Genomic DNA, 112,359 nt, shown 5'->3' with positions numbered 1-112,359 from the left:
CGCGGCCTTCGAGGAACATCGCCGACTCGGCCGGGGTGACGTATCGCGCCGCCTCGCGCCCGGGCTTGTGGGCCGGGTACCACAGCGAGACCATGAGTTCCCGGTCCTCTTCGGGGACCCACGGGTCGGGGCGGTCGTGGTCGACGAGGTGGAGCGTGGTGTGGCCGACCGGGTGGTGGCCGCTCGGCGCGGGCAGGGTGATCGGCGTCGCCGGCGGCTCGGGGTCTGTCGCGGTCGGCGACGGGGCCGCCCAGGCGGTGCCGCTGCCGACGATCGCCATGGCGGCGAGGGCGGCGAACATGCGTCTCATGTGGACTCCTTCGTGGTCGTGTCCCGGACGTTAGGGACACCGAAGGGGCCGGCGCGTCGGCCGCGGCGCGTAAATGCCGTACCGCGTTGGGATGAGCCCGCCGGACGTCATCCATCCGATGTAGGCATGCGGGCGGACCTGCCGCTACCCCTCCCGGACCGTCCGCCTCGGCAGTGCGAACACCAGGAGCAGGGCCGCCAGGCTCAGCGCCGCGCTCACCAGGATCGACGTGGTCGCGCTGTCGGCGAACCCGGTCGCCAGGGCCTCGGGGGTGTCGCCCTTGACGACCAGCGTCCCGAACAGGACGCTGCCGATCACGGCGATGCCGGTCGCGCTGCCGATGCGCTGGACGGCGGCGATGACGCCGCTGGCGGCGCCGGCGTCGCGGGACTCGACCGTGGCGACGATGAATCCGGTGTTGGGGGCGATGAACAGGCCGTTGCCCAGGCCGGCGCAGAACAGCGGCGCGAGGAGCTGCCAGTGGTTCAGGTCGGCGGCGCCGGTCGTCTGGAGGATCAGCCAGGTGGCGGTCAGGCCGAGGGTGACCAGTGCCGTTCCGGCGATCAGCAGGTTGCGGCCGAATCGCCGCGCGAGGCGGTTGCTCTGCGAGGCGCCGATGATGTTGCCGATCGCGAAGGGCAGCGACACCAGACCGGTCTCCAGGGCGCTGTGCCCGAGGCCGGTCTGCCACAGGATGGAGATGGTGAAGAAGATGCTGGTGAAGGAGGCGAAGTAGACCAGCGCGAGGATCACTCCCCCGGTGAACGCGCGGTGCCGGAACAGGCGCGGCGGCACCAGCGGGTTGCGCCCGCGCCTGGTGAAGGCCGTCTCCCAGGCGCCGAAGGCGGCGATCAGCGCGATGCCGGCCGCGATGGTCGCATAGGTCCACAGTGGCCATCCGGCGTCCTGGCCCTGGATGAGCGGGACCAGCAGGGCGACCAGTCCGGCGCTGATCAAAAGCAGGCCGATCCAGTCGATGCCGCCGCCGAGGGTCTGCGCGGCCTGCTTGCTCGGCAGCAGCAGGGCCGCCGCGACGAGCGTCGCCAGGCCGATGGGCAGGTTGACCCAGAAGACCAGGCGCCAGCCGTTCTCGTCGCCGAAAGCCTGGATGATCAGGCCGCCGATGATCGGGCCGAGCGCGGTCGAGACGCCGATGACCGAGCCCATGACCGCGAAGGCCTTGCCGCGCAGGCGCGGCACGAACAGCAGCTGGATGAACGCGGTAACGGCCGGAACGTAGATGCCGCAGGAGAGTCCCTGCACGACGCGGGAGACGATCAGCTGGAGGTCGTTCTGCGCGAAGCCGCAGGCGAGGCTGGCGAGGGTGAACAGCGCCAGGCCGCCGAAGAAGATCCACTTGTGGCCGATGCGGTCGCCGAGCCGCCCGGCGGGAATGAGCGCCAGACCGAAGGCCAGGGCGTAACCGGAGATGATCCACGACAGCGTGGACTCCGAGGCGTCGAGGCTCGCCCGGATGGGCGGCAGGGCCACGTTGACGATCGTGGTGTCCAGCAACGCCATGAACATGCCCGCCAGGAGGACCGCGAGGGTCTGCCAGGTGCGACGGGACACGGTGGGTGGGCCGGTCTCGGTGGACGCCGACATGATCAGGCCTCCTTCCGGGCGGTCGCGCCGGCGCCGAGTCCGCCGGGATCGAGGCGCGTGAGGGCGAGGTCGACGAGGCCGGGTTTCACGACCACCGCCTGAGCCCGTCGCGGAATCGGGGACATTCGATCACTCTCGCACGCGCGGCCGCGCTTCGCAGCGCGCTCGCCGACCGGGGCGAGAGCCCCGGCCGCACCCGTGCGACCGGCGGAGCAGGCATCACGCAGGTGGGGTTACCCAGCGGCGCCCGTGTCAACCATGATCGGCGCCACCGCCCCGGCGAGGCGGTGGCGCCGGGCGTCAGCCGGCGAGCACCACCGGCAGGGCCGTGAGCCGGTTGCCGAGGATCCCCCCGAGCGTCGACTGGCGCAGTTCGCCGTAGGGCACGGCCAGGCGCGCCGACGGGAAGTCGGCGGCCAGCACGTCGGCCACCGCGCGCAGTTCGAGCTGGGCGAGCTGCGCGCCCACGCAGAAGTGGGGGCCGGCGCCGAAGGCGAGGTCGGCGCCGGGCGGGCTGCCGGGACGGGTGTTGACGCCCTGGATGTCGACCAGGATCGGCGACCTCGCCGGGATCGGGACGCCGGCGACCTCGATGTCGGCGGTCGTGTAGCGCCACAGCGTGTAGGGCGCGGGCGGGTGGTCGCGCAGGGTCCGGCGCACGAGCGCCTCGCCTTGTGCCGGGTCGGGGCCCAGGGCGTCGGCGACGAGGAAGCCGAGGGCGGCGTCGGTGGTGAGCTGGCCGGCGAAGACGAGCCCGAACAGGTGGTAGCGCAGCTGCTGGGCGGTCGTGCCGGGCGGCATGCGCTCGCCGAGTTCGGCCGCCAGGCCCTCGCCGTCGGCGAGCGCGGTAGCGGCGAGTTCGGCGAGGGCGGCGATGGCCGTGCCCTGCGCGGCCGGGTCGGGGGCGAACATGAGGCGGCAGGCGTCGGCGGCGCGGTCGACGTGGTCGAGGGAGATGCCGAGGATGTCGAGGAGGACGGTGAGCGGGTAGCGGGTGGTGAAGTCGGCCATCAGGTCGACGGTGCCGTGGCGGGCGAGTTCGCCGAGGAGTTCGCGGGCGATGGCGTGGACGCGTTCGGATCGCTCGTTGACGCGTTTGGCCGACAGCAGCGGCGCGTGGGCGCGGCGGAGTTCGGCGTGCTCGGGTCCGTCGAGGGTGGTCAGCGAGGGCTGTTCGGCGGCGGTCGGTTCGAGTCCGGCGGTGCGCCGGTCCCATGCGGGCGGAGCGAAGGCGGGGTCCTTGGCGATGCGGGGGTCGGTGGTGACCTGGCGGGCGAGAGTGTCGTCGGTGACGATCCAGACGGGTCCGCCGGCGGGGGCGGTGGCCTGGACGAGGGGCCCGGCGGCGCGCATGGCGGCGCGGGTGGTGTCGGGGTCGGTGAGGCGGCGGGTGCCGGGAGCGAAGGGGTCGAGGTGGCTCACGTCGGGTGCCGAGGGCATGGCGTTCTCCTTGGTGGTCAGTGGTGGGCTTCGGCGGCCGGGCGCTTGGGGAGCAGGAACATCAGGGCGGCGGCGAGCAGGTAGCAGCCGATCTGCCAGGGGAGGATGCCGGTGAAGGCGCCGGCGTAGGCGCTCAGCGGCGCCTGGCCGTCTGCAAAGGACGCGTCGAGGGCGGTGAAGAAGACGACGCCGAGGACGGCGACTCCGGCGGCGTTGCCGATCTGGCCGACGGTGGTGAGCACTCCCCCGGCCGAGCCGGCGTCCTTGCCGGGCACGCCGGCGAGCACGAGGTTGAACAGGGAGGGCGCGGTCAGCCCGAGCCCGAGGCCGCCGACGAACAGCGGGACGGCCAGTGCCCAGTAGCCCGGATCCGGTCCGTTGTGGACGGTGACGAGCAGGATCGCCTGCGACAGCGCCAGTACGAGCGCACCGGCCGCGAGCAGGGCGCGGCCGCCCTTGGCGATCAGCGCCACGCCGACGCCCGAGGTGAGCACCGATCCGACCGCGTAGGGCAAAATCACCAGCCCGGTGTCGAGGGCGCTGCGGCCGGTCCCGAACTGGAGGTAGAGCGCGAGCAGGAAGAAGAAGGAGCCGATCGCGCCGAAGAAGAGCACCGCCACGGCAAGGCCGTTGGCGAAGGCGCGAATCCGCAGCAGGGCCGGGTCGAGGACGGGCTGCCCGCCCCGGGCGAGGAGCCGGCCTTCGCGCCCGAGGAACAGCACGAAGACGGGCACCGCCAGCGCCATCAGCGCGAAGCTCCACCACGGCCAGCCCCACTCGCGGCCTTGGATCAGCGGCAGCAGCAGGAGCACGGAGGCGACGGCGGCCAGTGCGGCGCCGGGCAGGTCGAGGCGGGAGCGGTCGGCGGCGCTGGACTCGGGCAGCGAGCGCAGACCGAGGATCAGGCCGAGAGCGGCGACGGGCACGTTGACCCAGAAGATGGTGCGCCAGCCGAGGCCGAGCAGGTCGGCGTCGACGAGGACGCCGCCGAGCAGCGGGCCCGCGACCGAGGCGACGCCGAGGACGGCACCGTAGGCGCCGAAGGCCCGCGCGCGGGCGGCCGGTGTGAACGACGAGCGGATGATGCCGAGGACCTGCGGGACCATGAGGCCGCCGGCCAGGCCCTGGGCGACGCGGGTGGCGATGAGGATCCCGGCGCTCGGCGCGAGCGCGCACGCCGCCGAGGCGACCGCGAAGCCGGAGAGTCCGATGAGGAAGGTGCGGCGCCTGCCGTACTGGTCGCCGATGCGGCCGCCGGTGATCAGGCCCGCCCCGAGGGCGAGGGTGTACCCGGCGAGCGTCCACTGGAGGGCGGCCTCGCCGGCGTCGAGGTCGGCGGCGATCGCGGGCGCGGCGACGCTGACGATGGTGGCGTCGAGCAGTTCCATGAAGGCGGCGACGAGGACGACGACGAGCGCCGTCACCGAGGACGTCCCGGTTCTGTCTTGCGTGGTGGTTGTCGGCATCCGGCCACTGTCACAGCGGTAGCGGCCACATGGTGACCGCTTCTCGGGAGAGAATCGGCCATGGCGGAAACCTCCGGTCGGCTGCTCCTGCTCCTCTCCCTGCTCCAGTCGCGGCGCGACTGGCCCGGGCCCGCGCTCGCCGAGCGCCTGGGCGTCAGCGCGCGGACCATGCGCCGCGACATCGACCGGCTCCGCGAACTCGGCTACCCGGTGAGCGTGCGGAAGGGACCGGGCGGCGCTTACCGGCTCGACGCGGGCGCCCGGCTGCCGCCGCTGCTGTTCGACGACGACCAGGCGGTGGCGATCGCGCTCGCCCTCCAGACCGCGCCGACGGCCGTCGCCGGGACCGGGGAGGCCGCGTCCCGGGCGCTGGCCACGATTCGGCAGGTGATGCCGCCCCGGCTGCGGCGGCGGGTCGAGTCGATGGAGGTCACCTCGATCTGGAACGCGTGGGGCCTCGCCGGTCCCGAGGTCGACTCCGACGTGATCCGGGCGGTCGCCGACGCCGTCCGCGACCACCTGATCCTGCGCCTCGACTACGCCTCCGAGGAGGGCCCGCGTGCCCACCGCGTCGAGCCGCACAACCTGGTCGAGTGGGGCGGGCGCTGGTTCCTGGTCGCCTGGGACCTCGACGGCGGACTGTGGCGGACCTTCCGCGTCGACCGGATCGCACCGCGATCGCCCGCTGGGCCGGGTTTCGTCCCCCGCGCGGTGCCCGGCGGCGACGTCGGCGAGTTCGTGACCGGGCAGCTCGACCGGGGCGACCCGCCCGACCACTGGCCCTGCCGGGGCGAGGTGCTGCTCGACGCGCCGGCCGCGCTCATCGCGCGGTGGGCGCCGGGCGGCGCGGTGATCGAGGAGCTGGGGCCAGGGCGGTGCCGGCTGAAGCTGGGGGCGTGGTCGTGGGTGGGGCTGGCGGCGCTGATCGGGACCTTCGACTGCGACATCGAGGTGGCCGGGCCGCCGGAGCTGTCGGCGGCCTGCCGGGAGCTGGGCCGCAGGTTCGCGGCGGCGGGCGCGGCGTGACGGGGCACGCCGCGCCCTCTCCCTACGCTTCGTCGCGGTAGAGCGAGAAGCAGGTCATGTCGGCCTCGAAGCCGGCGCCGCGCCAGAACGCGGCGGCCTCGTCGTTGCCGGCGCAGACCAGCGTCCGGACCGTCCACACTCCACGGTCGCGGAGCAGGGCGACGGCGGCGGCCGACAGCGCGGCCCCCACTCCGGCGGCGCGGATCTCGGGGGCGACCCACAGCGAGTCGATCTCGCCGACAAGTCCCGGCAGGAGGCCGTCTCCGGGGTCGACGCGGCCGTTGACGAAGCCCAGCGGCCGGCTGTCGTGGACGGCCACGAGGCAGAAGGCGCTGTGGTGCCACGCCCCGGCGGCGAGCATCCGGGAAATGCGGGTCCGGGCGGCCTCGTCGAGCGGGCCGCCGTCGGGGATCTCACGGCACATGCGGTCCCACAGTTCGGCGACGGGGTCGGCCTCGGCTTCGGTGATGCGGCGGATCTCGGGCATGGAAAGTCCTCCTTCGGTGAGCGATCGGGTTGCGGGGATCGCGGGCGAAGGAGGGCCTCGGGCCGGGTGTCAGCGCGGTCAAGTCGACATGGGCCGAGCCTAACGGCGGCCGGGCGGGAAGCGGGTTTCAGTCCGCACCCCGCCCGAAACCCTGTCAGTGCACCGGAACCGGCTCGGCCTCTCCGACCCGCGTCTCGGCCGGCGCCGCCCGGTGGCGGCGCAGGCCGAGGGTCACGAGAAGACCGAGGGCCATGCCCGCGGCGGTCAGCAGGACGACGAAGGCCTCGCCGTCGGCGGTCGCGGCCGACAGCGCCTCGCCGGTCTTGCCGTCGAGCCCGAGGTCGGCCACGACGGTGAAGACGGCGAGGCCGATGGCGTTGCCGATGTTGAGGGTCGTCGACGCGATCCCGTTGGCGACGCCCTGTTCGTGCCCGGCGGTCCCGGTGGCCGCCGCGATCCACATGGCGGTCCACACGATGCCCTGTCCGGCCCCGGAGACGACCAGCCCCGGGACGAGCTGCCAGTAGCCGGCCTCGGCGTCGAAGCCGAACACCATGATCACCGTGCCGACGACGCCGATCCCGAAGCCGATCAGCAAAGTCGTGCGGGTGCCGATGCGGGTCGTGAGCCGTTCCCCCAGCTGCGTTCCGGCGGCGATCGCCAGGGACGGCACCAGGAAGGCCAGGCCGGTCTCCAGCGCGGTGTAGCCGTGCACGCCCTGCATCAGCACGGTCAGGAAGTACGGCAGGACGCCGAAGGTCGCCATGAAGATGAAGGTGACGGTCATGCCGACGGTGAGGCTGCGGTTGCGGAACAGCCGAAACGGCATGACCGGGTCGGCGCTGCGGGCCTCGATCAGCGCGAAGGCGGCCAGCAGCACCACCGACAGGCCGAAGGCGCCGAGGATCAGCGGGTGGCCCCAGCCGAGCTCGGGCCCTTCGACGAGCGCGAAGACGAGCAGCGTCGCGCCGCCGGTCACGCCGACGGTGCCGGGCAGGTCGAAGCGGCGGCGGACGGTCCCGGCCGGATCGCGCGGGATGGTCGCCAGCGCGGCGAGGGCGACGACGGCGGCGAGGGGCACGTTGACGAAGAAGACCGCGGGCCAGCCGAAGTTCTCGGTGAGCAGCCCGCCGAGCAGGGCACCGAGGGTCAGGCCGCTGGCTCCGGCACCGCCCCACACGGCCAGGGCGCGGTTGCGTCGCGGGCCCTCCTCGAACAGCGTGTTGATCAGCGACAGCGTCGACGGCAGCAGAAGCGCTCCCCCGATCCCCTGCACGGCTCGGGCGACGATGATCAGGACCGGGTCGCCGGCGAGGCCTCCGGCCAGCGAGGACACCGCGTAGAGGGTGAGCGCGACGACGAAGACGCGGCGGCGGCCGAACAGGTCGGCGGCGCGTCCCCCGAAGAGCAGGAAGCCGCCGGCGAAGACGACGTAGGCGCTGACGACGAGCTGCTGCGTCTGGCCGGGGAAGCCGAGATCGGCGCCGATCTCGGGAAGAGCGACGAAGACGATGTTGAGGTCGAGGGCGAAGATCAGCTGCGCCAGGGCGAGCAGCGCGAGGATCCAGCCCAGACGGCGGGGCGGTGTGGTCGGCACGGTGACTCCAGTCTCGGGAATGAACGTACGTATCCTTACGTACTGTCGTACCGTGCAGCAAGCGGCCGAGCCCGTAACGAAGCTCACGAAGGCGGTGACGGCCCAGGTGGCGGGCCATTGTCGGAATGTCGCGGTACCGTGGTCCCATGACCCTCCGGCATCCCGAACGCGCACAGATCAGTGTCGAAGGCGTGCTCTCGGCGCTGGGCAATCCCACGCGACTGGCCGCCGTCCGAATTTTGGACGGCGGAGGCGAGCACAACTGCGCCAGCGTGCTGAAGATGCTCGGGATCGCCGCGAAGTCGACGATGACGCACCACTGGCGGGTTCTGCGCGACAGCGGCGTGATCTGGCAGCGCCCGTCGGGACGCGAGTACATGCTCACCCTGCGCCGCGAGGACCTCGACGCCCGCTACCCGGGCCTGCTCGACGCCATCCTCGCCGGTGCCCGGGCCGACTCCGCGAGCTGAACCCCACCCGCCCTCTACTGTGGACGCGGGACGGGTGTCGCGCGAGCCGCTTTCGGGCCGCCCGCCGCACCCCCACTGAGCGGGGTAAACGCTTACATACAGGATTGGCCGCTCCATGCGGACCATCCCCGGGCTCAGCGTCTTGTGATCAATGGGTCGACGTTATGTAATGGGCCGAGGTGGGTCTTCGCGTAAGGGGTGGCAATCGTGACGACGACTCCGGCGCAGGCTTTCGTGCTCGGCCGCTCGGTGGAACAGGCCGCGATCGGCGAACTCCTCGACGCCCCGCACCGTGGACCGGCCGGCCTGATCCTGTCCGGGGAGGCCGGGATCGGCAAGACGACGCTGTGGAACCTCGCCGTCGACCGGGCCCGCGCGGCGGGTCTGCGCGTTCTGACGGCCAGACCCGGCGCGGCGGAGGGGCAGTTGTCCTTCGCCGGGCTCTTCGACCTCCTCGACCCCGACTGGGACGAGGTGCGCGGCAGCCTGCCCGCTCCTCAGCGCGAGGCCCTCGACGTCATCCTGCTCCGCGCGGCTCCACAGGAGACGCCGGTGGATCCGCGCACCGTCGGGGTCGCCACGCTGTCGGTCCTGCGCGCGCTGACACGCGGGGGACCGACGGTCCTCGCCGTCGACGACCTCCAGTGGCTCGACGCGGCCACGCTGCGGGCTCTGGAGTACGCGCTGCGCCGGGTGAGCACCGAACCGCTGATCCTGCTGGCCTCGGTACGTGCCGCGACACTCGACGCTGCGCCGGTCGGCCTGTCGGACACCCGCTTCGACCTCACGCGGCTCCAGCTCGGACCGCTGGGACTGGCCGAACTGCACCGCCTCGTCCGCGTGCGCGCCGGCCTGGAACTCTCCCGGCCCGTGCTCACCCACATGCACCAGATCTGCGGCGGCAACCCCCTGTTCGCGCTGGAGACGGCGGCCCGGCTGCGCCGCGAGGCACCGTCCTCGCCGGCCGCGCGGCTGCCCGCCCCGCGCAGCGTCACCGACCTCATCGCCGAGCGCGTGGCGGCCCTGCCCGCCGAGACGCGCACCGCCCTGCTCTACGTCGCGGCGCTGGCCCAGCCGTCCACAAGGGACGTACGGGCCGCGCTGGAGGTCCCCGACGGGCAGATCTCGCCGCTCGCCGCCGCCGAGGAGGCCGGGCTCATCGAGGCCCGCGACGGGCGGATCGCCTTCAGCCATCCCCTCTTCGCCACCGCCGTCTACGCCGGCGCCTCCAGCGAACGCGTACAGGACGCGCACCGTCGACTATCCGATGTGGTCGGTGACGACGAGGCCCGCGCCTGGCACCTCGCACTTGCCGCCGACGGTTTCGACCCCGGCCTGGCCGGGCCCCTGGACAAGGCCGCCGAGCGCGCCCTGCGCCGCGGCGCACCGGCCCGGGCCGCCCAGCTGTGGCAGCTGGCCGCCTTCCACACGCCCGCCCGCGACGCCGCCGCCCGCCTCCACCGGCTCACCCGGCAGGCCCGGTGCCTGTTCACCTCCGGCGACACCTTCGCCGCCCGCGAGGTCCTGGAGCGCACCGTCCCGGAGATGCCCCCGGGCCGCGCCAGGGCGAAGGCCCTCTCGGTCCTCGCCGAGATCCACTTCTACGAGGGCAGCACCGTCGAGGCCGCCCGCACCTGCCGCGAGGCCCTCGACGTCACCGGCGACGACCCCGTTCTGGCGGCCACCCTGCACTTGCGGCTGGCGTGGTTCAGCACCCACGACGCGGCCGCCCAGTCGGCCGGTTCCCGCACGGCCCTGCGGATCCTGCGCGAACAGGGCCCCGACGTCGACCCCGAACTGCTCGCCCTCGGACTGGCGATCGCCGCCATGTACAAGATGATGGGCGGCGGCGGACCGTCCCATGAGGACGTCGCCGAGGCCGCGCGGCTCTTCCCCGTCTCCTCCCCGCGAACCTGGGCCGGCGCCTGGGCCTGGACCGCGATCGCCGACTGGGCCCGGTACTTCCATCCCCGCCGGGCCCGCGAGCTCCTTGAGGCCCGCTACCACTGGACCGCCGAACGCGGCGACGAGCAGCAGGGCCACATGCTCATGCTGCTGTCCGAACTGGACTGCTGGCTCGGCGACTGGCGCTCGGCGCGCGAGCGGGCCGTCACCGCGCTGGAGCTGCTGGAGCAGACCGGGCAGCGTCGGTGGGCGGGATTCTGCCTGTACGCGCTCGCGCTGATCGAGGCCCACCTGGGCAACGTGTCGGCGGCCCGGGTGAACGCCACCCGCGGCCTCGCCCTCGCCGACGCCAGCGACGACCCCTACGTCGCCGTGCTGCACCTCCAGGTCCTCGGCTTCGTCGACCTGTCGCTGGGCCGCTCACAACAGGCGGTCTCGCACCTCGACCGGGCGGCCGAACTGGTGGCGGGCATGGGCATCGCCGACCCGGCGCGCTTCTCCTTCCACGGCGACCAGATCGAGGCCCTGATCGGCACCGGCGACATCGACGCGGCCGCCGCGCGGCTCGCCGAGCTGGCCGCGCGCCACGCCGTCGCGCCCCGCCCGGCGCTGAGCCTGGCCCTGGGACGCTCGCGCGCGCTGCTGCTCCTGGCCTCGGGCGACGCGGCGGCGGCGGAGGTCGCCATCGACGACACCCTCGCCGAGCACGAGAAGGTGCCCCTGCCCTTCGAGCACGCCCGCAGCCTGCTGATCAAGGGTTGCGTCCTGCGCGCCCGCAAGCAGAAGAAGGCCGCCCGTGAGGCGCTGCTGTCGGCGCAGGAGATCTTCACCCGCCTCGGGGCCGTCCTGTGGTCGCGGCGGACCGCCGACGAGCTGAGCCGCTGCGGTCAGCGGCACTCCCCGCCACTGGAGCTCACGCCGACCGAGACCCGGATCGCCGCCCTGGTCATCGGCGGGATGACCAACCGGGAGGTCGCCGCCACCGCGCACGTCAGCGTCAAGACCGTGGAGGCCAACCTGAGCAGCGTGTACCGCAAGCTCGGCATCCGGGGCAGGGTCGAGCTGATCACCCACGAACGTGCCGGGGCGATGACGCGCAGTTCCTAGGGTTATCCCGGATTCCTCGGTCGCCAAGAGGGTGTTGCCTGGGTGTGGACGGGCCACGGCGGTGCCGGAACCTCATCACCGTGGTCCGTCTCTCGGTCATCGAGACGCTTGGGGAGGCGGCAATGCGCGGGGCAGAGGTCACACGCCGCGTGTCCGCCCGTACCGCGACATGGCTGCACGACGGGCTGGATCCCGACCGCACCGGCTACCACCCCGCCGCCGCGCCCCTCGCCGGACCGCTCCTCCCCGAGGACCTGACCGCCGACGAGCGTCACGCCGTCGCCGGACTGCTCGACGGCCGCCTCCTGCGCACCGAGGTCTACGGCGACGACGGCTCCGAGCGGGCCGCCTTCCCCTACCTGATCACCGAGCACCGCTACGGCGTCCGCCGCGGGCGGGCCGGCGCGCTGCTCGTCCATCCACTGGAGACGGTCACCACGCACGTCGAGCGAGCTCTCGCCGACCCCGACCCGAGAGTCGTGCACGACCTCGTGCTGTCGGTCGGCGCCTGCGGGACGGTCCTTGAGTCGGTGCGGATCGGCTATCCCCGGCTCATTCCCAAGCAGCCCGGCCAGGAGGTCGCGCACGTCCTGCTCACCCGGCGGCGGACCACCGACAGCGAGCGCCCGCCCGGCGCGATCGCCGAGACGCTGCGCTTCGAGGTGACCGGGCTGCGCGCGGTCCCGGGGCGCCGGTTCACCGTCGCGGAGCTGCGGGAGGCGGTCGCGGCGAGCACCGTCGTGCCCTACGAGGGGGTCGCGCGGCCGGATCGGCTGCGGCACCGGCTGACCGGACACGACCGCGTCCTCTACTGGGACGACGACTTCACCGGGCCGCTGCCGCTGGGGCGTTCGGGCTCGGCGGCGCTGGCGCACAGCGCGTATCGCCTGGCGCTGACGCCGGGCCTGCTGGCGGAGGTGTTCGCCGAGCGGATCGACGACACGGCGCTGGACGCCGCCGGCTATCTGCGCGACGACGAGGGCTGCTGGATCCCGGCGGACGCGCCACGGGCCGGCGGGGTCGAGGAACGCGGTGTCGCCGGTGATCCGGGCACCCGGCTGGAGCGGGATCCGCTCGGCCGGGTCACTCGGGTCGAGCACGCCGACGGCACTGTGTCCGAAGTGGACTATCACGCGTGGCGCCGGGAGCACTGGGACGCCTGCGACACCGTGCTGTCCTCGCGCTGGTACGCCGATCGCGGATCCCCCGACCCGCTGACCGACGAGCCCGAGGCGCCCGAACTGCGGGCGGCGTGGCTCGCCGCGCACCACGCCGACACGCCGGCCACGACCCATCTGGGTCCGCTCGGCCGGGAGATGATCGAGGTCGTCGACGCCGACGGCCTCGACCAGTTCACCACCCACACGCGGCTCGACGTCGGCGGCAACGTCCTGGAAGTGCTCGACGCGCGCGGGACGGTCGCACTGACGCGGGTCGTCGACCTGCTGGGCCGTGAGCTGCGGGCGGTGTCGCCGGACTTCGGGGAGCGTCTCACCCTCCCCGACGCCGCCGGCCGGCCGGTGCGGTCGTGGAGCGGTGGCGGCGAGATGGTCGTGCGGACCTTCGACCACACCGGGTCCGCGTGCGAGACCTGGGTTCACGACGGCGCGGGCCGGATGCTGTCCGAGCTGGTCGTGCGGGCCGAGGCGGGTTGCCTGCTGGTGTTCGACCAGGCCGGGATGGCGCGCGTGACGCGCCGCTCGGTCGCGCGCAGGCTGCCGCGCGACCACCGCTCCCCACCCGACTGGAGCCCGCTGGCCGGGCTCGATGCGGCCGCTGCCGAAAGGGTCGCCGAGACCTTGCTGGAGGCCGACGGCTATGAGCTGGAAACGATTCAGGACGGCGACACGCGGCACGTGCGCTGCCCCGACGGGACCCGGGTCACGCGGCGGCTCGACGAGTCGGGGCGGCTGAGCGCGCTCTTCGAGACGCCGCCGGAACACGACCGGCCGGTGCCGGTGATCGCGCACGTCAGGCGTGACCCGGCGGGCCGGGCACTGCTGATCTCCTACGGCGACGGCACGGCGGTCCGGAGGGCCTATGACCCGATCGGGGCGCTGGTCGCCGACGGGCCGGCACGCTACAGCTACGACGCGCTCGGCAGGGTGCTGCGCGCGGAGGGTCCGTCGGGGATCCTCTGCCGCTCCTATGACGCGGTCGGCAATCCACTGTCGACGGTCTACACCGGACCGGACGGCGCCCCGCCCAGGATCGTGCGCTTCCATCACGCCGAGGACCCCGAGACCGGTGAGCCGTTGTCGAACCGGCTGGTGGCGCACAGCACGCCGGCCGACGCCGAGGGCGTGTTCTCGGCGCTGGTCGAGTACGACGAGCGCGGGAACATGACCGAGGTCCCGCATCTGCCGGGCGCCCTGCTGTCCTGGGACCACGCCGGGCGGCTGTGCCGGATCGACTTCGGCGACGGCCGCCGCGCCTTCTACGCCCACGACTCCGGTGGGACGCGGATCCGCGCGGTCGTCGAACATCCCGACGGAACCGTCGACGAACGTGTCCACATCGGAGACTGGACGCTGTCGCGCACCACGCGCGAGGGCGTCGTGGTCGCCGAGGAACGCGCCCTCGACCTGGTCGACGGCGCCGAGCACCTCGGCCGGGTCGACCTGGCCGTCGGCGCCGTCTCCCCCGAAGGCCGCGTGGCCGATCCGGAGACCGGTTTCGAGTTCAGGGGCTGCCGCCTGCTCGCCCCCTGGCTCGGCCGGAACCTCTCCCCCGGCTACGCCCACACCGGTCCGGTCGCCCCCGCCTGGCCACCGGACCGGTGAGCGGGGCGGTCGTCCCCGTGACCGCCCCGCTCCACATCCCCCGAGCTTTTGCGTTGGCCACGCCAACGATTCATAGACTGGAGACATGGACTCCACCGACGACACACCGCCGGCGTCGCTGCGCCGCCTGCCGTCCTGGCTGATCAACCAGGCCGCCGTGCACGCCCAGCGGCTCGTCAACGACCGCCTCGCGACCGCCGGCGCCCGCCGCTACCACTACTCGGTACTCTCGGCCCTGGCCGAGTACGGCGCCATGAGCCAGGCCGCCCTCGGACGCCACTGCCACCTCGACCGCAGCGACGTCGCCGGAGTGGTCGCCGAACTCACCGGCCAGGACCTCATCGACCGCGAGCCCGACCCCGAGGACCGCCGCCGCAACATCGTCACGATCACGCCGGTCGGCGAGCGCTTCCTCGCCGAACTGCGGGAACTGCTCGCCGGGGCGCAGGACGAGCTGCTCGCGCCCCTCGGCGGTGAGGAGCGCGAGCAGCTGACGGCGCTCCTGGAGCGCGTGGTCGGGCACCAGGCGGAGGTGCGGGGGTCGGGGTGGTCCTAGGGCGTCTCACGCCACCCGCGCCGCACGCCGCTCCTCGGCGGCCTTCGCGGCCTTCGCCGCCTTCACGCGGCGGCCGTGCGGGGTCATCCCCCACGGCTTGAGGATCGACAGGGCCAGCATGAACACGTAGGTGCTCAGCGCGACCGTCGGCGCGACGATCAGGTTGACGTCGACGACGGGCGTGCCCGCCGCGGCGAGCGCGGCCTTCTCGCTCAGGCCGGGCGACATGGAGAACGCGACCAGGCCGACGGTGATCATGGTGAGGACGAACTTGACCGCGACCCACTTGTGCCGCAGCAGCCCCCACGGCGTGCCCAGTGAGAGCACGACGCCGCTGATGAGCGTGGCGAGCGCGGCGGGTATGAGCACGTACTCGCCGAAGACGTCCATGGCCCGGTAGGAGAAGGTCACGATGTCGGGTGAGCCGGAGGTGTAGGCGCGCACGCCCAGCGCGAGCAGCCCGACGGTCAGGCCGAGCCATGCGGCGGAGGCGGCGGAGTGGACGACGACCGCGGCGCGGCGGGCTTTCCTGGTCAGCTGCATACCCGCAACCCTCGCGGGAATCGGGCTCGCGGTCGTCGCACGGCGGGAGTAACCACCTCTACGACATTTCGGCTACGGGTGGGCGCGCCGGGCGTACGGGGCCGGTCAGCGGAGCTGGTCGAGCCCTTCGACGGCGATGCGCTCGAAGGTCTTCACGTCGGCCTCGTAGATGGTGCCGGGCACCGGCCAGTGCAGGATGACCTCGGTGACGCCGAGTTCGCGGTAGCGGCCGGCGAAGTCGGCGAAGGCGTCGATGGAGTCCAGCGGCCGCTCGGGGCTCGACGAGGAGTGCAGCAGGACCTTGTGGAGTTCGGCGACGTCGCGGCCGCGCTCCTCGCAGGCGGCGGCGAGGCCGGTCAGCTGCTTCTCGACGACGGCCTGCGCCTCGGCGACGGTCTCATCGCCGGTGGCCTTGGGGTCGCCGTAGGTGATCCAGCCCTGCCCGTACTCGGCGGCCAGGCGCAGTCCGCGCGGGCCGGTGGCCGCGACGTGGAACGGAATGCGCGGCCGCTGCACGCAGCCGGGGATCATCCGCGCGTCGACGGCGGAGTAGAAGGCCCCCTGGAAGGTGGTCGTCTCGCGCGTGAGCAAGGTGTCGGTCAGGGCGAGGAACTCGGCGAAGCGGTCGGCGCGCTCGCGCGGGTTCCACGGCTGCCGGCCGAGCACGGTCGCGTCGAAGCCGGTGCCGCCTGCGCCGATGCCGAGGGTGAGGCGCCCGCCGGAGACGTCGTCGAGGGTCATGAGGTCCTTGGCGAAGGTGACCGGGTGGCGGAAGTTCGGCGAGGCGACCATGGTGCCCAGCCGGATCCGCTCGGTGGCCGAGGCCGCCGCGGTCAGGGTCGGCACGGTGGCGAACCAGGGGCCGTCGACGAAGCTGCGCCAGGAGAGGTGGTCGTAGGTGTAGGCGGTGTGGAAGCCGAGCTCCTCGGCGCGGCGCCAGACCTCGCGACCCTCGGTCCAGCGGTGGATGGGGAGGATGACGGTGCTCAGGCGCATGATCCGACGATACGGAGCGTCCCCGACATGTGGGACGCCTTCATCCCCACGAGTGTGGCTCAGATCACACTGACTCTAGTGTCGAAGACTATTACCCGAAAGTACCGGCGCGGTCACTCGTACGTGCCAAGGCAAAGCGGCAGAGCCGTCCCCGGACAGGCACTCGATGGGGTGAAACCTTTGCGGACCGACATTCCCGACTCGGTGCCCCCGAGCAGTACACATGGAAGATCCTGAATCGTCATGTCGCACTCGCTGTCCCTGTGACCTGCGTTTCCACCGCTTAGGTTGGTGCGGTGCCAAACGCCAGAGACAACGGAACCGGCCCCCGACGGCTCCAGTTCGCCGACAGCGGGAGAGCAAGTCACTCGGCCGCCCCTGCGACGGGCCGCCACCGCGCGGCGACCGGACGCCACCGCGCCTACGACGAACGGTGGTGGACCGTTCCCGCCGAGTACGCCAAGGGCGCCTTCGCCATCGGCGTCGACACCGCGCTCCACCAGCGCCGCCGCCTCGCGCATCTCGCGATCACCGGCGCGGTCGTGGTCGCCGCCACCGGCGTGGTCCACGTCCCCGCCCTCTCGGCGGCCGACTCGGCCCTCAAGACGACCCGGCTGACGGCCGTCCAGGTCGACGAGCTCCTCGACGCCGCCTCCCGCTCGGCCCCGCGCGAGGAGGAGCCGGCGAAGAAGAAGCCGAAGCCCACGAAGGCGGCCGACAGCGCGAAGGACCCCTCCCCGGTCGCGGGTCTGTCGGCCAAGCAGATGAAGAACGCCGTCACCATCGTCCGCGTCGGACAGGAGATGGGGCTGCCCAAGCGCGCCTGGATCATCGCGATCATGACGGCGATGCAGGAGTCGCGGCTGTACAACCTGGCCAGCTACGTCGTGCCGGAGTCCCTGGAGTACCCCCACCAGGGCACCGGCGCCGACCACGACTCGGTCGGGCTGTTCCAGCAGCGCGCCTCGGGCACCTGGGGAAGCGTGGAGGAGATCATGACGCCCAAGACCTCCGCCGAGGCCTTCTACCGGGGACTCAAGGGAGTCGACGGCTGGGAGGACATGGCGCTGACCTACGCCGCGCAGGCCGTGCAGATCTCGGCCTTCCCCGACGCCTACGCCCAGCACGAGTCGCTGGCACGGGAAGTCGTCGGCGCCGCGAGCTGATCCCCTTGACAAAGCGTCAAAGATCATTGACACTTCCTGCGTGCCCGTACCAGAGCAGGAGACGACCGCCTCGGCGGCGCAGTACAAGGCGCTGGCACACCCCTTGCGCCAGCGGCTGCTGTTCACCCTCGACGAACTCGACGAGGCGACGATCAGCCAGCTCGCCGCACAGCTCGGCACGCTCAAGGGCAACGTCGCCCACCACCTGAAGGTCTTGGAGGCGGCCGGACTCGTCGTCGTCTCGCGCACCAATACGGTGCGCGGCGGCACCGAGCGGTACTTCACCCGCACCACCAAACAGATCCACATCCCCCGCGAGACGGTCGACGCCATTCCCGGCGGCGCGGCCGGCATCATCCGGGCCGTCGCCGACGAGATGGCCGAGACCGAGGCGCCGGTGTTCCTCGGCGTCCGCCACGTCCGGCTCACCGCCGCCCAGATCGAGGCGCTGGTCGAGACGCTCCAGCACGTCGCCCATCCCGAGGACCTCCCCGACGCCGGTGCGGGCGAGCGCCGTTACGCCATCGCCCTGACCGTCTTCCCCACCCCGTAGCCCCCGGAGGACATCATCCACCCCGCCCTCAGAGCCGGGGTCGTGCTCACGGCGCTCGTCGCCGTGGCCACGCCCCTGGCCGCCCACGCAACCCCTCCCGTTCCCGCCGAGCCCGGCGCGACGGTGCTGCGCATCGTCGAGTTCACCGACGCGCCCGGCGCCCGCGCGCTGTCGTCCACGATGGACGGTCTCGACGCGAGCGCCGCCCAGCGCGGCCTCTACGTCGAAGAGGTCCGCCGCTACGACACCCTGTTCCCCGGTATGGCCGTGTCCGTGGACGCCGTGCGCGCCGGCGAGCTGGCCTCGCTGCCCGGGGTCTCTGCGGTCTACGAGGTCGACACCTACGCGCCGCCAACCTCCGATACCCTTCCGCCGCTGCCGAAGCAGGCGGAGACGACCCGCGACAACGTCACCGTCACCGACCTGACCGGTGTGCCGAAGGCCCATCGAGACGGCGCGACGGGCGAGGGCGTCACGGTCGGGATCATCGACAGCGGTGTCGCCTACGACCACCCGGCTCTCGGCGGCGGGAACTTCCCCAACGCGAAGGTCACCGGCGGCTACGACGTCGTTGACGGCGACGCCGACCCCTACGACTCCCCCAGCGCCGCCTCGGGCCACGGCACGCACGTGGCGGGCATCATCGCGGGCGACGGGCCGGACATGGTCGGCGTCGCCAAGGACGCCACGATCCACGCCTACCGGGTCTTCGGCGATGCGCGCCCGACCACCGACGACGTGATCCTGGAAGCCCTGGAGCGGGCCGTCGAGGACGGCGTCGACGTGGTCAACCTCAGCCTCGGCCAGGCCCAGTCGAACGTGCGCCAGGACGCACTGCTGCCGAGGGCGCTCGACGCGGTCGCCGCGCACGGCGTCGTGCCGGTCGTGGCGATCGGCAACGGCTTCGCCGGGCCGTTCAAGGCCGGCTCGCCCGGCGTCGCCGGGAACGCCATCACCGTCGGCAGCGTCTACTCCACGCAGTACGCCTACCAGGCCTTCACCACCGGCGACGGCACGAAGGTCCCGTTCAACACCTTCAGCACCGGACCCGCCGCGCCCTCGTCGGGCACGGTGTCCATCCTGGACGGCGGTCAGGTCTGTGCGCCTGCCGCGCCGGGTGCCTTCACCGGCAAATGGGTGCTGTCGTCGGCGGGCTCCTACCCCTGCACGCCGACCAATCTGGTCGCCAACGTCACCGCCGGAGGCGCCCTCGGCGTCCTCTACTTCGACGGCTCCGAGTGGGCCGATCCCGACGCGATCCCGACGGCGAACTTCTGGGGCGTGGCCGGCGAGATCCCGGCCGTGGCGATCAGCCAGAACCAGGCCCGCGCGATCCGGGCCGAGCTCGCGGCCGGCAAGGAGGCGAGCGCGACCTGGGGTTCCTACTGGGGCATCGAGGTCGCCGACGAGTTCAAGGGTCTTCCCGACGCCTCCAGTTCTTGGGGCCCGAGCCACGAACTGGACTACAAGCCCGACCTGGTCGCGCCCGGCGGCTACGTCTTCTCCGCGATCCCGCCTGGCGACGGGTACTACGGCGTGAAGTCGGGGACCTCCATGGCGGCCCCGCACGTGTCGGGAGCCGTCGCGGTGCTGCTCGCCGAGCGCGGCACGATGACCTCGGCGCAGGTCCGCGACCTGCTCCAGTCGACGGCGAGGCCGACCGCGCTCAGCGGCGACCCCGGCGCCGGGCTGCACCAGGTTGCCCAGCAGGGCGCCGGGCTGATCGACCTGCCGGCGGCGCTGGCGGCGAGCACGACGGTGTCCCCGGCGAAACTGCCGCTCGGCGAACTGGAGGGCAGGGCGCTCTCACGGACCGTCGTGCTCACCAACGCCTCCCGGCACGCGACGACCTACCACGTGTCCGCGCAGGACGCCCTCGGCGCCGCCCCGCCTTACACCGCCGAGTACCTCACGGTGAAGGCCGACGCGCGGGTCGAGGTGTCGAAGGACCGGGTCACCGTTCCGCCGCGCAAGTCGGTCAAGGTGACGATCACGGTCCGCCAGCCGCGCGGGGCCGTGGACGGGACGATCTTCGGCGGCTGGGTGACCTTCACACCGAAGCGGGACCACAAGGGACATCCGATTCGGGTGTCGTACATGGGAATCGCCGGAGACTGGCACAAGGTCTCGGCGATCAACCCGACCTTCACCGAGATCAACTCGACACTGGACAATCCGGCGCTGCGCCCGGCTTACTTCAGCTTCGGAAAGAACGAGCCGCTGACGATCACCGACCCGGCGGCGAGCGCCTGGCTGATGCTCTCGCACGGTTTCCCGACGCTTCGGGAACTGCGCATGGAGGTGCTCGACTCGTCGGGCCGCGTCGTCGCCACACCGGTCCGGGAGACCTGGGTCATCCGCAATAGCGGAGCGGGCACCGGAATGGACTTCTACGAGTGGAACACGACCCTCGCCGACGGAACGGCCGCCCCTGACGGCGTCTACCGGCTCCGGCTGGTCTTCGACAAGATCCTCGCCACCGGGGAACCGGAGACCTGGACCTCGCCGGAGATCACCGTCGCGCGCTGAACTCGGCCCGGCGTCGCACCCGCGTGTGCGTCGCCGGGTCATTACGTGATCGACGACCCGCCCGCACCCCCGCCGACAGGCCGTCTATTCAGTGACAGTGGCGAATTCGTACCGAATTGCGGCTTCGACATTCATTTTCAAAGATCGCTGACCTCGCGATCCGTCACCGCCGCACTCCGATCGATGCCGACGCACGAAAGCAAGCCCCCGCGTCCCACTGAATAACCGGAACCCACGGAGATCGGTTTTTCTGGTTGGCTTTCGAGCGCCGCAACAGCGGCGTCATCAAAGGAGCCCCCAATGTTAAAGAAGATGGTGACGGCCGGGACGTCCCTGGCACTCGTCGCCGGCGTGACGGTCGCCCTGACCGCCACGCCAGCAACGGCGGTGGAGACGGCGACCGCCGATCCGCTGTCCCTCGCGGTGGCGGCCGCGGACCGGGCCGTCACGAGCGGACTGGACGAACTGACCCGCGGGACCTTCGAGCAGTACGACCGCCGGCAGGTCATCCCCTGGGTCGACGACCTCTACTCGATCAGCTACGAACGCACCTATCGCGGGCTCCCCGTGGTGGGCGGCGACACGGTCGTCCTCGCCGACGGCGAAGGCCGCGTCCTTGAGGCCAACACGGCCACCAGCACCGCCATCACCGTGTCGACCACGCCCAAGGTCACCGAGGCCAAGGCCGAGTCCACTTCGCGGCGCGAGCTGACCAAGGTGGACGAGGTCGAGGCGCAAAAGCTCGTGGTGCACGTCGAGAACGACAAGCCGAGGCTCGCCTGGGAGACGGTCCTCAGCGGTCGCATCGAGAACGCGCCGAGCCACCTCACGGTCTACGTGGACGCCGCCAACGGCAAGGTCCTCTCGACCAAGGACGACGTCCGCTACGGACAGGGCACCGGTAAGTGGAACGGCCCGAACCCGCTGACGATCACCACCAGCCAGTCCGGCAGTACGTACTACATGCGCGACACGACCCGCTCCGGGCTGTCCTGCGCGCCCTACAACGGCAGCGTCTACTCCGGCCCCGACGACAACTGGGGCAACGGCGTGGGCACCTCCACCGAGACCGGCTGCGTCGACGCACTGTACGGGGCGCAGACCGAGTGGAACATGCTCAGCCAGTGGCTGGGACGCAACGGCCACAACGGGAACAACGGAAGCTGGCCCGTCGAGGTCGGCCTCAACCAGCAGAACGCCTACTGGGACGGCTCCGGCGTCACCATCGGCAAGAACACCGCCGGTGAGTGGATCACCTCGATGGACGTCATCGGCCACGAATACGGCCACGGCATCGACCAGTTCACGCCCGGCGGCGCCGGCCAGCAGGCCGGACTCGGCGAGGCGACCGGCGACATCTTCGGCGCCCTGACCGAGCACTTCGCCAACCAGTCGAGCACCTACGACCCGCCCGACTACCTCGTCGGCGAGGAGATCAACCTCGTCGGCAGCGGCCCGATCCGCAACATGTACCAGCCCTCGCTGGTCAACAACGACCCCAACTGCTACTCCTCGGCCGTTCCCGGCATGGAGACGCACAAGGCGGCCGGGCCCTTCAACCACTGGTTCTACCTGCTCGCCGAGGGCACCGCGCCCGGCGGCGGCAAGCCCAACAGCCCGACCTGCAACAGCTCGACGCTCACCGGCGTCGGCATCCAGACCGCCGGCAAGATCTTCTACGGCGGCATGCTCCTCAAGACCTCGGGCATGACCTACGTGAAGTACCGCACGGCGACCCTCCAGTCGGCCAAGACCCTCGACTCCACCTGCGGTCTGTTCAACAAGACGAAGGCCGCCTGGGACGCCATCACGGTTCCCGCGCAGTCGGCCGACCCGACCTGCACCGGCCAGGGCAACGACTTCTCCATCGCACTGAGCCCGGCCTCGGGCACCGTGCAGCCCGGCAACTCGGTGACCAGCACGGTCAGCACCACCGCCATCGGCACCCCCCAGACGGTCAACCTGACCGCCTCGGTCGCCGGCGGCACCGGTGTGACCGCCGCCGTCAACCCCACCTCGGTGACGGCCGGCGGTTCGGCGACGCTGACGATCACCGCCGCGGCGGGAACGACGGGCACCAGGACCATCACGGTCACCGGTACCGGCCCCACGACCCACACGGCCACCTACAACCTGTCGATCGGCACCACCAACCCCGGCGGCCCGCCGGACGTCAGCGTCGACAACGTCAAGGCCCACCTCCAGCAGTTCCAGACCATCGCGTCCAGCAACGGCGGCAACCGCCGCGCCGGCTCCGCCGGGTACACCGCGTCGGTCAACTACATCAAGCAGAAGCTCCAGGCGGCCGGTTACAACGTGTCCGAGCAGGCCTGCCCGAGCGGTAGCTGCACCTACCCGTCGAACAACCTGATCGCCGAGTGGCCGCAGGGCGACGCCAGTCAGGTGTACATGCTCGGTGCGCACCTCGACGGTGTCGGCGCCGGTCCGGGCATCAACGACAACGCCTCGGGCTCCGCGGCGCTGCTGGAGGTCGCCTTGACCCTGGCGCAGAAGAACCCGTCGCTGTCGAAGCGGATCCGCTTCGCCTGGTGGACCGACGAGGAGCAGGGCCTCAACGGCTCCGAGTACTACGTCAACGCCATCGGCTCCACCGAGCGCGCCAAGATCAAGTCGTACCTGAACTTCGACATGATCGGCTCGACCAACGGCGGCTACTTCATCAACCACGTCAACAGCGCGACGGCCACCCACCTCAAGGCCTACTGGACCTCGCTGGGTCTGGCCCCCGAGGAGAACACCGAGGGCGCCGGCCGCTCCGACGACTACTCCTTCGAGCAGGTCGGCATCCCCACCAGCGGTTACGCCGCCGGCGCGAGTGCCCGCAAGACCTCGGCGCAGGCCCAGAAGTGGGGCGGCACGGCCAACGCGGCCTTCGACCCCTGCTACCACGCCTCGTGCGACTCCTACCCGTCGAACATCAACAGCACGCTGCTCGACCGCGCCTCCGACGGCATCGCCTACTCCATCTGGAAGGCCGCCGTCACCGACACCCCGCCGCCGAACGACTTCTCGATCGGGGTGAACCCGGCCTCGGGTTCGACCGCGCCGGGCGGATCGCTCAACGCGACGGTCAGCACCTCGACCACCAGCGGCAGCGCGCAGACGGTCAACCTGACCTACAGTGCGCCGTCGGGCATCACGGTGTCGTTCAACCCGTCGTCGGTCACCTCCGGCGGCACCTCGGCCGCCACCATCTCGGTGGCCGCAGGAACCGCGGGCGGCACGTACACGGTGACCATCACCGGAAACGGCGCCGTCTCGCACAGCACCACCTACTCCCTGACCGTCACGGGTGGACCGGGCGGATGCACGGGCGCGGGTGACAAGATCACCAACGGCGGCTTCGAGTCCGGCGCGACGCCGTGGACCGGCAGCACCGGCGCCATCGGCGCCTGGGCCTCGCAGGGCCAGCCGGCGCACGGCGGCACCCGTTCGGCCTGGCTCTCGGGCTACGGCTACACCGCGACCGACACCATCAACCAGTCGGTGGCGGTCCCCGCGGGCTGCACCACGTCGTCGCTGTCGTTCTGGATCCACATCGACACCGACGAGAACGAGGCGGTCGTCTACGACCGCTTCACCGCGACCGTCGCCGGCACCGTCGTCAAGACGCTGTCGAACGTCGACGCGGCCAGTGGCTACGTCCAGGTGACGCTGCCGCTGGGCTCCTACGCGGGCCAGTCGGTCACCGTGTCGCTGAAGGGCACCGAGGACGCCTCGCTGCAGACCAGCTTCGTGGTGGACGACGTGACCTTCACGGTCAGCTAGACCGATTGGCACCACGGCGGGGCGCGTCCTTTGTGGACGCGCCCCGCCTCTCTCACTTTCCGAGCCTCGGCCCCAGGAACATCCCGCCCGTGGCGTCCACCAGGTTCCCGGTGATCCAGCCCGCCTCCTCGGAGGCGAGCATCGACACGGCGGCGGCGATGTCCTCGGGCGTTCCCATGCGGTCGAGCGCGGTGGCCTTGGCGGTGCCCTCGACGATCTCGGGGATCTGGAACATGGGGTGCCCGGTGTCGATCGGGCCCGGCGCCACGGTGTTGACGGTGATGCCGCGCCCGCCGGTGGCGTAGGAGTTGGCGAGGTTGCGGCCGAGGGTGTCCAGCGCGCCCTTCGTCATGGCGTAGACGGTCTCGGGCAGGACGATGCGGGTGACGGCCGAGCTGATGTTGATGATCCGCCCGCCGTCGCGCATACCCGGCAGGAGGCGCTGGATCAGGAAGAAGGGCGCCTTGACGTTGACGGCGAAGAGCTTGTCGAAGTGCTCCGGAGTCGCCTCGTCGAGCCCGCTCGCACCGGAGACGGCGGCGTTGTTGACCAGGATGTCGAGGCCGCTGTCGCCGAGTCCGGCTTCCAGGCCCCTCGCCAGGGTCTCGACGTCGCCCTCGACGCCGAACTCGGCGGCGACGGGGAAGGCGCGGCCGCCCTCGGCCCGGATCGCCGCGACGGTCTCGTCCGCGGCGGCGGCATTGGTGCCGTAGTGGACGGCGACCAGGGCCCCGTCGGCGGCGAGGCGAATGGCGATGGCGCGGCCGATGCCCCGCGAGGCTCCGGTGACGAGGGCGGTCTTGCCGGCGAGCTTGCTCATGTCGTTGTCCGTTTCGGTCGTCGTTCGGCTGGTGACCGAAGCCTCGCCGGGACCGCTGACCACTCTCCTACCGTCGGCTTACCGCGCCGAGGCGCCTTTCGCCGCCACCCGAGCCCGCCTGCGCACGCCGGAGCCAGTCTCCGGCGGCACGGCCGCGCCTCCCGAGGCCCCATCGGGCGCGGCGGCCGCCGTGGCACTGCTGGCCGTCCTGATGTCGCGGCTGCTCGGCCCGGCACAGGCCGCGATCCTGCACGGCGACAAGGTGCTCCCCCACCAGGCGGCATGGTTCCTCGGTGCGGCGCTCGACGGACACGTGACCCTCACCGGCTCGCGGAAGTCGCCGGTCATCGAGCGGTCCCAAGGCGGTGGCACCGTCGACGAGCTGACGGCGGCGTCCTCCGGACCCTCTTCGCACGCCGCGGGTCGGTGCATCTGGGGCGGTTCAAGACCTTCGCCGACGCCTGGAAGCTGATCCGCACCGGACTGGAGAAGTGGCGGCGCGACGGCGGCGACGGCCTGTGGTCGCGGGCGGGAACAGTCCTGCGGCGGGTGGCCATGTGGGGCGGCATCCCGGTCGCGGTGGCGGGGACGATCCTCCTGGCCCTCGCGGCGACGGGGGCGGTGGCGGCGGCTCCTGGTGAGGCTCAGCGCCGGGTAGCGCCTACCTCGCCTCCCGCATGGCGGTGACCGCCTCGCTGCGCGACAGTGCGGCGAAGGCGCCGTAGACCTCGGCGTACACGGACTCGCCGAGCGCCTCGCGCACCTTCGACTCCACGGCCGCCTCGCCCCGCCGCCCGACCGGCGCCGGTCCCGCCAGCGCCGTCGCCAGCCCGAGGCGTTCGGCGGCCGTCCGCCACCGGCCGTCCTCGGCGTGCAGCCCCGCCGAGACGCGGGCCGCCTCGGCCAGCGCGGGCAGGAACGCGTGCTCCCGGAGGATCGCCACGGCCTCGTCGAGGCCGCGGTGCGCCTCGGCGGTCCGGCCTTGTTCGGCGTGGTTGCGGGCGAGGCCGATGAGCAGGGCGCCGCGTTCGAGGTCGGCGACGAAGGCCCCGGAGGACATCTCGTCGAGGCCCTGCCGGTAGAAGCGCTCGGCGGCCTCGGGGTCGCCGGTGGTCCTGGCGAGGTCGCCCTGGCCGCGCCGGACTCCGGCGATGACGGCGCTGTTGCCGCTGCGGCGGGCGAAGTCGGCGGCGGCGAGGTACTCGGCGGCGGCACGGCCGGTCTCGCCGTCGGCGGTCCACTCGCGGGCGCGGCGGCAGCGCATGACCGCACTGTCGCCGAGGGCGCCGAGTTCGTCGCAGAGCACGACGGCCTCGTCGAGCATGTCGAGCGCGGCCCGCCGGTCACCGCGCAGGGCCGCCAGGTTCGCGGTCTCGTCGAGGGTCTCGCTGATGCCCCATCGTTCGCCGAGGGCCCGGAAGCCGGCGAGGGCTTCGGCGAAGTGCGCGTCGGCGGGACCGGGCTCGCTCGTGAACGGCAGCAGCAGTCCTCGGCCGAGACCGGCCAGCGACCGCGACCAGGGGTCGTCGGGGAAGGGGTAGTCGTCGAGCGGGGCGTCGAAGGTCTCGCCGTCGGGTCCGTTGGTCATCGCCCAGACGACGGTGGTGAACGGGCGCGTGACCGGTTCGCGGCGCTCGGCCATGATCCGCGCGGCGCGCTGGAAGTCGGCGGGTTCGGCGGCACCGATCGAGGCCGCGGCGGCCACGCACAGGACGAAGGACTCGTCGTCGGTGCCGGGTGGCAGGGCGGCCAGGACGTCGCGGCCGGCGGCGCCGCCTTCGGCGTAGTCGCCGCGCAGCCACCAGTAGGTGGTGAGGGTGGCGATGAGTTCGACGGCGAGCGCGGGTTCGGCGGTGACGGCCCAGCGGACGGCGGCCTGGAGGTCGCCCTCCTCGGCGTTGAGGGCGGCCATGGCGGCGAGCTGGCGGCGGCCGAGGAGTTCGGGTTCGGCGGCGCGGGCGAGGTCGAGGAGGTGGGCGGCGAGTCGGCGCTGGAGTCGGGCGCGTTCGGTGTCGCCGAGCCGTTCGGCGCTGTAGGCGCGGACGGTTTCGAGGAGGCGGGCGCGGCCGTCGGTGAAGCGGACGAGGGACTTGTCGGCGAGGTCGGCGAGGAGTTCTTCGGCGTCGGCGGCCTCGATCCCGGCGAGGTGGGCGACCGCGGCGACGCTCGCGCCGCCGGTGAAGACCGCCAGGCTGGTCATGATGTGCCGTTCCGGCGCGGAGAGGAGTTCCCAGCTCCATTCGACGACGGCCCGCAGGGTCTGGTGGCGGGGCGCGGCGACGCGGTCGCCGCGGGAGAGGAGGCGGAAGCGGTCGCCGAGGCGGTCGGCGATCTCGGCGACGGACAGGACGCGCAGTCTGGCGGCGGCGAGTTCGATGGCCAGCGGGAGCCCGTCGAGGGCGGCGCAGATGCGGCGGACCTCGGCGATGTTGGTCTCGTCGACGGTGAATCCGGCGCGCACGGCGGCGGCCCGGTCGGCGAAGAGGCGAAGGGCGCCCTCGTCGACGGGCAGTGGCTCGACCGGGTAGAGGGCTTCACCGGTGATGCCGAGGGCTTCGCGGCTGGTGGCCAGGACGCGCAGGCCGGGGCAGGCGCCGAGGAGGCGGTGGACGAGGTGGGCGACGCCGTCGACGACGTGCTCGCAGTTGTCGAGGAGGAGCAGGACGTCCTCGCCGGCGAGGGCGGCGGTGAGCTGGGCTACGGGGTCGGCGGGGCCGAGCAGGCCGGCCTGGCGGACGCCGAGAGCGGTCATGAGGGCGCCGGGGAGCTCGTCGGCGGTGGTGAGGGCGGCGAGGTCGACGAAGCAGGCGTCGGTGCCGGTCTCGACGGCCAGGCGCGTCTTGCCGACTCCGCCGGGGCCGGTGAGCGTGACCAGGCGCGCCTCGCGCAGGAGCGCGCCGACCGCGTCGAGTTCGGCGCGGCGGCCGACGAAGCTGGTGAACCGGCCCGGCACCCCGACGCGGGTGTTCGCGGCGGGCCGCGCGCGCAGGATCGCGGTGTGGGTCGCGGTGAGCTCGGCCGAGGGGTCGGCGCCGAGTTCGTCGGCGAGCAGTTCGCGGGTCTCCTCGAACACGCGCAGGGCCTCGGCCTGCCTGCCCTCGGCGGCCAGTGCGCGCATGTGGAGGGCGCGGAGGCGTTCGCGGAGCGGGTCGGCGGCGGTCAGTGTCCCGAGTTCGGCGGCAAGGCCGCCGGTGCGGCCGAGGGCGAGGTCGGCCTCGACGCGGTCCTCGACGGCGGCCAGGCGGGCGCCTTCGAGGCGGGTCGCGTGGGCCTCGGCCTGTGCGGAGGCGTCGACGTCGGCGAGTGCGGGGCCGCGCCACAGGCCGAGCGCCTCGTGGAGGAGGGCGGAGGCGCGGGCGTGGTCGCCGGCCTGGAGGGCGCGGCGGCCTTCGGTGGCGAGGCGGGTGAAGCGCAGCGCGTCGACGTCCTCGGGGTCGACGGCGAGGCGGTAGCCGGCCGGGTGGAACTCGATGGGCGCGCCTCGCAGGCGGCGGCGCAGTCGCGAGACCTGCGACTGGAGCGCGTTGGCCGCCCCCTCGGGCGGCCGGTCGCCGTACAGGCCGTCGAGCAGCCGCTCGGTGGGCACGACGTGGCCGGCGTCGAGGAGGAGCAGGGCCAGGAGCGTGCGCGGACGCGGGCCGCCGACGGCCACGGGTACCCCGTCGCCGTCGCGGGCTTCGAGGGGTCCGAGGAGGGCGTACTGCACGTGGGGAGTGTAGGCGTCGTCGACGGGGACGTGCGGCCGTCGGGGTGGATGCGTCAGCCCAGGACGGAGAACTCGTTGCGGGCCCAGCGCTGGAGGAAGTCCCAGAACTCGTTGGGTTCGCACTCGGCGGGAAGGGGGACGTCCGCGAACGGGGTCCGTCCCGCACGGGTTTCCCGGCGGCGCCCGATGAACGCCCATGCCCCCGGGAGGACGATCCCCACCTGGTGCTCCGCGTGCGCGTCGGCGACGATCTCCATGTACGGCAGGAGGAGCAGGCACCTCTCCCCGGCGTTGATCTTGTCGGCCCGCGGGTGGCCCGACCCGTACTGCTGGTGGGTCTCTCCGTACTTCGCCAGGTCGCGCGTCCACTCCTGCACCGAAAGCCAGGGGGTGGGCAGTTCAAGGAGCGCCCGCGCGAGGTCTCGGGTCACGCGCGGACTCGCGCCTCCGGGAGTGCCCGGGCCGCCTATGTGACCCATGACCACCGGCGGAACGGCGACTCCGCACCTGATCCACCAGCGGTACAGCACATCGGGCGAGACCGGCTCCACGGCTGTCCGGCCGTCGTCGTCCGGGGACGGCAGGAGGCGACGCCACTCGTTCAGCCACGCGCGCGACTCCGGCGTCAGCAGGCCGTCGAACTCGGCGAGCAGCTCGGCGCCGTCCGCGAGGCCTTTGCGGTGCAGCGTGTCGAGCAGCAGCGGGATGAGCGGGTCACGGTCCTCCGCACCGCTCGCGGCGAGTCGGGCGAGGTGACGGTAGACGGGTGCGCGGTTGGTGTCGAGCAGGTGCAGGAGCAGGAGTTCGAGCGGTTCGTCCAGGCCGGTGCCCTCCGGGGTCTGCGCCGTGAAGAAGGGCCGGCGCTCGGCGAACGGGAGGGTGCGGGCCTGGCCCACGACGGCGCCGGTGATCCGTTTGAGAATGCGCGGCGAGAGTTCGAGCTCGCCGCAGGTGAGGCTGAGGAACACGTGCAGGTCGCGGCGCTCGTCACTGCTTCGCAACAGGAGGGAGTCGAGGATGTGGCCGAGGACGATGTCGGCGCCGTTCTCCTGGTTGCGGTCGAGCAGTTGCAGCGCCAGCTGGGTCACGACCGTCCAGCTGCCCTCGGTGATGTGCGGTTCGAGGACGGCCCACACTTCGGCGGGGGTGACGTGGTGCCGGGTCAGGTGCTCGGCGGCGAAGTACTCCAGGAAGGTCCGGTGGGCGAAACCGTAGACGGGTTCCTCCCGGGTCGACCCGACCTCTTCGAGCACCCACGCGCGGCCGGCGCAGTGCCGGAGGAACTCGGCGGCCGTCGCCTCGGCGTCGTCGTGGTCGAACCCCTTGCCGACGAGGTGTTCGATGAGGATCACCATCACCCTGCCGCGGGGCAGCTCCGAGGACTTGCCGCCGGTGAACAGCCGCCATGCCAGCTCCCGGACCGCCCCGCGCACCCTCCCGTGGAGGCTGCGCGGCCCGCCGATCCCGCGCAAGGCGTCCCAGCGCTCGAAGATCAGCTCGGCGCACTTGCGGTAGACCTCCGAGCGGTTGCGGGGGATGTACTGCTCGGCGGAGTACATGGTGCACAGCAGCGAGAGCAGCAGCGGGTTGCCGCGCAGGTCCGGTACGGCGGCGCTCTCCTTGAGGAACGCGGCGGTGAGGCGGGCCCGGTCCTGCGGGCGGAGGGCCTCGTCGAGGCGGAACCAGTTCGCCGCGTAACGCTCGACTCCGGCGACGTCGAGCGGCGCGATGGTCACCTCCTCGAAGAGCTGCGGGGTGAGCGGAGCCTCGCGGTAGCCGATCCGGCGCGAGGTGACGACGATCGGGACCGTCGGGTAGAGGTGCGCGAAGGACTCCACCGAGCGGGCGACCCGCCCGCGCAGGGCGACGTCGGTCAGCTCGTCGAGGCCGTCCAGCAGGACGACGGCATGGCCGTTGAGCAGCAGGTACTCCAGCTCCTCGGGGGCCAGGTCCACGTTGTACACCTCGTGGACGGCGGCCAGGACGTGCTCGGCGAGCAAGCCCGGCCGAGTGCGCACGGCCTCGGAGATGTCGCGCAGGACGACCCGGATCGGGACCCGGGCGGGGTCGGTGGCCAGGTCGTGCGCGATCTTCTCGGTGAGGGTGGACTTGCCGGCGCCGGGGTCACCGAGCACGACGGTCCGGCTCAATGCCGCAGGAGCTCCTCGGTGTCGGTGAACGAGGCCCAGGGCTGCGTGGCCAGTCTCGGTTCGACGTAGAGCTCTCCCCAGGGGACCGTGCGACTCACACCCGTGTGCGGGAGCCGGATCTCGGCGTGGAGCGCGCCGGCCTGGCGGCGCAGCAGGCCGGCCTTGCGGTGGACCGCCGCCAGCGAACCGATCTCGCGGAGCAGCGCGCCGTTGCGGGCGGCGGCCGCGGTGTGGTGGGCGAGGCCGGGATACCCACCGGCGAACACCGTGGTCGGGAGGGTGTGGCGGGCGGCGACGAGCGCGTCCATGACGAGGTCGCGCGTGCGCAGCAAGCGGTCGCCGTCGAGACCCGCGTGCCGCCGGATCCCATGCCACAGTTCGAGCGCGGCCGTCTGGAGCAGCTCCTCCTCGCCCTTGGCGGTCTGGCTCGCCGCCAGCGCGAAGTGGAAGGCGACCTGTTCGAAGTCCGGCGTGTCCAGGTACGCCGCCAGCGCCTCGGCTTCGGGACCGGTCAGCTCGTCGAGCGTCGCCTTGCCGACGGTCGCGGCGACGAGCGGGCGGGTGTCGTCGAGGATCTCGCGACGGCGGACGCCCGATCGCACCTGGGGCACCACCCAGCCCACGACCTTGCCCAGCGCGCGCAATACCGGACCCTCGATGCCCACCACCATCGCAGGTTACGTTCCGCGCGCCCTTGATCGCACCTCCGTCCACCCTGGACGGCTAGGTCAACCGCGCGGCCAGCTCCCGCACCACCGCCACCGTCGCGTCGATGTCCTCCTCGGCCGTCCGCCAGTTGACGATCGCCGGCCGCAGCACGGTCATCCCCTTGTAGACCGAGGTGCCCATGAACACCCGCCCGTCGTCGATGATCGCCTGTCCCAGGCGCTTGTTCAGCTCGTCGAGGCTCGCGGGGCCGGCCCCCTGCGGTGCCAGCCGGAAGCACACGATGTTCAGCGTCACCGGCGCGACCAGCTCCAGCTCGGGCGCGGCCTCCACGGCCTCGCCGAAGCGCAGCGCGAGGTCGAGGTGCCGTTCGACCATCGCCCGGTGGCCCTCGCGCCCATAGGCGCGCAGGGTCGCCCAGATCGGCAGTGCCCGCGCCCTCCTCGACGACTCGGGGCCGAGCTGGTTGTAGTCGACGGCGCTGTCGTCGGTGGGCGCGAGGTATGCCGCGCCCCAGCTGCCGAAGGCCTGCTTGAGCACGCTCGGGTCCTTCACGAACGCGAAGCCGGACTCGTAGGGCACGTTGAGCCACTTGTGGCCGTCGGCGGCGATGGAGTCGGCGCGCTCGATGCCCGCGACCAGGTGCCGCGTGCGCGGAGAGGTCGCGGCGAACAGGCCGAAGGCGCCGTCGACGTGGAGCCAGGCGCCGTAGGCCTCGGCCAGGTCGGCCAGGTCGGCGATGGGGTCGAAGTCACCGGCGTTGACCTCGCCGGCGTTGCCGATGATCACCGCCGGGCCCGACTCGGCGAGCGCCGCCTCCAGCGCCGCCAGGTCGATACGGCCGGCGTCGTCGCGGGTGAGCAGCCGCGCGCTGTCGCGGCCGAGGCCGAGGATCTGCATCGCCTTGCGGCTGCTGACGTGCAGGTAGCCGCTCGACAGCACCGGCATGCGCGGCAGGCCGACCAGGCCGTCGGCGACGACGTCGACGCCATGCTTGTCCGCCCACCAGGCGCGGGCGGCCGCCAGACCGGTGAGGTTGGCGAAGGTCGCCGACGGCGTGAGCACGCCGCCGTGGCCGGCGGGCAGGCCGAAGAGGTCCTTGAGCCAGTCGAGGACGACCGTCTCGGCCCGCGTCGCGAACGGCGAGGCCGCTTCGAGGCCCGCGACCTGGTCGAGCAGGGAGGTGAGCCAGTCGGCGGCCTGCGCGGCGGGCGTCGAGCCGCCGCAGACGAAGTGGAAGAAGCGCGGGCCCGTCGAGCGGGTCGCGGTCGCCGTGCCGACCTCGATGAGCCGGGCGAGCGCGTCGAGGGTCCCGTCGCCGTCCTCGGGCAGCGGGCCGTCGAGCCCGGTGAGGAGTTTCGCGGTGCCGGGCGGCTGGACGGGCGCGTCGGGCAGGGCGGCGAGGTAGGGCGGGGCCGCCTCGGCGACCAGGCGCAGGGCGGCGGGACCGTGGTGGGCTTCGGCGCGGGGATCGCTCATGGGGGTAGAAGATCACGGCGGGCGGGGGCGCGGAAGGCCAAAGAGGTCGGAAGTGGCGGGTAGGTTCGGTGCCTCCGAGGAGAGGATCATGCGATGGGCGCGTCATCGCGCCGGACGACATCGCGAACTACCACGCGATCCGCCCTCTCACCAACGGCGAGCTCGCCTCCGTCCGCATCCATCACCCCGCCGAGGTCACCCTCGACGAGCTGCGCGCCCTCGAAACCCTCGCGACCGTGCGCGCCTGCGGCCGCGTCGCCGTCGTCCACGACGACGCAGGCACGCCCTCGCACCTCTACTTCTTCGGCCACTCCGGCGACTGACCTACCCCAGCACCCCTTCCCCCACCCATCCGTCTTCCCCGCATCCCGGGGGAATCGCGAACACCGCCGACCCGATCGGCGTCACCCACTTGTTGAGCAGGTCCCCGTCGGACAGGGCCTGCTGGATCGGCGTGAACTGCCGTTCGACGTCGGCCTGGTAGGAGGCGAAGATCAGCCCGGTGTCGGGCTCGCCGTCGGCGGCGGGGCCCTCGTCGTAGTTGTAGGGGCGGCGCAGGATCCGCCGGTCGTCGGTGCCCACGTGGGCGATGCGGATGTGCGAGGCGGTGTGGATCACGGGGATGCCGAGGGCGTCGCGGGCGGCGAAGTCGGGCGCGTCGTGCTCGGCGGTGCCCGTGAGGGGCGCGCCGGTGTCGAGGCGGCGCCCGATCGACATCTCGCGCACCGAGCGGTCGGCGGCCGCCCAGGTGTCGAGTTCGGCGCGGATGCGCCGCACGACGAGCGTCGTCGACCCGTCGGGCCGCCACACGGCCGTGTCGAAGGCGGGCGTCCCGGCGACGGGGTTGGCCGTGCCGTCGAGCTGCCCGAGCACATTGCGCTGCGTGCCGACGGCTCCCGGTCCGCCGCGGAACCCGCGCTGGGTCCAGCGCACCGACGCGAAGGCGCGCGCGTCCTTGACCAGCATGCGGCGGGCGTGGGCGGCGGTGAGCGCGTCGTCGGCGCAGACCTGCACCAGCAGGTCCCCGCCCGACCAGCGCGGTTCGAGCCGGTCGACGGCGAAGGCGGGCAGCTCGGCGACCGGCGAATCCAGCCCGGCCGCCGCGTAGAGGCCGGGCCCGAAGCCGAAGGTCACGGTCAGGCGCGCCGGGGAGGCCGCCAGTTCGGGCTCGGTGTCGGCGAGGGCCGCCGCGCCCCGGGTGAGGCGGGCGGCGTCGTCGCTGAGCAGGCGCATGAGCCTGGCGAGAGCGGCGCGGTCGACCTCCGGTTCGAGCTCGAAGGCGCAGAACAGGCCGTGCGCCTGCGGCTCGGTCGCGACTCCGGCCTGCCGGGCGCCGTGGAAGGGCTCGACGGCGACCGGAGGGACGGCGGCCGGGGCGGGCGCCGAGTCCACAAGGGACAACGCTGCGACGGCCCCCGCCGCGGCCGATCCGACGCCGGCCGCGCCGCCGAGGAGGAGTCCCCGGCGGCTGACCGTCGCCATCAGTGGCCCATGCCGGGGTCGTAGCTCTCGTCGGCCCCGGCGAAGTCCTTCACGATCGCGGTGAACACCACCGCGCTCCCGTCGGACAGGGCGAGGGTCACGGTCACGTCGTCGCCGGGCGCGAGCGTCCGTGCGAGATCCATGAGCATGATGTGGTCGCCCCCCGGAGCGAGCGGGTGCTCCGCGCCGGCCGCGACGGCGAAGCCGCCCTCCTTGGGGCGCATGAGCGCCTCGCCGTTCTCGGTGACGACCTCGTGCAGTTCGAGCGGGGAGATCTCGGCGGTCGCCGAGACCACGGTCAGGTCGGCGGTGCTGTGGTTGACGAGCGTCCCGAAGATCGCCGACATGCCCCTCTCGGCCGCCTTCGCCCACGGGTCGGTGACCGTGATGGTCGCCTTCTCGGCAGGGGCGTCCTCGGCGGCGGCGTCCTTACCGCAGCCGGTGAGAGCCGCGAGGCCGAGCAGGAGGAGGCCGGTGACGGCGGCGAGGCCGCGGTTGATTCTCATGCGGGAACGGTCGAATGTGGACCGGCCGGGGTTCCCGCCTGTCGATCACGTGACAGGCGGGAACCTTTCGCCGGATCAGGACGACAGGACCGCGCGCAGCCGGTCGTAGGTCGGCGCGAGTTCGCGAAGACCTGCGGCGACGGCGTCGTCGTCGCGCTTGACGGCGGGGTACTGGAGCGCCCCCACCAGCCGCGCCTGCTCGCGCAGGATCGACGAGGCCTCGGCCAGGTCGAGGCGGGCGAGGCAGGTCGCGGCGTCGTCGAGCCGCCGGGCGCCGACCCGGATCGCGAAGTGCTCCAGGTGGCCGCGCAGACCCTCGTCGGGACCGGCCGCCCAGACCACCGCGAGCGCTTCGGCGGCCTCGCCGTTGCCGAGCGTGCCGGGCGGGACGGGCACGTCGTCGCGCAGGTGGAGCCAGGAGGTCGCGGTGGCCAGCCCGGCGCGCAGGGCCTCGACCTCGCCGACCTCGCCGAGGCGGGCGAAGTCGGTGCGCAGGGTGTACGGGTCCCCGTAGGCGACGGTCTCCTTGGCCCAGGCGGTCATGAAGTCGGCCAGCGGGAGGGTCGCGTACGGGAATCCCTGCGGGTCGTGCATGAGCACGGTGTCGTCGTCGACGGCGAGGACCACGACGTAGTGGTCGGCGCCGATCGGTCCGGTCATGCCCGGCTGGTGGTGGAGGTGCCCCATCTCGACCGGCCCGACCCACACCGGGCCCTTCGCGACGGCTTCGCGCAGCCGGGCCAGCGCGTCGGCGGCCTCGCCGCCGCTGGTGACCGTCGAGGTCCAGCCGAGCGAGGACAAGACGTTGTCGAAGCCCTCGCTCGGGTCCCAGCCGTAGGGGTCGAAGAAGGGGAGTTTCCCGGCCAGGAGCTGCATGCCGAAGGGTCCGCCGGTGAGGGTCTCGATGACGGCGGTGGGGGGTGCGTGCTCGCCCATGAGCATCGCGAAGGAGTTGGAATAGCAGTAGGGGCCGGAGCCCACGTAGGGGATGTGCACGGGGTTTCCTTTCAGGGACTGGTGATGGGGTAGACGACGTCGAAGCGCGCGGCCGTGCCGGGCCAGGCCTCGAAGCACGTGTCGGCGCACTCGACGCCGGGACGGTCGTCGATCCAGGTCTCGACGGCGTCGTAGAGGCGCAGCACGAGCGGGAAGTCCTCGTGGTCGGCCGGGGCCGGCAGGTAGGCCTCGCGCTGGGCCGGGGACAGCCGGATGCGCAGGTCCTCGGTCGGTTCGACGCTGCCCTCGTAGGCGACGGCGACTTCGACGAGGCCTTCGCTGTCGGGGGTGACGAGGTCGTGGAAGTAGACGCGGGTCGATCCGTCGCCGGGCAGGCCGGCGGCTCGCAGGTGCGCGCGGATCTGCCCGGCGGCCTCGGCGACGAACTCGTCGAGGACGTCGGTGAGCAGCAGCCGCTGGCGGCTGAGCAGTTTCACCGCCGGGGCCGACCGCACCCGCACCGCCTCCACCAGCGCCGGGGACTCCGCGCCGTTGCGGCCGATCGCGTCGACGAGAGCGGCGTAGCGGCCGACCTCCTCCTGCTTGGCACGCAGCCAGGCCCGCAGCTCCGACTCCCGTGCCGCCGGCGTGAGCTCCAGCAGCAGCGCGATCCGCGCCAGCGGCAGGTCGAGCCGCCGCAGCCGCGCGATCAGCCGCGCCCGGTGCACCTGCGCCGGGTGGTAGTAGCGGTAACCCGTCGACGGGTCGACGTGCGCGGGCACGAGCAGACCCTGCTCGGCGTAGAGGCGCAGGGCCTTCGGGGACAGTCGGGTCGCGGCGCCGAAACGGCCCGCGAGCAGGTACGGCTCGTGCATGACCACAGTCTGCGGTCCGCCCTTGGGGCGAGGTCAAACTTCGGCCGGATGCCCATGCGAGGATCCTTCGATGACCACCCCGCCGGTACCGAAACCGGGTCTCCACGACATGTCCTTCGACGAGTTCCAGGCGCGCTACGGCCCCTGGCGCTCGCCCGATCCGGTGGAGGTCGCCGAGCTGCTCGCCGAGGCGGCCTTCCCGTGGTGGATCGCCGGCGGATGGGCGCTGGACGCCGCTTCGGGGGTGTCGCGCTTCCACGAGGACGTGGACCTGGTGATCTTGTCGCGCGACCTGCCGGCCTTCCGCGAGTTCTTCGCCGGCAAGCACCTGTGGACGCCCTACCGGCAGGCGCTGGAGCCGCTGTGGCCCGGCGCGGAGTTCCCCGAGGGCCGCGAGCAGATCTGGGTGCGCGACGACGCGTACTCGCCGTGGACGCTCGACGTCCTGCTCACGCCGGCCGTCGACGAGCGGATCCTGTTCAAGCGCGACCACGCCATCGGCATGTCCTTCGACGAGGCGACGTTCACCGGCGCCGACGGGGTCCGCTACATCTCCCCGGTGCTGGCCCTGCTGTACAAGGCGCGACTGGGCAGGGACAAGGACGACACCGACTTCGCCGCGGTGCTGCCCCGCCTGGACGCCGCGGCGAGGGCCTGGCTCGCCGACGCGCTGGACCGGCACCTGCCGGAGCACAAGTGGCGGGAGCGGCTGCGTTAGCGACATCCCCACCGGTCGCCGGTTCTCCGTACCATGATCGCCATGCAGCCCCCTCCGTACGCACATCCCTACGACCCGCGGGGTTTTGCCCCTGCCCCACCGCAGCGGCCGGCGCAGCTGGTCATCGCGGCGACGCTGGTCGCCATGTGCGGGGCGGTCGTGTTCGGTCTGACCGGCGCGGTCTTGTGGCACGCGGTGAACTACGAGTGGGAGCTGCTGGCCGAACTGCCGCTGCTGGTCTTGATCCCCGGGCTCGTCTGGATGGGCTACCTGGTGCCGGCGCTGCTGCGGGGGCGCCGCTGGTCGCGGATGGCGACGGCCGTGACCGTCCCGATCCAGATCCCCTTCTACGTGCTGTTCGCGCTGATCATGGGGTCGATGCTCACCGACTCGGGCAGGGCCGGCAGCCCGAAGACGACGATGCGCGAGACGGTGCTGGTGCTGTGCCTGGTCGGGATCCCGGTGGCCGCGGTGGCGCCGCTGTTCCTCATCGGGAACAACGTGCGCGCGTACGTTCAGCGGCCGCAGTGAGGATGCCCCAGACCTCCCGGTCCGGGGCACCCTCCGCGCCTACGCGGCCGGCACGATCGCGGCCCGGGCGACCGTCCGCCCCTTGCGGACCAGCAGCGCCGAGGCCGCCAGCATCAGCCCGGCCACCAGCCACGCCACCGGCGTGGAGGTAGCCGCGACCAGGATCGGCAGCCCGACCACGCCGAGCGACCCGCCCGCCTGCATCGCCAGGGACTGGATCGACACGACAGTCGCCCGCTCGCTCGCCGCGACCTCGTGGTGCACCAGCTCCGACCGCAGCGGACCGGTCACACCGAGACCGAAGAACATCAGCGCGTAGCCCGAACCGGTCCCGACCAGCCCCGCCACCCCGTCGAGGCCACCGGTCGCGGCCAGCACCAGCAGTCCACCGCCCCCGATGACCGCGCCGACACCGGCGGCGCGCGCCGAGGTGCCGACCCACTGGGCCAGCCGGCTCGCCATGCCCGAACCGAGCGCGTTGGCGACGAAGCCGACCATGGTGATCACGCCGTACCCGCTCGCCGCGGCCGCCTCGCCGCCGAGGAGGTCGGCCATCCGGCCCGGCGTCAGCAGCTCCACCGAGTCCAGCGCGATCCCGACGATGGCCATGCACGCCAGCACCTGGGCGATGATCTTGTTGCGGACGCCGAGCTTGAGGCCGGTGACGATCGTGCCGGGCACCGCCCGGAACAGCTCGCCGAACTTCGGCCGCGCGGTCTCGCGGGCCGGTTCGGGCATGCCCAGCAGCGCGATGAGCAGCAGTCCCCCATAACCGAGGGCGCCCAGCAGGATCGGCACCGACAGCGCCGGGATCGGGGAGCCGTCCGGCACGACCAGCGGGAGCACACCGCCCAGGACGGTGCCTGCGCCGAGGGTGATCGACCCGGCGGCCGAGCCGAGGGAGAGCCCCTTGCGGATGTCGCCCTCCCGGTCGACGGAGTGCACCGCATCGACGTACCAAGCTTCGGCCGGCCCCGACGACAGCGCGCGGGCCACCCCGCGGATCGCGGTGATCGCCACGAATTCCCAGGCCGAACCGGCGAAGGCCATCCACAGCAGCCCCGCCATGCCCAGGGCCGCCGACGCCGCCAGGACGCCCCTGCGGCCGATCACGTCGGCGAGCCCGCCGGTCGGCAGCTCCAGACCGGTGACCACGAGGCCGTGCACGAGGAAGACCAGGCCGATCGTGGCGAGGTCGAGGCCCTTGGAACTCATCTGCAGCACCATCACGGGGATCACCAGGCTGGTGCCGAGCCAGCCGAAGGCGCAGACGGCGACGTAGCGGCGGCGGAGTGCGGTCAGGTCCATAAGTGACATTTCGGGTCTCCAAGGGGCGTTGAAGGGCGGCGTCGTGCGCACGCGGGTGGGCCGCGTGTACGGGTGTCGTTGTGGGGTCTAGTCCTCGGCGACCGGGATGGCGGCGATGAAGATGCGCACCATCTCGGTGCCCGAAGCCGTCGCATCACGGGCGCTGTACTCGTGCACGAGCGCCATGAGCCGGTCGCGGATCTCCTTGACCGACTCGGGAGTCAGGCGGGCGGCGTGGTCACCGTGCCCGGCGACCTCGGTCCACTCGTCGCTCCACCGCTCGCCGCGTTGGGCCTCGAAGGTCTCGGTCGCCTCCACGACGTTGCCGAGCTGGCGCTGGCGCATCGCGCGGACGGCCTCGCCGAGTTCGGGGTTCTTCAGCGCCTCGGCGTTGCTCCAGCCGGTGTAGTGGTGCAGGGCCCGCCACCGCTTGTCGCGCGCGTTGGGCTGCTCGGGGTCCAGCTCGATGAAGCCGTGCTTCTCCAGCAGGCGCAGGTGGTAGCTGGTGGTGCCGGAGCTCTCCCCGAAGCGGCGGCCGAGTTCCGAGGCGGTGGCCGGGCCGTCGGTCCGCAGCGAGCCGAGCATCCGCGCGCGCAGCGGGTGCGTGACCGCGCGGAGCTCGGCGGCGTCGCTGACCTGTTTGACGGTGGGTTTCTCCATACCCCCGAAAGTACACCGCAGAGAAAGTTCTGCAAAGACTTTTCTGCAAAATTCTCTCTGCAATGTCGCCTCGGCCGTTTCATCAAGACCCCGTCAAGATCCGTCACGGCCGCGTAGCGAAGCCGTCAGTCCCCCTGTACGCAGGCACGTCGCCGAAGTTCACTCGCAGACGCGCCCCCAATCGGGCGCACCGACACCCCTCGTAGGAGTAGGCGCATGCCCGACCTCGTGTACCTGGCCATCACCGCCGTGGGCTTCATCGCCCTGGCGCTCGTGGTGAAGGCGGTGGAGAAGCTGTGAGCGCCGTCAACGTCGTCGGCGGGATCGTCGCCCTCGGCCTCGCCGCGTTCTGCGTCGCGGCCCTCATCTGGCCGGAGAAGTTCTGATGAGCGCGACCGCCGCCGGCGTCATCTTCATCCTCGCCCTCGTCGCGTGCCTCGTCGCGGCCTACAAGCCCCTCGGCGACCACATCTACCGCACGGTCACCCGCAAGGAGCACCGCGCGATCGAGCGCGCCGTCTACAAGCTCGTCGGCGTCAGGTCCGACGTCGAGCAGACCTGGGGCGGCTACGCCCGCAGCGTCCTGGCCTTCTCGGCCCTGTCGATCTTCTTCCTCTACGGACTCCAGCGCCTCCAGGAGCACCTGCCCTGGAGCAACGACATGGCCGGCGTCCCGGCCGCCCTGGCCTGGAACACCGCCGTCAGCTTCACCGCCAACACCAACTGGCAGGCGTACTCCGGCGAGGCGACCATGGGCCACCTCGTCCAGATGGCCGGACTCGCGGTGCAGAACTTCGTGTCGGCGGCCGTCGGCATCGCCGTGGCCGTGGTCCTCGTGCGCGGCTTCGCCCGCAAGCTCAGCGACCGGCTCGGGAACTTCTGGGTGGACCTCACCCGCATCACCATCTGGGTCCTCCTGCCGATCGCGGTCATCGCGTCGGTCGCGCTGATCGTCGGCGGCGCCGTGCAGAACCTCGACGCGGGCACCGCCGCCGACACCCTCAACGGCGCCGGGCAGACCGTCACCGGCGGCCCCGTGGCCAGCCAGGAGGTCATCAAGGAACTGGGCACCAACGGCGGCGGCTTCTACAACGCCAACAGCGCCCACCCGTTCGAGAACCCCACCTCGTGGACGAACTTCATCGAGCTGTTCCTGATCCTGTGCATCCCCTTCTCGATGCCGCGCGTCTTCGGCCGCCTCGTCGGCGACAAGCGGCAGGGCCTGGCCATCGCCGCCGTCATGGGCGTCATGGCGCTGATCAGCCTCACGCTGATCTTCGGCTTCGAGAACTGGGCCGACGGCACCGTCCCGGCCGCCGTCAGCGCCGCCATGGAGGGCAAGGAGGTCCGCTTCGGGATCCCCAACTCCGCGACCTTCGGCGCCGTCACCACCCTGACCTCGACCGGAGCGGTGAACTCCTTCCACGACTCCTACACCGCCATGGGCGGGGGCATGACCATGCTCAACATGATGCTCGGCGAGGTCGCGCCCGGCGGCGTCGGCGCGGGCCTCTACGGCATGCTCGTCCTCGCCGTGATCACGGTGTTCATCGCCGGGCTCATGGTCGGGCGCACCCCGGAGTACCTCGGCAAGAAGATCTCGGCCCGCGAGATCAAGATCGCCGCGATGTACTTCCTGGTCACCCCGGCACTGGTGCTCATCGGCACGGCCACGTCCATGTCGTTCCCCGCCAACCGGACCTCCATGCAGGAGGCGGGCCCCCACGGCCTGTCGGAGATGCTCTACGCCTTCACCTCGGCCAGCAACAACAACGGCTCGGCCTTCGGCGGGTTCAACGGGAACACCGACTGGTACAACACCGCCCTCGGGCTGTGCATGCTCTTCGGCCGCTTCCTGCCGATCATCCTCGTGCTCGCCCTCGCCGGCTCGCTGGCGAAACAGCGCCTCACCCCGGCCTCGGCGGGCACACTCCCGACGCACAAACCCCTGTTCGTCGGGATGGTCGTGTTCACGACCCTGATCCTGGTCGCCCTGACCTTCCTGCCCGTACTGGCGCTCGGCCCGATCGCCGAAGCACTCTCTTGAGGACTCCCCCGATGTCTAACCTGGCAACGGTCGCGCCGAAGACCCGCAACGGGCTGCTCGACCCCGCACAGTGGCTCAAGTCCACTCCCGACGCGCTGCGCAAGCTCGACCCCAGAACCCTGTGGCGCAACCCGGTCATGTTCATCGTCGAGGTCGGCGCGGTGTTCACCACCGCCCTGGCCGTACTCGACCCCGGTTCCTTCGCCTGGATCATCACCGTCTGGCTGTGGCTGACGGTCCTGTTCGCCAACGCCGCCGAGGCCATCGCCGAAGGACGCGGCAAGGCCCAGGCCGACAGCCTCCGCAAGGCCAAGACCGAGACCGTCGCCTACCGGCTGACGGTCCAGAAGGCCGCCATCACCTCGCCCGACGCCGAGGTCACCGAGGTCGCCGCCCCCACCCTCAAGCCCGGCGACCTGGTCCTGGTCAAGGCGGGGCAGGTCATCCCCGGCGACGGCGACGTCGTGACCGGCATCGCCAGCGTCGACGAGTCGGCCATCACCGGCGAGTCCGCGCCGGTGATCCGCGAGTCCGGCGGCGACCGCTCGGCCGTCATGGGCGGCACGAAGGTCCTCTCCGACTGGGTCGTCGTCAAGATCACCCAGAAGCCCGGAGAGAGCTTCCTGGACCGGATGATCGCACTGGTCGAGGGCGCCAACCGGCGCAAGACCCCCAACGAGATCGCGCTGAACATCCTCCTGGCCGCGATGACGATCATCTTCCTGATGGCCGTGGTCACCATGCAGCCACTGGCGATCTTCTCCAAGGACTACATGGCGGCCGCGCCCGACAGCGCCGTGCTCAACGGCGACGGCGTCACCGGAATCGTGCTGATCTCGCTGCTGGTGTGCCTCATCCCCACCACGATCGGCGCGCTGCTGTCGGCGATCGGCATCGCGGGCATGGACCGCCTCGTCCAGCGCAACGTGCTGGCCATGTCGGGCCGGGCCGTCGAGGCCGCCGGCGACGTCGACACGCTCCTGCTCGACAAGACCGGCACGGTCACCTACGGCAACCGGCGGGCGAGCGAGTTCCTGTCGGTGGCCGGCGTCGGCGGTCCGCGCCTGGCCGACGCCGCGCAGCTGTCCAGCCTCGCCGACGAGACGCCCGAGGGGCGCTCGATCGTCGTCTTCGCCAAGGAGGCCTACGGCCTGCGCGAGCGCTCGCCCGGCGAGCTGTCGCACGCGACCTGGGTGGAGTTCACGGCCACGACCCGCATGAGCGGCGTCGACCTGGCCGAGGAGTCCGGCGCGCACCGGATCCGCAAGGGCGCGACCGGCTCGGTCATCGCCTGGGTCAGGGACAACGGCGGAACCTCCGACGGCCGGGTGCAGGAGCTGGTCGACAAGATCTCCAAGGCCGGCGGCACGCCGCTGCTGGTCGCCGAGCACAAGGAGGGCCGACCCGCCGAGGTCCTCGGGGTCGTCTACCTCAAGGACGTTGTCAAGGAGGGCATGGCCGAGCGCTTCGCGAAGCTGCGCGAGATGGGCATCCGCACGGTGATGATCACCGGCGACAACCCGCTGACCGCCGCCGCGATCGCCAAGGAGGCCGGCGTCGACGACTTCCTCGCCGAAGCCACTCCCGAGGACAAGCTCGCCCTGATCAAGCGCGAGCAGGAGGGCGGGCGGCTGGTCGCGATGACCGGCGACGGCACCAACGACGCCCCCGCGCTCGCGCAGGCCGACGTCGGCGTGGCGATGAACACCGGCACGTCGGCGGCCAAGGAGGCCGGGAACATGGTCGACCTCGACTCCGACCCGACCAAGCTCATCGAGATCGTGGCCATCGGCAAGCAGTTGCTGATGACCCGGGGCGCGCTGACGACGTTCTCGGTCGCCAACGACATCGCGAAGTACTTCGCGATCATCCCGGCGATCTTCGCCGCGGTCTACCCGGGCCTCGACGCGCTGAACATCATGCGCCTGGCCAGCCCGGAGTCGGCGATCATCTCGGCGGTGATCTTCAACGCGATCATCATCGTCCTGCTGGTGCCGCTGGCGCTCAAGGGCGTCGCCTACCGGCCGGGTGACGCGTCGTCGCTGCTGCGGCGCAACCTGCTGATCTACGGCCTGGGCGGCATCGTGGCGCCCTTTGCCGGGATCAAGCTGATCGACCTGCTCGTCTCTCTCATCCCCGGGATCGCGTGATGCTGCATCGACTTCGTCTACCTGGCTGGATCTCCTCGCACCTGGCGGCCTTGCGCGCCATGCTCGTCTTCACCGTCCTGCTCGGCCTCGCCTACCCACTGCTCATGGTGGCGGTCGGACAGATCCCCGGGCTCAAGGACAAGGCCGACGGCTCGCTCATCGAGCGGGACGGCACGGTCGTCGGGTCGAGCCTGCTCGGCCAGGCCTTCACCGACGCCGACGGCAACCCGATCGTGCGGTACTTCCAGTCGCGCCCGTCGGCGGCCGGCGACGGCTACGACCCGCTGGCCAGCTCGGCGAGCAACCTCGGGCCGGAGAGCGTCGTCGACACGATCGCCGACCCGGCCGACCCGGAGAGCGGCGTCACGAGCCTGCTCACCGACGTCTGCTCACGCAGCCTCGCCATCGGCGAGCTCGAAGGCGTCGACGGTTCGCGGCCGTACTGCACGCCGGGCGGTGTCGGCGCGGTCCTCGGGGTCTTCTACTCCGAGGGCCTGACCGGCGACGTCACCCGCGTGGTCAGCCTCAACGAGGACTGCGCGACCACGCCGGTGCCGTTCACGGCGACCTTCGAGGGCGTCGCGGTCGAGTGCGCCGAGTTCGGCGGCGACTACGCCGAGGCGATCCTGACGCCGGTGAGGGGCGACGCCCCCGACCACCCGGCCGTGCCCGCCGACGCGGTGACGGCCGGCGCCAGCGGCCTCGACCCGCACATCTCCCCCGCCTACGCCGAACTCCAGGTCCCGCGGATCGCGCGGGAACGCGGCACCGACGAGGCGACCGTGCGCGACCTGGTCGCCGAGCACACCACCGGCCGCTTCCTCGGCTTCATGGGCGAGCCCGCGGTGAACGTCCTGGAGCTCAACCTGGCGCTCGACGAGAAGTTCGGCGAGTAACCCACCCGACACCCCGCACAACCGCACGCGGCCCCGAGAGTGGACGGAGGACGATGATGGGCATGGCTCGTGGTCAACTACGGATCTACCTCGGGGCCGCGCCCGGCGTCGGTAAGACCTTCGCGGCCCTGGAGGAGGCGCGCAGGCGGGCCGGGCGGGGCACCGACGTGGTCGTCGGCTTCGTCGAGACGCACGGGCGTGCGGCGACCGCGGCGCTGGTCGAGGGGCTCACGGTGCTCCCGCGCAAGACCGTCGAGTACCGGGGCGTGGAGTTCACCGAGTTCGACCTCGACGCGGCACTGGCCCGCGCGCCGCAGGTCGTGCTGGTCGACGAGCTGGCGCACACCAACGTCCCCGGCAGCGGCAACGAGAAGCGCTGGCAGGACGTCGACCGGCTCCTCGACGCCGGGATCGACGTGCTGTCGACGGTCAACGTGCAGCACCTGGAGTCGCTCAACGACGTGGTCGCGCAGATCACCGGCGTGCCGCAGCAGGAGACGGTCCCCGACGAGGTGGTCCGGCGCGCCGACCAGGTCGAGCTGGTCGACATGACGCCCGAGGCCCTGCGCCGGCGCATGACGCACGGCAACGTCTACCCGCCGGAGAAGATCGACGCGGCCCTGTCGAACTACTTCCGGATCGGCAACCTCACCGCACTGCGCGAGATCGCCCTGCTGTGGCTGGCCGACAAGGTCGAGGAACAGCTGGCGAAGTACCGCCGGGACCAGCACATCGAGGACACGTGGGAGTCACGCGAGCGGGTCGTGGTGGCCCTGTCGGGCGGGCCGGAGGGGGACACGCTCATCCGGCGTGCCGCGCGGATCGCCGTGCGGTCGGGCGCCGACCTGCGCGCGGTCTACGTCGCCGGCGGCGACGGCCTTGCCGGGACCGGCAGCACCCGGCACCTGGCGCGCCAGCGGCTGCTCATCGAGAGCCTCGGCGGGACGTACCACCAGGTCATCGGCAACGACATCCCGCAGGCGATGCTGGACTTCGCGCGCGGTGTGAACGCCACGCAGCTGGTCCTGGGCGCCTCCCGGCGGGGCCGCTTCGCGCAGATCTTCTCGCGCGGTGTCGGCACGACGGTGACGGCCGCGTCGGGCACGATCGACGTACACCTCGTCACGCACGAGGAGGTCGGCAGCGGGCGCAGGCGATCGGCGGCGCAGACGGCGCTGTCGAGCAGGCGGCAGGTGCTCGGCTACGTGCTGGCGCTGGCGGGGATGCCCGCGCTGACGGCGGCGCTGCTGCCGTTTCGCGGCGAGCTGTCGCTGACCAGCGACGTGCTCATCTTCCTCAGCGCGACGCTGCTGATCGCCCTCGTCGGCGGGTTCTGGCCGGCGTTGATCGCCGCCGTCGGCGGGTTCACCCTCCTCGACTTCTTCTTCGTGGCGCCGCTGGGGACCTTCACCATCGCCACCCGCGAGCACATCTTCGCGCTGAGCGTGTTCGTGCTGATGGCGTTGATGGTGGCGACGATCGTCGGGATATCGGCGCGGCGGACGGTACAGGCGACGCAGGCGCGCGCCGAGGCGCAGACGCTGGCGACGCTGGCCGGTTCGGTGCTGCGCGGCGGCGACCCGCTGCGCGCGCTGCTCCAGCAGGTGCGCGAGGCCTTCCAGCTGTCGTCGGTGACGCTGCTGGAGCGCGGCGAGGAGGGCGTCGGGCCGGACGAGCGCAACGACCCCGGCGACTGGCACGTCGTGGCCAGCGAGGGCGAGCCGTGCGGGAGCCCCGGCGCGGCCGAGACCGACATCCCCGTCGGCGACGACCTGTCGCTGGCCTTGTGCGGCCGCACGCTCCCGGCCGCCGACCGGCGCATCGTCGAGGCCTTCGCCGTGCAGGCGGCCGTGGCGCTGCGGCAGGAGCGGCTGTCGGCGCAGGCGGCGGCCGTGCGGCCGCTGGCCGACGCCGACCGGATGCGCACGGCGCTGCTGGCGGCCGTGTCGCACGACCTGCGGACTCCCCTGGCGTCGGCGAAGGCGGCCGTCGCGGGGCTGCGCGGGAGCGGGGCGGTGTTCAGCGAGACCGAGCGCGAGGAGCTGCTGGCCACCGCCGACGAGTCGCTCGACCGGCTCGGCCGGCTGGTGGCGAACCTGCTCGACATGAGCCGCCTCCAGGCCGGCGTGCTCGGGTCGCTGCCGGTGCCGATCTGGCTGGAGGAGGCGGTGCCGCCGGCGCTCGACGAGCTCGGCGAGGCCGCCGCGGGCGTCGGCCTGCGGATCGCCGGGGACCTTCCGGCGGTTCTGGCCGACCCGGGGCTGCTGGAGCGGATCCTGGTGAACGTGATCGGCAACGCCCTGCGCTTCAGCCCGCCCGACCGGCCGCCGACGGTCGGCGCGAGCGCCTACGCCGGGCACGTCGAGCTGCGGGTCGTCGACCACGGGCCGGGTGTTCCCGAGGACGCGCAGGAGCGGATGTTCACGCCGTTCCAGCGGCTCGGCGACCGCGACAACAGCACCGGCGTCGGGCTGGGTCTCGCGCTGGCGCGGGGCCTCGCCGAGGCGATGGGCGGGACACTGCTACCCGAGGACACTCCCGGAGGGGGACTGACGATGGTGCTGACACTGCCCGAGGCGAGCACGGGGACGCAGGAGTGATCCGCGTGCTGGTCGTCGACGACGAGCCGCAGATCCTGCGTGCTCTGCGGATCAACCTCACCGCGCACGGCTATGACGTGCAGGTGGCCGCCGACGGTGCTTCGGCGCTGCGGTCGGCGGCCGCGGCGGTGCCCGACCTGGTGGTGCTCGACCTCGGGCTGCCCGACATGGACGGGACCGAGGTGATCGGCGGGTTGCGCGGCTGGACGGACGTGCCGATCCTGGTGCTGTCGGGCCGGGCGGGCAGTCCCGACAAGGTCCGCGCCCTCGACGCCGGCGCCGACGACTACGTCACCAAGCCCTTCGACATCGGCGAGCTGCTGGCGAGGGTGCGGGCGGTGACCCGCCGGCGGGGCACGCCGGAGGAGTCGCCGACCGTCGTGATCGGCGAGTCGCTGGTGGACCTGGCCGCCCACACCGTGACGCGGGACGGCAAGGAGATCCGGCTGACGCCCACCGAGTGGCACCTGCTGGAGATCCTGCTGCGCAATCCGGGAAAGCTGGTGAGCCAGCGGCAGTTGCTGCACGACGTGTGGGGGCCGACGTACGCGCGGGAGACGAACTACCTGCGGCAGTACCTGGCGCAGTTGCGGCGGAAGCTGGAGGCGGATCCGGCGCGGCCCCGGCACCTGCTGACGGAGCCGGGGATGGGGTACCGCTTCAGGCCTTGAGGGAGTGCCCCGTGCTCGCCTCCCGCCGCCTTTCCGTGCCACCCTCTCCCCATGCCCCTCGCTCAACCCAAGCGCACCCTCACCCCCGCGCAGCTCGGCGCGCTCCTCGACGGTCTCGCGCCGGTCGAGGTCGTCCCCCTCGAAGCGGGCACGTACAACACGCTCCACACCGCGACCCTCGCCGGCGGGTCCCGCGTGGTACTCAAGGTCCCGCCGGATCCGGCCGCGCCCTGCCTGCGCTACGAGCGCGGGATCCTGCGCGGGGAGGCCGACTTCTACGTCCACGCCGCCTCGGTGGGGGTGCCGGTTCCGGCGGTGATCCGCGCCGCCCTCGACGGCGGCCCCGTCGAGGGCGGGTACCTGGTCATGTCGGAGATCCCCGGTGTGTCCTGGGATCGCGCGGAGCTGGGGGAGACCGACCGGCGGCGTCTGCGCCGCGACCTCGGCCGCCTCGTCGCCGCCCTGCACACGGTCACCGGCCCCGCCTTCGGCTACCCCGGTGAGGGCCCGGGACCGCTGACCGGCACCTGGCGGGACGCCTTCACCGCGATGATCGCCGCGATCCTCACCGACGCCGCCGACCACGCCGCCCCGCTGCCGGTCCCCCTCGGCGAGATCGGCGAGGCCTTCGCCGCCTCCGCGCCGCTGCTCGACGAGGTCGACCGCCCCGCGCTGGTCCACTTCGACCTGTGGGACGGCAACATCCTCGTCGACGGCGGTGAGATCAGCGGCCTCATCGACGGTGAGCGCATGTTCTGGGGCGACCCGCTCGCCGACTTCGCCTCCCTCGCCCTGTTCGCCGACATCGAGGCCGACGCGGACTTCCTCCACGGCTACGGCGGTCCGGTGTTCACCGCCGAGGCCCGCCGGCGGCTGGCGATGTACCGCGCCTACCTCTACCTGCTGATGCTCGTGGAGTCGGTGCCGCGCGGGTACCCGCCCGAAGGCGCGCAAGGGATGCGCGACTTCGTCGGCCCGCACCTGCTCAAGGCCCTCACCGAACTCTGAGGCCCGCCACGGCAACGATTCGGTCACGCCGTGGGTGTTCGACCTGCGCGAACGCCGTTGTGCCCGATCGAGGGACAGCGGCGACGGCCCGGGCGCGCGACCATCCCACCATGACGACCAGCGTCGACGCACCGGCCGAGCGTGCGCCCCTCCCGCCCGTAGCCCTCCGACCCGTCGCCGCGGTCGCCGCGGTCCTCACCGTCGTCCTCACCGCGCTGTCCGGCCGCTACGGCTTCCACCGCGACGAGCTCTACTTCATCGCCGCCGGAAAGCATCCCGACTGGGGCTACGTCGACCAGCCGCCGCTGACACCGATGCTGGCCCGCCTGTCGACCTCGCTGTTCGGCGAGACGCCCTACGGCCTGCGCGTGGTGTCCACTGTGGCCTGCGCGCTGATGGTCGTGGTCGCCGCGCTGATCGCCCGGGAGCTCGGCGGCGGGCGCCCGCAGCAGCTGTTCACCGCGATCGCCACGGCGGTCTCGGGTTTCGTGCTCGCCGTCGGCCACATGCTCTCCACCACCACCTTCGACCTGCTGCTGTGGCTGGTGCTGATCTGGATCGCGCTGCGCGTCCTGCGCGGCGGTGACGGCCGCTGGTGGCTGGCGGCCGGCGCGGTCGCCGGAGTCGGCGTGCTCAACAAGTACCTGGTGGGCCTGCTGGTGTTCGCGCTGCTGGCCGGGATCCTGCTCACCGGACGGCGCGATGTCCTGCGCGGCCGCGGGCTGCTCGCCGGGATCGCCGTGGCGGCGCTGATCGCGGCCCCGAACCTGGTGTGGCAGGCCGCGCACGACTGGCCGCAGCTGACCGTCGCGGGAGGCATCAGCGCCGACGACGGGACCGAGAACCGCGTCATGTTCGCGCCTTTGCAGCTCCTCTACCTCTCCCCTGTGCTCGTGCCGGTCTGGGTGGCGGGCCTGGTCAGGCTCTGGCGGGCGCCGGAACTGCGCTGGGCCAAGGCGGTCGCGGTGGCCTACCCGGTGATGTTCGCGGTGACGCTGATCGGCGGCGGCAAGAGCTACTACGTGCTGCCCATCCTGCTCGCGCTCACCGCCGCCGGCGCCGCGCCTGTGCTGGCGTGGGCCGCCGCCCGGCCCGCCCGCAAGGCCGCCCTCGCCGTCGGCGCGGTCGTCGCGGCGGCCTCGTCGGCGGTCATCTCGCTGCCGGTGCTGCCCCCTTCGGCGCTCGGCCCGGTCATCGCCGTCAACGCCGAACAGGGCGAGCAGGTCGGCTGGCGCGAGCTGACCGAGACGGTCGCCGACGCCTGGAACGCGCTGCCATCGACGGCCGGCGCGGTGATCCTCACCCAGAACTACGGGCAGGCCGGCGCGATCTCGCTCCACGGCCCCGAACTGGGCCTGCCGGAGCCGTACTCGGGTCACATGAGTTTCGCCGACTGGGGCCCGCCGCCCGAGGACGCCGACGGAGCCGTCCTGCTCGTCACGCAGGACGGCGAAGGGCACGCCGACATCGAGCGCCACTTCGCCGGATGCCGGCTGTCGGCGGTGTTCGACAACGGTTTCGGCGTCGACAACGAGGAACAGGGCGCGTGGTTGTGGGAGTGCGCGCGGACGGTACGCCCGTGGTCGCAGACCTGGCCCGAGCTGCGGCACTTCTACTGAGCGCACGGATGACCTGTCAAGGACCGATTCGGTGCTTGCCTACCGGAAATCTTGTTGGAATAGTAGGAATCCTTCACCTGTTCCTCACCTCCCGTTAGGAAGTCCCATGAGCAACTCCGTGTCCCGGCGCGCGGTGCTCGCCGCCGGACTGGCCGCGGCGTCCACAGTGGCCATCTCCGGCGCGGCGACGGCCGGCGGCTCCCACCACGAGCCGCCGGAGAACCCCGTCGACTTCCGCGCGTGGAGTTCGGCCGGCGACTGGCACCGCGGCGACGGCGCCGGTACCAAGGTCTCCGCGCAAGGCCGCGACAGCGTCCGCATCGGCCGCCCCGCCGGAACGGTCGACTACACCGACCCGCACACCGGCACCACCGCCGCCTGGGAGTACGGCACGTGGACCGGCCCCTGGCACGAGCTGCGCTTCGGCGCCAGCGAGCTGATCCCGTCGTGGAACGCCGACACTCCCGCGGGCACCTGGATCCAGATCGAGCTGCTCGGCCGCTACGAGGACGGCACCCTCACGCCCTGGTACGTGATGGGCCGCTGGGCCGGCGGCGACGCCGACATCCGCCGCACCTCCGTCGACGGGCAGGGCGACCCCCGCAGCACCGTCTACACCGACACCTTCTCCATCGACGACCCCGACGTGCACCGGCTGACCGCCTACCGCCTGCGCGTCACGCTCTACCGCCGTCCCGGCAGCGACGCGACCCCGAAGGTGTGGCGCCTGGGCGCGATGGCCTCCTACGTTCCCGACCGCTTCGAGGTTCCCGCCTCCACTCCCGGTGAGGCGCGCGGGATCGAGCTCGCGGTGCCGCGCTACTCGCAGAACACCCACGTCGGCCAGTACCCCGAGTACGACAACGGCGGGCAGGCCTGGTGCAGCCCGACCTCGTCGCAGATGATCCTGGAGTACTGGGGACGCCGGCCGAGCGCCGCCGACCTGGCGTGGGTGAACCCCGAGTTCGCCGACCCGCAGGTCTGCCACGCCGCCCGCTTCACCTACGACTACCAGTACGAGGGCTGCGGCAACTGGCCCTTCAACGCCGCCTACGCCGCCACCTACCGCGACATGGACGCCATCGTCACCCGGCTGCGCTCACTGTCCGATGTGGAGCGGCTGATCAAGGCGGGCATCCCGGTGATCACCTCGCAGTCCTTCCTCAAGGAGGAACTCGACGGCGCCGGCTACGGGACCGCGGGCCACCTGATGACCGTCATCGGCTTCACCGCCGAGGGCGACGTCATCGCCAACGACCCCGCCTCGCCCGGCAACGAGGCCGTCCGGCACGTCTACCAGCGCCGCCAGTTCGAGAACATCTGGCTGCGCACCAAGCGCTACAACAGCTCCGGCGGCGTCAGCGGCGGTTCGGGCGGTGTGGCCTACCTCTACAAGTCGACACGGAAGTCGTGGCCGAAGCTCACCGAGCGCCGCGCCGAGGTCTGGGGCGACTGACCCACGGTGGGCCGCCGGCACGAAAACCGGCGGCCCACCGGTCACATCGTGTTGACGATCAGCCCGATGTGCGTGAAGTAGTTGAGCGCCCCGAACAGCAGGAACGCCAGACCCGTCAGGCTCCAGCACACCCAGATGACCCTGACCAGGACCACGTTCCACCTCCGCAGCGCGAACGGCAGCAGCACCGCCCCGAGGCCGACGACGAAGTAGAGCCCGGAGATGAAGACGGCCTCGATCATCGGGTAGTCGGCGAACTCGCCCGAGATCGGCTCCTCCGGGGGCGCGGCGAACAGCTTGTACTTCACGCCCGCCGCGGCGATCCCGAAGCACGCCAGGCCCATGCCGAGAACGAACACCGACAGCGGTCCCGCCAGGCGCCGCACGTACTCGACCCGGTCGGGGGCCTCCGCCAGCGCCATGCCCCGCTTCCACAAGAACAGCGCGGCGAACAGCAGCATCACACCGAAGGCCAGCGCGGGTTCACCGAAGATGACGTTGTCGAAGGGGAACCCTCCGGCGGCCAGCGGCCACGTCAAGGTCATGTGCAGACCGGTGGCGGTCAGGATCAGCCCCAGCACGCCGAACGCCAGCGAATAGCCCTCGGCGTGCAGTACCGCGCCGGCGTCGGTCAGGCGCCGCCCGAACCCGGCCACCAGCAGCAATCCGGCACCGGCGGCGACCGCCATGACGGTGTTGTACGTGGGCATGGTCGCCCAGTCGATCTTCAGGCCCTCGGCCAGCAGTGCTCGCATGACGTCCCCCCGTGGATCGTCCCTTTAGGAAGATCTTGCCGCCGGGAGGGTGCGGCCGTGACCGTTTCGCCTGGATAGGGCGGTGCGCCGGGCGGCGGACGGGCGTTTCGCGCCGTCCGCCGCCCGGCACGCGTCACGATTCCCGCCACTCCTCCGGCACGTCCCACGAACTTGGAGCGCCTTCGGTGCGCGCGTCGTTCTCGACCGCCTCCCGCACGCCCGCGGTGATGCCTCTGACCGCCGCCGGGCCCGGCCGCTGCGGGTGCGTGAAGAACACGCCATGGCCGGCCAGCGTGTCGATGATCGCCCGATCCCCGCCCGGGTAGGAGCCGCCGAGGGCGGTGGCGATCTGCCGCGTCGTCCGGGGCTTTCCGGCGCGGTCGTCGTCGGCGTAGTACCAGCTGAGGTACTTGAGCAGCCGGTACTCGTGTTCGGGGAGCTCGGTTCGTCGCGCGTTCATGCCTAGATCGTGCGCCCCGCCGGGGCCGCGCGCAGGCGGTTTGCAGCCATAAGGTGTCGTTCATTCCGCTTTTGCCGCACCTGGACCGCCGCGCCCACCGCAGGCCAGAAGATCCGGCCGAGCGCAATACTTCATGAAAAGCCTCACTGAACAGGGCCGACGATTGGCGTACAGCGTACGGCGGAGATACCCTTCCCTCCCCCGACGAGAGGACGGTGGCGTTGCCGCCCACCAAGCAGCTTCAGGCGACCTTTCTTCCCGACACCTCCCGCCCGTCCCAGGGCCGCATGGCCTGGTGGGGCGGCGAGGACACCGCCGACCTCGCCAGCCGGCGCGACCTCCCCGAGGGAGCGCCCGGCTGGATCGACCTCGCCCTGCCCGAGTCCGGCGGGACGACCGTCGCGCGCACGCCCGCGCGGCTTGTCCCGTTGACGCAGGCCGTACCCGCCCTGGCCGCCATGACGGTCGCCAAGCAGACCTCCGACTCGCTGCTGGTCTGGCGTGCCGCGGCGATCGGTGCCCTCGGCGACGGCGAGGGCATCGCGGACCTCGTGCCGCTGATGCCGCCCGCCGCGCACGCCGTGAGCCTCGGTGAGGCGACGGCGTGGTCGGCCGGCGAACTGCTCACGGCCTTCCGGCACGCCGTCCACGACACGTACGCCTCACCGACGAGGGTCCCCGACGCGCTGCTCGCCGCGCAGAGCGAGATGGCCGTCGACGCGCCGGTCGAAGCGGTGCCGCGCCCTTACCAGCGACACGGGATCGCGTGGCTCGGCGCGGTCGCCGAGCACGGCGCCGGCGGCCTCCTCGCCGACGACATGGGCCTCGGCAAGACGCTCCAGACGATCGCGCTGCTGGCCGCGCGCGTCACCTCGCGCCCGCACCTGGTGGTGTGCCCGACCTCGGTGGTCGGCAACTGGGCGCGGGAGCTGGCCCGCTTCGCGCCGAAGCTGCCGGTGATCCGCCACCACGGGTCCGGGCGGGCGGGCGAGCCCGGCGCCTTCGCGGCCGGATCGGTCGTCATCACCAGCTACAGCCTGCTCCTGCGAGACGTCGGCCTGCTGTCGGCCGTGGACTGGGAGACGGTGGTCCTCGACGAGGCGCAGCAGATCAAGAACCACACCGCGCAGACCGCCCGTGCCGCGCGGCGCATCCCCGCGCGCACCCGGATCGCGCTGACCGGAACGCCGGTGGAGAACCGGCTCACCGAGCTGTGGTCCATCATGGACTTCGCCAACCCCGGGCTGCTCGGCCCGCATCCGCGCTTCGCCAAGCGCTTCGCCGAACCGATCGAGCTGCGGCACGACCCGGGAGCGACCACCCGGCTGCGCGAACTCATCTCGCCCTACCTATTGCGGCGCCTGAAGAGCGAGGTCGCCACCGACCTGCCCGACAAGCTGGAGTGGACGGTCGCGTGCACGCTGACCGCCGAGCAGGCGCGGCTGTACAAGAAGGCGGTGACCGGGGCCCTCGACGCCGGCCTCGGCGAGGGCTTCGAACGGCACGGCCGGGTGCTGGCCCTGCTCACCAAGCTCAAGCAGATCTGCAACCATCCGGCGCAGTTCCTCGGCGAGAAGGACGCGGTCCTCGGCGGCCGCTCGGGGAAGCTCGACCGGGTGACCGAGATGCTCGGCGAGGTCGTCGCCGTCGGTGACCGCGCACTGGTGTTCACGCAGTACCGCGCGATGGGCGAGCTGCTGGCCGGGCACCTGTCGGCCGAACTCGGCCTGCGCTCGGTGCCGTTCCTGCACGGCGGGGTGACGGCCAAGGGACGCGAGGCGATGGTCGACGCTTTCCAGGACGGCTCGGCGCCGCCGATCCTGCTGGTGAGCCTCAAGGCCGGCGGTACGGGCCTGAACCTCACGGCCGCCAACCACGTCGTGCACTACGACCGCTGGTGGAACCCGGCGGTCGAGGACCAGGCGACCGACCGTGCGCACCGCATCGGCCAGAAGCGCCGCGTCGACGTGCACAAACTGGTGACCGGCGGAACGCTCGAAGAGCGCGTCGCCGAACTGCTGGAGCGCAAGCGCTCGCTGGCCGACGCGATCGTCGGCACCGGCGAGGACTGGATCACCCGGCTCGACGACGCCGGACTGCGCGCCCTGATCGAACTGTCCGAAGTGGAGGTGGGCGAGTGAGCGGCGGCAACTACCGGACCTGGTGGGCCAAGCGCTGGCCCCGCACACTGGAACCGCTCGGACTGTCCTATCCGGACAACCGGATCGTGCGCGCCCGCACGCTGCTGCGCGGCGGAGCCCTCGACGACCTGATCGTCGAGCCCGGCGAGCTGACCGCCTGGGTGGACCTGCCCGGCCGCACCTTCGGCGTGACCGTGCGGGTCGCGGTGCTCGACGAGCCACAGTGGACGCTCGCCGAGCAGGCGCTGGCCGGACGCGTGAGCTGCCTCGCCGACCTGCTCGACGACCGGCTCCCCGAGGACGTCGACCGGCTCCTCGACCCGGTCGGTCTGGCGCTGTTCCCCCGAGACGGCGAGCTGACCACCGAGTGCCCGTGCCCCTCGAAGAGTCCGGTGTGCGTGCACGTCATCGCCGTCCAGCACGGGTTCGCCGCCCGCTTCGACGACGACCCGTTCCTGCTTCCGCTGCTGCGCGGGCGGGAGCGGCGGGCACTGCTGGCCGGGGTGCGCTCGGCGATGTCGGCGAGCGAGTTCCCGGCGCCGGCCCCGCCGCTCGGCGTGGCCGTCGCATCCTTGCCGCCGGACGGGTTCTATGCCGTCGAAGGCGCGCGGGAGACCTTGGCCGCGTGGGGGCGGTGAACGGGCCGGGGGGCGTCAGGCGTCGAAGGGCTCGGTCGCGGCCTCCCAGAGTTCGCCGAACCAGGCGGAGCGCCGCCGCACCCACTCCGGTTTGAGGACGAGGCGGGTGGCGACGATGATCGGGCCGTCGCCGCCGCTCTCGGCCGCCGGTGTGGTCTCGTAGCTGACCGCGCCGTCGAAGACGACGACGTCGCGCATCGGCTCGGCGAGGGTCGCCTGATCGTTGGGGTTGAGGATGCGCACGTCGATGCCGAGTTCGCGCTGCTGACGGCAGATCTCGCGCAGCTCCTCGCCGTGGGAGTCGGCGGCGTCGAGGACGTGGATCCGCCGGATCCGCACACCGCGGTCGCACACGCGAGCCTGTTCGGCCAGGTAGCGGCGGCCGAGGTCGCCGGCCAGGAAGTGGTGGCGCCCGACGTCGACGCTGTAGAGCGAGACCGCCTCGATCGACGTGTGCGACCAGCGCGTCAGCGCCAGCAGCCAGTCGCGGTCCTCGCCCTCGTAGGTCGCCTCGGTGCTGTCGCCGAGCGCCTCGAAGAAGGTGGCCATCCTGGCCAGTTCGCTCTTGGCGAGCTGGAAGGCGGGCTCGGGAAGCCGGGCGGCCTCGATGCGGCGCAGCCCGCCGACGAGCTGCGCGATCGTCTCCTCCGGCAGGCCGGCGCCGCTGGTCTCGGCCTCCGCCGGGCGGTGCCGGTCCTCGCCGAGCCCTTCGAGCCAGGTGAACCCGCGCCGGCCGAAGCCGGTCAGGACCTGTAGCAAGAAGGCCCCGATCCCGAAGACGAGCGAGGCCAGCAGGGACCACGGCCCCTCGGGCGCGATCAGTTCGGTGACGGCGAAACCGAGGAAGGCGGCGACCGCCGAGAGCAGGATCCTGCTCAGCAGCACCGGTTCCGGATTCTCTAAGCGCTCGGGCTCTGGACGTGTGCGAGCCATGGCATCTCCCCCTTGACGCGTGTCGCGGATACCTGACTGCCATCGTGCCAGCGTTGGTGACCGGCGTCTCCCCCGAGCGGCCTTGACCTCAAGCGTCGTTGAGGCCCTAGCGTCGGCCGCATGACCGACATCGAGACCGACGCCCGGCTCCTCGCCCAGCCCATCGGCTTCTGGGCGAGCCAGACCCAGCTGGCCGTGCTGGCCTATGTTCGCGGAGAACTCGCCGAACTCGGCGTCACACAGCCGCTGTGGTGGGTCCTGTCGCACACCGAGGCCGCCGGCGGGATGGACCGCGACGCCCTCGCCGCCAAGTTGCGCGGGATCGTCGAGTCCGACGCGACGATCCCCGAGGCGGTCGAGGACGCGCGGGGACGCGGATGGCTGGTGCAGGACGACACGGGACGCCTGACGCTCACCGGCGCCGGCCGCGCCGCGCACGCCCGTATCGGCGAGGTCGCCGGCGGCCTGCGCGGTGTGCTCCACGAGGGAGTATCCGATGAGGACTATCTCGTGGTCGTGAAGTCCCTGCGGCGGATCATCGCCAACGCCGGCGGACACGTCCGGTATCCGGCTCGCTAGCACCGCCACGGGCGGCATTGCGGGAAAGTGTCCGATGTGCGCTCTATGGTGGCGGGAGGTCGCTCGCGGGATCGGGGGCGAACGGGCAACTCAGGGAGCCGAGAGCATGAGAGCACTCCTCACGTCGTCGGGGATCAGGAACCCGAGCATCCACGACGCGCTGGTCGACCTGCTGGGCAAGCCGATCGCCGAGTCGGACGCGCTGGTCATCCCCACCGCCCTCTACTCCTTCCCCGGCGGACCCGGCATGGCATGGCGGACCCTCGCCGGTGACGGCCGATCGCGGTTGACCGGACTGGGGTGGAAGTCCCTGGGGATCCTGGAGCTCACGGCGCTGCCGAGCGTCGAGGAGGCCTCCTGGGTGCCGGCGGTCCGCGACGCCGACGTGCTGCTGGTCTGCGGCGGCGACCCCCTGTTCCTCGCCGGCTGGATGCGGCGCTCCGGTCTGACCGCCCTCCTGCCGACGCTGCGCCCCGAGGCGGTGTACGTCGGTGTGAGCGCCGGGAGCATCGCCGCGGCCTCCACCTTCGTCGAGACCTTCCACGAGCCGCCCCGGGCGAGCGACGGGCCGTTGAAGTCGGAGGACATCGTGTTCACCACTTCCCAGGGAGACGTTGACAGGATTCTGGTCACGGGACAGGGGGCGGGAATCGTCGACTTCGCGGTGATCCCGCACCTGGAGCACCCGCACCACCTCGACGCGTCCCTGGCCAACGCGGAGAAGTGGGCGGCGCGGATTCCCGCGCCGACCTACGCGATCGACGACGAGACCGCCGTCAAGGTGGTCGACGGCACCGTCGAGGTCGTCTCCGAGGGCCGGTGGAAGCTGTTCCAGCCCTCGGAGAACTAGCCGGGATTGGACCGCGAGGCCTCCACGAACTCCCAGCGCAGCCGCTGGCCGCCGAGGACCTCGACCACACCGGTGATCTCGACGTCGACGAAGCGCTTGGCGCCCGGCACCGCCGCGGCGCGCTTGACGTCCCAGTCGGTGCGGGCGTTGCCGGTCACGTGCAGGGCGCGGGCCCCGTCGAAGTCCCAGAACAGCAGACCGCAGCGGGAGTCGAGTTCCAGGTTTCCCAGGGTCATGTACATCGAGTTGCCCTGGTAGTCGGGAAAGGACAGCCGCTTCCCGCCGTCGACGGTGACGAAGCCCGGCGGCCCGCCCCGATGCGACGCGTCGGCGCCCTTCCCTGGGGCGGCGGTGGCGATGAACAAGGTGTCGGCCCGCGCGATCAGTTCGCTCTGCGCGCCGGTGAGTTCCGTGCCGGTCACCGCCTCGGTCTCCTCCGGCTCGAAGAGCCCGGTGACCTTGCGGACCTGGATGAACTTGGGGCAGTTGGAGTAGACCTGGTCGGTGCGCACGACCAGCCGCTCGCCCTCGCGCCTGGCCCACCCGTTGATCCGCATGCGCCGCCGGGTCTCGGGCTCGATGGCGATCATCCCGAGGTCCCGTCCGGTCTCGAAGAGCCCGGCGAGCGGGTCGTGCCCGCCGGGTAGCGCCTCGATCACGACGGTCCGCTCGTCGGGAGCGGTCACGAAGCCGGGCCAGCCGTACAGCGCGCTCGACCAGATCCGCCTCTCGTCGTCGGCGGCGCCGATCACGATCATCGGCTGCTCCGCCAGGAAATCAGCGGCGACCTCGGGGATCTCGGCCTCCACCCGTGCCGAGCCCATCTTCGCCGCCCGGACGCCGGCGCGGCGCTGCACCGCGACCTCACCTTCGTGGATCATCGCTCCCCCTAGAAGAAACCGCAGGTGGGCGCGCCCGGAGTGGGCGCCGGGGCGTCGCCGCCGAGCTCGGGCGCGTAGATCTCCAGGCGCACGCCGTCGGGGTCGGTGAAGAACACGCCGCCGGAGGTCGCCTGCTCGCCGTGCCGCACGATCCCGTCGTGAATGAAGGTCGCGCCCAGTTCGCGCAGGACGGCCTCGGCCTGCTCGACGGCGGCCCGGTCGGCGACCTCGAAGGACAGGTGGTGGAGGCCGGGCAGGTCGGTGGGGAAGCCGCCCTCGCTCTGCTGCCACAAGGTCAGCATGAGCGTGTCGCCGAGGCCGAGCATCGCGTAGCGGCGGCCGTCGACCTCCCGCTCGGCGTACACGGTGAGGTCGAGGACCTTTTGGTAGAAGGCGACCGAGCGGGACAGGTCGGTGACGTTGAGGCCGACGTGGCCGGTTTTGAGGACGCTCACGGAAACTCCGATTCTCATGGTTAGAAGCTCATCTATCCATGAGAATCCTGCCACGGACTTCTCATGGATGCAAGAGAGGGTTACCGTTAGACCGTGACCGGAGCTCCCCCCTTGGCGATTCAGCTGGCCAACACGACCTACGCGGTGCGCGGGGTCGTGCAGGACGGCCTGCGCACGACCGCCGACCTCATCGCGTGGTTCGAACGCGTGTCGGCACTCCTGCCCGTCGAGAGCACCCCCCTCGGCGACGAGGACCTGGCCGCCGCGCGGGAACTGCGCGACGCCGTCCGCGCCGTCGCGCGCGCCCTGGAGGACGGCGAACCCGCCGCCCCCGCCGACGTCGACGCCATCAACCGCGCAGCCCGAGGCGGCCCCCACTGGACCGAGCTGCGCACCGCCGACCCGCTGCGCGCCGAGCGCCGCCGCGAGTCCCGCGGCGTGCGCGACGCCCTCGCCGAGGTCGCCGAGAACGCGATCGCCCTGTTCACCGGACAGACCGCCGGCCGGGTGCGGCTGTGCGGACGGCCCGGTTGCGTGCTCCTGTTCGTCAAAGACCACCCCCGGCGCGAGTGGTGCTCCAACAAATGCGGCAACAAGGTCCGCGCCGCCCGGCACTACCAGCGGGCGAAGGAAGGGTAGGGCGGTACTTTCGTCCCATGACCGTGCGCCCGGCCACGAGCGGCGACGCCCCGAGGCTCGTCGCCCTCTTCGAACAACTCGGCTACCCGTCGACCGCCGAGGCGATCGCCGCCCGTCTCGAACGCAACACCGCGCCCGGCTACCGGGCCTGGGTGTTCGACGCCGGCGACGGGTCCGGACCGGCGGGCTTCGCCGGCGGGCACGTCCTACTCCCCTGGGAGCACGACGATCCCGCCGCCCAGCTGATGATCCTGGTCGTCGACGAGCGGCGGCGCGGCCGCGGTGTCGGCAAGGCGCTGGTCGCGGTCTTCGAGGAGTGGGCCCGAGACCAGGGCGCGGTCCGGCTGCTGGTCGGCTCGGGCACCGCCCGCGAGAAAACCCACCGCTTCTACCTGAACCGGGGCTTCGAGCAGACCGGGCTGCGCTTCGCGAAGAGGCTCTGACCGGGACCCCTCCCCGCCCTCCCGCGCTTCCATTGGTACGGACGACACGGTCCGTCGAGGGGAGGCGCGATGCCGACGAGAACCCGGATCACGGCCCGTTCAGCCCTGCTCGCGATGCTGCTCCTGACCGCCTGCGGCAGCGAGGCCGACGAGCCTGTCGGAACGGTCGCGCCGGGCATCGTCGCCGCGCGGCTGACCGACCGGCTCGACACGGCCACCGCGCACCTGGGGCTGCCGCTCAATGGGACCAAGTACAACGTGGTCACCTGCACCGCCGATACCTTCGAGGTGCCGCCCAAGGACCGGTACAAGGTCATCGCCCGGTACCACTTCGTTCCCGTGGCCGGCACCGAGAACGCCGACGTCCGGGGCCTCTACGAGTACTGGGCGGAGCTGGGCTGGGACGCCGGGATCCGCTACACCGGCGGCCCCGGCCGCCATGAGGGAGACGGTGTCGGCCACAGCGGCTTCGCCGTCGCCGAGGCCGGCGACGCCGGCGACGACTTCGTCGCCGAGACCGACTGGCTGGAGACGGCGGTGTGGGCGATCTCGCCCTGCTACTACTTCCCCGAGGGCGCCGAACCCGTCTGGGGCGAGATAACGCCTGCCTAGCGCGGGACGTGCCGCAGCGCCCGGCCGGGCAGCTCGCCGGTGTCACGGCCGTCCTCGACGACCGCGACACCGTTGACGAACACGTACGGGATCCCCTTGGGCGCACCGAAGGGCTCGTCGTAGGTGGCGGTGTCGGCGACGGTGTCCGGATCGAACAGGACGAGGTCGGCGACGTGCCCGGTCCAGACCAGTCCACGGTCGCGAAGACCGAGACGGTGGGCGGGACGGCCGGACAGGTGCGCGACACAGTCCTCAAGGGACAGCACGCCGAGTTCGCGCACGTAGTGGCCCAGATAGCGCGGGAATGTGCCGTAGGCGCGAGGATGCGGCTTGGCGCCCGGGTAGAGGCCGTCACTGCCGGCGGTGTGCGCCTGATGGCGCATGATCGCGCGGACGTTGTCCTCGTCGCCGACGTGCTGACGGATCGTCGTGCCGAGGAGGTCGTCGCGCAGGAGCCCGGTGAAGACCTCGAAGGCCGGCCGCCCGCGCTCGGCCGCGAGGGAGGCGATGGTTCTGCCGACCGCCCACGACTGCCCGTCCCCCGCCACACCGGCGACCTCGATGGTGTCCCAGTCGACCGGGACACCGTGGCAGCCGTCGGATCCGGCGACCTCCAGGTCGGCGGCGATCTTCTCGCGCAGCCCGGGATCGGCCAGCCGTTCCAGGATCGCCGAGGGCCCTCCCGAGGCGACCCAGCTCGGCAGGAGCGCGGCGAGCGTCGTCGAACCCGCGAGGTAGGGATAGGTGTCGAAGGTCAGGTCGAGCCCTTCGATGAGCGCGGAGTCCAGTAGTGCCAGCAGATCCGGGGCGCGCCCGCGGTTGGGCGGGAAGTTCATCGTCGCGTGCGCCAGGTGCAGCGGGCAGCCCGAACGCCGCGAGATCTCGATCATCTCCGCGTAGGCCTCCAGCGCCCCGGCGCCGTAGGAGCGGTGGTGGGTGTCGTGGAAACCGCCGAAGGAGGCGACGGTCTGGCACAGCGCGGTCAGTTCGGCGGCGTCGGCGTACATGCCGGGCACGTAGGTCAGACCGGTCGACAGGCCGAAGGCGCCCTGCCGCATCCCCTCGGCGAGCAGCCGGCGCATGGCGTCGAGCTCGCCGGGGGTGGCGCGGCGGGCGTCGAAGCCGACGGCCATGGCGCGGATGTTGCCGTGCGGGACGAGGTAGGCGACGTTGGCACGCGAGCCGGTGTCGAAGTGCGCGAGGTAGTCGGCGACGGTCGGGAAGGCGGGGACGTCGCTTCCATGCCAGCCGGTGATCAGCTCCCGCACACCGTCCGACGTGGACTCGTCGAGCGGGGCGAAGGACAGTCCGTCCTGACCGACGACCTCGCAGGTCACGCCCTGGCGGGACTTCGCGGTGAAGCCCGGGTCGGTCAGGCGCGCCTCGGAATGGGAGTGCATGTCGACGAAGCCGGGCGCCAGGACCAGTCCGGTGGCGTCGATCCCGGGACCGTCGAGCCTCCCGGGCCGCGTGATCTCGACGATGCGGCCGTCGCGGACGCGCACGTCGCCGAGGAAGGCGGGGGCGCCGCTGCCGTCGGCGATGGACGCGCCCCGGATGACCAGCGCGCTCATCAGAAGTACGTCCGGATCGCGTCGACCACCGCGCCCTCGGCGTCGCAGACCGGGATGAGGTTCCACTTGTCGAAGGCCGTGCAGGGGTGGGAGATCCCGAGCCGGACCTTGTCACCGAGAGCGAGCCCGCCGACCTCCCCGGTGAGGAAGGCGTGCTGATCGTTGAGCTGCACGACGGCGGTCCCCGGCAGGTCGAGCGGGATGGGCAGTCCGGCGTCGAAGGGGACGTCGCGGCGGCCGATGTCGAGGATCGCCAGGGCGGGCTCGGGACGGGAGATCACGCGGCCGTAGGCGCGCAGGGCGGCGCGCAGCCGCGGCCCGGAGCGGCCGCGCGGGCCGGGGCTGAGTTCGACGTAGGTGCCGTCGTCGTGGGTGATGTAGGAGCCGGAGCGGATGACGACCCGCGCGTCGTCGAGGTCGGCGAGGTGTTCGGCGACCTGGTCGAAGTAGGCGCTGCCGCCGGCGGTGACCATCGGCGTGTCGGTCTCGTACTTGAGGCCCTCGTGGAGTTCGCGCAGGTCGGTCAGCAGTGTGTCCACTTTGGCCAGCTCGTCGGCCGAGGCGTCGTGGGCGACGCCGCCGTCCCAGCCGCTGACACCGGCGAGCCGCAGGTGCGCGGAGCGCTGGACGGCCTCGGCGACGTCGCGGGCGGCCTCGACTCCCCGCGCGCCCGCGCGGGCACCGGTCGCGCCTAGTTCGACGCACACGTCGAGCGGCCCGGCCGCGTCGCGCAGGGCCTCGTCCATGAGGGCCACGCCCTCGGCCGAGTCGACGAGGCAGTGGATCTCGGTGCCCTCGGCGGCCCAGCCCGCCAGCCACACCAGCGCGGCCGGGTCGGTGATCTCGTTGGCGAGGATCACCCGGGTGACCCCGAAGGCCCGTGCGACCCGCAGCTGCGGGACCGTCGCGAGGGAGATCGCGTGTGCGCCGGCGGCGAACTGGCGCGCCCACAGCGCCGGGGCCATCGTCGTCTTGCCGTGCGGGGCGTGCAGCACGCCGGCCTCGGCGCACCAGTCGGCCATCGCGGAGATGTTGTGCGCCAGCGCGTCGGCGTCGAGGGTCATCAGCGGGGTGCCGAGCTCGTCGAGGCGGGGCGAGGTGGCCAGCCACTCGTCGACGGTGCGTCCGTGCGCGTTCGCCGGCAGCGCCCGGAAACGCCAGTCGAGCCGTTCGGCGCGCGCGGTGTCGAGCGCGTGTCCGTCCAGCTGCGCGTGCTCCCGCATCGCGGCCTCCTCAAAGATCACGAGAGATGTAAGTTACCCGCATGGCCGACAAGACCGCGATCCGTACCGACGCCGCCCCCGCCCCCGCCCCCGCGCACACTTTCTCACAGGGTGTTCGCAAAGGTCCGCTCCTCCAGGTCTCCGGGCAGGGGCCCGTCGACCCCGCCACCGGCGAGTACCTGCACGCCGGTGACGTCAAGGCGCAGACCGTGCGCACCCTCCAGAACGTCGAGGCCATCCTCAAGGCCGGGGGCGCGAGCCTCGACGACGTGATCATGCTGCGCGTCTACCTGACGACCCGCGACGACTTCGCCGCGATGAACGAGGCCTACGGCGAGTTCGTCGCCGAGCGCGTCGGCAGCGGCGTCCTGCCGTGCCGCACGACGGTGATGACCGGCCTGCCGCGCGAGGAGATGCTCGTCGAGATCGACGCGCTGGCCGTCATCTCGGATTGACGCGTACCCGCCGCGCGATGCGCTCCCTGAGCCCCGCGCGGCCCCACACCAGTCGCAGCACGATCAGCGCCGCCACTCCGGCGAGGATCATTCCGGCGAGGTTGACGCCCAGCTGTGTCAGTGAGGGCGTCACCTCCTCCCAGTGCCCGACGGCCATGGCCACGGCGATGTACCCGGCGGCCGGGACGGTCGTGACGGAGATGAAGACGCCGACCAGGGCGGTGGACTTGTCGGAGGTCATCGACAGCATGCCGGCGGCCCCGGCGAGCAGCGCGACGATGAACGACCAGCGGTCGGGTTTGACGATGAACTGCGTCTCGCGGCCGACGCCGTCGAGCCACGTCCCGTCGATCCAGCCGATCTTGTAGGACACGAAGGCGCACAGCCAGGTGACCGCGATCGCCGCGATGAAACCGAGCAGCAGGGTCCGCACCGATGACCAGATCAGCCCCGGCCGGCGGCGCAGGATGCCGAAGCAGATCGCCGCGACGGGCCCGAACTCCGGGCCGAGGACCATCGAGCCGACGATGAGGATCGGCGAGTCGAGAAGGACGCCGATCGCGGCGATCTGCACCGCGATCGCGAGGAAGACCACGAAGGACCAGGTCAACTCGCTGCTCTCGTCGACGCGGCGGCCGAACTCCTCCCACACGACGGCGTCGTCGGCGTGGCCGGGCGCGAGTTCCTTGGCCGCCTCGGCGCCGTCGGAGATGGCCATGTCGACGCGCTCGACGGCGATCGAGCCGTCGTGGTCGATGCCGAGACCGTCGAGTGCCTCCAGGATCTCGTTGGCGGCTTCACGGGCGACGTCGCACATGACCACGTCGCCGACGGGACTGCGGGCCGCGCCGGGGAGGACGACGAGGTTGGTCGCGGCGGGGTTGCCCGCGAGAAGGGTCGCGACGTCTTCCGTGCGGTCGGGAGGGGCGATGATTCGCAGGTGCAGCACGGTTGCCAACGCTACGGGACGGCGCTGGTCCTAGCCGTGGTGGTCGCGGCGGTCGCGCAGTTCGCCCAGGCGGTTGGCGGCGGGTTCGTACTCCGCGCAGGGACCCGTCACGCGGCAGGTCGGACACCATCCGCTGTACGGGTCCGGCGCATGGGCCATCAGTGCCGCCTCCGCGTCGCGGATGCGCAGGCGCAGTTCCTCCGTCACCGAAGCCCCCTTGTCGTGCTGCTCCATGCTTCAAATATTGCAGCGTCAAGGGGTAGGTGGGGTGTTACCGCGTTCGGCGATTGATTTTGTGAACTCTCGGACGGAACGACTCCGTTTCTGTCCTTGATCTGACAGTTGAGGAGAGGGATGGCGGGATGGGGCGAGGGACGGCGCCGGCGGGGGCGCTGAGTGAGGGAACGGGCAGGGTGAGCGGCCTCGCGAGTGGTTCCGCCGGTCAGCGCGCCAAGTTCACCCCTTCACTTACACCCCAGAAGGTTTAGGCTCTCTGCGAACCGCAACTGCGACCCGCAACCTGATCCCCCACCCGTCAGGAGCCGACGTGACCTCCCACCCCCAGTCCCGCCCTGTCACCCTCTTCACCGGCCAGTGGGCCGACCTGCCTTTCGTGGAGGTGTGCCGCCTGGCCTCCGAATGGGGCTACGACGGCCTGGAGATCTGCTGCTGGGGCGACCACTTCGACGTCGTGAAGGCCCTGGAGAGCGACTCCTACATCGCCGAGAAGCGCGACCTGCTCGAAAAGCACGGCCTCGGCGTCTGGGCGATCTCCAACCACCTCACCGGCCAGGCCGTCTGCGACCACCCGATCGACGACCGCCACAAGTCGATCCTGCACCCCGAGGTCTACGGCGACGGCGACCCTGAAGGCGTCCGCACCCGCGCGGCCGAGCGGATGCAGGCCACGGCCCATGCCGCCGCCGCGCTGGGTGTGTCCACAGTGGTCGGCTTCACCGGCTCGCCGATCTGGCACTACGTGGCGATGTTCCCGCCCGTCCCGGAGTCGACCATCGAGGCCGGCTACCGCGAGTTCGCCGACCGCTGGAACCCGATCCTGGACGCCTTCGACGACGCCGGCGTCCGCTTCGCCCACGAGGTCCACCCCAGCGAGATCGCCTACGACTACTACTCGACGGTCAAGACCCTCGACGCGATCGGCCGCCGCGAGGCCTTCGGCCTGAACTGGGACCCCTCGCACATGGTGTGGCAGGACCTCGACCCGGCCGGCTTCATCCTCGACTTCGCCGACCGCATCTACCACGTCGACTGCAAGGACACCCGCGTCCGCGTGGGCGACGGGCGTCGCGGGCGCCTGTCCTCTCACCTGTCGTGGGGCGACCCGCGGCGCGGGTGGGACTTCGTGTCGACCGGGCGCGGTGACGTGCCGTGGGAGGACTGCTTCCGCGCCCTCAACTCCATCGGCTACACCGGCCCCATCTCCATCGAGTGGGAGGACGCGGGCATGGATCGCCTGCACGGGGCGCCCGAGGCGCTCGACTTCGTGCGCGACCTCAACGCGATCACGCCGCCGACGGCCTCCTTCGACGCGGCCTTCTCGTCCGACCGGTAGGTTGACGCCTATGGCACGAAGGGCTGCGGCGACACTCACGGCGGCATTCCTGACGGCGCTGGCCGTCGCCGGACCGGCCGGTCCGGCGGCGGCCGAGGACGCGCCGGCGTTCTCCGTGCTCGTCCTCACCCCGCCCGGCTCCGACGGCGGGGGCGAGGAGGCCGCCGTCGCGAAGGCCGAGCAGTCCCTGGCGATCATGGGCCGCTCCTTCGGGGTGCGCGTCGACGTGACCCACGACCCCGCCGCGATCAGCGCCGACGGCCTGAGCTCGTACCAGGCCGTGCTGTGGGCGGGGGTGAGCGGCAGTGTCCTCGACGAGGCCGGCCGCGCGGCCCTGACCTCGTACGTGGAGGGCGGCGGCGGCTTCGTCGCCGCGTCCGCGGCGACCGTCAACGCCGAACCGGAGTGGGACTGGTACGCGCAGACCGTCGGGCCGAGGGTCGTCGCCGACACCGGCGAGGCGGTGAAGAAGGACGTGACCCTGGTCGCCGAGCACCCGTCGTCGAAGGACTCCTCGACGGGCTGGGACTCCAACGACGTCTGGTACGCGCCGGTCGTCGACCCCGCCGAGATCCCCGGGACCACGACGATCGCGTCCTACCCCGGCGACGACTCCATCGAGGTCCAGACGACCTGGGTGCGCGAGGTCGGTGCGGGACGCGTGATGGTGACCTCGATGGGCAACGACTACGACGCCTGGGGCGAGGGCGACTTCGTCAAGATGATCCGGGGCGGCCTGTGGTGGGCGAGCGGCACCGACGCGCCGATCCTCGTCCGTGCCGACATGGCCGCGCCCTCGTGGCCCTACATCGTGTCGTTCGTGCTGTGGGTGGGCGCGATCATCGTCGGCGGTGTGATCGCCGTCACGAGGACGACGGGACGTGGATCCGGCGCGTCGGTGCCGTTGTCGTCTAAGGGCTAGAAGCCCTGGGGGAGATGGTCGGGGGTCTCGTAACGCGAGGCCTTGTACTGCTCACTCTCGCCGAGCACCGCGGCGCCGAGCCTGGTGTGGGAGAGGGCGTCCTTGCCCTTCTCGGTGATCCGGCCGACCTGTGCCTGCACCAACCCGGCCGTGCTCTGCACGGTGGGGTTCTCGCGGACACGTTTCGTCGCGCGCACGATCTGCTCGTAGCGCTCGCGCCCGGCCTTGGTGCCGAGCACGTAGCCGATCGCGAACCCCGCCACGAACGCCACTTTGCGCATGGGTCACCCCTTTCGTCGATACCTCTGACCGTAGGGTGCCCATTTTGCCGGGGATCATGCGTCTTGGCAGGAAGAGGGCACGATCGGTCGGCGGGTAATCCGGTTGGAGACACTGCGGCGGGGTGCTGTACTCTATGTCAGGCGCCAGGAACGGCTCCGATCCCTGTTAGCTCAATTGGCAGAGCAGCCGGCTGTTAACCGGCAGGTTGATGGTTCGAGTCCATCACAGGGAGCAGCGAGGCGAAGCCCCCGGAGGAATCCACCGGGGGCTGTTTTCATGCCCGCGTCGATCCTTCCCCAGCGCCTCCGGATCCAGAGAGAATCGCTCACGGAGACGTGACCACCGGCGACGGCGAAGCGGTGGCAATGAGGATGCGCCCGAGCCCCGCGCCTGCCACCCTCATCGGCATGCTCGTTGAAGACTTCGACCCCGCCCGGCACCTCGCCGCCGTCGTCGCCATGTGCGCCGCCGAGGGCTGGCCGAACTGGGCCGACCCCGAGCGCGCCGCCCGCGCCGCCACCGCCCCAGGCACGATCGCCCTCGTCGCCCTCGACGACGAAGGGGAGGTGACCGGCTTCGCCCACGTCCTCACCGACGGCGCGATCAGCGCCTTCCTCGACCTCCTCGTCACCGCGGCGGAGCACCGGCGGCGCGGCGTCGCGCGGGCCCTGGTCGCCGAGGCCTTCGTCCGCTGCGGGGTGAAGCGGATGGACCTGCTCGCCGACGACGCGGCGACGGCGTTCTACGAGTCGATGCCGCACCGGGCACTGCCGGGGTACCGGATCTATACGCCGTAGGTGGATGGGGGCGTGTGGGCTCGGTGGGATCGGGCGTGGGTGTTGTGGCGGCGCCGTTCGGCCCGGCGACCTGCCGCCATCCAACCGAGCGGCCGCCGACTCCAGCACGCACCGCCGAAGTGAACCTGCCCGTGAATCCGGCACTCGCATGGCGAACCCGCTGGTCGAGAGCCGGCCGCTGCGCCGCCCCCTACTTCCCCTTCCGCCGCAGCACCCCACGCCGCGGTTTCCTGCGCGCCGCGCCCTTCCCCGCGCCGGACCCCGGCTCCACCGGCAACTCCACCCATTCCCCGCTCGCCTTGCTCCGCTGCACCGCGTCCAGCACCCGCTGTACGCGCAACCCCTCGGCGAAGTCGGGGCTCACCGCGGTCGAGTCGATGATCGCGCGGATGAAGTCGTGCGCCTGGTGTGTGAAGGGCTGCTGGTACCCGATCGTGTGCCCGGGCGGCCACCACACGTCGAAGTACGGGTGGGTCTTCTCGGTCACGAGGATGCGGCGGAATCCCTGCTCGGCGGCGGGCGCGTCGGTCTCGTAGAACATCAGCTCGTTGGGCCGCTCGAGATCGAACACGGCCGACGCCTTGCTTCCGTTGAGTTCCAGGCGCAGCGCGTTCTTGCGGCCGGTGGCGAAGCGGCTCGCCTCGAAGGTCGCCACCGCTCCCCCGTCGAGCCGCGCGAGGAACGAGGCGGTGTCGTCGACGGTGACCTCGCCGGTCCCGTCGTCGTCGGCCAGGGGCCGCTCGGTCACGAAGGTCTCGGTGTCGGCGACGAGCCGGGTGATGTGCTGGCCGGTCACGTAGGCGGCCATGTCGACGATGTGCGCCCCGATGTCGCCCAGCGCCCCGGAGCCGGCCTTGTCCTTGTCGAGCCGCCAGGTCCAGGTCGAGTCGGCGTCGGCGAGCCAGTCCTGGAGGTACACGGCGCGCACGTGCCGCAGCCGCCCGAACCGTCCACTCTGGACCAGGTGGCGCAGGAAGGTGACCGCCGGGACGCGACGGTAGGTGAAGCCGACCATGGCGACCAGGCCGGGCGACTCGGCGGCGACCGCGGCCATCCGCTCGGCCTCTTCGACGGTGTTGGCCATCGGCTTCTCGCACAGCACGTGCTTGCCGGCGCGCAGGGCGGCGATGGCGATCTCGGCGTGGGTGTCGCCGGGGGTGCTGATGTCGACGATGTCGATGTCATCGGCCTCGACGACGGCGCGCCAGTCCGTCTCGGCACGGCTCCAGCCGTACTGGCGGGCGGCGGCGGTGACCATCTCGGTGCTGCGCCCGCACAGGGCCGTCAACTCCACCGAGACCGGCAGGTCGGCGTACACGGGGTTCACGTCCCGCCAGGCCGCCGAGTGCGCCTGGCCCATGAAGGCGTAACCGATCATCCCGACCCGCAGCGTCGTCACGGCCGGGCCGGTGTCGTCGTTGGTGCCCATGTAGGTGAACCTTAGTCGAGCCCGCCGACGAAAGACGGCCGTGGCCGCTTCGGAGTCCGGCCCTCGACCTTCGTCAAGGTGCCCGGCTCGTCTTTCGGCGGTGCCGCGCGACCCGCGGCGTCCCTAGGTTCGGCGTCCATGAGAACGCTGAGAAATCTGCTCGCCGCGGCCGGAGTGGTCGCCGTGGCGCTCGCCGCGGTCGCCTGGCTGTCGCCGGGAGGGGTCGGCACGACCGACACGGTCCTGGTCACCGACGGCTGGTCGGCCTCGCTCTACCGGTCGCTGTCCACTGTGGCGCCCGCCGGATCGGCGGTGCCGGTGGAGATCCTGACACTGGCCTGCTTCGGTGTCCTGCTGCTCTGGACGGCGTGGGTGTGGTGGACGGCGGTGCGGCGCCGCGACTGGAACCGGGCCGCGGCGGGCGTGGTCGCCGGACTCGGCACGGCCGCGGCCTACGCGGTCAGCGAGGCGTGGAAGCTGGCCGTCGACCAGGAGCGCCCGTGCCGCGCGGTGCCGGGCGCCTCGGCCATCGAGGAGTGCCCCGAGCCGGGTGACTGGTCCTTCCCCAGCAACCATTCCACCGTCGCGGTGGCGATCGCGGTCGCTCTGGTGGTGCTGCGCCCGCGCCTGGCCTTCGTGGCGCTGCCGCTGGGCGCGGCGGTGCCGCTGCTGCGGGTCGTCGCCGGGGTGCACTATCCGCACGACGTGGCCGCCGGCGCGGTCCTCGGCACCGCCGGGGTCCTGGTCGCGCACCTGCTGCTCACGCGCCTGGCCGCGCGGCCGGTGTCAGTCGTGCTGCGGCGCTTCGGGGGCGACGATCCCGGCCTCGTGGGCGACGACGGCCGCCGCGGCCCGGTTCTCCACGCCGAGCCGCGACAGGATGGCGCTCACGTGGAACTTCACCGTCCCTTCCACGACGCCCAGGCGCCGGGCTATGCGCCCGTTCGCCCATCCGGCGCCCAGGTAGGACAGCACCTCTCGCTCCCGGGCGGTCAGGGCGTCGACCCGCGCGCGGGCATCGGCCCGGCGGGCGGCGGCCGTCCCGGCGCCCCCGGCGGCGAGGTGGGCGAGCACCCGCGCGGCGACCTTCGGTGACAGGTAGGCGGCGCCGTCGGCGACGGCCCGCACCCCGGCGATCAGCTCCTCGGGCTCGCCGGACTTGATGAGGAAGCCCGCGGCCCCGGCGCCGAGCGCGCGCAGGATGTAGTCGTCCTCGCCGAAGGTGGTGAGCATGACCACGCCGGTGTCCGGGGCCAAGCGGGCGATCTCGCCGGCGGCGGTGATGCCGTCGGTGCCGGGCATGCGGATGTCGAGGACGGCGACGTCGGGCCGGTGCCGTCGCACCCCCTCGACGGCGTCGTGCCCGTCGCGCGCCTCGGCGACGATCTCGACGTCGGCGGCGGTGGACAGGACGGCGCGGATCCCGGCGCGCATCATCGGCTCGTCGTCGGCGATGAGGACCCTGATCACGCCGCCGGCCTTTCGCCGACGATCTCGGCCGAGACCAGCGCCGGGCCCTCGAAGCAGAGACGGTAGGCGTCGCCGGAGCGGTCGTCGAAGGGGTCGACGGTGATCTCGTAGTACTCGCAGGCCACGCCCTCGGGCTCGGCGACCTCGGGGTGGGCGGGGGTCTGCTCGCCCGGCAGCAGGTGGGCGAACTCGGCCCGGTCCTGGCCGGGCCGCAGGCTCGCGAAGACCTCGGCGTCGAGGACCGATCCGCGCGCCGACATCATCTCCCAGCCGCGCAGGCCCGCGCCGATCAGCGCGAAGCTCACCATCGGCACGAGGACGGCGGCGGCGATGGTCACCCGGATACGCCGCCGCGCGCTGCGCTGGCGGGGTGGGGGCGGTGGCTCCGAGCCGGGTGTGTGCGGCAGGCGCGCGCTGACGGTGAAACCGCCGCTCTCGTCCGGGGCGGCCTCGAAGCCGCCGCCGAGGGCGTGCACGCGGTCGGCGAGGCCGGTCAGTCCGTTGCCGCCGCGTGTCCGGCCCCCGGCACCGCCGGGCGCGTTGGTGACGGTGACGGTCGTGACCTTCGGTTCGTGCCGCACGTCGACCGTGACGTGCGCGCCCGCGGCGTGGCGGGCGGCGTTAGTCAACGCCTCCTGCACGACATGGCGCGCGGCCACCGAGACGCCGAGCGGGACCGCGTGCCCGTCGGTGGTGTTCAGCTCGACGGTCATCCCCGCCGCCCGCGCCCCCGCGACGAGCTCGGCGACCTGCTCGGGCCCCTGCCCGACGCCGGCCTCCCGCAGCAGTCCGACGACCTCGCCGAGGCGGTCGACGGCCGACTCGGCGCGCGCGCGGATGTCGGCGACGGCCGTCCGGTGCCCGGCGGGCAGGTCGGGGGCGAGTTTCAGCGCGCCCGCCGACAGCGCGATGAGGCTCAGTTCGTGCCCGAGGACGTCGTGCATGTCACCGGCGATGCGGGCCCGTTCACGCAGGCGGGCGCCTTCGCGGCCGGCCTCGGCGAGGTCGCGGTACTGCCGCCAGAAGCGCCCGGCGAACCACGGGAGCATCGTCTCGGCGAGCAGGAGTGCCAGGAAGCGGTAGCCCAGCGGGATCCACGCCGGCGCCAGCATGAGGGCGACGAGCCCGGCGGCGAGCACGCCGACGGTGATGAGCACGGTCGTTCGGGTGCGGCCGGGCAGGCGCCCGGCGGCGAAGGCGAGCAGGACGGTCGGGATCGCCCACCACGGACTCCACAGGCTCAGCCCGGCGGTGGCCAGGGCGAGCCCGGTCGCGGCGGGGCCGAGGTGGGGGTGGTCGATCAGGCGCTTCACGGTGGCGACGATACGTCGGCCGCGCGAGTCCGGGCGGAAAACCCCTCGCGCGGGCGTGGCCGGGCGGCGATCATGTCGGGATGTCCCGCGTCGTGCTCGTCACCGGTCTCCAGGCCGCAGGAAAGACCACCGTCGCCGGGCTGCTCGCCCGGCGTATCTCGCCGCTGGCGGCGCATTTCGACGGTGACGTGCTGTATCACGCGGTGGTCTCGGGGCACGTGGACATGACCCCGGATCCCGATCCCGCCGCGGAACGCGAGCTGCGCCTGCGGTACGAGGGTTCGGCGCTGCTGGCCTCGCATTACGCGCGCAACGGTGTCGACTTCGTGTGCAGCGACATCATCATGGGCGAGGACGTGACGCGGTGGCTTGACCGGGTCGCCGACTTCGAGCGGCACCTGGTGGTGCTCTGCCCGTCGACGGAGGCGGTCGTCGCCCGCGAGATCGGGCGGGGCTCGAACGCCTACCGCGACTGGGGCGCCGATCTGACGGCGGCGGTCGAGTCGATGCGCACCGATCTCGACGAGACGCCGAGGCGCGGGCTGTGGCTGGACAGCAGCGGGCTGAGCGCCGAGGAGACCGTGGATCGCATTCTCGCCGACGGGATGCTCGCCTCGCGATACTGAGCCCGGAGCCGGCTGAATATGACGACCGGTCTATTCTTGCCGGATGGCGGTCAAGGGCGATGAGACGAAGGCGCGGCTGATCGAGGCGACCCGGCGGCTCGTGGAGGCCAAGGGCTACCACGGCACCGGCCTCAACGAGATCCTCACGGCCTCCGGCGCGCCCCGCGGCTCGCTCTACCACCACTTCCCCGGCGGCAAGGACCAGCTCGTCGGCGAGGCCCTGTCGGCCGCCGGACGCGAGATCGACGGCGTCGTCGCCGAACTGTCCGCCACCGCCGCCGGCCCGGCCGAGCTCGTGGCGGCCCTCCTCGACGCGCTCGCCGAGCGCATGGTCGCCGCCGACTACACCAAGGGCTGCCCCGTCGCGACCGTCGCGCTGGAGGTCGCCGCGACCAACGACGCCCTCCAGCCGCTGTGCGACGGCATCTACACCGGGTGGCGGCGAGCGCTGGCCTCCGCGCTGCTCGCCGACGGTCACGACGCCGCCGAGGTCGACGACCTCGCCACGACGGTCCTCGCGCTGATCGAGGGCTCGCTGGTGCTGGCCCGCACCGCCCGCAGCCGGACGCCGATCGAGCAGACCGGGCGCCGGATCACCCGGCTGCTCGCCAAGCGCTAAGGAAGCGCCGGGACGCTCCGGCGCTTCCTCTTCGGCCAACGAATATGCAGATCGGTCTAGAGAGGAACGAGAGATGGAAGAGAAGCCCGACACCGCCGTCTTCGGCGCGACCGGACTCATCGGCAAGTGGACCGTCCGGCGGCTGCTCGGCGAGGGCCGCGCGGTCGCCGCCGTCGTCCGCGACCCCGCCCGGTCCGGGCCCGCGCTGCGCGGCTGGCTCCACGAGAACCACACCGGCACCGACCGGCTGACCGTGCTCGCCGGCGAACTCACCGGCGGCCCGGTCCTCGGCTTGAGCGCCGCCGACGACGCAAGGCTCACGGGCGTCCGCGACGTCTTCAACACCGCCGCCCTCTACCGCTTCGGCATGCGACGGGCCGAAGCCGCCGCCGTCAACGTCGAAGGCGCCCTCGACGTCGTCCGCTGGGCGGCGACCCGGCCCGGCCTGCGCAGGCTCGTCCACGTCTCCGGCTACCGCGTGGGCCTGGAAACCGACCCGCGCCATCCCATGCCGGAAGCCGAACTCGCCGGGATCTACCGGAGGAAGGGCGCCTACGAGGGCTCCAAGATCGAAGGCGACGCGGCCGTGCGGGTCGCCGCCGCCGAACTCGGCGTGCCGCTGACCGTCGTCAACCCCAGCAGCGTCATCGGCCACTCGGTGACCGGCGAGTCCGGCCAGTACATCGGCCTCGCCGCCCTGGTCGAGCAGTTGTGGACCGGCCGCCTCCCCGCCCTGCCGGGAACCGCGCGGACTTTCGTCCCCGTCGTGACCGTCGACCACCTCGCCGCCTTCATGGCCGCGATCCCCGACCACGACGGCGATCCCGGCGGGGCGCACTGGGTCCTCGACGAGCGGACCCCGCACCTCCCCGAGCTCGTCGGCCTCCTCGCCGGGCACCTCGGCGTCCCCGCACCGAAGCGGCTCGTGCCCGTGTCACTGGTCCGCCGTCTTCCCAAGGCCGTCACCAGAGCCGAGCCCGAGACCCTCGGCTTCCTCACCGAGGACCGCTACGACACCGCCACGGCCGAGCGGATCGCCGACTCCGCCGGGCTGCGGCAGGCTCCCGTCGAGACCGCCCTGCGCCGCTGGGCCGACCGGCTCGTCGCCGACGGCTTCGGCGCCGCGCCCTCGGCGCTGCCCGGCGGTTTCGCCGAGGTCGCCGGAGCCCGGACCTACCTCGCTGGTGAGCGGACCGTCCCGGAGTTCGTGTTCCTGCACGGCATCCCGCTCGACGGCGAGTCCTGGCGGGGAGTGCTCGGACAGCTCGGCGACTCCCCCGCGCTGGTCGCCGATCTGCCCGGCCTCGGCCGCTCGGCGCCCACGGCCGTCACCGACCTGGAGTGGCTGACCGAACTGCTGGCACCACTGGAATCCCGGCCGGTCCTGGTCGCCCACTCGGCGGGATGCGCGCCCGCACTGCGCTACGCCGGGACGCATCCCGACCGGGTCGGCGGGGTGGTGCTGGTCTCGCCGTACTTCCTGCAGGAGAAGGGATCGGCGGTCCTCCGGACACCGGCCCTGGCCGCACCGATGCTGCGGCGGGCCTCCCCCGCGCGGCTGGCGAGCGCGCTGGTGGGCGGGACTCCCTCACCCGAGGTTCTGCACGCCGTGACCAGCGCCGCCGCTCAGCTGGCCCGGCCCGGCGTCGCGCGCCGCAACGCCCGCCGGCTCCGGGAGGCCCACCGCGCCGGCGAACGCGTCGCGCTGACCGCGCTGCTCGGAAGGGTCGTCGGCGTGCGGATCGTCGCCGGGGAAAGGGATCGGCTGGTCGGTGATCCCGGATCCGTGCCCGTCGCGACCGTTCCCGGTGCCGGGCACTGCCCGCAGCTCAGCGATCCGGCGGCGGTCGGGGCGGTGATTCGCGAGGCGGCGCGTCACTGATGCGGCCGGAAACGGCCCGGTGACTGGCCGTTCCACGTTCGTGCGTCCACAATGGTCCTATGTCCGCCGCGACGCCCTCGTCCAAGGCGCCGCGGCGGTTCACCGGTCGACCAGGGGGTGCGGTGGAACTCAGCTTCACGGTGGCGTCGGAGTCGCGTCAGCTCGACGGCGAGGACCTCTTCCGGGCCCTTTCGCGTTCCGGAGGGCCGGACACGCGGCTGACCCGCGTCTACGGGTCGGGCACCGAAGGCCACATGGCCGGCGTACTGGAGACGATCCTCGCGATCGCCAACTCGGCCGCCGCGATCACCGGCGCGGTCGCCGCCTGCGGCGCCTGGCTGAGCTCGCGGCGGATGACCGCGCGAAGACAGGACCGGCCGCTGGAGATCACCGTGGAGACCGCGGGCCGCCGGGTGGTGCTCAAAGCCGGTACGCCCGAGGAGATCGCCGGCGCCATCGCGGTGCTCGCGCTGCTCGACCGGGAGTCGCCGGAATGACCGGACTGCCCGCCGCCGAGGGCTCGCGGGTCGTGCTGATCGGCGTTCCGGTGTACAGCGACGAGGTCCTCACCGACGTCCCGGGCGCGGCCGGCAACGTCGCGAGGCTGCGCCGGCTGTTCACCGATCCCGAGGTGTGGGGCCTGCCCGAGGAGCACGTCGTCGGCGTCGACGAGCGGGCCGGCATCGGCGAGGTCCTCGGCCGCATCCACGAGGCCGCCAATGAGGCCACCGACGCGCTGGTGGTCTACTTCGCCGGGCACGGCCTGGCCGACCGCGACGATCTGCGGCTCATGCTCGCCGAATCGGCGCCCTCGCGTCGCTGGACCGGCCTGGCCTACCGCGACATCCGCAACCTGCTGCTGGACCACGGATCCCGGGCCCGCTGGAAGATCGTCATCCTCGACTGCTGCTTCGCCGGCGCGGCCTTCGACGGCACGCTGAGCGGCCCCGACCAGGTCAGAGACCTCACCGCCATCCGCGGCAGCTTCGTGCTGACCGCCTGCGGCGAGAACGAGTTCGCCTGGGCGCCACCGGGAGAGGAGCACACCGCCTTCAGCGGGGAACTGATCCGGCTGCTCGACGAGGGAGTCGAGGGCGGACCGGAGTTCCTCGACCTCGACACCATCTACGACCGCGCGGCGGCCGGCATGCGCGAGATCAACGGCCCCGTGCCGCAGCGTCGCACCCACGACGCCGGCGGCAAGGCCGTGCTCGGCCGCAACCGGGCGTGGCGGCCCCCGCAAGCTCAGCCGCCCCCCGTGAGTCGGCCCGTCGAACCGGCCGCCCTCCCGTCCGGACTCCGTCGGGAAGGACCCTCCGTATACGTCGACGTGAAGCCGGGCGGTTGCCACGGTGTCGTTGACGAGACCGCCTTCTACGAGACCGAACGCGGCATGGTCGGCATCGACCTGAACAGCGGCCACATCGCCTGGATGCGCGAGCGCCGCGGAGCCGAGGCCGCCGTCGTGGGCGCGCGGATCCAGTTCGTCACCGAGGAGAGCACGACCGTCTTCAGCGCGCGGACCGGCGCCGACGTCTTCACCTGGTCGGGCGAGCACGACGGCGGTGTGGCCGTCTACGACTCGCCCGAGGTGACCGTCCTTGCCGAGATGAGCGCGGCGGAGGGCGTCCTCCGGCAGATCCACGGCCTTTCGTCCCGGGACGGTTCTCCACTGTGGACTTGTGATGAGGATCTGCGGTCCTGGCGCGGCTTCTTCGACCACGCGGGCACGACCTACCTCGTCGCCGAGGACGCCGAGGGGAACATGTCGACGCTCGACATCGCGACCGGCGACCTGCACCGCCTCGACCTGCCGCCGGGCGCCGACGCGGCCGCCGCCTGGGGCCTGGTCTGGGCCCTGGCCCCCAACGACAACGGTGGCTCCGGCCTGAGCTGGTGGACGGCCGCCGACGGCACGACGCCGAGGGTCGCCGACCTGCGGGTCGAGGACCTGACCGGCGAGTTGAGGTTTCGCGAGCTCGGCCCGGAGTTCGACGACTTCACGCCGCTGGTCTCCTTTCGCCCCTACGTCGTCCTCGTCGACGATGGAGGAAGGGCCGCGGCGCTCTGGTCGCACCGGCTCGGGTTCCAGTCGATGCCGCTGGGCTCGGCCGACGACGTGGTCGAGGTCTACGACCGCCGCTTCGCGGTCCTCACCGCCGACGAACGCGGCCGACCGGTCACCCGCGTCCAGCACGAGTGGGGACGCACGGGATTCACCGTCGAGCGGCACTTTCGGCGCGTCGACCGCGGCACCGCGATCAGCGCGCCCAAGGCCTGGACCTCCGACGGCCGCGCTGCGCCCGCGCGGATCGCGCTGCTCGACGTGCGCACCGGCGGGGTCACCGAACTCGGCACCGTCCAGACGCCGGGGATGTGCGCCTGGTCGGACACCCACCTGGTCACGCCGACGGCCGAGGGCCTCCAGGTGTGGCGCTTTCGGGAATGACGGACGGGCGGGGCCGTGAGGTCCCGCCCGTCCGGCGTCACTTGTAGAGCAGCTTCGACATCCGCCGCGAGGCGAACGCCAGGCACACGCCGGCGACGGCGACCAGGTAGGCGCAGTGCACCAGCAGCCACGGCGACAGCTCACCGAGCGAGAAGGCCCGCAGCAGCTCGATCCCGTGGTACAGCGGTGAAAGGTGCACCAGCCACTGCACGGCCTCGGGGTAGTTCTCGATCGGCGCGAAGGATCCGGAGAACAGGAACATCACGAAGACGAAGGCCATCATCCAGTCGAAGTCCGGCCAGTTGCGGAAGTAGGTCGTGGCGAGCAGGCCGATGCCGGAGAACGCCAGCCCGACCAGCACCGAGCCAGGCAGCGCCAGCAGCGACCACCACGTCTCGGTCAGGCCGAGCGCTGCCATCACGATCAGGAAGGCCGTGCTGTAGATCGCGCCGCGGATCAGCGCCCAGGAGATCTCGCCGGCGGCGACGTCGCGCGGCCGCATCGGCGTGGCGAGGACCCCGTCGTAGAGCTTCATCCACTTCAGCTTGCCGAAGACGTTGAAGGTCGTCTCGGCGACGGCGGCGTTCATCGCGGCGCTGGCCAGCATCGCCGGGGCCACGAAGACCGCGTAGTCGACCATCCGGCCGTCGGGCAGCTCGATCTGCTTGACCAGCGCGCCGACGCCGACGCCGAGGGAGAACAGGTAGAACAGCGACTCCAGCAGCCCGGTGAGGATCACCAGCCAGCCGTGCTTGTGGACCGTGTAGTTGCGCTCGACCATCGGGCCGGGGCGCAGCCCCTTGTTGCGGATGGCGAGGGTGGTCATGACCGTCATGTGACTCCTCCTTTCAGACCTTGAGCCGCTTGTTGAGCGTGTACCGGGCGGCGTACCAGCCGGCGACCGTCCACACCAGCAGGACCGCCAGGTGCGCCGGCCAGGGCCACGGCGGGGCGACACCGAGAGTCGCGGCGCGGGCGAGTTCGACACCGTGCCAGACCGGGGAGACCCAGGCCAGCGGCTGGACGACCGCGGGCAGCTGGTCGAGGGGGAAGAACACCGCCGAGAACAGCGTCAACGGCAAGATCCCGAAGCGGTGCACGATCGACAGCGACGACTCGTTCTTGGCGGTCATCGAGATCGCGTAGACCGCGCCGATCGACGCCGACGCGGTGAGCAGCGCGGCGAGGACCGCCAGCGGCGCCAGCGGCGAGTAGAGCAGCCCGAAGGCCGCCATGACGCCGAAGAACGCGATCGCCGAGACCGCGCTGCGAAACAGCGCGTAGATGAGGTGGCCGTTGAGGATGTCGTCGTTGGTCAGCGGTGAGGCCTGCATGGCCTTGTACTGGCTTCCCCAGCGCGTCGCCGCGAAGACCGGCCAGGTCAGTTCGCCGGTGGCGATCTGGAAGGCGGTCGAGGCGAGCAGGCCGGGGGCGATGAACGCGACGTAGTCGACACCGCCGATGGCGCTCGACCCGTCGACGTAGCCGCCGACGGCCATGCCGAGGCCGACGATGAACAGCACCGGCAGCAGGAACCCGGAGAACAGCGAGCCGTACCAGGTCCGCCGGTAGTTGAGCAGCCAGTGCTCGAAGGCGTGGAGGGAACCGGCGCTCATCAGTCGACCAGCGTCCGTCCGGTCAGGCGCAGGAAGACGTCCTCCAGGGTGGCGCGGCGTTCCAGGACGCTCGCCGGCTGGAGGCCGCGGCCGTGCACCTCGGCGACGGCCGACTCGGCGTCGGGGGTGTACAGCAGGATCCGGTCGGGGAGGATCTCGACGCGGTCGGCGACGCCGTCGAGCTTCTCGGCGAAGACCTCGTGGTTCTCGGTGTTGAAGCGCAGTTCGACGACCTCGCGGGTCACGTGCGCCTCGATGAGCTGGCGCGGGGTGCCCTCGGCGGCGATCTTGCCGCCGTCCATGACGACGAGGCGGTCGCAGAGCTGCTCGGCCTCGTCCATGTAGTGCGTGGTGAGCACGAGGGTGACGCCGCGCTTCTTGAGGCGGAACAGCCGCTCCCACACCAGGTGGCGGGCCTGCGGGTCGAGGCCCGTGGTCGGCTCGTCGAGCATGACCAGCTCGGGCTCGTTGATCAGGGAGCGCGCGATCGTCAGCCGCCGCCGCATGCCCCCGGAGAGGTCCTCGACCTTCGACTCGGCGCGGTCGGACAGCTGCACGAAGTCCAGGAGCTCGCGGGCGCGCTCGCGGGCCACCTTGTACTTGATGCCGAAGTAGCGCGCGTAGATGACCAGGTTCTCCAGGAGGTTCAGCTCGGTGTCGAGCGTGTCGTCCTGGGGGACCACGCCCAGACGGGCGCGGATCTTGGCGCCCTGCGTGGCGGCGTCCATGCCGAGGATGCGCAGTTCGCCCTCAGTGGGCGGGGAGACGCAGCCGATCATGCGCATGGTCGTCGACTTGCCCGCGCCGTTGGGCCCGAGGAAGCCGAAGGCCTGGCCCTTGGGAACGGTGATGTCGATGCCGTCGACGGCGGTGTGGTCGCCATAGCGCTTGATGAGGCCGCGGGCGGAGATCATGTCTTGCACGCGGCGACGGTACAGCGCGGGTGTGACGGAAGCCAAGGGGATTGCGAAGTCGTCACCTGACCGCGCTGGGTCACCTTGCAGATGCATATTGCTAATGCGTGACCATGACCAGACATACTGTAGTCATGGCTAGAATTATGTACATGGAGACTTTGCCCTTGGCCGAAGTGCGGAACCGCCTGTCCGAGCTGGTCAACTCCGTGGAGCTGACCCACGAGCGCGTCACCGTGACCAAGAACGGCCGCCCGGCGGCCGTGCTGATCTCACCCGAGGACCTGGAACGGCTGGAGGAGACCATCGCGGTGCTCTCCGACCCTCAGACGATGCAGGACCTCGCAGAATCGCAGCAGGCGATCGAACGAGGCGAACTATATGACGCCGCCGATCTCGCCGAGATCATGGCGGCCCGCGTGAAAGACGAGGACGGCTAGTGACCTCGGTCCGCTACACCGTTCGCTTCACGCCCCCCGTCCGACGTGCGCTATCCGAGCCTCCACCTGTCGGGCTCCCGCCGACAGTCGCCTTCGCTGTCGCAGAGTTCATCAACGGCCCGCTTCGCGACAACCCACACCGGGTGGGCAAGCCGCTGGATCCGCCGATGGACGGCATCTGGGCTGCCCGACGTGGGGAGTACCGGGTTCTCTACCGAATCGATGAGAAGGACGAAGTCATCATCGTGACGAGCGCCAGGCACCGCGGCGACGCCTACCGAACCTGACCTCACCTGCCCCTGGGGCCGCGCGCCCCTACGGGACGCGCGGCCGGGTGAGGAAGGTCCTAGACGTAACCATTGAAGTCGGTGATCGACCACCAGCTGCTCGACGCGCCGGTCTGCACGACCCGGATGTAGCGGGCCGAGCGGGCCGTGAACGCCGCGGTGACGAGCGCGGCCGTGCCGGAGCCGGTCGCGACCGGGCTGCCCCAGTTCGCGCCGTCGGTGGACAGGTAGACCTGGTATCCCCGGGCGTAGTCGCCGCCGCTGCCGCCGGAGTCCATGGTGATCTGCCGGACGTTGTGCGCGGCCTTCATGTCGACGACGATCCACTGGCCGTTGACCATCGGCGTGCCGGTGCTCCACCGGCTGCCGAGATCGCCGTCGAGCATCCGCGCGGGGACGTCGGCGCCGCCGGTGGCCGAGGCCGTCGCGGTCCAGCCCGAGCGGTCGAGCTTCTGCGGGCCGGGTCCGCTCCCGCCGCCGGTGTAGGAGGCGAGGTAGGCCGGGATGGTCTCGGTGCCCTGCGCGACGCCGCCGGCGTTGTTGATGACGCGGTTGATGACGCCGTTGCCGCCCAGCGAGACCGTGAGCAGGTTGGTGAAGGCGACCCCGGGGACGTCGGGGACCTCGAAGCCGCGGTCGGCGACGATGCTCGGGTTGACGTTGAAGTAGCAGTAGCTGCCGACTCCCCAGGCGCGGTGGGTGGTGACCCCGTTGGCGACCTTGTAGGCGGCGTACCCGTTGGCGCCGGTGCGCCAGGCGGCCTGTGTCGGCGGGTCGTAGGGCATCTCGTTCTGGAAGAACACCGTCCGGCCGCCCTGGCCGTTCCAGATCACCTGGTACTTCTGGTAGTGCTCGACGAACAGGCCGTAGGCGATGACGTCGGCGCCGTTGACGATGACGCCGGTGTCGGCGGGGTTGAGCGTCCAGCCGATGCCGGCGCCGTGATCGCCGCGCCAGGCCCAGATGTGGTCGATGATGACGTCGCGGCTGTTGACGACGAGGCTGGTGGTCGCCGAACCCGGTCCGGGCCCGCCGATGCGGAAGTAGACGTCCTGGACGGTCGTCGGGTTCGCCGAGTGGCTCGCCCCCGAACCGGTCGGGCCGACCTCCAGCAGCACCGGCGAGTTGACGGTGCCGGCGTCGAAGAGGATCCCGGCGAGCCGCACGCCGTCCACATCGGACACCTTCATGCCGATCACGCCGTTGTCCGGGATCAGGCTGGGGTAGCCGATCCCGAGCACGACCGTCCCGGCGCGGGTCACGTTCAGTGTCTGGTCGAGGTGGTAGATCCCCGGCGAGAACAGCAGGTTGCGACCGGCGGCCAGTGCGGCGTTGAGGGTCGCGGCGCTGTCGCCGGGCTTGGCGACGTGGAAGCCCGACAGCGGCAGCGAGGTGCCCGGCGTCGAGCCGCCCGACCAGGTCGTGCCCTGCGAGTCGCGCCGCAGCGCGGGAAGGAACACCTGGTACTGCCCGGAGGAGTCGATGTAGAGGTACGGCTTCTCGCGGGTGACCGGACTGGTCGGCAGGACCGTGTACGGCGGGCTGGGGAAACTCGGCGCGGGCGCGCCGACCACGCCGGAGAACACCATGTTCCACACGCCGTTGAGCCAGCCGCCGATGCGGCTGTCCCGGGTGAGCCACTGCTGCTGGGAGTAGGGCTGCACGACGTTGTCGATGGCGCTGTCGGCGATGTAGCCGCCGCTGGCCCAGCCGTAGCCGGTCGGCGCGAGGTTGAGATTGCCGCGGACGTGCACCCGCCGCATCGGCGCGGCCTGGGAGACCGCCCAGCGGTTGGTGCCGCCGGTCGGCTGGATCGCCAGGTTCTCGATGGAGCGCCAGAAGTTCTGGGTGGCGTTGCCGCCGAACCAGCCGGCGTCGACGGTCACGCCGCCGTTGATGACGACGTCACCGGGGTTGCGGCCGAGACCGGCGATGGAGGTGTGGAAGCCGATGTTGGCGTTGACGTTGTAACTGCCGGGCTTGAACAGCAGCGCGTAGCGCTGGGGTCCGAACTGGTTGCTCTCCTGTTCGGCGAAGACGGTGTCGAGGCGGCTTTGGATGCTCGCCGCCGACATGGAGGGATCGAAGACGAAGACGTTCGGGCCGAGGACCGGGTCGGCCGCGGCGGCCGGTGCCGCGGTCAGCCCGGCGAGTAACGGTGAGGTGGCGGTGGCCGCGGCGATGCCGAGGACATGGCGTCTGCGCATGGAGGGCTCCTTGGGGCCGGTATGTCACATGCAGTGGGAGAGCGCTCTCCCGGGACGTTAACGAGGTGAATCGGGGACTGTCAAGGTTTCCCGGGCGTTTCGGACAGGTGACGGAAACCGGCCGGGGAGGCCGGAGGCGTCCACTCGGGGCACTGAGCAGGCTTTCCGCACGAAACGGAGAGGGAGAGCGCTCTCCGGAGAACGGTCCGGCAGATGGGACGGCCTAGGACACGCCCTAAACCGCGCGGCTGGCCTGGTCGCGCAGGCTCCGCGCGTGCTGTTCGAGGGAGATCAGCTCACCGAACAGGCGCATGTACAGGTCCTTCTCCTCCACCGGGTTCACCCGCTGGAGCCGCGACTTGATCGCGTTGACCTGCTCGGTGACCAGGGGCAACTGCACCCGCGCGAGGGTCAGGGTCACATACCCCGGCTCCGCCTCGGTCACCGTGCGCAGCGGCTCGACGGCCAGCTCGCCGACGAGCGCCTGCGCGCCCAGGTCGGCACAGGCGTCGGTGATCGCCGAGATCCACACCGGCCCGCCCGAAGCGACCGATGCGCCACCGGCGGCGGCGACGGCCTTGCGGACCTCGGCGTGCAGCGGGTGGCCATAGGGCGACTCGTCGACGGCGTCGAAGTACGGCCCGGCGAGCGCCGGGTACTGGATCGCCAGCTTCAGCGCCTCGCGCTCGACGAGCCAGCGCGGGTTGTCGGCGGATGCGGCCTGCGGTTTGCGCGGCGCCTCGACCCGCTCACCGCGCACGGAGGCGACGGCCCGCCGGACGCGCTCGACGTCCATGCCGAGCCGGCCCGCGAGGTGGTTGACGTAACCCGGGATCAGCGAGCGGTCCTTGATCTTGGCGATCATCGGCGCGGTGGCGCGCAGCCCGGCCACCTGGCCCTCGACGGTGTCGAGGTCGTGGCGCGCCAGCACGCTGCGCAGCGCGAAGGCGATGAGCGGCTCGCGGGCCGCGACGAGGTCCCGGACCGCCTCGTCGCCCTTGGTCATGCGCAGGTCGCAGGGGTCCATGCCGTCGGCGGCCACCGCGATGAAGGTCTGCGCGACGAACTTCTGCTCGTCCTCGAAGGCGCGCAGCGCCGCCTTCTGCCCGGCTGCGTCGCCGTCGAAGGTGAAGACGATCTCGCCGCCCAGCTCGTCGCTGTCCATCAGCATCCGGCGCAGGACGTTGATGTGCTCGCCGCCGAAAGCGGTGCCGCAGGTGGCCACGGCGGTCGGGACACCGGCGAGGTGGCAGGCCATGACGTCGGTGTAGCCCTCGACGATGACCGCGCGGCTCTGCTTGGCGATCTCCCTTTTGGCGTGGTTGATCCCGTAGAGCACCTGGCTCTTCTTGTACAGCGGCGTCTCGGGGGTGTTGAGGTACTTGGGGCCGTCGTCGTCCTCGAAGAGCTTGCGCGCGCCGAACCCGATGACGTCGCCGGCCAGGTCGGTGATCGGCCACAGCAGCCGGCGGCGGAAGCGGTCGATGAGCCGCCCCGAACGCGCCGGCTTGGCCAGGCCCGCGTCGACGAGCTCGTTCGACGTGAAGCCCTTCTGCTGAAGATGCTTGGTCAGCGGGTCCCAGGCGTCGGGCGCGAAACCGCAGCCGTAGGTCTCGGCGGCGGTGCGGTCGAAACCGCGCTGGGAGAGGAAGTCGCGGGCGATCATCGCCTCGGGCCGCGTGAGCTGCTCGCTGTAGTAGGCGGCGGCCTCGTTGTGCGCGGCCAGCAGGCGCTGCTTGACGCCCTGCTTGGGGCGCATGATCGTCGTGCCGCCGGCGTCCTCGTAGCGCAGCTGGTAGCCGACCTTGGACGCCAGGCGCTCCACCGACTCCGCGAAGCTCAGGTGCTCCAGGCGCATGAGGAAGCTGATGGCGTCGCCGCCGACCCCGCAACCGTGGCAGAAGTAGAAGCCGCGCGAGGGGGTGACGTGGAAGCTCGGCGACTTCTCGTCATGAAAGGGACACAGTCCCTTGAGATTGCCGCTGCCGGCCGGCTTCAGGGTGACGTGCTCGGCAATGATGTCGTCGATCGCGGTGCGCTCACGCACTGCGGCGATGTCCTCATCGCGGATCCGGCCAGCCACGCGGCAACCTTACCCGTCACGTGACGAGCGGCAGGTAGGCGCGGCTTCACCGGCAGAGCACGCCGAGTAATGCGCTAGAGTCCGAGGCCATGTCCCCACAGCGACCGTCTCCGCTCGCCCGCGAGCGCGCCTGTGACCCATCGGGAAAGCGGTTCGCCCGGCTTCGGGCAAAGGTCTCGTTCGAGTAGTGTGCCCAGCGGGTGCGAACCTCCTACGCCTGCGAAGTGATCGAGAGTGCCGCCCAGCTCAGTCCATGAGGGAAACAGAGAATCACCGATGAGGCCCCCAATGGTTCCCAATCCTGAATCCGGCCCCGCAGAGCCCGAACAGCAGGCCGCCGCGCCGCCGCCCCCTCCCCCGGCGCCGACGAAGACGCTGGCCCCGGAGACACACGGCCGCGGCGTGCGGATGGCGATCTACCTGTCGGGTGTGGCCATCATGCTCGCGCTGATCGGTTGGATCGTGTTCCTGCCGCCGGACTCCCCCGGTCCCGGCGGAGGCGCCGGTGACGACGCCACCCCCAGCGCCTCGGCTCCGCCGGAGGCCCCCGACCCGCTGCTGGCCGCCGACGGAACCGTCGATCCGGCCGCGTACGTGGACATGGCGGACAAGCTGGCCACCGAGACCGGCATGAACTGGCGGATGGGCTCCGACTGGCACAAGTACCACGGCAAGACCGACTTCGACTCGCTGACGCAGAAGCCTGCGGTCGACACCAGGACGCTCGACCTTCAGCTCGGCAACGTCGACCGCAACTACCAGTTCGGCACCCCGCCGGGTGACCTGAGCTCGCTGCGCGACATACAGGGCCAGGTCGGCTACATCCCGACCGAGGAGCAGCTCCCCGGCGTCGACCACATCACCTCGGTGGAGACGACGGGCACGACGATCGGCTACGCGCCCCGGCCGGGCGGCCGCCTGTCCAACGACGGGCACCCCGAGGTCGAGCTGGCCAACGGCGGCGCCGGCGACTGCGCGAGCGCGGCCGACGTCCCGGTCGGCGACATGGTCGACATGGCCCGCGCCGACGGCCTCGACGGTTCGGCGCACGCGGTCATGGTCTTCGACAAGGGCCTGATCGCCACCGCCGGAACCAGCGGCACCCAGGGCGGTCAGTGCCTCAAGCTGCCCAAGAACCTGGTCCCGACGGCCGTGGCGGTCACGCCCGGCAACGAGTTCGCGCTGATCACCGTCTGGGACACCAAGAAGATCCAGGGCGGCCTGGCCGTCGTGGCGTTGACCGGCAAGCCGCAGAACACCCGTGCCGACTTCGCGCGCCCCTTCCCCGCGCTGCCGAACTCCGGTTACACCGTCGACATGAAGCTGCTGGGCGTCGTGCCGCTCGACGAGATGGTCGCGCCCACCGCGATCGGCGTGACCACCGACTTCCACGGCAACACCGAGCTCGACCGCCGCCAGGAGTGGCTGACCAGCGTCGAGGGCCGTGCCGCCGCCGAGCAGAACGTCGCGCACAACGGGCGCGCGATCATCGTCTCGGCCGCCGAGCGCAAAGCCGTCACCGTCGACCTGACACCGCTGTTCACGGCCACCAACGAGGCCTACTTCGGCGAGACGGTGACCGGCCCGCCGGTCACCGGCGACGGTAAGAAGGAGTGGCCCTTCACCTTCAGTGGCAAGAAGGCCATGACGCCGGTCGTCGGGAACATCGTGGCGCTGCCCTCGGCTCCCAACGCGGCGAGCCTCGCCTGGGACGGCAAGGTCGGCTACGTCGCGACCCGCGACGGGCAGCTGCGCGTGCTGGCCATCGAGAACGCCGCGCAGGTCGCCGAGGTCGGGCAGATCCCGGTCGGGGCGAACCCGACCTGCGTCACCCACAGCAAGGACGGGGCGCAGCTGATCGTCACCTCGCGCGGCGACCGCGCCGTCCAGTGGATCCAGCCGGAGGGCACCAGCGGGACGATCGACCGCACACTGACCGACAGCCGCCTGGCCGACCCGGTCTGCGCCGAGGAGCTGGGCTCGCTGCTCCAGCCCGGTGAGGTCGGCGTGCAGGCCACGACCGTTCCGGTGCTCGCGGTCGCCGACTTCGGCGGCGGCCTGGTGCACAACTACCGCATCGGCGAGGGCGTCTTCGCCGACGGGACCAAGGTGGAGCTGCCCACCGAGGGCTTCGAGTACGGCGGCGCCTACGACCCGAAGGGTAAGCCCTTCCGCGTGTCGGTGACGCTGGATCGGCCGGCTTGAGTTGAGGCCTTAGGGGCCGGGGACCTTCGGGTTCCCGGCCCTTTGCGTTGCCGGGACGAGGGCCGAAGCGGTGGGAGGGGTCACCGCGCCGCCGTGGACCAGCCGCGGAGTGTCGCCGGGATCGCCGACTGAAGGGTGGCCTCGGCGGTGGCGGCGTCGAGTGCTCCGGCGAGTTCGAGGGCCACGAGCCCGTGCAGGGTCACCCAGATCGACAGGGCTATCGATGTCGCGTCGCCGGTGAGGGTCGAGGCGGCGAGCGCCCGGTCGATGCCGTCGAGGAGGGGGCCGACGGGGTCTCCGGTGGGGTCGAAGGTCTGCACGCCGCCGAACAGGACCGTATAGAGGTGGGGGTGCTCGCGCGCCCGGTGCCGGTATGCCGCGGCGAGGGCGTGGATGTCGGCGAGCGGGTCATCGGTGTGCGGCACCTGCGACCACCCCGCGCGCGACGCCCCTGGTCTTCCTCCACGGTGGACCGGTCCGCGGTGTCGTGCTCACCAGGGTCGCCCAGCCGGAGTTCACCGCCCTCGTGCACAAGGCGATCATCGCCGAGCCGGGCCCGATGGACGGGCCCACCGCGCGGATCGACGGGCCGACCGCGCGAGATCTCGCCCCGGCCCCCTCCGGCCCGCCCTCCACGAGCACTCCCCGGTACGCCGTCGCCTTCGGCCTCATGCGGCTGGGGCTGCTGTCACCCGACAGCGGGCTGATCGGCCTGGCCGAAGGCGTCAACGCCTTCACCGCCGCCGACCTGGGAGGCGACACCGCCTCGGCCCAATGCGCGCGGGACGCCCACCGCATACCCGTCGAGGACACCGCCGAGAACTTCTCCTTCAGCGCCGCGGCGAGCATGCGGATCCAGGAGACCATCAAGGATTCGCCGTCGATCGCCGAAGGGCTCGACGGCTCGACCGTGCCGGCCATGCTGATGATCGCCGAGTGCTCCTCCCACCGGGCAGTGGGCGACCGCCGTCCTGGCCGCCGACCCCGCCGTCGAACGGACCCAGTACATGCCCGGCGTCGGGCACCACATGTGGAACGGCCTCGACGGCAACGACGAACGGGCCTACGCCGCGGTCGACACCTTCCTCCAGGGCACCCCGGCGCCCCTGCCGAACTACCCGGCCCCCGCCGACATCCCGGCATTCCTCCAGCAGGGCGGCTGACCGTCCATTCCGGCCCCCGGACCCCGGGCCGCCGGCACCGGCCTCTCGCCTCGGCGTGAGGCCGGTGCGGCGGCCCGCGCCGGCCGCCGGCCCGCTAACCCCCGAACACGCTCGCGTTCTCCCTCGCCCACTGCGCGAAGGTCCGCGCCGGACGGCCCGTGACCCGCTCGACGGTGTCGACCACCGTGTATCCGATCTCCGGCGTGTCCTTCCGGATGCCGATCATCCACGCCGCCGAGGCCTCGTCCCAGCCCTGCGCGGCGAGGTCGGCGGCGACCTCCTCCTCACTGAGCTCGACCAGCTCGATGTCGCGCCCCAGGGCCTCCGCCAGCACCGCCACCTTCTCTCGCACGGTCAGCACCTCGGGTCCGGTGATCGTGTACTCCTTTCCGCCGTGCCCGTCCTGCGTGAGAGCGGCGACGGCGACGGCGGCGATGTCGGCCTCGTGGACGAGGGCGCTCGGCGAGTCGGCGAAACCCTCGCGGACGCGGCCCGCGGCGATGATCCCCGCGGCCCACTCGCGGTGGTTCGACATGAACTCCACCGGCACGAGGAGGGTCGCCTCGACCCCGCTGCCGGCGACCTCCTTGGTGAACTCGTCGTCCTCGGGGCCGCGCAGCACGGTCACCTTCGCGACCCCGGCGGCCTTGGCCAGCGCGAAGATCTCCCTGCCCGTCGAGAGGGTCCGGTAGCCGCCGCCGAAGGTGATGAGGTGGGCGGCGGAGACGCCGTCGAAGACTCCCGCCAGGCTGCCCGGGTCGGCGAGGTCGCCGCCGACGACCTCGACGCCAGCGGGAAACTCGGCCTTGGCGGGGTCGCGCGTCAGCGCCCGGACAGCGTGGCCCGCCTCGACGAGCTGCCGCACGATCTGCCCGCCGACGGTCCCGGTCGCGCCGGTCACGAGAATGGTCATGATGTCTCTCCGATTCGTTCAGTACGATGTACGGAGAAGATTAGGAAGGCTTGCGGACAACGACGGTCCTCAAGCGTGAATTCACTGTTCCCGGGCGGTCAGCACGCAGAACTCGTTGCCCTCGGGGTCGGCGAGCACGACCCACGGAACCTCGCGCTGGCCGATGTCGACGTGCCGGGCGCCCATGTCGACGAGCCGTTCGACCTCGGCGTCCTGGTCGTCGGGGTTGAGGTCGATGTGCAGGCGGTTCTTGCCGGTCTTGGCCTCGGTGAGGGGCACGAAGCAGATCCCGGGGTCGCCGCCGTCCTTGCCGCGGATGACGGCCTCGTCGCGGCTCTCGTAGACGAGTTCGTAGCCGAGCACCTCACCCCACCAGCGGGCGAGCCGGGCCGGATCCGCCGCGTCGATCACGATCGTGTGCCACCGGCTGCCCACAATGGACTCCCTCCGTTGGGATCGGGTGCCTCGATAGTGCTGCGTTACCGCACGGTGGTCAAGGGGTCGGCGCGCGGCAACCTTTGCGCCATCCGGTGGACGCGCTCGGCACGGTGCGCCATGATTTGTCCAACGTGGACCTCGTTCGGGGTCGGCGGGAACGGGAGGCACGATGGCCGCGACGGACTCCCCGAGGCGCCCGGTGCTGCTCGTGGCCGTCGCCGTCGTCCTGCTGGTGAGCGCCTTCGGGGTGTGGCTCGGCGATGAGGGTGAGACCGACCCGGTCGCGCATGGGGAGACCGCCGACTCCCCGCCCCCGTCCGACGACGGCTCGCTGACCACCATCGACCTCGGCGTCGCCGCGGAGGGCTTCCACCGGGTCTGCGCGGTCCCCGGCCACGACACTCCCGAGGCCGCGGCCTACGAAGGGCCCGGCCCGCATCCGATCGTGGTGTTCGGCGAGGCCGGCGGCGAGTGGGTCCGCAGCCTCGACGTGGCCGTCGCCGACTTCCCCGCGAACTGGACCGACGCCGACATCCGCCGCGTCCAGCTGATCGGCTGCCTGTCGACCGGGCGCGGCGCCGAGCTGGGCACCTGCGGCGCGACGGTCGCGATCCACGCCGCCCACTACGAACTGACCGTCCACGAGGCCAGGACCGGCGAGGTCGTCGCGATCTTCGCCGCGACAGGACACGAGTACGACTGCTCCGCCCTGGTCGCCGGCGAGAACCTCGCCCGCCTGCCGGCAGGCCGCATGGAAGACCTGATCCACGACGTCATCGAGGGCCGCGCCTGACCCGGGCACGGAACCGGGCCCCGCCGCGGCGGGGCCCGAGTCTGCTCGTCGGGGACTACTCGGCGGCCTTGGGGCGGTAGCTGGCGATGATCAGCCCGGTCGGGTTGACCTTGGTGTCGATCAGCTCGAAGGTCGCCTTGAAGTCCTTCAGCGGCGCCGAGACGCTGTCGGTGCCCTCGAAGACGGGGTGGATCCAGAAGTGGACCTCGTCGACGAGCCCGGCCTCGATCAGCGCGGTCGTGACCGTCCCGAACCCGTACTGCAGGATGTTGCCGCCCTCGGTGGCCTTCAGCGCCTTGACGGCCTCGACAAGGTCGCCTTGGAGGACCTCGGTGTTGTTCCACGCCGGATCGGTCAGCGTGGTCGAGGCGACGTACTTCTTGACGCTGTTGAAGTAGGCCGCGCCCGTCGTGGGGTCGCTCTCGTCCATGGTCGGCCACACCGCGGCGAAGCCGTCGTAGGTCGCGCGGCCCATGAGCAGGGCGTCGGCGGCCTCGGTCTGCGCGGCGGCGAAGTCGGCGTCGAAGTACGGCATGGTCCACATGGGGTTCTCGATGACGCCGTCGAGGGTGATGTAGGTCGAGTTGACGAGCTTGCGCATGTCGTTCTCCAGGTTCTGGGGTGTTCGCCGTTGACAAGAAGAACTCTGCCCGAGCCCGCTTACGATCCGCTTCAGGTCGGCTTTCGCGCGCCGGGCGTGGCCGTAAGCACAGGTCGTCCGGGGTGAGTGTTGCGTCACTGTCCGGAATGGACAGAGCCTGCGGACCGCTATCGTGGGTGGTACACCCCGACCGTCCCAAGGAAGGAAAAATGAACACTCGATCGCCGATCACGACAGGCGACCAGCACCACCACGAGGAACCGGCCGTCGACAGGCAACTCGTCGACGACGGCGACCCCTGGGAGTACTTCCTCTCCGCCGCGACCGACGAGGCCCGCACCGAGGACCGCCCCTCCTCCGAGCTGGCGCTCATCTGACCCCCTCGGTCCCCTGCCGCCTGAGCACCGCGAGAGCCGCGAGCAGTTCCCAGGCGATGATCGGGTAGACCGACCCCCGCTCCCAGGCACCGGCGCCGAACGGGAGCGTCACGCCGGCGACCGAGCCGGCCGTCAACACCAGCAGCGACACGAGTCCTGCGGCCCCCAGGACCACGCTCGCGCCCCGGAAGGCGCGAGGACGGGCCGACGGTCGCAGGACCAGTCCGCCGGCGATGACCGCGGCGTTGCCCCCGACGATCGCCATGGCCGCGCCGACGACATGCCAGTCGACCCCCGGCTCGCGAGATCCGCTATGCACGAGACCGACCAGCACGTTGCCGACGCCGTGCGCGACCGCCAGCGCCAGAAAGACCCCGCGACCACGCCACGCGGGAGCCGCGACGAACACCAGAGCCCCCGCGAGCGCGAAGAGCAGTCCCTGACCGGCGAAACCCAGATTCATGACGGCCGCCGCCGGTGAGCTTCCGGGAATCCCGAGATCGCTGATGTAGTCGGCGGCATAGCCGTAGCCGGAAAGCGCCCGGGCCGCGACGGCCTCGGCGACGAGATACCAGGCGGCCGCCACCGCCCACAGCACCCCCGCCGCGACGAGCGGGGCCCGGCGAGTCATCGCGTCCCCTTCCCGTGAGGACCAACGCGGCGGCCACCCGCAGGCGGCCGCCGGTTCGTCAGCGGTCGGCGAAGACCGTCAGCGGCTGTCAGCGGCTGTCGACGTTCTCACCCGCCGCGCGCTCCTCGATGACGGCCTGCGCGGCCGCCAGGCGCGCCACCGGCACCCGAAACGGCGAGCAGGACACGTAGTCGAGGCCCGCGGAGTGCAGGAAACGCACCGACTCGGGGTCGCCGCCGTGCTCGCCGCAGACACCGAGGTGCAGGTCGGGACGGGTTTCCCGGCCGCGCTTCACCGCGATCTCGATGAGCTCGCCGACACCGGAGACGTCGAGGGTCTCGAAGGGCGAGGCGGGGAAGACGCCGAGTTCGAGGTAGCGGCCGAAGAAGGAGCCCTCCACGTCGTCGCGGGAGAAGCCCCAGCCGAGCTGGGTCAGGTCGTTGGTGCCGAAGGAGAAGAAGTCCGCCTCCCCGGCGATGCGCCCGGCGGTCAGGGCCGCGCGCGGGATCTCGATCATCGTCCCGATCGGCGTGCCGCCCGAACCCTCGACCTCGGCGAGGATCTTGTCGGCCTGCGCGCGGATCACGGCCAGTTCGCGGACGTCGCCGACCAGCGGCACCATGATCTCCGGCCGCGGGTCCTCGCCCTCGGCGCGCAACTTCGCGGCTGCCTCGGCGATGGCGCGGACCTGCATGTCGTAAAGGCCCGGAAGGGTCAGCCCGAGCCGCACCCCGCGCAACCCCAGCATCGGGTTCTGCTCGTGGATGCGCCGCACGGCCGCAAGCAGCCGCACCTCGCGCTTGTGCTCGTCGCTGTCGTCGCCGCGCTCGTCGGCCAGCGCCACCGATACGGCGAGATCTTCGAGCCCCGGCAGGAACTCGTGCAGCGGCGGGTCGAGGAGACGGATCGTGACGGGCAGGCCGTCCATCGCGCGCAGGATCTCCACGAAGTCGGCGCGCTGGAGTTCGAGCAGCTCGGACAGGATCGGCTTGCGCTGCTCGTTGTCGGTGGCCAGCACGAGCCGTTCGACGAGGATCCGCCGGTCGCCGAGGAACATGTGCTCGGTGCGGCACAGGCCGATCCCGGCGGCCCCGAAACGGCGGGCGCGTTCGGCGTCCTCACCGGTGTCGGCGTTGGCGCGCACACCCAGCCTGCGCGTCTCGTCGGCGTGGCCCATCAGGCGCGCGACGGCCGCGATGAGCGGGTCCCCGTCGGGCACGGTCCCGTTCTCGAAGTACTCCACCACCGGCGACGGCCGCACCGCCACCTCGCCGATGTAGACCGCGCCGGTGGACCCGTCGACGGAGATGATGTCCCCCTCGCCGATGACGACCTCCTTGCCGTCGGGCCCGGTCACCACCGCGCGATCGGCCTCGACGTCGAGCGAGTCGGCACCGCACACGCACGTCTTGCCCATCCCGCGCGCGACGACCGCCGCGTGCGAGGTCTTCCCGCCGCGCGCGGTCAGGATGCCCTGCGCGGCGATCATGCCCGGCAGGTCGTCGGGATTGGTCTCCTTGCGCACCAGGATCACCGGCGCGCCCGTGGCCGCCCGCGCGGCCGCGCGGTGAGCGTCGAAGACGGCGGCACCGACGGCCGCGCCCGGAGAGGCGGGAACGCCCACGGCGACCTTCGGCGTGTCGGCGCCGACCTCGCCGAAGGTCGGGAACATCAGCTGCGCCAGCTGCGCGCCGGTCACCCGCCCGAGCGCGGTGTCGAGGTCGATGACACCGTCGTCGATCAGGGACGCGGCGATCGTGAACGCGGCCGCCGCGGTGCGCTTGCCCACCCGCGTCTGAAGCAGCCACAGCCGCCCGCGCTCAATGGTGAACTCGATGTCGCACAGATCGCGGTAGTGGTCCTCCAGGATCCGCGCCGAGCGCATCAGCTCGTCGTAGCTCGCCCGGTCGATATCGGCCAGCTCGCTGATCGCGACCGTGTTGCGGATGCCGGCCACGACGTCCTCGCCCTGCGCGTCGGCCAGGTAGTCGCCGTAGACGCCCTGCGCGCCGGTCGCCGGGTCGCGCGTGAAGGCCACACCCGTACCGGAGTCCGAGCCCAGGTTGCCGAAGACCATGGCGACGATGTTGACCGCGGTGCCCAGCTCGTCGGGGATCCGCTCGGTGCGCCGGTACAGCACGGCGCGCTCGCCCTGCCAGGAGGAGAAGACCGCGCGGATGGCCAGGCGCAGCTGCTCGGCGGGCTCCTGCGGGAAGTCGCCGCCGGTGTGCTCGGAGACGATGGCCTTGAAGGACTCCACCAGCTCCTTGAGGTCGCCGGCGTCGAGATCGACGTCGTTCTCCACGCCCTTGGCGGTCTTCGCCGCGGCCAGCGCCTCCTCGAAGGGGTCGCCCGGCACTTCCAGGACGGTCTTGCCGAACATCTGGATCAGGCGGCGGTAGGAGTCGTAGGCGAAGCGCTCACTGCCGCTCTGGGCGGCGAGGCCGGCGACGCTGCCGTCGGAGAGGCCGACGTTGAGAACGGTGTCCATCATGCCCGGCATGGAGAACTTCGCGCCGCTGCGGACCGAGACGAGAAGGGGGTCGGCGGCGTCGCCGAACTTGCGGCCCATCTTCTTCTCAAGGGCGGCGAGGTGCTCGGCGACCTCGTCGTCGAGAGTGGACGGGACGTCCCCGTCGGCGAGGTAGGCGCGGCATGCCTCGGTGGTGATCGTGAAGCCCGGCGGGACCGGCAGCCCGATGTTGGTCATCTCCGCGAGGTTGGCACCTTTTCCTCCGAGAAGATCGCGCTGATCTTTATTTCCTTCAGTGAAATCGAAGACGAACCTTTGCATTTCGGCCTCCCGACTGCGCGGCCGCGTCGTTGCGGCAGGTGGTCGTGGACGCTAACGGCTCCGCGTGGTGATCGTAAGTCCACAGTGGGAAATCGCACTCCACGCCGCGTATGCGCGCTCGTTTCCACGCTGTCACACACACCGACACTCAGCCAGACAAGTGACGTTAAGCGATTGACGGCCCCGGGCGGGCCGTTTCGGCTGGGTTGATACCCACCCCGGCGTCGCGTCATACGATCCGGTCGGACGACTCACACCCCGGCGGCGGCACGGACAGGACGGCGTCCCCCTTGAGGGCGGTGCCGCGATCGCGACCGGCACCGAACTGGCCTTCGACGGCGGCTGAAGCACCGGACCGGCCGTCACGTACGTCATGGGCCGGTGACAAGTCACTGACTGATGGGCCGTTATTCAAGGGTTTCCCCTACTGGCGTCGCTTAGGTCCCTTTCAATACCGTCTGAAGGGTCCTCACGGATACCGCGAGGTGACAGGGCGGTGTCCGTCGGCCCACCACCGCGACCCGGCACGGTCGCGTACTCAAGGGAGTCCCCCGTGTTATCGAAGCGTTCCATCCGCGCCTTCGTCGGCGCACTCGCGATGGCCCTCGCCATGGTCGGCGTGCAGTTCGCCGCCCAGAGCCCGGCCGCCGCCGACCCCTCTGTCCAGGCGCGCACGGTCTACTACACGGCGTACGCCTACAGCTCCCAGTCGAGCCAGGCCGCCTCGATCTGGAACAGCGCGGCGCCCAACGTCCGCATGGTCAGCTCCAGCAACGGCAGCATCCGGATCTACGGCACGACCGGCGGCGGCTCTCGCGCCTACGTGTGCGGTCTGGGCTGCGCGACGATCTACATCGACAGCCGCGACATCGCCGCGGGCCACAACGCGCTGCGCATCGTCGCCCACGAGATCGGGCACGGCCTGGGCCTGCCCGACACCTACAACGGCATCTGCTCCTACCTGATGTCGGGCGGCAGCGCCGGCACGAGCTGCTCGAACCCGTACCCGAACGCCGGTGAGGCCAGCCGGGTCAACAACCTGTTCAGGTCGGCCCTGACCTCGCAGGTCGGACCCTTCGTCTCCGACGTGTACGACCCCTCGCTGGTTCGCGCGACGGTGTGATCGACCGTGGCCGGCCCGTCGATCCCCGGGCGGGCCGGCCACCCAGGAGCAGGACCAGCTGGAGCGCGACGGCACCGCTGAGCGCCAGCCACACCCCCGGCAGCCCGAACACGGCCGACAGGCCGAAGGCCAGCGGCACCTGGCAGACGGCGCCGGCGAGGGTGACCGCGAAGAGCCTCCCGCCGTTTCCCTCCCCGAGCCACACGCCGGTGGAGGCGATGAGGCAGGCGAGGAGCAGCAGGTAGGGCGCTGTCCAGCGCAGGAAGGAAACCCCGGCGGCGATCACCTCGGCGTCGGAGGTGAAGGCCCGCATCACCCACGGTCCGGCGACGATCGCCGCGAAGGCCGCGATGAGGCCGGCCGCCGCGCCGATGACGAGGGTTTCCCGCGCGATGGCCCGGGTCGGGCCGCCGGCTCCCCTGGTGTGGGAGGTGTGGATCGTGGCGGCCTGGCGGACGGCGTAGAAGCCCATGGTCGCCGCGTACGTGGCCTTGGTGCCGATCCCGTAGGCCGCGACGGCGACCGGCCCGAAGCGGGCGACGGCCGCGACCATCACCAGCGCACCCGCCATGCGGGTGGCGAACTCCGCGGCCATCGGGACTCCGGTGGCGGCGATCCGGCGCGCGTCGGCCCAGGCCCCGGTCGTTCGTGGGCCGGCGGCGGCTCTGCGGAGCAGGACGAGCCCGACGCCGAGGGCGACGGCCCGTCCGATGACGGTCGCGAGGGCGGCGCCGGCGACGCCGAGTCGGGGAAGGCCGGCGAGGCCGTAGATGAGCAGAGGGTCGAGGACCAGGAGAACGAGGTTGCCGAGCATCGCCAGCCGCATGGGGGTGCGGGTGTCGCCGAGCCCTTTGTAGATGCCGTTGACGGTGAGCTGGGCGAAGAACACCGCAAGGCCGGGCAGGCTGACGGCGAGAAAGGCGACGGCGTGCTCTCGCGCCTCGCCGGGCGCGGTGAAAAGCGCCGCGATGGGCTCACGGGCCAGCCAGCCACCGAGGGCGACGACGGGCGTGATGGCCGCGTACAGCAGCCAGGCACCGCGGATCGCCGAGCTGATCCCGGCGGTGTCGCCGGCTCCCCTGCGGCGGGCGATGAGCACGGTGGCGCCGAGTTCGGTGACGAGGATGACGCCCATGAGGGCGTTCTCGACGTTGGTGGCGATCGCGACGGCGGCGACGGCCCCGGCGCCGAGGCGGGCCACCCAGATCATGTCGATGACGCCGGCGACCACGCCGGCGAGCAGTTCGAGGTAGACGGGTCCGGCGAGGGCGAGGAGTCGTCGGCGGTGCATGAGGGGCGCTCCAATAACTCGAAACGTGTTACCTCGAATCGAGGTGCCTCGGAACGATATAACCTGGAATCCCGTTCGACAACCGGAGGGAAACGGCGTGCTGACGCTGGCGATCCTGGGTTTCCTCTACGAGGAACCGCTGCACGGCTATGAACTCAAGGCCCGCATCTCGGCACTGACCGGGCACGTCAAACCCGTCAGCGACGGCGCCCTCTACCCGGCGATCGCACGCCTGGAGAAGGGCGGGATGCTCGTCCGGCGTACCGAGTCGGGCACCGGCGCCGCCCCGCGCCAGGTACTGACCCTCACCGAGGACGGCCGTGCCGAGCTGCTGCGCCGCCTGCGCGAACCCTCGGCGGTCGACATCACCGACCGGAACCGCTACTTCACCGTGCTGGCCTTCCTGCGCCATCTGCCGTCGACGCGGGAGCAGGCCGCCGTGCTGCGCCGTCGCCTGGAGTTCATCGAGGCACCGGCCGGCTTCTTCGTCCGCGACGGCTCGCGCGTGCGCGCCGGCGACGTCGCCGACCCCTTCCGCAAGGGGATGGTCGAGATCGCCCGCGCCACCTCGAAGGCCGAGCGCGAGTGGCTGTCGCGGACGATCGGCGAACTCACGTCTTGACACTGACTAGATAGCGGGCTAGCCTCACCATGAACGTTAACTTGACATTGACAAGATTGGGTGAGGGAAAATGCTCGACGACACCGGCCGGATCCTCTCCGGCGTCATGCTGCTGACGATCGTCACGATCGAGTTCGGCGGCTACTTCATGACCAAGATCGTGCGCGGCCAGGTACCCATGACCGACTTCCAGAAGTCCTTCGCCAGAGCCGGGCACGCCCACGCCGGCGTGCTGGTGATCCTCGGCCTGGTGACGCAGGTGCTCATGGTCTCCACGACCCTCACCGGCCCCGTCGCGTGGATCGCCCGCCTCGGCGTTCCCGTCGCGGCGATTCTCATGTCGGGCGGCTTCTTCGCCGCCTCGGCGGGCAAGGGCCGCACCCAACCCAACAAGGCGATCGTGATCCTCATGCTGGGCGCGGCATCGCTCGCAGCGGGCGCGCTGGCGCTGGGAGTCGGCCTCCTGATTGCTTAGTTCGCCCTCGACCTCATCCGCGAGCGCCGGGCGCTCCCGGTCGTGCGGGTTGCCGGAGCCGGTTTCCTAGACTCCCTGAAGACCGAGTCGATCAAGGGAGTACGCCGATGCCGCACCTGACCGGAACCTTCGACCTCACCGGCTGGGAGCCGGCCACCGTCGACGACACCCCGGGCGCCCAGCTCGCCCGCGTCCGCATCACCAAGACCTTCCACGGCGACCTCGCGGGCGGGACCAGTCTCACCGAGATCCTCACCTTCGCCAGCCCCGACGAGAGCCTGCGCGCCTACGTCGGCCTTGAGAAGTTCACCGGCACCATCGCCGGCCGTACCGGCTCCTTCGTGCTCCAGCACGAGGCCCGCGCCGAGGGCGAGGACCAGTCGCTGACCTGGCGCATCGTCGCCGGGTCGGGAGCCGACGGACTCGCGGGCATCACCGGCGAGGGGACGATCGCGAACGAGGACGGGGTGCATCGGTTCACGCTGGACTGCGAGGTCTAGCAGCGGGGATCGCGGCGGCGACACCCACGCCACGCATGTACCATTTGGTACATGCACCTCACCGCCTCCGCCGCCACCACCGCCTCACCCCGACGGTGCTGGACGGTGCTCACCGACGTCGCCGACTGGCCGAACTGGACCACCTCCATCACCTCCGTCACCCCGTTCGACGGTCCCGAACTCGCCGTCGGCCGCCGCTACCGCCTGGAGCAGCCGGGCATGCCCGCCCTCGTCTGGACCGTCAAGACGCTGGTCGAGGGCGAGTACTTCGACTGGGAGGCCCGCTCGCCCGGCGTGCGCACCGTCGGCCGCCACGCCCTGCACCCGACCGACACGGGAACCCGCATCGAGGTCGGCATCGACCAGACCGGCCCTCTCGCCTGGCTCGCCGGACTGCTCATGGGCGCCAAGACCCGCCGCTACCTGGCCCTGGAGGCCGCCGGGCTGAAGGCCGCCGGTGAGTCCCGCTGACGTCCTGCTCGACCGCTGCGTCGAGTTCCTGCGCGCCAACGGCTTTCGCGACAACAGCCTGCGCCAGATAGCCGCCGGCGCCGGAACCAGCCACCGCATGCTGATCTACCACTTCGGCTCGCGAGAGGGCCTGCTCGCCGCCGTCGTCGGCCGCGTCGAGGCCGAGCAGCGCACCGCGCTGGCCGCGCTGACCTCGGCGAGCGAGAAGGCGGAGTCGGCCGAGGCGTTCTGGCGGCGCGTGACCTCGCCCGGCCTCGCGCCCGCCGAGCGCCTCTTCTTCGAGGTCTACGCGCTGGCGCTGCACTCCCCCGACTGGGCCGCCGACTTCGGCGGTGCCGTCGTCGACGCCTGGCTCCCGCCGCTCACCGAGCTGCTCGCCGCCGCCGGGCACTCCCCCGAAGAGGCGAGCGCGCGGGCGCGGCTGGCCCTGGCCACCACGCGCGGGCTCATTCTCGACCTGCTGCTGACCGGCGACCGCGAGGCCGTCGACGCCGCCGCGGCTGCCTTCCAGCGGATGCTCTTCGACGGCTGAGCGTCAGCCGCCCGAGTGCTCCAGGTCGGCGCCGGAGGGGACGGTGTCGTCTTCGGGGTCGTCGAGCCAGCCCTCGGGGAGCTGGACGCGCGCCGGGGAGTTCACGCGCCCTCGCGACTGGCCGAGGATCGCCGTCGGGAAGGGCTGGTCGTCGAGCCTGCCGAGCAGGTCGTCGAGCTCGGCGAGGGAGGAGATCATGGCCATCGAGCGGCGCAGTTCGCCGCCGACGCCGAAGCCCTTGAGGTACCAGGCGACGTGCTTGCGGAAGTCGGTGCAGCCGTGCTCCTCGGCGCTGATCCTGCGGCGCTTCTCGGGCCGCAGGGTCGTGCCGTCCTCGGGCGGGTCGCCGGCGTCGGCGTACCAGGCCACGAGCAGTTCGGCGTGCCGGCGCATGATCCCGGCGACCTCGGACAGGTCGGGAAGGACCCGCTCGTCCGGCCGGGGGTCACGGCCTTCGGCGCGGGCGGCGAAGGCGTTGGCGAGGTCGGCGAACAGCCACGGCCGCCCCAGGCAACCGCGCCCGACGACCACGCCGTCACAGCCGGTCTCGTCGACCATCCGCAGCGCGTCGGTCGCCTCCCAGATGTCCCCGTTGCCGAGGACCGGGACGTCGAGGTGCCCCTTGAGCGCGGCGATCGCGTCCCAGTCGGCGGCACCCGAGTACCGCTGCGCCGCCGTCCGCGCGTGCAGGGCCACCCACGCCACCCCCGCGTCCTGGGCGATGCGCCCGGCGTCGAGGTAGGTGAGCAGGTCGTCGTCGATGCCCTTGCGCATCTTCACCGTGACGGGGACGTCGCCGGCAGCGCCGACCGCGGCGCTCACGATCTGCTCGAACAGCCGCCGCTTATAGGGGATCGCCGAGCCGCCGCCCTTCTTGGTGACACGCGGCACCGGGCAACCGAAGTTCATGTCGATGTGATCGGCCAGGCCCTCGTCGACGACCATCTCGACCGCCTTGCGAACCGTGACGGGATCCACACCGTAGAGCTGGAGGCTGCGCGGCGACTCGTTGGGACCGAACGCGACCATCCGCGTCGTCTTCGGGTTGCGCTCGATGAGCGCCCGCGTCATCACCATCTCGCACGTGTAGATGCCGGCCCCCTGCTCCGCGCACAGCTGACGGAAGGCCACGTTGGTGATCCCCGCCATGGGTGCGAGCACCACAGGGGGGTCGACGACGTATTCGCCCAGCGTCAGAGGTCCGGTCACGTCTTCGAGGATGACACGTCGTCCGCGAAGCCAGTACGTGGGCTGGGCCTCAGGGTGAACGCGGCGAGCTCGTTGAGCAGGACGTCCGCCACCCTCTCCTCGCTGACCGTTCGTCGCGTTTCCCGCATCGCCTGCGCCAACTCCGGATCCCACGGTGTTCCGGGTACCTCGACGGCCGTGAAGCTTCCACGGGCGGCGCCGGCTGCGGCCCGGTAGTCGTCAGCCGACATGCGCCAAGGCTGAGCCCCTGTCTTGGCCATGACGTACGCGGTGATGCGCAGGCCCGCGGGATCGAAGTCTCCGTGGTACCTCAGCAAGGCCCCCGCGTCGGCGAGCATCCGCAGCAGTCTTATCCCCGCACCGTTGGGCCATCCGGCCGTGCACACAAGTGGCGGGCAGGCTGGACCGAATCGTCGAGTGGCAAGACTCATCAGCGACGGGTTCTCCACCACATGGACCACGGCTCCCTCGCGGAGCCGCAACCGATCGGTGACGCGCAGCTGGGCAAGCGTCAGGACACTCGCGTGACCGGCCGAGGACCACTCCGCCATGGCGCGGACGAGAGGGCACTGTCCTTCCAAGGGGAGCCCGAACGACAAGACGGTGGTGGAAAGCTCGTCGCAGTCCACTCCGACGGAGGCCCACGCCGCCCGTCGGGTCTCTGCGTCCACCGGCTCAGGACTCGATGTCAAGGCGGCCACGGCTCGCAGCGCGAGTGCCTGCACACGGCCGTTGTCGAGGGCGTGGGTGTCCCCGAGAACCGTCTCCGCGAACAACGGCAAGGGAACTCCGTCGGACGGGAGCGCCGAGAGCACCGCCAGAACCTGCTTGAGAACGGTCCGGGTCTCCGCCATCGAACCGAGAACGCCGCCGGCGCGGATCGCCTCCGCCCAGGTGCGCAGCGCCGGCTGGCCGACGATCTGCGGATGATCGGTGAGCCATTCCCACAGCGCGTCGCGTTCCAGACGCCGACGCGCCCGTTCAGCGGCCTCGTCCCGCAACGGGCCCACCAGTTCGGTCACGATGTCGGCGACCTCGGCACGCGTGACGGCCTCGATCGCGGCCAATCGCACGGTGAACTCCCCGGGGACCAGCATGGACTTACCGAGCAGGTCCGAGATGGCGTGGCGCTCGACCTCGGTGAGGCCGGTCAGGCGGACGGAAGTGACCTTCTGCCCCGACGACAAGCGACGGTGCGCCTCATTCCAGAGCCTTCGCAGGCCGGGCTCGTCGAGCCAGCGGTAACTCAGAACAACACCCCCTCCTCCTCGTCTTCGGCGACGAGCCCGTGTCCGTCCCAGGTGTAACGCATCGTCGTCACCGCGTCGTCGGTGTCGTCGGCGCCCAGGATGGTGTGCACGGCGATGCCGTCGAGCTCGGGGTATTCGCACCACTCATGATCGGAGGTCAGCGCCATGTCGAGGTCCATCGACGACATGAGGGCGAAGACCTGGCCGCGGTTCTTACGGTCCACGCCGACGAAGACCTCGTCGAGGAGGATGAACCTCGGGGAGGACGGGGAGCTCTGGTAATGCACGGCGACGGCCGCGAACAGCGGCAGGTGCAGGGCGATGGCCTTCTCCCCGCCGGACAGGGCGTCGTGAAGGGACTTGCTCAGCTTCACCCAGCCCGCGCCCCGGTCGAGCTGCACCTCGAACTCGTGCCACTGCGTGTAGTCGAAGACCCGCCGCAGCTGGTCGTGCCACGGCAGGGGATCGTCGGACTCCCGCATGGAGTCCACCCGGTGACGAAGGAAGTCTCGTAGAGCCTGGTTCTGGTCCTGGGTGAGGGTGCCGGGATTCTTGAGCAGCAGTTCGCGGGCCTGCTTGGCCCCGGCCTCCAGGTCAGCGCGCATCTTCCACACGAGCTTCACGGCCACGTTGGACGCCGTGCGCACCTTCTCCAGTCGCGCGTTCATGTCCTTGACCTGCTGGTCGGCCTCGCGAATGCGTTCGGCGAGGTTTCCACGGGTCTGGCCGGTGAGGATCTGCTCGAACAGTTCCCGCTCCTCCTCGGTCAGTTCTTCTTTCGCACGGCGTCGCTCGGCGTCGAGCCGATCGAAGAGGGCTGTCGCGCTCATGCGGACGCCGTCGGCGGTCACCACGAGGTGCTGGACCTCGCCGTCGGGCCGAAACTCCAGGTCGGCGTGGCCGCTGAGGCTGGGGCGCAACTCGTGGACGGTGTCGCGCAGGCGTTCATGGGCGGCGCTGAGGTCGTCCACCCGGTGCGGGGTCTTCTCCAGCTTCACCGCGACGTCGCGGGCCGCTTGGAGGGTCGCCTTGACCCGGTCGTCGGTGTCGACGCGGATGTCCAGCCTGGCATCTTCACGCAGAGCACCGCCGAGCAGGTCGCGGAACCGCGCGGCAACCGCGTCCCGAGTCTCGGTGGTGTCGTGACGCCGCTTGTCGGCGGCGTCGAGGTTCGCCTTGAACGTCGCCTGGGTGGCACTGAGCCGCACATGCCGTTCGGTGGCGAGCCGGATCGCACCTTTGAGGCGTCCGGACTCCTCGCGCAACCCGGCGATACGCGCTTCGATCTCCCGCACGGTGGCGCCGACGGTCGCATCGAGCTGCGCGACCTGCTCTGCCAGCTCAGCGGCCTCGATCGCGGCCTCGCGGGCGCTCGCGTCGAGCTCCCGTTGCAAGGTCTCGGCCTCGCTGACGTGGCCGGCGGCCGTATCGCGGCGCACGGTGGCGTCGGCGGCGCGAGCCGCGGCCTCAAGCCACTCCCCGGCAAGATCACCGAAGCGCTGCACAGCGGTGCGAACGGAATCGAGACCGGGTTCCTCGGCAGGAAGTCCGTGCTCTGCGGCGAGCATGTCGACCCGGGCATGAGCCGCCCGGAGTCCGCCCTCCGCCTCGGTGACCCGGTCCCGGCTCGCCGCGACCGCCCGCTCGCGCTCGGCCCGGGTCTGCGCGGCCTGCTCGGCGGACCTGGTCAGTTCCGCGAGGCGGCTGCCGGAAGGTATCGCGCGTTGCTCGGCGTCCAGTCGTTCACGCCGAGCCGCCAGCTCGTCCAGCACCACCGTGGCAGCGGACAGCGCGGTGTCGAGGACCGCCAAGTGCTCTCGAAGCTCGGCGACGCGGGCCGCGCGATGGCGCTCACGCGCGCTCGCCCCGATGTACTGAGGTTGCGACTTCGCCCAACTTCCGTGGGCGCTGCCCAGACGCCAGGTTCCGTCGGCGCCGATGCCGCTGGCCGCTTCGGGGGCACTGGGCCCATAGGCGATCCCGGCGAGTACCGCCCGGACCCGTTCGGCGTCGACGGCAGGTTCTTCTTCGACGGTAAGGATCTCGGCGAGCGATGTCGCCGGTGTAGTGCCGAGCGGCACCGCGAAGGTGTCGTGACCTTCGACGCGGGCGGTTCCGGCCGGATCGAGCCAGGCGTCCAGAAGCCCGGACGCCTCCAGCGCGGATTCCACCCCAGCCTGCACGGACGCCGGAACGTCATCGCGGAACGCCACCAACCGCCACAGCGGGGCCCCTGGACGTCCACCGCGTTCCGCTGAACGGGTCGGTGGGACGGACGGAGCCACTGTCTTGGTCCGCATCAGGTCATCCAGGCCGGCCTGGGTGGCGGCGCGGTCGGCCTGGAGTTCGACACGACGGCGCTCGGCCGTCGCCGTTTCGGTAGCGGCCTCCGCGACCGCCCGCTGCGCCACCCGGTGAGCGACCGTGCGAACTCCTCCGTCGTCGCCGACGGCGTCGCGTAGCTCGGTGACCTCACTCTCATCAAAGCGCAGTAGTGTGCAGGCACCAGTCCACGCGACAAGGCGGTCGCCATACGACTCGCTCTCGGCGTCGCGCTCGGAGCGAGCCCGTTGCAGTGCTTGGTACGCCGCCTCCAGGTCACGGCGGTCGTCGTCAACACGCTTGTCCGCAGAGGCGCGCAGTTCCTCTGCGCTGCGCCGGGCCACCACAGCCTTCCCCACCGCCCGAACCTGACCGAGGCGCGAGTCGACGGCCGCGCGCAGCAGAAGCCTGGCGGTTCCCTGCTGTCCGGCCATCTCCCCGACGACATGCTCCAGGCCCGCCGTCTCGGCGGCCCGCCTGGCGGCCGCGGCCCGGTCGGCGACCTGCTCCTGTGCCCGAGTCAGCGATGACTTCGCCGTCCCCAGCTCCGCACGGACCCGGTCTGCCGCCGAGCGCTGCCGCCCGGCCCGGTCGCGTTCCTCGGCGGCCTTGCGAAAGGCGTTCGAGGACTGCTCCCGAAGCCGGTCGAGCCGACCGCCGCCGCGGTAGTCCTCGGAGTCCTTCAGCGCCACGACAGCCGCCTCGCACTCGGCCTGCCGCCGCTCGTCACTCTCCCGATTCTCAAGGAGGCGCTCGATTTCCCCGGTGACCTTGCCGAGCCCTTCACCTGCCAGCCGAGTGTCACGGGTGGCGGCGTCCATGTCGTTCGTCGCCCGCACCAACTCCGCTGAGGCGGCACGGAGGATTCGCTGGGCGTAGGCCCGCTGCCGATCCCGCAGACTCTTGGCGGCCGCCAGCTGCGTCTCCAGGCCCTTGATGCGCTCGCCGTGCCGGTCGAGGCGCTCGAAACCCTCGGCGAGCTCGCCGATCTCGTCCTCCTTGAGCGGAGGCAGGGCCTTGGAAAGCAGGACCGACAGGGCCTTGGGGTCGAGTCGTTCGGAAAGCTTCGGCGTCCGCAGTTGCAGAAGCGCGTTGATCAGGGAGTCGTAGCGCGAAGGGCTGAGTTCGCCGAACAGCCGGCGCCGGATCCGGTCGCGGTACACGTCGCGTTCGCATACTCCATCGCCGAGGAGGGCCTTGAGTTCCCGCACGCTCAACGGCGAACCGGTCGGGTTCTTCAGCGACGGCCCGTCATCGAGGCCGATCCGGGTGTCGGCGGTGAAGTAGTCCTGGTTCACCTTGCTGTCACGGTTGGAGGCCTGGAGCCGGACTCCGCAGGTGAACCAGTCGCCGTCACCGTTCCCGAACTCCAGCCACAGGTATCCGACGCGGGTCTGCCCCTCGGTGCCCTCGCCCATGAGGTTCCAGTGCATGGTGCGGGTCCTCGTGCCGAAGGTGGACAGCCGGGTGGCGCGGATGTCGGCGTCGAGGAGATAGGGAAGCAGTAGTTCCAGGGCCTTGGACTTGCCGCTGCCGTTGGGACCGCGGACGAGCAGCCGTCCTTTGTGGAAGGTGAAGATCTCGTCGTAGTAGCGCCAGACGTTGAGGATCCCGGCTCGTGTCGGGCGCCACCGTGAGGTCTCAGTCATCGGAGTCTCCTTCGCCGGTGGTGGTCTTCACTTCGGTGAGCCGGTAGCGGTGCGCGGCGGGAAGCGCCCGGATCGCCGCCGAGTTGCATTCGTCGATCAGTTCGAAGGCGGCCAAGACGTCGAGTGCCTCGCGCAAGAGCCGGGCGGTGCCGTCCGGCCGGTAGCTCCTGGCCCATCTCGGGTGCTCGGCCATGCGGTCGGCGAGATGGGCGTGCAGTTCCTCCCGGGTCAGGGTCCCGGTTGTGGTCAGCCGGTCCAGGAGCAGCAGCGCGGTCTGCTTTGCGGTACCGGTGTCGGGAAAGGTGTCGTCGGTGGACAGGGCGTCGGGGTCGACGAACATGACTCCATCAGCACGTTCCTCCAGCACCATCCCCGCGTTTGCAGCCGCCTGGCCTATGGTCCTGCGGCCGCCGGACGAGCGCAGATAGGTGAGTTCGTCCTCGGTGATCCGCTCGTAGTGAACGACCGGATCCTCCAGGAGCCGACGCATCAAACGGTGCCGGGACCGCTGGTTGCGCCGGACACGAATCGCCTCGGTGTCCTCATCGGACAGTTCTTGACGCGGCTCCCACAGCAGACCGTGGACACGTTCGGCCGCGTCGGAGGCCGCTACACGGGTCGGAGCCTGGGGCGCGGCGAGAAGGTTCATGAGCATCGCGGGTTCGGCTTTGAGCAGTGCCTTCGCCGTGGAGGAGTCGAGGTATCCGTCCGCGGTGCCGTCGAGCAGGACGAGGGCGCCGAGATCCTCGAAAGTCTTCAGGACGTCTACCAGGGCTGCCCGGTCGCCACGTTCGGCCGTATCGAAAGACGGCAGCGCCGTGTCGGTGGCGAAGGTGTGAGCGAGCTGGTCGGCGAGGATGCCGATGGTGGTCACCGGCCGGTTCAACAGCTCGGCGGCCGTCACACACAGGACGATGTACCGCAACCGGTCGTAGGGCGCCTTCGTAGCCCGTGCGCGCCGCAGCGGGCGCCTCGGGTCCGGAGGGCGGATCTTGTGCAGCCGCGCGTATCCGGCACGCGGGTCGACGTCGAGGCGCCAATCGCAGTTGACCTTGAAGTACTGCTCCAGCCCTTCCCTGGCTCGCCGGACGAGCGCGAAGGCCTCGGGCTGGGCGGCGGCGGTCAGCAGCGGGTGCCGCAGGAGCATCCGGACGGCACGGGTGAAGTCGCGATGCTCGTCCTGGGCGAACAGGTTCTTGGCGTTGCTCATTCCCCGCTGCCGCCGATCGTGAGAAACCAGTCCGGTCCCCGCAGTTCACCCCGGTCGGTCACCAGTACGGCGACCCGGTCGTCTCCGGTGGGCCGCAACCGGACCCAGGTACGTCCGTCACTTGTGGAGGCGCGGCGGGACCGGTCGGGGCCGGGCTTGCTCTCCAGCGCGAGTCCGAGTAGTTCCAGGAAGCGGGAGAAGCCATCGGCCGGAAGGCGGCCGACGTCGGAGAGCCGCACCTCACCACCGGTGTGCAGCAGCCGCCAGGCGGCCTCCACCTGCGCGCGTTCGATGGCGGCCTCCGCGCGGCGTTTGCGCCGGATCGCGGCCGTGTCGCGCACATTGGCGGGCCGTCCCTGGTGGGCGACCCGCCCGGAGGTGCGCAGTGTCGCCGAGACGGGTACTGGGGACTGGTCCCAGCGTTCGGTGGGGGAATGGCGTTCGGGGTCGTCGTGGTGGAGGTGGGCGTGCCGGGCGGAGGTGAGGCCGAAGGCCGCGCCGAACAGCAGGTGAGCCTCGGACTCGGTGTCGGTCTGGGCGAACCAGCGCGCGAGCGTTCGCAGGTCGGCCACGGTGCTGGAGGCCCGCCGCCGTTCCATCTCGAAACGTTCCAGAACGTTGAGAAGAGTGATGATCGCCTTGCGGGCCAGGTCGTGCAGCTGGCGGACCCTCGGGTCGCCGCCGCCGAACCAAGTGCGCAGCCCGGCCCACCTGCGTCGTCGCTGTGCCAGCCAGTCGTCTCGTCCGGCCGTTCCAATCGTCGGCGGCAGCTCCGCTCCGGCGAGCGCGCGGCGGTGCAGGTCCTCGGCGCCCTGTTCCTCCACGCGGGCCAGGGCGAGGCGGATACGTTCGGCGAGTTTGTCGAGGTCGGCGCAGAACTCCTGGAGGTAGGAGACGGTGGCCGACTTGACGGCCCGAAACACCTCGACATCGGTCTCCTGGGGACGCAAGAGTCGCTGGAGCTGGCCGTTGAACTGCTGCGTGTTGGTGCGCAGTGCCTCCAGGTGGCCTTCCAGTTCGGTGACGGCGGTGTAGATCCGGCGATCGAGGACGGTGCCGGTGTGCATTTTGTAGAGGTCGTCGAGGCGGTCGGCGATCGCATCGAGGACAGAGGTCTGGAGGGCGCCGGCGGAGCTGAGGATCTCGTGTGCTCGTTCGAGGGCGGCGATCGCGGCCTCGCCCTGCTTGGTGAGGGAGTACCGGAGGTTATTGCGCTCGTACTCCTCGGCGGTGCGGTAGTTGTGGCCGCCGTCCTGCACCGGGTCGAGCAGTTCCCAGTTTTCGAGTGCGGTCAGTCGCTTGGCCAGTTCGGCGTCCTCGATGGGATCGAACCATCCGACCTCACGGAGGAGGGCGCGGACCTCATCGCGGCTGAGGGCGGTGTCGAGGCGGTCGTTGGCTTCACCGAAGGCGGTCAGGATCGCGGTGTTGATGTCGGCGAGGGCGCCGGTGGTGAAGACGAACAGGCTTGTGGGCAGACGGCCAAGGGTCATGGGCTCCCTCGCGGCGCGCGGGTGGGGCACGGACCTGTCCCAGTATGCACGGCTGCGATGGAGTGATCACCATGTGTATTCATGGTCGTGTATGTCGTCGGGCCACGAGGACGCGTAGGCCCCGCTCAACCCCGCCCCGCCCGCTCCCGCCGGCGGCGCCGCTCCTCGGCGAGGTCGGGCAGGTTCAGGCCGAAGCACTCGTCCTTGAGCAGCGCGGCCTCATAGGCGGTGCGGCGCAGGATCTCGCCGGCCGTCGCGCCGGCCTCCGCGACGAACTCGTCCTCGCGCAGCAAGGCCAGCGCGCCGGTCTTGATCCGGCACGCCCAGCTGAGCATGCCGACGGTGCTCAGCCGCACCTGCCCGCGCGGGCCCGTGGCGGTCGCGGGGATGGTGAACACCTTCTCCAGGTAGCGGCGTTCGGCTTCGTCGCGGGCCTGCGCGGGGTCCTTGCGGCGGTTGAGGCCGGCCTCGCGCATGATCTGGGCGACACCGCGCTCGTGCCCGACATAGAGGAGCGTCGCGGCGCGCCCGATCTGCCAGGCGAGGCCGTCCTCGGTGTAGTCGGCGTAGGCGCCCGGCCGAAACCTCACCGACTCGAGGAGCCCGGCCTTGACGGTGGCGCGGACGTTCCCGTCGGGCGAGCTCACGCGGACGGTCAGGGCGGCGAGGCGGTCGGCGACTTCCCCCACGTGTCAGATCCCGTCCATCCAGTTGCAGCACACGCGCACGAGCGCCGCGCCGCTCTCGGCCGCGTCGGCCTTGTCGGGCCACCAGCGCAGGGGGATGTCGCCGTCGACGGTGTGCGCCCCGGCGGTCAGGCCGGTCACGTCCTCGGCCTCGGCGGCGCCGAGGAGCTTTCCCCCGGCGTCGCGGAAGACCAGCAGGAGCTGGGCGTTGCCGCTGTCGGCGGAGTAGGAGGAGACGACCTCGGCTTCGACGCCGACCTCGTCGGCGCCCTTCTCGACGCGCGAGGAGGTCACCTCGGCGCCGACGGTGATGCTCCGCGCGGTCAGGTCGGCGACGGGACGCCACCTCTGGTCGGCGATCGTGACGTCGAGGGCCGTCGGCACGAAGTCCAGCGTCATGACGCGGCCCTTGACGGCCGTCGCGCCGGGCAGGACGTCGAAGAACCCCTCCCACGGCTCGACATGGGTGCTGCCGTCGCCGTCGGTCCAGGTGAGTTCGAGGT

At 71.7% G+C, this 112,359-nt stretch carries 105 protein-coding genes, 1 tRNA gene and 1 pseudogene (2 of these 107 only partly in view); 53 read left to right on the top strand and 54 right to left on the bottom strand.

From position 1 onward, the window contains the following. From AB0I28_RS30335 to AB0I28_RS30315, 5 genes are all read right to left on the bottom strand, one after another. Positions 1-310, bottom strand: the 5' portion of a protein-coding gene (locus tag AB0I28_RS30335) for a hypothetical protein (protein WP_357499068.1). It extends 818 nt beyond the left edge of the window; 310 of the gene's 1,128 nt are visible here — the first part of the coding sequence; its start codon is at positions 308-310; the stop codon falls past the left edge of the window. A gap of 144 nt (positions 311-454) precedes the next feature. Then, complete coding sequence (locus tag AB0I28_RS30330; RefSeq protein ID WP_357499066.1) at positions 455-1,915, bottom strand: MFS transporter; 1,461 nt, start codon at positions 1,913-1,915, stop codon at positions 455-457. A gap of 2 nt (positions 1,916-1,917) precedes the next feature. Next, the gene (locus AB0I28_RS30325; protein ID WP_357499064.1) at positions 1,918-2,040 is read right to left on the bottom strand and encodes a hypothetical protein; all 123 of its coding nucleotides are present in this window, start codon (positions 2,038-2,040) and stop codon (positions 1,918-1,920) included. Between the two features lie 175 nt (positions 2,041-2,215). Continuing rightward, positions 2,216-3,355, bottom strand: coding sequence for a hypothetical protein (locus AB0I28_RS30320; RefSeq protein ID WP_357499062.1), 1,140 nt, complete (start codon positions 3,353-3,355; stop codon positions 2,216-2,218). 17 nt (positions 3,356-3,372) lie between these two features. Next, on the bottom strand, positions 3,373-4,821 hold the full coding sequence (locus AB0I28_RS30315; protein ID WP_357499060.1) for an MFS transporter: 1,449 nt from the start codon (positions 4,819-4,821) through the stop codon (positions 3,373-3,375). A 60-nt stretch (positions 4,822-4,881) separates the two neighbouring features. Here AB0I28_RS30315 and AB0I28_RS30310 point away from each other — a divergent pair, with 60 nt between their 5' ends. Continuing rightward, positions 4,882-5,847 (top strand): WYL domain-containing protein, encoded by a 966-nt coding sequence (locus AB0I28_RS30310; RefSeq protein WP_357499058.1) that lies wholly within the window; start codon positions 4,882-4,884, stop codon positions 5,845-5,847. A gap of 22 nt (positions 5,848-5,869) precedes the next feature. Here the strand turns inward: AB0I28_RS30310 and AB0I28_RS30305 are convergent, their stop codons facing one another. Then, complete coding sequence (locus AB0I28_RS30305) at positions 5,870-6,334, bottom strand: GNAT family N-acetyltransferase (protein ID WP_357499056.1); 465 nt, start codon at positions 6,332-6,334, stop codon at positions 5,870-5,872. Positions 6,335-6,488: 154 nt separating this feature from the next. Beyond that, positions 6,489-7,931, bottom strand: coding sequence for an MFS transporter (locus AB0I28_RS30300; protein ID WP_357499054.1), 1,443 nt, complete (start codon positions 7,929-7,931; stop codon positions 6,489-6,491). Positions 7,932-8,077: 146 nt separating this feature from the next. On the opposite strand from AB0I28_RS30300, the gene AB0I28_RS30295 reads away from it, so the two are divergent. The 4 genes from AB0I28_RS30295 (at position 8,078) to AB0I28_RS30280 (ending at position 14,752) form a co-directional block, all read left to right on the top strand. Next, positions 8,078-8,401, top strand: coding sequence for a helix-turn-helix domain-containing protein (locus AB0I28_RS30295; protein WP_357499052.1), 324 nt, complete (start codon positions 8,078-8,080; stop codon positions 8,399-8,401). 207 nt (positions 8,402-8,608) lie between these two features. Continuing rightward, positions 8,609-11,413, top strand: a complete 2,805-nt coding sequence (locus AB0I28_RS30290; RefSeq protein ID WP_357499050.1) for an AAA family ATPase — start codon at positions 8,609-8,611, stop codon at positions 11,411-11,413. A gap of 149 nt (positions 11,414-11,562) precedes the next feature. Beyond that, the gene (locus AB0I28_RS30285) at positions 11,563-14,196 is read left to right on the top strand and encodes a toxin TcdB middle/C-terminal domain-containing protein (protein WP_357499049.1); all 2,634 of its coding nucleotides are present in this window, start codon (positions 11,563-11,565) and stop codon (positions 14,194-14,196) included. A gap of 85 nt (positions 14,197-14,281) precedes the next feature. Beyond that, entirely contained in the window at positions 14,282-14,752 is a 471-nt protein-coding gene (locus AB0I28_RS30280) for a MarR family transcriptional regulator (protein WP_357499047.1), read from the top strand. A 6-nt stretch (positions 14,753-14,758) separates the two neighbouring features. Here AB0I28_RS30280 and AB0I28_RS30275 read toward each other — a convergent pair whose 3' ends face one another. Beyond that, entirely contained in the window at positions 14,759-15,295 is a 537-nt protein-coding gene (locus AB0I28_RS30275; RefSeq protein WP_357499045.1) for a hypothetical protein, read from the bottom strand. 105 nt (positions 15,296-15,400) lie between these two features. Further along, a complete protein-coding gene (locus AB0I28_RS30270; RefSeq protein WP_357499043.1) occupies positions 15,401-16,291 on the bottom strand; it encodes an LLM class flavin-dependent oxidoreductase in 891 nt (296 codons plus the stop codon). Between the two features lie 296 nt (positions 16,292-16,587). Between AB0I28_RS30270 and AB0I28_RS30265 the strand changes: the two genes are divergently transcribed. From AB0I28_RS30265 to AB0I28_RS30250, 4 genes are all read left to right on the top strand, one after another. Continuing rightward, positions 16,588-17,457, top strand: a complete 870-nt coding sequence (locus tag AB0I28_RS30265; RefSeq protein ID WP_357499041.1) for a hypothetical protein — start codon at positions 16,588-16,590, stop codon at positions 17,455-17,457. Positions 17,458-17,497: 40 nt separating this feature from the next. Next, on the top strand, positions 17,498-18,010 hold the full coding sequence (locus tag AB0I28_RS30260; RefSeq protein WP_357499039.1) for a helix-turn-helix domain-containing protein: 513 nt from the start codon (positions 17,498-17,500) through the stop codon (positions 18,008-18,010). 42 nt (positions 18,011-18,052) lie between these two features. Continuing rightward, positions 18,053-20,539 carry a S8 family serine peptidase gene (locus tag AB0I28_RS30255; RefSeq protein ID WP_357499037.1) on the top strand — a complete coding sequence of 829 codons (2,487 nt, stop codon included), beginning with the start codon at positions 18,053-18,055 and terminating at the stop codon, positions 20,537-20,539. Between the two features lie 300 nt (positions 20,540-20,839). After that, positions 20,840-24,328, top strand: a complete 3,489-nt coding sequence (locus AB0I28_RS30250) for a M20/M25/M40 family metallo-hydrolase (RefSeq protein WP_357499035.1) — start codon at positions 20,840-20,842, stop codon at positions 24,326-24,328. Between the two features lie 52 nt (positions 24,329-24,380). Here AB0I28_RS30250 and AB0I28_RS30245 read toward each other — a convergent pair whose 3' ends face one another. Then, complete coding sequence (locus AB0I28_RS30245; RefSeq protein ID WP_357499033.1) at positions 24,381-25,148, bottom strand: SDR family oxidoreductase; 768 nt, start codon at positions 25,146-25,148, stop codon at positions 24,381-24,383. Here AB0I28_RS30245 and AB0I28_RS30240 point away from each other — a divergent pair. Further along, positions 25,147-25,620 carry a hypothetical protein gene (locus AB0I28_RS30240; RefSeq protein WP_357499031.1) on the top strand — a complete coding sequence of 158 codons (474 nt, stop codon included), beginning with the start codon at positions 25,147-25,149 and terminating at the stop codon, positions 25,618-25,620. The genes AB0I28_RS30245 and AB0I28_RS30240 overlap by 2 nt on opposite strands. Beyond that, entirely contained in the window at positions 25,575-25,835 is a 261-nt protein-coding gene (locus tag AB0I28_RS30235; protein ID WP_357499030.1) for a hypothetical protein, read from the top strand. The genes AB0I28_RS30240 and AB0I28_RS30235 overlap by 46 nt, the downstream gene beginning before the upstream one ends. On the opposite strand, the gene AB0I28_RS30230 is transcribed toward AB0I28_RS30235, so the two are convergent. The 4 genes from AB0I28_RS30230 to AB0I28_RS30215 are packed head-to-tail and all read right to left on the bottom strand — an operon-like array spanning position 25,810 to position 33,149. Next, the gene (locus AB0I28_RS30230; protein ID WP_357499028.1) at positions 25,810-28,854 is read right to left on the bottom strand and encodes a BTAD domain-containing putative transcriptional regulator; all 3,045 of its coding nucleotides are present in this window, start codon (positions 28,852-28,854) and stop codon (positions 25,810-25,812) included. The genes AB0I28_RS30235 and AB0I28_RS30230 overlap by 26 nt on opposite strands. A gap of 53 nt (positions 28,855-28,907) precedes the next feature. After that, the gene (locus AB0I28_RS30225) at positions 28,908-31,004 is read right to left on the bottom strand and encodes an NACHT domain-containing protein (protein WP_357499026.1); all 2,097 of its coding nucleotides are present in this window, start codon (positions 31,002-31,004) and stop codon (positions 28,908-28,910) included. Then, positions 31,001-31,672 carry a hypothetical protein gene (locus AB0I28_RS30220; protein ID WP_357499024.1) on the bottom strand — a complete coding sequence of 224 codons (672 nt, stop codon included), beginning with the start codon at positions 31,670-31,672 and terminating at the stop codon, positions 31,001-31,003. Before AB0I28_RS30220 ends, AB0I28_RS30225 begins: the two co-directional genes overlap by 4 nt. A 55-nt stretch (positions 31,673-31,727) precedes the next feature. Further along, a complete protein-coding gene (locus AB0I28_RS30215) occupies positions 31,728-33,149 on the bottom strand; it encodes a pyridoxal-dependent decarboxylase (RefSeq protein ID WP_357499022.1) in 1,422 nt (473 codons plus the stop codon). Positions 33,150-33,217: 68 nt separating this feature from the next. Between AB0I28_RS30215 and AB0I28_RS30210 the strand changes: the two genes are divergently transcribed. Next, positions 33,218-33,472, top strand: coding sequence for a hypothetical protein (locus AB0I28_RS30210; RefSeq protein WP_357499020.1), 255 nt, complete (start codon positions 33,218-33,220; stop codon positions 33,470-33,472). Position 33,473: 1 nt separating this feature from the next. Here the strand turns inward: AB0I28_RS30210 and AB0I28_RS30205 are convergent, their stop codons facing one another. The 4 genes from AB0I28_RS30205 to AB0I28_RS30190 form a co-directional block, all read right to left on the bottom strand. Continuing rightward, positions 33,474-34,631 carry a Dyp-type peroxidase gene (locus tag AB0I28_RS30205; RefSeq protein ID WP_357499018.1) on the bottom strand — a complete coding sequence of 386 codons (1,158 nt, stop codon included), beginning with the start codon at positions 34,629-34,631 and terminating at the stop codon, positions 33,474-33,476. Then, positions 34,631-35,137 (bottom strand): copper chaperone PCu(A)C, encoded by a 507-nt coding sequence (locus AB0I28_RS30200; RefSeq protein ID WP_357499017.1) that lies wholly within the window; start codon positions 35,135-35,137, stop codon positions 34,631-34,633. Before AB0I28_RS30200 ends, AB0I28_RS30205 begins: the two co-directional genes overlap by 1 nt. 75 nt (positions 35,138-35,212) lie before the next feature. Beyond that, the gene (locus AB0I28_RS30195; RefSeq protein WP_357499016.1) at positions 35,213-36,133 is read right to left on the bottom strand and encodes a hypothetical protein; all 921 of its coding nucleotides are present in this window, start codon (positions 36,131-36,133) and stop codon (positions 35,213-35,215) included. An 11-nt stretch (positions 36,134-36,144) separates the two neighbouring features. Next, entirely contained in the window at positions 36,145-36,948 is an 804-nt protein-coding gene (locus AB0I28_RS30190) for a MerR family transcriptional regulator (protein ID WP_357499015.1), read from the bottom strand. A 70-nt stretch (positions 36,949-37,018) separates the two neighbouring features. Between AB0I28_RS30190 and AB0I28_RS30185 the strand changes: the two genes are divergently transcribed. Then, complete coding sequence (locus tag AB0I28_RS30185) at positions 37,019-37,666, top strand: hypothetical protein (RefSeq protein ID WP_357499013.1); 648 nt, start codon at positions 37,019-37,021, stop codon at positions 37,664-37,666. A 42-nt stretch (positions 37,667-37,708) separates the two neighbouring features. Further along, on the top strand, positions 37,709-38,197 hold the full coding sequence (locus AB0I28_RS30180) for a hypothetical protein (protein ID WP_357499011.1): 489 nt from the start codon (positions 37,709-37,711) through the stop codon (positions 38,195-38,197). Positions 38,198-38,236: 39 nt separating this feature from the next. Here the strand turns inward: AB0I28_RS30180 and AB0I28_RS30175 are convergent, their stop codons facing one another. Further along, positions 38,237-39,514: an MFS transporter gene (locus AB0I28_RS30175; RefSeq protein ID WP_357499009.1), complete on the bottom strand. Its 1,278-nt coding sequence runs from the start codon at positions 39,512-39,514 to the stop codon at positions 38,237-38,239. A 78-nt stretch (positions 39,515-39,592) separates the two neighbouring features. Beyond that, positions 39,593-40,165, bottom strand: coding sequence for a helix-turn-helix domain-containing protein (locus AB0I28_RS30170; protein WP_357499007.1), 573 nt, complete (start codon positions 40,163-40,165; stop codon positions 39,593-39,595). A gap of 296 nt (positions 40,166-40,461) precedes the next feature. Between AB0I28_RS30170 and kdpF the strand changes: the two genes are divergently transcribed. The 9 genes from kdpF to AB0I28_RS30125 all read left to right on the top strand — a co-directional run bounded on the left by kdpF (position 40,462) and on the right by AB0I28_RS30125 (position 52,612). Continuing rightward, a complete protein-coding gene (kdpF, locus tag AB0I28_RS30165) occupies positions 40,462-40,551 on the top strand; it encodes a K(+)-transporting ATPase subunit F (RefSeq protein WP_357499006.1) in 90 nt (29 codons plus the stop codon). Next, positions 40,551-42,212 carry a potassium-transporting ATPase subunit KdpA gene (gene kdpA / locus AB0I28_RS30160; RefSeq protein ID WP_357499004.1) on the top strand — a complete coding sequence of 554 codons (1,662 nt, stop codon included), beginning with the start codon at positions 40,551-40,553 and terminating at the stop codon, positions 42,210-42,212. The genes kdpF and kdpA overlap by 1 nt, the downstream gene beginning before the upstream one ends. A gap of 11 nt (positions 42,213-42,223) precedes the next feature. Next, entirely contained in the window at positions 42,224-44,362 is a 2,139-nt protein-coding gene (gene kdpB / locus AB0I28_RS30155) for a potassium-transporting ATPase subunit KdpB (RefSeq protein WP_357499002.1), read from the top strand. Next, positions 44,362-45,258 (top strand): potassium-transporting ATPase subunit C, encoded by an 897-nt coding sequence (locus AB0I28_RS30150; protein ID WP_357499000.1) that lies wholly within the window; start codon positions 44,362-44,364, stop codon positions 45,256-45,258. Before kdpB ends, AB0I28_RS30150 begins: the two co-directional genes overlap by 1 nt. A gap of 62 nt (positions 45,259-45,320) precedes the next feature. Beyond that, positions 45,321-47,858 (top strand): sensor histidine kinase KdpD, encoded by a 2,538-nt coding sequence (locus tag AB0I28_RS30145; RefSeq protein WP_357498998.1) that lies wholly within the window; start codon positions 45,321-45,323, stop codon positions 47,856-47,858. Beyond that, a complete protein-coding gene (locus AB0I28_RS30140; RefSeq protein ID WP_357498996.1) occupies positions 47,855-48,529 on the top strand; it encodes a response regulator in 675 nt (224 codons plus the stop codon). The genes AB0I28_RS30145 and AB0I28_RS30140 overlap by 4 nt, the downstream gene beginning before the upstream one ends. 51 nt (positions 48,530-48,580) lie before the next feature. Continuing rightward, positions 48,581-49,537, top strand: a complete 957-nt coding sequence (locus tag AB0I28_RS30135; RefSeq protein ID WP_357498994.1) for an aminoglycoside phosphotransferase family protein — start codon at positions 48,581-48,583, stop codon at positions 49,535-49,537. A gap of 110 nt (positions 49,538-49,647) precedes the next feature. Further along, the gene (locus tag AB0I28_RS30130) at positions 49,648-51,156 is read left to right on the top strand and encodes a glycosyltransferase family 39 protein (protein WP_357498992.1); all 1,509 of its coding nucleotides are present in this window, start codon (positions 49,648-49,650) and stop codon (positions 51,154-51,156) included. Between the two features lie 106 nt (positions 51,157-51,262). Further along, a complete protein-coding gene (locus AB0I28_RS30125; protein ID WP_357498991.1) occupies positions 51,263-52,612 on the top strand; it encodes a peptidase C39 family protein in 1,350 nt (449 codons plus the stop codon). Between the two features lie 41 nt (positions 52,613-52,653). Here the strand turns inward: AB0I28_RS30125 and AB0I28_RS30120 are convergent, their stop codons facing one another. Both AB0I28_RS30120 and AB0I28_RS30115 read right to left on the bottom strand, forming a co-directional pair. Continuing rightward, the gene (locus AB0I28_RS30120; RefSeq protein ID WP_357498989.1) at positions 52,654-53,367 is read right to left on the bottom strand and encodes a DUF981 family protein; all 714 of its coding nucleotides are present in this window, start codon (positions 53,365-53,367) and stop codon (positions 52,654-52,656) included. Between the two features lie 133 nt (positions 53,368-53,500). After that, complete coding sequence (locus AB0I28_RS30115; RefSeq protein WP_357498987.1) at positions 53,501-53,827, bottom strand: hypothetical protein; 327 nt, start codon at positions 53,825-53,827, stop codon at positions 53,501-53,503. Between the two features lie 215 nt (positions 53,828-54,042). Between AB0I28_RS30115 and AB0I28_RS30110 the strand changes: the two genes are divergently transcribed. Together AB0I28_RS30110 and AB0I28_RS30105 are read left to right on the top strand one after the other, a co-directional pair. Then, entirely contained in the window at positions 54,043-55,968 is a 1,926-nt protein-coding gene (locus AB0I28_RS30110) for a DEAD/DEAH box helicase (RefSeq protein ID WP_357498986.1), read from the top strand. After that, a complete protein-coding gene (locus tag AB0I28_RS30105) occupies positions 55,965-56,606 on the top strand; it encodes a hypothetical protein (RefSeq protein ID WP_357498984.1) in 642 nt (213 codons plus the stop codon). Before AB0I28_RS30110 ends, AB0I28_RS30105 begins: the two co-directional genes overlap by 4 nt. Before the next feature lie 15 nt (positions 56,607-56,621). Here AB0I28_RS30105 and AB0I28_RS30100 read toward each other — a convergent pair whose 3' ends face one another. Then, positions 56,622-57,539, bottom strand: a complete 918-nt coding sequence (locus AB0I28_RS30100) for a DUF6879 family protein (protein ID WP_357498982.1) — start codon at positions 57,537-57,539, stop codon at positions 56,622-56,624. A gap of 120 nt (positions 57,540-57,659) precedes the next feature. Here AB0I28_RS30100 and AB0I28_RS30095 point away from each other — a divergent pair, with 120 nt between their 5' ends. Continuing rightward, on the top strand, positions 57,660-58,118 hold the full coding sequence (locus AB0I28_RS30095) for a MarR family transcriptional regulator (RefSeq protein ID WP_357498981.1): 459 nt from the start codon (positions 57,660-57,662) through the stop codon (positions 58,116-58,118). A 106-nt stretch (positions 58,119-58,224) separates the two neighbouring features. Next, positions 58,225-58,968 carry a Type 1 glutamine amidotransferase-like domain-containing protein gene (locus tag AB0I28_RS30090; protein WP_357498979.1) on the top strand — a complete coding sequence of 248 codons (744 nt, stop codon included), beginning with the start codon at positions 58,225-58,227 and terminating at the stop codon, positions 58,966-58,968. On the opposite strand, the gene AB0I28_RS30085 is transcribed toward AB0I28_RS30090, so the two are convergent. Together AB0I28_RS30085 and AB0I28_RS30080 are read right to left on the bottom strand one after the other, a co-directional pair. Further along, entirely contained in the window at positions 58,965-59,849 is an 885-nt protein-coding gene (locus AB0I28_RS30085; protein WP_357498977.1) for a pyridoxamine 5'-phosphate oxidase family protein, read from the bottom strand. The genes AB0I28_RS30090 and AB0I28_RS30085 overlap by 4 nt on opposite strands. 8 nt (positions 59,850-59,857) lie before the next feature. Then, on the bottom strand, positions 59,858-60,304 hold the full coding sequence (locus AB0I28_RS30080) for a VOC family protein (protein WP_357498975.1): 447 nt from the start codon (positions 60,302-60,304) through the stop codon (positions 59,858-59,860). 93 nt (positions 60,305-60,397) lie between these two features. Here AB0I28_RS30080 and AB0I28_RS30075 point away from each other — a divergent pair, with 93 nt between their 5' ends. From AB0I28_RS30075 to AB0I28_RS30065, 3 genes are all read left to right on the top strand, one after another. Next, the gene (locus AB0I28_RS30075; RefSeq protein WP_357498974.1) at positions 60,398-60,943 is read left to right on the top strand and encodes an ABATE domain-containing protein; all 546 of its coding nucleotides are present in this window, start codon (positions 60,398-60,400) and stop codon (positions 60,941-60,943) included. Positions 60,944-60,960: 17 nt separating this feature from the next. Continuing rightward, positions 60,961-61,386: a GNAT family N-acetyltransferase gene (locus tag AB0I28_RS30070; protein WP_357498972.1), complete on the top strand. Its 426-nt coding sequence runs from the start codon at positions 60,961-60,963 to the stop codon at positions 61,384-61,386. A gap of 69 nt (positions 61,387-61,455) precedes the next feature. Then, positions 61,456-61,998, top strand: a complete 543-nt coding sequence (locus tag AB0I28_RS30065) for a hypothetical protein (protein WP_357498970.1) — start codon at positions 61,456-61,458, stop codon at positions 61,996-61,998. Here AB0I28_RS30065 and AB0I28_RS30060 read toward each other — a convergent pair. Together AB0I28_RS30060 and AB0I28_RS30055 are read right to left on the bottom strand one after the other, a co-directional pair. Next, the gene (locus AB0I28_RS30060; RefSeq protein WP_357498968.1) at positions 61,995-63,572 is read right to left on the bottom strand and encodes a D-aminoacylase; all 1,578 of its coding nucleotides are present in this window, start codon (positions 63,570-63,572) and stop codon (positions 61,995-61,997) included. The genes AB0I28_RS30065 and AB0I28_RS30060 overlap by 4 nt on opposite strands. Next, positions 63,572-64,795 carry an alanine racemase gene (locus AB0I28_RS30055; protein WP_357498966.1) on the bottom strand — a complete coding sequence of 408 codons (1,224 nt, stop codon included), beginning with the start codon at positions 64,793-64,795 and terminating at the stop codon, positions 63,572-63,574. The genes AB0I28_RS30060 and AB0I28_RS30055 overlap by 1 nt, the downstream gene beginning before the upstream one ends. Positions 64,796-64,836: 41 nt before the next feature. Here AB0I28_RS30055 and AB0I28_RS30050 point away from each other — a divergent pair, with 41 nt between their 5' ends. Further along, on the top strand, positions 64,837-65,250 hold the full coding sequence (locus AB0I28_RS30050; protein WP_357498965.1) for a RidA family protein: 414 nt from the start codon (positions 64,837-64,839) through the stop codon (positions 65,248-65,250). Here the strand turns inward: AB0I28_RS30050 and AB0I28_RS30045 are convergent. Next, on the bottom strand, positions 65,237-66,199 hold the full coding sequence (locus AB0I28_RS30045; protein ID WP_357498963.1) for a DUF389 domain-containing protein: 963 nt from the start codon (positions 66,197-66,199) through the stop codon (positions 65,237-65,239). The genes AB0I28_RS30050 and AB0I28_RS30045 overlap by 14 nt on opposite strands. A 30-nt stretch (positions 66,200-66,229) precedes the next feature. Next, a complete protein-coding gene (locus tag AB0I28_RS30040) occupies positions 66,230-66,433 on the bottom strand; it encodes a hypothetical protein (protein WP_357498961.1) in 204 nt (67 codons plus the stop codon). A 313-nt stretch (positions 66,434-66,746) separates the two neighbouring features. Between AB0I28_RS30040 and AB0I28_RS30035 the strand changes: the two genes are divergently transcribed. Both AB0I28_RS30035 and AB0I28_RS30030 read left to right on the top strand, forming a co-directional pair. Further along, positions 66,747-67,772, top strand: a complete 1,026-nt coding sequence (locus AB0I28_RS30035; RefSeq protein WP_357498960.1) for a sugar phosphate isomerase/epimerase family protein — start codon at positions 66,747-66,749, stop codon at positions 67,770-67,772. A gap of 10 nt (positions 67,773-67,782) precedes the next feature. Continuing rightward, positions 67,783-68,694: a ThuA domain-containing protein gene (locus AB0I28_RS30030; RefSeq protein WP_357498958.1), complete on the top strand. Its 912-nt coding sequence runs from the start codon at positions 67,783-67,785 to the stop codon at positions 68,692-68,694. On the opposite strand, the gene AB0I28_RS30025 is transcribed toward AB0I28_RS30030, so the two are convergent. Further along, a complete protein-coding gene (locus AB0I28_RS30025; RefSeq protein WP_357498956.1) occupies positions 68,691-68,975 on the bottom strand; it encodes a hypothetical protein in 285 nt (94 codons plus the stop codon). The two genes, AB0I28_RS30030 and AB0I28_RS30025, sit on opposite strands and share 4 nt — an antisense overlap. A gap of 160 nt (positions 68,976-69,135) precedes the next feature. On the opposite strand from AB0I28_RS30025, the gene AB0I28_RS30020 reads away from it, so the two are divergent. Together AB0I28_RS30020 and AB0I28_RS30015 are read left to right on the top strand one after the other, a co-directional pair. Continuing rightward, positions 69,136-69,208, top strand: a tRNA-Asn gene (locus tag AB0I28_RS30020). 175 nt (positions 69,209-69,383) lie between these two features. Further along, positions 69,384-69,773, top strand: coding sequence for a GNAT family N-acetyltransferase (locus tag AB0I28_RS30015; RefSeq protein WP_357498954.1), 390 nt, complete (start codon positions 69,384-69,386; stop codon positions 69,771-69,773). A 190-nt stretch (positions 69,774-69,963) separates the two neighbouring features. Here the strand turns inward: AB0I28_RS30015 and AB0I28_RS30010 are convergent, their stop codons facing one another. Together AB0I28_RS30010 and AB0I28_RS30005 are read right to left on the bottom strand one after the other, a co-directional pair. Then, on the bottom strand, positions 69,964-71,202 hold the full coding sequence (locus AB0I28_RS30010; RefSeq protein WP_357498953.1) for a Gfo/Idh/MocA family oxidoreductase: 1,239 nt from the start codon (positions 71,200-71,202) through the stop codon (positions 69,964-69,966). Positions 71,203-71,474: 272 nt separating this feature from the next. After that, positions 71,475-71,645: a hypothetical protein gene (locus AB0I28_RS30005; RefSeq protein ID WP_357499208.1), complete on the bottom strand. Its 171-nt coding sequence runs from the start codon at positions 71,643-71,645 to the stop codon at positions 71,475-71,477. Here AB0I28_RS30005 and AB0I28_RS30000 point away from each other — a divergent pair. Next, positions 71,575-71,904: pseudogene (locus tag AB0I28_RS30000) on the top strand (phosphatase PAP2 family protein); the annotation flags it as partial. The gene AB0I28_RS30005 and the pseudogene AB0I28_RS30000 overlap by 71 nt on opposite strands. 84 nt (positions 71,905-71,988) lie before the next feature. On the opposite strand, the gene AB0I28_RS29995 reads toward AB0I28_RS30000, so the two are convergent. Beyond that, positions 71,989-72,672: a response regulator transcription factor gene (locus tag AB0I28_RS29995; protein WP_357498951.1), complete on the bottom strand. Its 684-nt coding sequence runs from the start codon at positions 72,670-72,672 to the stop codon at positions 71,989-71,991. Beyond that, on the bottom strand, positions 72,669-73,985 hold the full coding sequence (locus tag AB0I28_RS29990; protein WP_357498950.1) for a histidine kinase: 1,317 nt from the start codon (positions 73,983-73,985) through the stop codon (positions 72,669-72,671). The genes AB0I28_RS29995 and AB0I28_RS29990 overlap by 4 nt, the downstream gene beginning before the upstream one ends. An 80-nt stretch (positions 73,986-74,065) precedes the next feature. On the opposite strand from AB0I28_RS29990, the gene AB0I28_RS29985 reads away from it, so the two are divergent. The 5 genes from AB0I28_RS29985 to AB0I28_RS29965 all read left to right on the top strand — a co-directional run bounded on the left by AB0I28_RS29985 (position 74,066) and on the right by AB0I28_RS29965 (position 79,561). Further along, on the top strand, positions 74,066-74,611 hold the full coding sequence (locus tag AB0I28_RS29985) for a hypothetical protein (protein ID WP_357498948.1): 546 nt from the start codon (positions 74,066-74,068) through the stop codon (positions 74,609-74,611). A gap of 43 nt (positions 74,612-74,654) precedes the next feature. Beyond that, positions 74,655-75,230 carry a TetR/AcrR family transcriptional regulator gene (locus AB0I28_RS29980; protein WP_357498946.1) on the top strand — a complete coding sequence of 192 codons (576 nt, stop codon included), beginning with the start codon at positions 74,655-74,657 and terminating at the stop codon, positions 75,228-75,230. Positions 75,231-75,303: 73 nt separating this feature from the next. Beyond that, positions 75,304-77,112, top strand: a complete 1,809-nt coding sequence (locus AB0I28_RS29975) for an alpha/beta fold hydrolase (protein ID WP_357498944.1) — start codon at positions 75,304-75,306, stop codon at positions 77,110-77,112. A 122-nt stretch (positions 77,113-77,234) separates the two neighbouring features. Continuing rightward, positions 77,235-77,609 (top strand): hypothetical protein, encoded by a 375-nt coding sequence (locus AB0I28_RS29970; RefSeq protein ID WP_357498943.1) that lies wholly within the window; start codon positions 77,235-77,237, stop codon positions 77,607-77,609. Continuing rightward, a complete protein-coding gene (locus tag AB0I28_RS29965) occupies positions 77,606-79,561 on the top strand; it encodes a caspase family protein (RefSeq protein WP_357498942.1) in 1,956 nt (651 codons plus the stop codon). The genes AB0I28_RS29970 and AB0I28_RS29965 overlap by 4 nt, the downstream gene beginning before the upstream one ends. A gap of 37 nt (positions 79,562-79,598) precedes the next feature. On the opposite strand, the gene AB0I28_RS29960 is transcribed toward AB0I28_RS29965, so the two are convergent. Genes AB0I28_RS29960 through AB0I28_RS29950 form a run of 3 tightly spaced genes read right to left on the bottom strand, consistent with a single transcriptional unit; the run spans position 79,599 to position 82,091 of the window. Then, positions 79,599-80,396, bottom strand: a complete 798-nt coding sequence (locus AB0I28_RS29960; protein ID WP_357498940.1) for an ABC transporter permease — start codon at positions 80,394-80,396, stop codon at positions 79,599-79,601. A 13-nt stretch (positions 80,397-80,409) separates the two neighbouring features. Next, complete coding sequence (locus tag AB0I28_RS29955; protein ID WP_357498938.1) at positions 80,410-81,177, bottom strand: ABC transporter permease; 768 nt, start codon at positions 81,175-81,177, stop codon at positions 80,410-80,412. After that, positions 81,177-82,091 (bottom strand): ABC transporter ATP-binding protein, encoded by a 915-nt coding sequence (locus AB0I28_RS29950; protein WP_357499206.1) that lies wholly within the window; start codon positions 82,089-82,091, stop codon positions 81,177-81,179. The genes AB0I28_RS29955 and AB0I28_RS29950 overlap by 1 nt, the downstream gene beginning before the upstream one ends. 152 nt (positions 82,092-82,243) lie before the next feature. Here AB0I28_RS29950 and AB0I28_RS29945 point away from each other — a divergent pair, with 152 nt between their 5' ends. Beyond that, entirely contained in the window at positions 82,244-82,531 is a 288-nt protein-coding gene (locus tag AB0I28_RS29945) for a type II toxin-antitoxin system Phd/YefM family antitoxin (protein WP_357498936.1), read from the top strand. Beyond that, the gene (locus AB0I28_RS29940) at positions 82,531-82,818 is read left to right on the top strand and encodes a type II toxin-antitoxin system RelE/ParE family toxin (protein WP_357498934.1); all 288 of its coding nucleotides are present in this window, start codon (positions 82,531-82,533) and stop codon (positions 82,816-82,818) included. Before AB0I28_RS29945 ends, AB0I28_RS29940 begins: the two co-directional genes overlap by 1 nt. Before the next feature lie 59 nt (positions 82,819-82,877). Here AB0I28_RS29940 and AB0I28_RS29935 read toward each other — a convergent pair whose 3' ends face one another. Continuing rightward, complete coding sequence (locus AB0I28_RS29935) at positions 82,878-85,025, bottom strand: discoidin domain-containing protein (protein WP_357498932.1); 2,148 nt, start codon at positions 85,023-85,025, stop codon at positions 82,878-82,880. Positions 85,026-85,260: 235 nt separating this feature from the next. After that, entirely contained in the window at positions 85,261-87,108 is a 1,848-nt protein-coding gene (gene dnaG / locus AB0I28_RS29930) for a DNA primase (RefSeq protein ID WP_357498930.1), read from the bottom strand. A gap of 288 nt (positions 87,109-87,396) precedes the next feature. On the opposite strand from dnaG, the gene AB0I28_RS29925 reads away from it, so the two are divergent. Next, a complete protein-coding gene (locus AB0I28_RS29925; protein ID WP_357498928.1) occupies positions 87,397-89,313 on the top strand; it encodes a hypothetical protein in 1,917 nt (638 codons plus the stop codon). 80 nt (positions 89,314-89,393) lie between these two features. Here the strand turns inward: AB0I28_RS29925 and AB0I28_RS29920 are convergent, their stop codons facing one another. Both AB0I28_RS29920 and AB0I28_RS29915 read right to left on the bottom strand, forming a co-directional pair. Then, positions 89,394-89,738: a TetR-like C-terminal domain-containing protein gene (locus AB0I28_RS29920; protein ID WP_357498926.1), complete on the bottom strand. Its 345-nt coding sequence runs from the start codon at positions 89,736-89,738 to the stop codon at positions 89,394-89,396. Continuing rightward, the gene (locus AB0I28_RS29915; protein WP_357498924.1) at positions 89,722-90,234 is read right to left on the bottom strand and encodes a hypothetical protein; all 513 of its coding nucleotides are present in this window, start codon (positions 90,232-90,234) and stop codon (positions 89,722-89,724) included. Before AB0I28_RS29915 ends, AB0I28_RS29920 begins: the two co-directional genes overlap by 17 nt. Before the next feature lie 86 nt (positions 90,235-90,320). Here AB0I28_RS29915 and AB0I28_RS29910 point away from each other — a divergent pair, with 86 nt between their 5' ends. Beyond that, entirely contained in the window at positions 90,321-90,476 is a 156-nt protein-coding gene (locus tag AB0I28_RS29910; RefSeq protein ID WP_357498923.1) for a hypothetical protein, read from the top strand. 94 nt (positions 90,477-90,570) lie between these two features. Here AB0I28_RS29910 and AB0I28_RS29905 read toward each other — a convergent pair whose 3' ends face one another. Both AB0I28_RS29905 and AB0I28_RS29900 read right to left on the bottom strand, forming a co-directional pair. Continuing rightward, positions 90,571-91,389: an NAD(P)H-binding protein gene (locus tag AB0I28_RS29905; RefSeq protein ID WP_357498922.1), complete on the bottom strand. Its 819-nt coding sequence runs from the start codon at positions 91,387-91,389 to the stop codon at positions 90,571-90,573. Positions 91,390-91,470: 81 nt separating this feature from the next. After that, positions 91,471-91,824 (bottom strand): VOC family protein, encoded by a 354-nt coding sequence (locus AB0I28_RS29900; RefSeq protein WP_357498920.1) that lies wholly within the window; start codon positions 91,822-91,824, stop codon positions 91,471-91,473. 172 nt (positions 91,825-91,996) lie between these two features. On the opposite strand from AB0I28_RS29900, the gene AB0I28_RS29895 reads away from it, so the two are divergent. Beyond that, the gene (locus tag AB0I28_RS29895; protein WP_357498918.1) at positions 91,997-92,620 is read left to right on the top strand and encodes a hypothetical protein; all 624 of its coding nucleotides are present in this window, start codon (positions 91,997-91,999) and stop codon (positions 92,618-92,620) included. Positions 92,621-92,675: 55 nt separating this feature from the next. Here AB0I28_RS29895 and AB0I28_RS29890 read toward each other — a convergent pair whose 3' ends face one another. Beyond that, positions 92,676-93,221: a dihydrofolate reductase family protein gene (locus tag AB0I28_RS29890; protein ID WP_357498916.1), complete on the bottom strand. Its 546-nt coding sequence runs from the start codon at positions 93,219-93,221 to the stop codon at positions 92,676-92,678. Positions 93,222-93,430: 209 nt separating this feature from the next. Here AB0I28_RS29890 and AB0I28_RS29885 point away from each other — a divergent pair, with 209 nt between their 5' ends. Next, positions 93,431-93,598: a hypothetical protein gene (locus tag AB0I28_RS29885; RefSeq protein WP_357498915.1), complete on the top strand. Its 168-nt coding sequence runs from the start codon at positions 93,431-93,433 to the stop codon at positions 93,596-93,598. Here AB0I28_RS29885 and AB0I28_RS29880 read toward each other — a convergent pair. Both AB0I28_RS29880 and ppdK read right to left on the bottom strand, forming a co-directional pair. Continuing rightward, positions 93,591-94,229: a DUF998 domain-containing protein gene (locus AB0I28_RS29880; RefSeq protein ID WP_357498913.1), complete on the bottom strand. Its 639-nt coding sequence runs from the start codon at positions 94,227-94,229 to the stop codon at positions 93,591-93,593. The two genes, AB0I28_RS29885 and AB0I28_RS29880, sit on opposite strands and share 8 nt — an antisense overlap. A gap of 88 nt (positions 94,230-94,317) precedes the next feature. Then, a complete protein-coding gene (gene ppdK / locus AB0I28_RS29875) occupies positions 94,318-97,023 on the bottom strand; it encodes a pyruvate, phosphate dikinase (protein WP_357498911.1) in 2,706 nt (901 codons plus the stop codon). A gap of 553 nt (positions 97,024-97,576) precedes the next feature. On the opposite strand from ppdK, the gene AB0I28_RS29870 reads away from it, so the two are divergent. Beyond that, positions 97,577-98,146 (top strand): snapalysin family zinc-dependent metalloprotease, encoded by a 570-nt coding sequence (locus AB0I28_RS29870; RefSeq protein WP_357498910.1) that lies wholly within the window; start codon positions 97,577-97,579, stop codon positions 98,144-98,146. Here AB0I28_RS29870 and AB0I28_RS29865 read toward each other — a convergent pair. After that, positions 98,067-99,437, bottom strand: coding sequence for an MATE family efflux transporter (locus AB0I28_RS29865; RefSeq protein WP_357498908.1), 1,371 nt, complete (start codon positions 99,435-99,437; stop codon positions 98,067-98,069). The two genes, AB0I28_RS29870 and AB0I28_RS29865, sit on opposite strands and share 80 nt — an antisense overlap. A 97-nt stretch (positions 99,438-99,534) precedes the next feature. Between AB0I28_RS29865 and AB0I28_RS29860 the strand changes: the two genes are divergently transcribed. The 5 genes from AB0I28_RS29860 to AB0I28_RS29840 all read left to right on the top strand — a co-directional run bounded on the left by AB0I28_RS29860 (position 99,535) and on the right by AB0I28_RS29840 (position 102,037). Further along, positions 99,535-100,059 carry a PadR family transcriptional regulator gene (locus AB0I28_RS29860; RefSeq protein WP_357498906.1) on the top strand — a complete coding sequence of 175 codons (525 nt, stop codon included), beginning with the start codon at positions 99,535-99,537 and terminating at the stop codon, positions 100,057-100,059. A gap of 70 nt (positions 100,060-100,129) precedes the next feature. Further along, positions 100,130-100,534 carry a hypothetical protein gene (locus AB0I28_RS29855; protein WP_357498904.1) on the top strand — a complete coding sequence of 135 codons (405 nt, stop codon included), beginning with the start codon at positions 100,130-100,132 and terminating at the stop codon, positions 100,532-100,534. Positions 100,535-100,641: 107 nt separating this feature from the next. Continuing rightward, positions 100,642-101,034, top strand: coding sequence for a DUF3224 domain-containing protein (locus AB0I28_RS29850; protein WP_357498902.1), 393 nt, complete (start codon positions 100,642-100,644; stop codon positions 101,032-101,034). A gap of 51 nt (positions 101,035-101,085) precedes the next feature. Continuing rightward, complete coding sequence (locus tag AB0I28_RS29845) at positions 101,086-101,505, top strand: SRPBCC family protein (RefSeq protein WP_357498900.1); 420 nt, start codon at positions 101,086-101,088, stop codon at positions 101,503-101,505. Continuing rightward, entirely contained in the window at positions 101,492-102,037 is a 546-nt protein-coding gene (locus tag AB0I28_RS29840) for a TetR/AcrR family transcriptional regulator (protein ID WP_357498898.1), read from the top strand. The genes AB0I28_RS29845 and AB0I28_RS29840 overlap by 14 nt, the downstream gene beginning before the upstream one ends. Positions 102,038-102,040: 3 nt before the next feature. On the opposite strand, the gene dusB is transcribed toward AB0I28_RS29840, so the two are convergent. From dusB to AB0I28_RS29805, 7 genes are all read right to left on the bottom strand, one after another. Then, on the bottom strand, positions 102,041-103,246 hold the full coding sequence (gene dusB, locus AB0I28_RS29835; protein WP_357498896.1) for a tRNA dihydrouridine synthase DusB: 1,206 nt from the start codon (positions 103,244-103,246) through the stop codon (positions 102,041-102,043). Further along, the gene (locus AB0I28_RS29830) at positions 103,243-104,433 is read right to left on the bottom strand and encodes a TIGR02679 family protein (RefSeq protein WP_357498894.1); all 1,191 of its coding nucleotides are present in this window, start codon (positions 104,431-104,433) and stop codon (positions 103,243-103,245) included. The genes dusB and AB0I28_RS29830 overlap by 4 nt, the downstream gene beginning before the upstream one ends. A gap of 59 nt (positions 104,434-104,492) precedes the next feature. After that, the gene (locus AB0I28_RS29825; RefSeq protein WP_357498892.1) at positions 104,493-108,467 is read right to left on the bottom strand and encodes a TIGR02680 family protein; all 3,975 of its coding nucleotides are present in this window, start codon (positions 108,465-108,467) and stop codon (positions 104,493-104,495) included. Next, positions 108,460-109,677, bottom strand: coding sequence for a TIGR02678 family protein (locus AB0I28_RS29820; protein WP_357498890.1), 1,218 nt, complete (start codon positions 109,675-109,677; stop codon positions 108,460-108,462). The genes AB0I28_RS29825 and AB0I28_RS29820 overlap by 8 nt, the downstream gene beginning before the upstream one ends. Beyond that, on the bottom strand, positions 109,674-111,170 hold the full coding sequence (locus AB0I28_RS29815; protein ID WP_357498888.1) for a TIGR02677 family protein: 1,497 nt from the start codon (positions 111,168-111,170) through the stop codon (positions 109,674-109,676). The genes AB0I28_RS29820 and AB0I28_RS29815 overlap by 4 nt, the downstream gene beginning before the upstream one ends. A 125-nt stretch (positions 111,171-111,295) precedes the next feature. Beyond that, positions 111,296-111,859, bottom strand: a complete 564-nt coding sequence (locus tag AB0I28_RS29810) for a hypothetical protein (RefSeq protein WP_357498886.1) — start codon at positions 111,857-111,859, stop codon at positions 111,296-111,298. A 3-nt stretch (positions 111,860-111,862) separates the two neighbouring features. Then, positions 111,863-112,359, bottom strand: the 3' portion of a protein-coding gene (locus AB0I28_RS29805) for a hypothetical protein (RefSeq protein ID WP_357498884.1). 289 nt of this gene lie beyond the right edge of the window; the window shows 497 of its 786 coding nt (coding positions 290-786); its start codon lies off the right edge, out of view; the stop codon is at positions 111,863-111,865.

The organism is Phytomonospora sp. NPDC050363 (assembly GCF_040655735.1).
In the GTDB taxonomy this organism is placed as follows: Bacteria; Actinomycetota; Actinomycetes; order Mycobacteriales; family Micromonosporaceae; genus Phytomonospora.
This window is presented reverse-complemented; position numbering and strand designations above follow the sequence as displayed.

What these genes read in the sequence shown, in the direction of transcription:
- AB0I28_RS30330 (WP_357499066.1), bottom strand. Translation starts at nt 1,915, where the DNA reads ATGTCGGCGTCCACCGAGACCGGCCCACCCACCGTGTCCCGTCGCACC.
- AB0I28_RS30325 (WP_357499064.1), bottom strand. Translation starts at nt 2,040, where the DNA reads ATGTCCCCGATTCCGCGACGGGCTCAGGCGGTGGTCGTGAAACCCGGC.
- AB0I28_RS30320 (WP_357499062.1), bottom strand. Translation starts at nt 3,355, where the DNA reads ATGCCCTCGGCACCCGACGTGAGCCACCTCGACCCCTTCGCTCCCGGC.
- AB0I28_RS30315 (WP_357499060.1), bottom strand. Translation starts at nt 4,821, where the DNA reads ATGCCGACAACCACCACGCAAGACAGAACCGGGACGTCCTCGGTGACG.
- AB0I28_RS30310 (WP_357499058.1), top strand. Translation starts at nt 4,882, where the DNA reads ATGGCGGAAACCTCCGGTCGGCTGCTCCTGCTCCTCTCCCTGCTCCAG.
- AB0I28_RS30305 (WP_357499056.1), bottom strand. Translation starts at nt 6,334, where the DNA reads ATGCCCGAGATCCGCCGCATCACCGAAGCCGAGGCCGACCCCGTCGCC.
- AB0I28_RS30295 (WP_357499052.1), top strand. Translation starts at nt 8,078, where the DNA reads ATGACCCTCCGGCATCCCGAACGCGCACAGATCAGTGTCGAAGGCGTG.
- AB0I28_RS30280 (WP_357499047.1), top strand. Translation starts at nt 14,282, where the DNA reads ATGGACTCCACCGACGACACACCGCCGGCGTCGCTGCGCCGCCTGCCG.
- AB0I28_RS30275 (WP_357499045.1), bottom strand. Translation starts at nt 15,295, where the DNA reads ATGCAGCTGACCAGGAAAGCCCGCCGCGCCGCGGTCGTCGTCCACTCC.
- AB0I28_RS30270 (WP_357499043.1), bottom strand. Translation starts at nt 16,291, where the DNA reads ATGCGCCTGAGCACCGTCATCCTCCCCATCCACCGCTGGACCGAGGGT.
- AB0I28_RS30250 (WP_357499035.1), top strand. Translation starts at nt 20,840, where the DNA reads ATGTTAAAGAAGATGGTGACGGCCGGGACGTCCCTGGCACTCGTCGCC.
- AB0I28_RS30240 (WP_357499031.1), top strand. Translation starts at nt 25,147, where the DNA reads ATGTCGTTGTCCGTTTCGGTCGTCGTTCGGCTGGTGACCGAAGCCTCG.
- AB0I28_RS30245 (WP_357499033.1), bottom strand. Translation starts at nt 25,148, where the DNA reads ATGAGCAAGCTCGCCGGCAAGACCGCCCTCGTCACCGGAGCCTCGCGG.
- AB0I28_RS30215 (WP_357499022.1), bottom strand. Translation starts at nt 33,149, where the DNA reads ATGAGCGATCCCCGCGCCGAAGCCCACCACGGTCCCGCCGCCCTGCGC.
- AB0I28_RS30205 (WP_357499018.1), bottom strand. Translation starts at nt 34,631, where the DNA reads ATGGCGACGGTCAGCCGCCGGGGACTCCTCCTCGGCGGCGCGGCCGGC.
- AB0I28_RS30200 (WP_357499017.1), bottom strand. Translation starts at nt 35,137, where the DNA reads ATGAGAATCAACCGCGGCCTCGCCGCCGTCACCGGCCTCCTCCTGCTC.
- AB0I28_RS30190 (WP_357499015.1), bottom strand. Translation starts at nt 36,948, where the DNA reads ATGCACGAGCCGTACCTGCTCGCGGGCCGTTTCGGCGCCGCGACCCGA.
- AB0I28_RS30185 (WP_357499013.1), top strand. Translation starts at nt 37,019, where the DNA reads ATGACCACCCCGCCGGTACCGAAACCGGGTCTCCACGACATGTCCTTC.
- AB0I28_RS30180 (WP_357499011.1), top strand. Translation starts at nt 37,709, where the DNA reads ATGCAGCCCCCTCCGTACGCACATCCCTACGACCCGCGGGGTTTTGCC.
- AB0I28_RS30175 (WP_357499009.1), bottom strand. Translation starts at nt 39,514, where the DNA reads ATGTCACTTATGGACCTGACCGCACTCCGCCGCCGCTACGTCGCCGTC.
- AB0I28_RS30170 (WP_357499007.1), bottom strand. Translation starts at nt 40,165, where the DNA reads ATGGAGAAACCCACCGTCAAACAGGTCAGCGACGCCGCCGAGCTCCGC.
- kdpA (WP_357499004.1), top strand. Translation starts at nt 40,551, where the DNA reads ATGAGCGCGACCGCCGCCGGCGTCATCTTCATCCTCGCCCTCGTCGCG.
- kdpB (WP_357499002.1), top strand. Translation starts at nt 42,224, where the DNA reads ATGTCTAACCTGGCAACGGTCGCGCCGAAGACCCGCAACGGGCTGCTC.
- AB0I28_RS30150 (WP_357499000.1), top strand. Translation starts at nt 44,362, where the DNA reads ATGCTGCATCGACTTCGTCTACCTGGCTGGATCTCCTCGCACCTGGCG.
- AB0I28_RS30145 (WP_357498998.1), top strand. Translation starts at nt 45,321, where the DNA reads ATGGCTCGTGGTCAACTACGGATCTACCTCGGGGCCGCGCCCGGCGTC.
- AB0I28_RS30135 (WP_357498994.1), top strand. Translation starts at nt 48,581, where the DNA reads ATGCCCCTCGCTCAACCCAAGCGCACCCTCACCCCCGCGCAGCTCGGC.
- AB0I28_RS30130 (WP_357498992.1), top strand. Translation starts at nt 49,648, where the DNA reads ATGACGACCAGCGTCGACGCACCGGCCGAGCGTGCGCCCCTCCCGCCC.
- AB0I28_RS30125 (WP_357498991.1), top strand. Translation starts at nt 51,263, where the DNA reads ATGAGCAACTCCGTGTCCCGGCGCGCGGTGCTCGCCGCCGGACTGGCC.
- AB0I28_RS30120 (WP_357498989.1), bottom strand. Translation starts at nt 53,367, where the DNA reads ATGCGAGCACTGCTGGCCGAGGGCCTGAAGATCGACTGGGCGACCATG.
- AB0I28_RS30115 (WP_357498987.1), bottom strand. Translation starts at nt 53,827, where the DNA reads ATGAACGCGCGACGAACCGAGCTCCCCGAACACGAGTACCGGCTGCTC.
- AB0I28_RS30100 (WP_357498982.1), bottom strand. Translation starts at nt 57,539, where the DNA reads ATGGCTCGCACACGTCCAGAGCCCGAGCGCTTAGAGAATCCGGAACCG.
- AB0I28_RS30095 (WP_357498981.1), top strand. Translation starts at nt 57,660, where the DNA reads ATGACCGACATCGAGACCGACGCCCGGCTCCTCGCCCAGCCCATCGGC.
- AB0I28_RS30090 (WP_357498979.1), top strand. Translation starts at nt 58,225, where the DNA reads ATGAGAGCACTCCTCACGTCGTCGGGGATCAGGAACCCGAGCATCCAC.
- AB0I28_RS30085 (WP_357498977.1), bottom strand. Translation starts at nt 59,849, where the DNA reads ATGATCCACGAAGGTGAGGTCGCGGTGCAGCGCCGCGCCGGCGTCCGG.
- AB0I28_RS30070 (WP_357498972.1), top strand. Translation starts at nt 60,961, where the DNA reads ATGACCGTGCGCCCGGCCACGAGCGGCGACGCCCCGAGGCTCGTCGCC.
- AB0I28_RS30065 (WP_357498970.1), top strand. Translation starts at nt 61,456, where the DNA reads ATGCCGACGAGAACCCGGATCACGGCCCGTTCAGCCCTGCTCGCGATG.
- AB0I28_RS30060 (WP_357498968.1), bottom strand. Translation starts at nt 63,572, where the DNA reads ATGAGCGCGCTGGTCATCCGGGGCGCGTCCATCGCCGACGGCAGCGGC.
- AB0I28_RS30055 (WP_357498966.1), bottom strand. Translation starts at nt 64,795, where the DNA reads ATGCGGGAGCACGCGCAGCTGGACGGACACGCGCTCGACACCGCGCGC.
- AB0I28_RS30050 (WP_357498965.1), top strand. Translation starts at nt 64,837, where the DNA reads ATGGCCGACAAGACCGCGATCCGTACCGACGCCGCCCCCGCCCCCGCC.
- AB0I28_RS30040 (WP_357498961.1), bottom strand. Translation starts at nt 66,433, where the DNA reads ATGGAGCAGCACGACAAGGGGGCTTCGGTGACGGAGGAACTGCGCCTG.
- AB0I28_RS30030 (WP_357498958.1), top strand. Translation starts at nt 67,783, where the DNA reads ATGGCACGAAGGGCTGCGGCGACACTCACGGCGGCATTCCTGACGGCG.
- AB0I28_RS30025 (WP_357498956.1), bottom strand. Translation starts at nt 68,975, where the DNA reads ATGCGCAAAGTGGCGTTCGTGGCGGGGTTCGCGATCGGCTACGTGCTC.
- AB0I28_RS30015 (WP_357498954.1), top strand. Translation starts at nt 69,384, where the DNA reads ATGCTCGTTGAAGACTTCGACCCCGCCCGGCACCTCGCCGCCGTCGTC.
- AB0I28_RS30010 (WP_357498953.1), bottom strand. Translation starts at nt 71,202, where the DNA reads ATGGGCACCAACGACGACACCGGCCCGGCCGTGACGACGCTGCGGGTC.
- AB0I28_RS29985 (WP_357498948.1), top strand. Translation starts at nt 74,066, where the DNA reads ATGTCCCGCGTCGTGCTCGTCACCGGTCTCCAGGCCGCAGGAAAGACC.
- AB0I28_RS29980 (WP_357498946.1), top strand. Translation starts at nt 74,655, where the DNA reads ATGGCGGTCAAGGGCGATGAGACGAAGGCGCGGCTGATCGAGGCGACC.
- AB0I28_RS29975 (WP_357498944.1), top strand. Translation starts at nt 75,304, where the DNA reads ATGGAAGAGAAGCCCGACACCGCCGTCTTCGGCGCGACCGGACTCATC.
- AB0I28_RS29965 (WP_357498942.1), top strand. Translation starts at nt 77,606, where the DNA reads ATGACCGGACTGCCCGCCGCCGAGGGCTCGCGGGTCGTGCTGATCGGC.
- AB0I28_RS29960 (WP_357498940.1), bottom strand. Translation starts at nt 80,396, where the DNA reads ATGACGGTCATGACCACCCTCGCCATCCGCAACAAGGGGCTGCGCCCC.
- AB0I28_RS29955 (WP_357498938.1), bottom strand. Translation starts at nt 81,177, where the DNA reads ATGAGCGCCGGTTCCCTCCACGCCTTCGAGCACTGGCTGCTCAACTAC.
- AB0I28_RS29950 (WP_357499206.1), bottom strand. Translation starts at nt 82,091, where the DNA reads ATGATCTCCGCCCGCGGCCTCATCAAGCGCTATGGCGACCACACCGCC.
- AB0I28_RS29945 (WP_357498936.1), top strand. Translation starts at nt 82,244, where the DNA reads ATGGAGACTTTGCCCTTGGCCGAAGTGCGGAACCGCCTGTCCGAGCTG.
- AB0I28_RS29935 (WP_357498932.1), bottom strand. Translation starts at nt 85,025, where the DNA reads ATGCGCAGACGCCATGTCCTCGGCATCGCCGCGGCCACCGCCACCTCA.
- AB0I28_RS29925 (WP_357498928.1), top strand. Translation starts at nt 87,397, where the DNA reads ATGGTTCCCAATCCTGAATCCGGCCCCGCAGAGCCCGAACAGCAGGCC.
- AB0I28_RS29915 (WP_357498924.1), bottom strand. Translation starts at nt 90,234, where the DNA reads ATGGCCGGCACGGTCGAGCCGTCGAGCCCTTCGGCGATCGACGGCGAA.
- AB0I28_RS29910 (WP_357498923.1), top strand. Translation starts at nt 90,321, where the DNA reads ATGCCCGGCGTCGGGCACCACATGTGGAACGGCCTCGACGGCAACGAC.
- AB0I28_RS29905 (WP_357498922.1), bottom strand. Translation starts at nt 91,389, where the DNA reads ATGACCATTCTCGTGACCGGCGCGACCGGGACCGTCGGCGGGCAGATC.
- AB0I28_RS29895 (WP_357498918.1), top strand. Translation starts at nt 91,997, where the DNA reads ATGGCCGCGACGGACTCCCCGAGGCGCCCGGTGCTGCTCGTGGCCGTC.
- AB0I28_RS29890 (WP_357498916.1), bottom strand. Translation starts at nt 93,221, where the DNA reads ATGCGCAAGCTCGTCAACTCGACCTACATCACCCTCGACGGCGTCATC.
- AB0I28_RS29885 (WP_357498915.1), top strand. Translation starts at nt 93,431, where the DNA reads ATGAACACTCGATCGCCGATCACGACAGGCGACCAGCACCACCACGAG.
- AB0I28_RS29880 (WP_357498913.1), bottom strand. Translation starts at nt 94,229, where the DNA reads ATGACTCGCCGGGCCCCGCTCGTCGCGGCGGGGGTGCTGTGGGCGGTG.
- ppdK (WP_357498911.1), bottom strand. Translation starts at nt 97,023, where the DNA reads ATGCAAAGGTTCGTCTTCGATTTCACTGAAGGAAATAAAGATCAGCGC.
- AB0I28_RS29865 (WP_357498908.1), bottom strand. Translation starts at nt 99,437, where the DNA reads ATGCACCGCCGACGACTCCTCGCCCTCGCCGGACCCGTCTACCTCGAA.
- AB0I28_RS29855 (WP_357498904.1), top strand. Translation starts at nt 100,130, where the DNA reads ATGCTCGACGACACCGGCCGGATCCTCTCCGGCGTCATGCTGCTGACG.
- AB0I28_RS29850 (WP_357498902.1), top strand. Translation starts at nt 100,642, where the DNA reads ATGCCGCACCTGACCGGAACCTTCGACCTCACCGGCTGGGAGCCGGCC.
- AB0I28_RS29845 (WP_357498900.1), top strand. Translation starts at nt 101,086, where the DNA reads ATGCACCTCACCGCCTCCGCCGCCACCACCGCCTCACCCCGACGGTGC.
- AB0I28_RS29825 (WP_357498892.1), bottom strand. Translation starts at nt 108,467, where the DNA reads ATGACTGAGACCTCACGGTGGCGCCCGACACGAGCCGGGATCCTCAAC.
- AB0I28_RS29820 (WP_357498890.1), bottom strand. Translation starts at nt 109,677, where the DNA reads ATGAGCAACGCCAAGAACCTGTTCGCCCAGGACGAGCATCGCGACTTC.
- AB0I28_RS29815 (WP_357498888.1), bottom strand. Translation starts at nt 111,170, where the DNA reads ATGACCCTTGGCCGTCTGCCCACAAGCCTGTTCGTCTTCACCACCGGC.